Genomic DNA, 111,987 nt, shown 5'->3' with positions numbered 1-111,987 from the left:
CATGGCCGTTGAGCGTGCTGGCTGCCGAGCCGAGCGCAACCACTGCCGCGCCTGCCGCCACCGCGCCAATGGTCAACAGCGGCGTGGCCGGTCAGTTGACGCAACTGGTGTTCGGTTTGCTGCTGGTGCTGGGCTTGATCTTCTTCCTCGCCTGGCTGTTGCGCCGCGTGCAACAGGCGGGGCCGGCGGGCAAGGGCCAGGTGATCGAGCTGATCGGTTCCCGCGCGCTAGGTCCGCGTGATCGCTTGATGCTGGTGCAGGTCGGCAACGAGCAGATTCTGCTCGGCCTCAGCCCCGGCACCATCACCGCGCTGCATGTGCTCAAAGAGCCGGTCGAAGTCCCCACTGCCAGCGAAAAAGCGACGCCGGAATTTGCTCAGCATCTGCTGAAGATTCTTGGCAAGGACCAAAAGGATACGAAGTAATGGGTGCGCTCCGCATCGTCTTGACGCTGCTCCTGTTGCTGGCCGCGCCGCTGGCGTTCGCCGCCGATCCGTTGTCGATCCCGGCGATCACGCTGGGCACCAATGCCGATGGCGCGCAGGAATATTCGGTCAGTCTGCAGATCCTGCTGATCATGACCGCGCTGAGTTTTATTCCGGCGGCGGTCATCCTGATGACCAGCTTCACGCGGATCATCATCGTCTTCTCGATCCTGCGTCAGGCCCTCGGCCTGCAACAGACGCCGTCGAACCAGATCCTCACCGGCATGGCGCTGTTCCTGACGCTGTTCATCATGGCGCCGGTGTTCGACCGGGTGAACAACGACGCGCTGCAACCGTATCTGGCGGAAACCCTGACTGCCCAGCAAGCGGTGGAGAAGGCTCAGGTGCCGATCAAGGACTTCATGCTCGCCCAGACCCGCACCAGCGATCTGGAGCTGTTCATGCGCCTGTCCAAGCGCACCGACATCGCCAGCCCGGATCAGGCGCCGCTGACCATTCTGGTGCCGGCGTTCGTGACCTCCGAGCTTAAAACCGCCTTCCAGATCGGCTTCATGATCTTCATTCCGTTCCTGATCATCGACCTCGTTGTCGCGAGCGTGCTGATGGCCATGGGTATGATGATGCTCTCGCCGCTGATCATTTCGCTGCCGTTCAAGATCATGCTGTTCGTGCTGGTCGATGGCTGGGCGCTGATCATCGGTACTCTGGCCAGCAGTTTTGGAGGTGTTTCGCCATGACGCCGGAAGTCGCGGTCGATATCTTTCGTGAAGCCCTGTGGCTGACCACCATGATGGTCGCCATCCTGGTGGTGCCGAGCCTGCTGGTCGGCCTGCTGGTGTCGATGTTCCAGGCCGCCACGCAGATCAACGAACAGACCCTGAGCTTCCTGCCGCGTCTGCTGGTGATGCTGGTGACCCTGATCATTGGCGGTCCGTGGATCGTGCAGACGTTCATGGAATACATCATCCAGCTGTACAAAAACATTCCGATGGTCATCGGCTAAGCCATGCAATCGCTGCTTCAGCTGACCGACACCCAGATCAGCACCTGGGTGGCGTCGTTCATGTTGCCGCTGTTTCGCGTCGCCTCGATGCTGATGGTCATGCCGGTGTTCGGCACCACCCTGATTCCGCGGCGCGTGCGTCTGTATTTCGCCGTGGCGATCACCGTGGTCATCACCCCGGCGCTGCCGCCGATGCCCGCCGTCAGCCCGCTGGATCTCAGCGGCCTGCTGCTGATCGGCGAGCAGATTCTGGTCGGCGCCGTGCTCGGCTTTTCCCTGCAACTGTTCTTCCAGGCCTTTGCCGTCGCCGGGCAGATCGTCGCGATCCAGATGGGCATGGGCTTCGCCTCGATGATCGACCCTACCAACGGCGTTTCGGTGGCGGTGATCGGGCAGTTCTTCACCATGCTGGTGACGTTGCTGTTCCTGTCGATGAACGGCCATCTGGTGGTGTTCGAAGTCCTCACTGAAAGTTTCACCACGCTGCCGGTCGGCGGCGGATTGATGGTTGCGCATTACTGGGAACTGGCCGGCAAACTCGGCTGGGTCCTCGGCGCCGCATTGCTGCTGGTGTTGCCGGCCGTCACCGCACTGCTGGTAGTCAACATCGCCTTCGGCGTGATGACCCGCGCCGCGCCGCAACTGAACATCTTCTCGATCGGTTTTCCGCTGACCCTGGTGCTCGGCCTGTTCATCGTCTGGGTGGGGCTCGCGGACATTCTCAACCAGTATCAACCGCTGGCCAGCGAGGCCTTGCAGTTGCTACGCGAACTGGCACGGGCGCGCTGAGTCATGGCAGAGAGCGAGAGCGGTCAGGACAAAACGGAAGACCCCACGGAGAAGCGCAAAAAGGACTCCCGTGAGAAGGGTGAAATCGCCCGTTCCAAAGAGCTCAACACCCTCGCCGTGATGATGGCCGGTGCCTCTGCGCTGCTGATCTTCGGCGGCATGCTCGCGCAAGAAATGATGGACGTGATGCGCCTGAACTTCACCCTGTCCCGCGAAGTGGTCATGGACCAAGGCGCGATGGGCCGGTTCTTGCTGGAGTCGGGCCTGATCGCCTTGCTGGCGATTCAGCCGGTGATGATAACCCTGTTGCTCGCCGCCATCATCGGGCCGATCTCCCTTGGTGGCTGGCTGTTCGCGGCAAGTTCGCTGGCACCCAAATTCAGCCGGATGAACCCGGCCGCCGGCCTCAAACGGATGTTCTCGTTCAAGGCTGTGGTCGAACTGCTCAAAGCCCTGGCGAAGTTTCTGATTACCTTGGGCGTGGCGCTGTTGGTGCTGTCCGCCGACGTCGACGACTTGCTGCGCATTGCCCACGAACCACTGGACATGGCGATCATCCACAGCGTGTTGCTGGTGGGCTGGAGCACGCTGTGGCTGGCCTGCGGCCTGATCATCATCGCGGCCGTCGACGTGCCGGTGCAGATCTGGGAGAGCATGAAGAAGCTCAAGATGACCAAGCAGGAAGTGCGCGACGAACACAAGGACCAGGAAGGCCGGCCCGAGGTCAAGCAACGCATTCGCCAGACCCAGCGCGAAATGTCCCAGCGGCGCATGATGGCAGCGATTCCCGAAGCCGACGTGGTCATCACCAACCCGACCCACTACGCCGTCGCGCTCAAATACGACTCGGAGAAGGGCGGCGCGCCGGTGCTGCTGGCCAAGGGCAGCGACTTCATCGCCCTGAAAATCCGCGAAATCGCAGTGGCCAACAACGTCATGCTGCTTGAATCGCCCGCGCTGGCGCGCTCGATCTATTACTCAACTGAGCTCGAGCAGGAAATTCCCGGTGGGTTGTATCTGGCGGTGGCGCAGGTATTGGCCTACGTCTACCAGATCCGCCAGCACCAGGCGGGCAAGGGCAAGCGGCCGGATCCGTTGAAGGATGATTTGCCGATTCCGCCGGATTTGCGTCGGGATTCCTGATGGTTACCGCTTGTCTGGAAAGTCTCGGAACCTGTCATCTCTGACAGTAGACGCCGCTCCCCCAGCCGCGTTGCTATGCACTCGGGAATAATCCCTGAGCGCAGAGATGAAGATCATGGCAGAGCGAATCTATAAACAACTTGAAGGAATGACGCTGGACTACGTTTCAGGGCAGTTGGAGGAAAACCCCAAGGAGCGATCCATACGTTACACGGTGAGCTTTGATCTCGATCTGGATTTCACTCACTTCGTGCAGATGGCTAACGTTTATATCCCTGGTTACCTGAACAACCCGGTTAACGCCATCAGGCCTGAACTGGACGGCTTGGCGTACCACTATTCTTATAACTACCTGTTCGATAGCGCAGGAAATATTCGCGATAAAATGGACTTGTTCGAACTGTTCACCTCGCCACGTTATTACATGGATCAATGGGCCACGGGTGTGGAGTTGGCGGTGCGCTACAGCAAGCCTGCGTTTGAGGTGTTCGGGCAAAAGTTGCGTATCACTGCAAGCAGGGATTTGCGACTGGTGGATGAAAGTCGAACGATCAGGATCGCAGATTTACCCCTCTTGCAGTTTCATTGGGCGTTGAACCTGTTGCAAAGTGACCTCGCCGCTCCTGATGTCACTGCACCTTTGACCAAAGTCGTGCTCATGTACATGAACGAGGATTTCGTCGAGGCTGAAGGCCAATCGGTGCTTCGAGGTGTGAAGTATGTTGATCGCAATCAATTGGGTTTCGGCACTATTACGGCCAAACAGATGCTGACTGCGCAGTAGCCGAATACTGCGCTTATCGTTCCCACACGGAGCGTGGGAACGATCATCGCGTGTCGCTACTGCGGCAACTCCAGATTATCCAGCACCCGATTCACCGCCAGTTCCCCGAGCATGATCAGTTGCGCGATGCCCATCAGGGTACGGCGCTGGGATGGTTTCACCAGTCCGGCGAATTCCTGGGCGATGGTTTTGGCGGAGGCGAGGGTTTCGCAGGCGTTGGCCAGCAGGTCTTCGTTTTTGGTGTCGGCGGTGACGGCGTACATTGCGCGAGGGCTGAAGGGCGGCGGGGTGGAGCCGGGTGGGCAGAGGTAGTGGTCGAGGGCGCGGTCGGCGGCTTGGTGGAGTTTTTTTGAGTCGAGGGATTCGTAGGGGGAGGTGGGGTCGGACTCGGGCGGGTTGGGTGTGGGTTTGATCATGGTGAAGCTCCTGAGGTTATGGAGCCACTTTCCCCCTGTCGCTAAACAAGTGAAGGTGGCAGCTGTACGCAGGTTAGCGAACCGGTCTCAGGCACCCCGGTAGACCCGAAGGTCTCCCGCATACAGCCGCCATAACGTTATTGCGGGCGAAAAATCCCGCAACGAAGCCACGATCGCTGATGCACTGAGTTGATCCGGGTCGCTAAACCCGATCGCTGATTCGTCAGCGACCGGACCACGATAGAACCCGACCCCCAGGTGCACAAGCCGGCGGATTCTGGCTTGGCTGTAGGCAATGGCGCAAGGATTTGTAGCCTTGAGACCGTGTCGGCAGGTGTCTTTTAAACTCGTCGTTTAAAAACAAAGATCGCAGCCTTCGGCAGCTCCTACAGGAGACGTAAATCCATGTAGGAGCTGCCGAAGGCTGCGATCTTTTTTGCTTGGGTAAAAGTTGGAAAGCTTCTTGCAATAGCCGCCCTGCGCCCGTTCGGGGCGTCAAAAGTTTGCTTTAAAGGAACGGGGAAAACCGGTGGATCGCACTCAGTTATTCAATACAGCACGCACCAACGTTGCCGACCTCAGTCGAGGCAATCTGGGCGTGCCGTTGTTGCTGCTGGTCATGCTGGCGATGATGATGTTGCCGGTACCGCCGTTCCTGCTCGACGTCTTCTTTACCTTCAACATCGCTCTGTCGATCGTCGTCCTGCTGGTCTGCGTGTATGCGCTGCGGCCGCTGGATTTCGCCGTGTTCCCGACCATTCTGCTGGTGGCGACGTTGCTGCGACTGGCGTTGAACGTGGCCTCGACGCGGGTGGTGATGCTCCACGGTCAGGACGGCCACGCCGCAGCCGGTAAGGTAATTCAGGCCTTCGGTGAGGTGGTGATCGGCGGTAACTACGTGGTCGGTATCGTGGTCTTCGCGATCCTGATGATCATCAACTTTGTCGTGGTGACCAAGGGTGCCGGGCGGATTTCCGAGGTGAGCGCGCGTTTCACCCTCGATGCGATGCCCGGCAAACAAATGGCGATCGACGCCGACCTCAACGCCGGCCTGATCGACCAGAATCAAGCCAAGTCGCGCCGTCAGGAAGTCGCCCAGGAGGCGGAGTTCTACGGTTCGATGGACGGTGCCAGCAAGTTCGTCCGTGGTGACGCCATCGCCGGCCTGCTGATTCTGTTCATCAACCTCATTGGCGGCATGGCGGTTGGTATCTTCCAGCACGGCATGAGCTTCGGCGATGCGGGCAAGGTTTACGCCTTGCTGACCATCGGTGACGGTTTAGTGGCGCAATTGCCATCACTGTTGTTATCTACAGCGGCGGCGATCATGGTGACCCGTGCTTCCGGCTCGGAAGACATGGGCAAGCAGATCAACCGCCAGATGTTCGCCTCGCCGAAAGCGCTGGCCGTGGCCGCTGGTTTGATGGCGGTGATGGGCCTGGTGCCGGGCATGCCGCACTTCTCCTTCCTGAGCATGGCGGCGCTGGCTGCGGGCGGCGCGTACCTGTTCTGGAAAAAGCAGAATGTGGCCAAGGTCGTGGCGCTGGAAGAGGTCAAGCGTCAGCAGGAACTGCTGCCGTCGCCGGCCCGCGCCATGGAAACCAAGGAGCTGGGCTGGGACGACGTGACGCCGATCGACATGATCGGCCTGGAAGTCGGCTATCGCCTGATCCCGTTGGTGGACCGCAATCAGGGTGGGCAATTGCTTGCGCGGATCAAGGGCGTGCGCAAGAAGCTCTCGCAGGATCTGGGCTTCCTGATGCCGACCGTGCACATCCGCGACAACCTCGATCTGGCGCCGAGCGCGTATCGCTTGACGCTGATGGGCGTGATTCTCGCCGAGGCCGAGATCTACCCGGATCGCGAACTGGCGATCAACCCGGGCCAGGTCTACGGCTCGCTCAACGGGATCAACGCCAAAGATCCGGCTTTCGGCCTCGAGGCAGTGTGGATCGAAATCAGCCAGCGCGCCCAGGCGCAATCGCTCGGCTACACCGTGGTCGACGCCAGCACCGTGGTCGCCACCCACTTGAACCAGATTCTGTACAAGCACTCCAGTGAGCTGATCGGCCACGAGGAAGTGCAGCAACTCATGCAATTGCTGGCCAAGAGCTCGCCGAAACTGGCGGAAGAGCTGGTGCCGGGCGTGGTTTCGCTGTCGCAGTTGCTCAAGGTCCTGCAAGCGCTGCTCGCCGAGCACGTGCCGGTGCGCGACATTCGCAGCATCGCCGAAGCGATCGCGAACAACGCTGCCAAGAGTCAAGATACCGCCGCGCTGGTCGCCGCTGTGCGGGTCGGCGTATCCCGTGCAATCGTCCAAAGCATTGTAGGCACTGAGTCCGAGCTGCCTGTAATCACATTGGAACCAAGGTTGGAACAGATATTGCTCAATAGTCTGCAGAAGGCAGGACAAGGCTCGGAAGAGGGCGTTCTGCTGGAGCCGAGCATGGCCGAGAAGCTGCAGCGTTCGTTGATCGAAGCGGCCCAGCGGCAGGAAATGCAAGGCCAACCGGTGATCCTGCTGGTAGCAGGCCCGATTCGCGCGATGCTCTCGCGCTTCGGTCGCCTCGCAGTGCCAGGCCTGCATGTACTGGCCTACCAGGAAGTACCGGACAACAAGCAAGTGACCATCGTTGCGACAGTAGGGCCCAACGGCTGAGGTAGTGGTTTATGCAAGTTAAGCGTTTTTTCGCCGCCGATATGCGTCAGGCCATGAAGCTGGTTCGCGATGAGCTGGGCGCTGATGCCGCCATCATCGGCAACCGCCGCATTGCCGGCGGCGTCGAGTTGACGGCGGCTCTGGATTACAAATTGTCGGCGCTGGCGCCACGGGTTCCGAACATGGAACTCGAAGACGAGCTGCGCAAGACCCAGTCGCGCATCGTCACCGCCCAGGCCGAGCTGAGCCTGCGTGGCGAAGCCGACGGCAACACCAATCAGCAGTTGTTCGCCGGGCTGCCGTTGACCGCAGGCCTGCCGCTGACCGCTGCCGAACCGTTGAGCGAGCCGACCTACGCCGCACCGACGCGCCCGGCCGCAGCGCCTGCGCAGGCCTCGGCGGGCGTCGATCCGCGTGCGCTGGATTCGATGCGTTTTGAATTGAACAGCCTGCGCGAGCTGATGGAAGTTCAGCTCGGCACCCTGGCCTGGAATCAGCTGCAAGGCAGCCGTCCGGCCCAAGCCAATCTGTACCGCCGTCTGCAGCGCATCGGCCTGTCCGGCCCGCTGTCGCGCGATCTGCTGGCGATGATCACCGATATCGAAGAACCGCGTCAGGCCTGGCGCATGCTGCTGGCGCACCTGGCGCGGATGATTGCCGTACCGGAAGTCGAGCCGCTGGAAGAGGGCGGTGTGATTGCCATGGTCGGCCCCGCCGGCATGGGCAAGACCACCACGCTGGCCAAGCTCGCCGCGCGTTACGTGCTCAAGTACGGCGCGCAGAACGTTGCACTGGTGAGCATGGACAGCTTCCGCATCGGCGCGCAGGAACAACTGAAAACCCTCGGGCGCATCCTCAACGTGCCGGTAACGCACGTCGATCCGGGTCAGTCGCTGGTGCAGGCATTGGATCCACTGCTACGCAAACGCGTGGTTTTGATCGATACTGCCGGCCTGCAAGCCAGTGATCCGGCGTTGCGCATGCAGCTCGAGAGCCTGGCCGGGCGTGGCATTCGCTCAAAAAATTATCTGGTCCTGGCAACCACCAGCCAGAAACAGGTTCTAACCGCCGCTTATCACAGTTACAAGCGTTGCGGGCTGGCCGGCTGCATCCTGACTAAACTGGATGAAACGGCCAGTCTCGGCGAAGTGTTGAGCCTGGCGATCAGTCATGAATTGCCGGTCGCGTACCTGACCGATGGCCCACGGATTCCGGATGATTTGCATCTGCCGCGTCGTCATCAACTGGTCAGCCGCGCCGTCAGCGTGCAAATGCAGGAAGAACCCAGCGAAGAAGCCATGGCTGACATGTTCGCTGATATCTATCACAGCCCGACCAAGCAGGTTGGCTGAGGTAATCATGAACAGTTTTTGTACCTACATCGATGGTCTGCCACGCATTGTTCCGATCAGGAACGCGCAGCCAGTAATGTGGCCTCCGTCTATGCAAGACAAGGTAAAGAAATAACATGGGCAGCATGCATCCCGTACAGGTGATCGCGGTGACCGGCGGCAAAGGTGGCGTCGGCAAGACTAACGTGTCAGTGAACTTGTCGCTGGCGCTGGCAGAGCTTGGCCGTCGGGTCATGCTGCTGGACGCCGACCTGGGCCTGGCGAACGTCGACGTTCTGCTGGGGCTGACACCCAAGCGCACACTGGCCGACGTTATCGAAGGCCGTTGCGAACTGCGCGACGTGCTGTTGCAAGGCCCGGGCGGGATTCGCATCGTGCCGGCGGCCTCCGGTACGCAGAGCATGGTGCACCTGAGCCCGGCGCAACACGCCGGCCTGATCCAGGCGTTCAGCGACATCGGCGACAATCTCGACGTGCTGGTGATCGACACCGCTGCGGGTATTGGTGATTCGGTAGTCAGTTTCGTTCGTGCCGCCCAGGAAGTGTTGCTGGTGGTCTGCGACGAGCCGACTTCGATCACCGATGCTTACGCGCTGATCAAGTTGCTCAACCGCGACTACGGCATGAACCGCTTCCGCGTGCTGGCCAACATGGCGCAGAGCCCGCAGGAAGGGCGCAACCTGTTCGCCAAGTTGACCAAGGTCACGGATCGCTTCCTCGACGTCGCCCTACAATACGTCGGCGCCGTGCCGTATGACGAAAGCGTGCGCAAGGCGGTGCAGAAGCAGCGCGCCGTCTACGAAGCCTTTCCCCGTTCCAAGTGCGCGCTGGCCTTCAAGGCCATCGCCCAGAAGGTCGACACCTGGCCGCTGCCGGCCAACCCGCGCGGGCATCTGGAATTTTTCGTCGAGCGTCTCGTGCAGCAAACCGCAGGGCCTGTGATATGACCGCCAGTGGCATGAATCTTTACAAAAAGTCGGCGCGTGACGCGCAATACGAATTGATCGAGCGTTACGCGCCACTGGTCAAGCGCATTGCCTATCACTTGCTGGCGCGCCTGCCGGCCAGCGTGCAGGTCGAAGACCTGATCCAGGCCGGGATGATCGGTTTGCTCGAAGTCTCGACCAAATACGACGCCAGCAAAGGCGCCAGTTTCGAAACGTACGCGGGCATTCGAATCCGCGGCGCGATGCTCGATGAAGTGCGCAAAGGGGATTGGGCGCCACGCTCGGTTCACCGTAATACCAGGATGGTCAGCGACGCGATTCGCTCGATTGAAGCTAAAACCGGCCGTGACGCTAAAGATCACGAGGTTGCGGCCGAACTCCAATTGAGTCTCGACGATTACTACGGGATTCTGAATGACACCTTGGGCAGTCGCCTGTTCAGTTTCGACGACCTCTTGCAGGACGGCGAACACGAAGGGCTGCACGAGGATGGCGCCAGTGCTCATATGGAGCCGTCACGCGATCTGGAAGATGAACGCTTCCAGGCGGCGCTGGCGGACGCGATTGCCAATTTGCCGGAGCGTGAGCGACTGGTGTTGGCGCTGTACTACGACGAAGAGCTGAACCTCAAGGAAATCGGTGAAGTCCTTGGCGTCAGTGAATCGCGGGTCAGCCAGTTACACAGCCAGTGCGCGGCCCGTCTGCGGGGGCGTTTGGGGGAGTGGCGAGCGCGCTGAAGGCAGTGTGGGGACACTGCGAAACGAGGCTGGTGCGGTGATGAACGGCGCCGGTCTCGATCCGTTGTGCTCCAGACAAACTTTAAGTGCTGCGCCGATTGATTGAAGTGGCGCGTCCAGGTGCTGGGCGCGTTTAAGACTGCTTGGAGGTCGAATTGAACAAAGACATGAAAATCCTCATCGTTGATGACTTCTCAACGATGCGGCGGATCATCAAGAACCTGCTGCGCGATCTTGGGTTCACCAACACCGTCGAGGCCGACGATGGCACCACTGCCATTCCGGTGCTCAACAGCGGCAGCATCGACTTTCTGGTAACGGACTGGAACATGCCGGGCATGACCGGTATCGACCTGCTGCGTCACGTGCGCGCCGATGAAAAACTCAAGCACCTCCCGGTGTTGATGGTGACTGCTGAAGCCAAGCGCGAGCAGATCATCGAGGCCGCCCAGGCCGGTGTGAACGGTTACGTGGTCAAACCTTTCACGGCTCAAGCGTTGAAAGACAAAATCGAGAAGATTTTCGAACGCATCGGCTGATGAATGCGCGGGGGAGCTATGGAGCATAACGAATCATCACAGGGCGATTTCGAATCGACCCTGAAAAAACACGCGGTCGAACTGGTCGAGAGCCTTGAAAAAGGCAAGTTCGGCGACGCGGTGCAACTGATCCATGAGCTCAATCAGACCCGTGACCGCGGCCTGTATCAGGAAGTGGGCAAGCTCACACGTGAACTGCACAGTGCGATCGTCAATTTCCAGATTGATCCGCACATGCCGCAGGCCGAGGAAGTGTCGCAAATCACCGACGCCACCGAACGCCTGGGCTATGTGGTCAAGCTGACGGAAGCCGCGGCCAACCGCACCATGGATCTGGTGGAAAGCGCCACGCCGGTGGTCAACAGTCTCGCTGATGAAGCGCAGACGTTGAGCGCCGATTGGGGCCGCTTCATGCGTCGCGAGGTCGGGGCTGAAGAGTTCCGTGAACTGGCGCGCCGGGTCGACGGTTTTCTGTCACGCAGCAGCACGGACAACCGTGCGGTGTCGAGCAACCTCAACGACATCCTGCTGGCTCAGGATTACCAGGACCTCACAGGTCAAGTGATCAAGCGTGTGACCCAACTGGTCACCGAAGTCGAAAGCAATCTGCTCAAACTCGTGCTCATGGCCAGTCAGGTCGACCGCTTTGCGGGCATCGAACATGACCGCGCCGCAATGCTTGCTGAAAAAGATCCACAAAAACATCTCTCGCAGGGTGAAGGTCCGCAGATTCATGCCGATAAACGAGAAGACGTTGTGTCCGGTCAGGACGATGTGGACGATTTGTTATCCAGCCTTGGATTCTAGAGTTTCGGAATTCGGGTTTTTTGGGTTTTTAGACCTGTAGGAGCACCCCATTAATGAGCTTCGGCGCCGATGAAGAGATCCTTCAGGATTTCCTGGTTGAGGCCGGCGAGATTCTTGAGCAACTGTCCGAACAACTGGTCGAGCTGGAAAGCCGCCCGGATGATGCAGATCTGCTCAATGCAATTTTTCGCGGTTTCCACACTGTAAAAGGGGGCGCCGGCTTCCTTCAGCTCAATGAGCTGGTGGAGTGCTGTCACATCGCCGAAAACGTGTTCGACATCCTCCGTAAGGGTGAGCGTCGCGTTGATGCAGAACTGATGGACGTTGTGCTCGAAGCACTGGACGCGGTGAACAGCATGTTCAGCGAAGTCCGTGAGCGTGCACCGATTACCGCCGCCACGCCGGAACTGCTGGCCGCGCTGGCGCGTCTGGCCGAGCCGCAATCGGCGGATGAAGCCGTTGCCGCACCAGTAGAAGCGGTGGCAGAACCGGTCGCCGAAAGCGCATCGGAAGACATCACCGATAACGAATTCGAACAACTGCTGGACTCGCTGAACGCCGTCAAGGCCCAGGCCGAGGCTCCGGCCGCTGTCGCTGCTCCCGCGCAGGTTGCCGACACGGCGGCCAGCGATGAAATCACCGACGCCGAGTTTGAATCGCTGCTCGATCAACTGCATGGCAAAGGCCAGTTTGCTGTCGATGCGGTCGCTCCGGCGGCACCAGCAGCGCCGGCCGCACCTGCTGCGGGCGACAGCTCGGACATCACCGACGACGAATTCGAAGCCTTGCTCGATCAGTTGCACGGCAAGGGCAACTTCGCCGTTGACGCGCTGGAATCGGCCATCGCTTCGGCGCCGGCAGCACCTGCTGCACCGGCAGCCGCTGCGGCCGGCAGTGACCTGATCAGCGATCACGAATTCGAATCGCTGCTCGACGAATTGCACGGCAAAGGCAAGTTTGACGCCAGCGCTGCGACTGCGGGTTCCGCGTCGAGCGTCGCCACGCCAGCGGCGAAAGCTCCGGCTGCCGCTGTTGCACCGAAGCCTGCCGCCAAGCCTGAACCGAAAGCCGAGGCGCCGAAACCGGCCGCCGCTGCTGCTCCGGCTCCGGCCCGCGCGCCAGCCGCTGCACCGGCAGAAAAGCCGGCCAGCGAAGCTGAAACCACCGTACGCGTCGATACCGCGCGGCTCGACGAGATCATGAACATGGTCGGCGAGCTGGTGCTGGTGCGTAACCGTCTGGTGCGTCTGGGCCTCAACAGCGGCGACGAAGCCATGTCCAAGGCCGTATCTAACCTCGACGTGGTCACCGCTGACCTGCAGACCGCCGTGATGAAGACGCGGATGCAGCCGATCAAGAAGGTCTTCGGGCGCTTCCCGCGTCTGGTTCGCGACCTCGCACGTCAGCTCAAGAAAGAAATCAACCTGGAACTGGTGGGTGAAGAAACCGACCTCGACAAAAACCTTGTCGAGGCTCTTGCCGACCCGCTGGTCCACTTGGTGCGCAACGCCGTCGACCACGGCATCGAGTCGCCGGAAGAACGCGAAGCATCGGGCAAGGCCCGTGGCGGTCGCGTGGTGCTGGCGGCCGAGCAGGAAGGCGACCATATCCTGCTGTCGATCTCCGATGATGGCAAAGGCATGGACCCGAACGTCCTGCGTTCGATCGCGGTGAAACGCGGTGTGATGGACAAGGACGCGGCCGATCGCCTGAGCGATACCGAGTGCTACAACCTGATCTTCGCCCCGGGTTTCTCGACCAAGACCGAGATCTCCGACGTGTCCGGCCGTGGTGTCGGCATGGACGTGGTGAAGACCAAGATTTCCCAGCTCAACGGTTCGATCAACATCTACTCGACCAAGGGCCAGGGCTCGAAGATCGTCATCAAGGTGCCGCTGACCCTGGCGATCATGCCGACGCTGATGGTCATGCTTGGCAATCAGGCGTTCGCGTTCCCGCTGGTCAACGTCAACGAAATCTTCCACCTCGACCTGTCGACCACCAATGTCGTCGACGGTCAGGAAGTGGTGATCGTGCGCGACAAGGCGCTGCCATTGTTCTACCTCAAGCGCTGGCTGGTCAGCTCCGCCGCTCACGAAGAGCAGCGCGAAGGCCATGTGGTGATTCTTTCGGTGGGCACACAGCGGATCGGCTTCGTCGTCGATCAACTGGTCGGCCAGGAAGAAGTGGTCATCAAGCCATTGGGCAAAATGCTCCAGGGAACTCCGGGCATGTCCGGCGCCACCATCACCGGTGACGGCCGCATTGCGCTGATTCTCGATGTTCCAAGCATGCTCAAGCGTTACGCCACAAAGCGTATTTGAATCCGGGGCGGCGGCGCGATGACGCGCCGCTGCACCTAATGGAGTGTTTATGGCAGTCAAAGTCCTGGTGGTGGACGATTCGGGTTTTTTCCGCCGCCGCGTCTCGGAAATTCTTTCGGCGGATCCGAGCATCCAGGTGGTCGGCACGGCCACCAACGGTAAAGAGGCGATCGATCAGGCCATGGCCCTCAAGCCTGACGTGATCACCATGGACTACGAGATGCCGATGATGGACGGCATCACGGCAGTGCGGCACATCATGCAGCGCTGCCCGACCCCGGTGTTGATGTTCTCCTCGCTGACCCACGAAGGCGCGCGGGTAACCCTCGATGCGCTGGACGCCGGCGCGGTGGATTTCCTGCCGAAGAATTTCGAAGACATTTCGCGCAATCCCGAGAAGGTCAAGCAACTGCTGTGCGAGAAAGTCCACAGCATCTCGCGCAGCAATCGTCGTTTCAGTGCCTACAGCGCGCCGGCTCCCGCCGCTGCGCCAGCGCCGACGCCTGCTCCGGCAGCGTCGAGCTACGGCAGCCACACGAGCCACAGCAGCCCTGTCCCGGCACGTCCGGCGCCTGCGCCAGCGCCTGCCCGTGCATCCGCTGCCAGCGCTTCGTCGCCGGCTCCGAAACGCAAAGCCTACAAACTGGTTGCCATCGGTACCTCGACCGGCGGCCCGGTCGCGCTGCAACGTGTGCTGACGCAGTTGCCGGCGAACTTCCCGGCGCCGATCGTGCTGATCCAGCACATGCCGGCGGCGTTCACCAAAGCGTTTGCCGAACGTCTCGACAAGCTCTGCCGTATCAGCGTCAAAGAGGCCGAGGATGGCGACATCCTGCGTCCGGGCCTGGCGCTGCTGGCGCCGGGTGGCAAGCAGATGATGATCGACGGCCGTGGCGCGGTGAAGATTCTGCCGGGCGACGAACGTCTGAATTACAAGCCGTGCGTGGACATTACCTTCGGTTCGGCGGCGAAATCCTACGGCGACAAAGTTCTGGCAGTGGTGCTGACCGGCATGGGCGCCGACGGCCGCGAAGGCGCGCGTCTGCTCAAGCAGGGCGGCAGTTCGGTGTGGGCGCAGGACGAAGCAAGCTGCGTGATCTACGGCATGCCGATGGCCATCGTCAAAGCCGATCTGGCTGACGCGGTGTATGGTCTGGACGACATCGGCAAGCACATCGTCGAGGCGTGTATCTGATGGATGTTCTCAGCCTTATCGGCCTCATCATGGCGTTCGTCGCCATCATCGGCGGCAACTACCTTGAAGGCGGCCACCTCGGCGCGCTGGCCAACGGCCCGGCGGCGCTGATCGTACTGGGCGGAACGGTCGGTGCTGCGCTGCTGCAATCGCCGATGAGCGCGTTCAAGCGCGCTATGCAGATTCTCGTCTGGATCTTCTTTCCGCCGCGTGTCGACCTGGCCGGCGGCATCGACCGCGTGGTCAATTGGAGCCTGACGGCGCGCAAGGAAGGCTTGCTTGGCCTCGAAGGCGTGGCCGACGCCGAACCTGACAGCTACTCGCGCAAAGGTCTGCAACTGCTGGTCGATGGCGCCGAGCCGGAGGCGATTCGCAGCATTCTCGAAGTGGATTTCTACACTCAGGAATCCCGCGATATCGAAGCGGCCAAAGTGTTCGAAAGCATGGGCGGCTACGCGCCGACCATCGGCATCATCGGTGCGGTGATGGGCCTGATTCACGTGATGGGCAACCTCGCCGATCCGTCGCAACTGGGTAACGGCATTGCCGTGGCGTTCGTCGCGACCATCTATGGCGTGGCCAGTGCCAACCTGATCCTCTTGCCGGTCGCGGCCAAGCTCAAGTCCATCGCGTTGCGGCAGTCGCGTTATCGCGAAATGTTGCTGGAAGGAATTCTGTCGATCGCCGAAGGTGAAAACCCTCGTTCCATTGAGTTGAAGCTGCAAGGCTTCATGGACTAAGGGAATAACCTCATGGCTCGTCGTCGCCACCAGGAAGAACACGTCAATCACGAGCGCTGGCTCGTGTCCTACGCGGATTTCATCACTTTGCTGTTCGCGTTTTTCGTGGTGATGTACTCGATCTCGTCGATCAACGAAGGCAAATACAAAGTCATTTCCGAAGCGCTGATCGGCGTGTTTACCGACTCCGATCGCTCGCTAAAACCGATTCCGATCGGCGACGAACGACCGAAAACCGTGACCCCGGCCAAGCCGCTGGTCAAGGATGCCGAGCAGGTCGACGCCGGCATTTCCGGGGCCAGCGATCCTTTGAAAAGCATCGCCGATGACATCAGTGCCGCCTTCGGTGACTTGATCAGTTCCAACCAGATGACCGTGCGCGGCAACGAGTTGTGGGTCGAGATCGAGCTCAATTCCAGCCTGTTGTTTGGCAGCGGCGACGCCATGCCGAGCGACATCGCGTTCAACATCATCGACAAGGTCGCGGCGATCCTCAAACCGTTCGACAACCCGATCCACGTCGAAGGCTTCACCGACGATCAACCGATCCGCACCGCGCAGTACCCGACCAACTGGGAACTGTCCTCGGCGCGTTCGGCGAGCATCGTGCGCATGCTCGCCATGCAGGGCGTAAACCCTGGGCGACTGGCGTCGGTGGGCTACGGCGAATTCCAGCCAGTGGCCAACAACGCCACGGTCGAAGGCCGGGCGAAGAACCGTCGCGTGGTGCTGGTGGTGTCGCGCAATCTTGATGTGCGCCGCAGCCTGACGGGCACCGGAACCGCCAATGCGCAACCGGATGCGGCGTTGAAGCGCGCTGGCACACAAACTGCACCGACCCCGGTCAAGACGCCGGGACGCGAGAGTGCCGTCAATTCTCCGTCGCCCGCATTAACACGCTGAAGCATGTCTCGGCCAGCCGATCTGGCCGGGAGGAACGAACTGAATGAGAGTCTGGGCAGTCGCCAATCAAAAGGGTGGTGTCGGTAAAACCACATCCTCCATCGCTTTAGCCGGATTGCTGGCCGAGGCGGGCAAGCGCGTGGTTGTGGTCGATCTCGACCCGCACGGCTCGATGACCAGCTATTTCGGCTACGACCCCGACAGCCTGGAACACAGCAACTACGACCTGTTTCTGCACAAGGGCAGCGTGCCGCAAGGCCTGCCGGGGCAGTTGCTGTTGTCGACCAGCGACGAGCGTATTTCCCTGTTGCCGTCGAGCACCGCACTGGCGACCCTTGAGCGCCAGTCGCCGGGGCAGAGTGGCCTGGGTCTGGTGATCGCCAAGAGTCTGGCGCAATTGTGGCAGGACTTCGATTACGCAATCATCGACAGCCCGCCGCTACTCGGTGTGCTGATGGTCAACGCTCTCGCGGCGAGCCAGCAACTGGTGATTCCGGTGCAGACCGAACACTTGGCCGTGAAAGGTCTGGAGCGCATGGTCAACACCCTGGCGATGATCAATCGTTCGCGCAAACAGCCGTTGCCGTTCAGCATCGTGCCGACTTTGTTCGACCGCCGCACGCAGGCGTCGATGGGCACCTTGCGCGTGCTGCGTGACAAATTCCCCGACGACATCTGGCACGGCTACATCCCGGTCGATACCCGTCTGCGCGACGCCAGCCGGGCGGGCGTCACGCCTTCGCAATTCGACGGCAAGAGCCGTGGCGTGCTGGCCTACCGCGCGCTGCTCAAGCACCTGCTCGCGCAGCAACTTGTTCCGCAGGTGGCCTGAGATGATTTCGATCTGCTTGCCCGAACCCTGTGGGAGCGAGCCTGCTCGCGAAGCAGGCGATGCGGTTTCCCTGTCAGGCGCTGATCACCGATGAACCGCCCAGTGAAACTCACTTCACGTCCGCAACAGGCCTTGCAGTCCTATCTGGAAGACCTGCTGCTCGACCTGCCCGAGGACTTGCCTGCGCCGGTCGAAGCGCTGCCGCCAGTCGTCGAACCGGCGCAGCCTGAAGTGGTGGAAAGCACCGAGGCCATGGACGAGTTCCAGGCCGCGGTGCTGGAAGAGCAGGCCCGTGACGCGCAGAAATCCGTCGCTCCGATTGCCGCGCTTGCTGCTGCCCCCGTGGCCAAAGCACCGGTGGCGCTGATCGACGAACCGCGCGCGCCGCTGTCGACCTTGGCGCCGCTGCTGCAAACACAATTATTGACCGTGCCGGAACCCGAACCGGAGCCAGAACCCGCGCCGCAGATTGCTGAGCCGCAGGTGCTGGTCCCGCCGCTGGTGGAAGTGCACCTGCCGCCGAACAACCCGCCGCCACCGGTCGAACCCGATGGCCGTCCGGCCTGGGCTGCCGAAGCCTTCGAATGCTTGCTGTTCGATGTTGCCGGGCTGACCCTGGCGGTGCCGCTGGTGTGCCTCGGCTCGATCTATTCGCTGGCCGGCCACGAGCTGACGCCGCTGTTTGGCCAGCCGGAGTGGTTCCTCGGGATTCTGCCGAGCCAGGCTGGCAATCTGAAAGTCTTGGACACTGCGCGCTGGGTTATGCCGGATCGCTACCGCGATGACTTCCGGCAGGGCCTGCAATACGTGATTTCGGTACAAGGTTACGAGTGGGGGCTGGCGGTGCATCAGGTCAGCCGCTCGTTGCGCCTGGACCCGAATGAAATCAAATGGAGAAGTCACCGGGGTCAGCGGCCATGGCTCGCCGGCACCGTGATCGAGCACATGTGTGCATTGCTTGACGTATCCGCACTGGCCGAATTGATCGCCAGCGGCGGGGCAAAGCACTTGAGTGGCAACAAGCCGCTACATAAACCGACATAGCAGCCGACATAACAATCAGGCGATGGCATTTTTCAATGCCACCACACAGAACACACACCGCCCGGGGCGGTTTTTTCGAGGGGTCAGGGTATGAGTAGTCAGGCGTCGAATGCAAAAGGTTCTGAAGATCCGATCCTGCAATGGGTGACCTTCAAACTGGATAACGAAACCTACGGCATCAACGTGATGCGCGTGCAGGAAGTGCTGCGCTACACCGAGATCGCGCCGGTACCGGGTGCACCGAGCTACGTACTGGGCATCATCAACCTGCGCGGCAACGTGGTCACCGTGATCGACACCCGTCAGCGCTTCGGCCTGCACAGCGGTGAGATCAGCGACAACACCCGTATCGTCATCATCGAAGCCGACAAGCAAGTCGTCGGCATCATGGTCGACAGCGTCGCCGAAGTGGTTTACCTGCGTCAGTCGGAAATCGAAACCGCACCGAACGTCGGTAACGAAGAATCGGCCAAGTTCATCCAGGGCGTGTGCAACAAGAACAATGAGCTGCTGATTCTGGTCGAGCTGGACAAGATGATGAGCGAAGAAGAATGGTCGGAACTGGAGAGCATCTGATTTGATTCTCGAGGTTGCGGTAATTGTTCTGTTCCTGTTCTGGGCCGGCACGCTGGCGATGTTCGTCTCGTACATCAAGGCGCAGCGAGTGATCGCTGCACAGCAGGCCCAGGGTGATGCGCTGCGTGATCAGCGCATCAAGGAACTGGCCAAACGCGTCGACGATTACCAGAACGGCAACGTGCGCATGGGCGAGGCCCTGCACGAGTTGCGCGCGGTGGTGAGTCCGTTGCCGGACAAGATCGTTGCTCTGGAACAACGCGACCCGTCGAGCCTGTCATTCGCCCAGGCGGCGAAACTGGTGGGAATGGGCGCCAGCGTCGATGAACTGACTCAGTCGTGCGGGTTGACCCAGGCTGAGGCAGAGTTGATGCGCAAGTTGCACAAGGGCAGCTAGGAGCTTCAGGCTTCAAGCTTCAAGCTTCAAGCGGCAAGCAAGATCAAAAGCGCTATTCGCGAGCAGGCTCGCTCCCACATTTGATCACGGTCGAATGTGGGAGCGAGCCTGCTCGCGAAGACGTCTTTGAAACCTCAATAATCATCCCCGCGTGCAGTGATTGAGATCGTTCCCACGCTCTGCGTGGGAACGCATCCTGGGACGCTCCGCGTTCCGCCTGTGAAATGTGACGCGGAGCGTCACGGGCGGCATTCCCACGCGGAGCGTGGGAACGATCAAGAAGAACTGATTTTTGCGCTCAAGCTGATGGCCTATTCGCGAGCTTGCTCGCGAAGGCGTCTTCGAACTCTCAGTAATCATCCCCGCGATCAGTGACGTCCTTCTCGACCATCGGCGCGTTCGAGTCTTGTCCTTCGGGGAATTTGCCCTTCAGGTTCCAGGCAAACGCGATGATCTCGGCGATGGTGCGATAGAGCTCTTCGGGGATGCTGTCGCCCAGTTCCATCCGCGCCAGCAGGCGCACCAGTTCAGGGTTCTCGTAAATCGGCACTTCGTAATCGCGAGCGATGCGCAGGATTTCTTCGGCCAGTTCCTCGTCGCCCTTGGCGGTGAGGGTCGGGGCGTGGTTGCCGTCGTATTTGAGGGCGACGGCCTGGCGTGGGGCAGTGGAATCGTTCATGCGGTTTCGTCGACCCAGCGGTGTTCGAGGCGGGTTTGGTTACCTTGCGGCGGGGTGCCGTGGTGGCAGTCGAGGTCGCCGACGTTGAGCCCGGAATCGAGCAAGCGCTGGCGCAGGGCGAACAGGTTGTTCTCAATCAGGTCGGCGGTGTACGGACGCTCAGCCCACAGCTGACTGGACAGGCTGCCAGCGATCAGTTGCGCCTGAATCTGCATCGGCCCGAGCGGTTCCAGATCGAAGGCCAGATCGACGCGCCACAGTTGCTGTTTGGCTTCGCGCTCATCGCGGCGTTCATGCGGCTGCGGTTCGCGCTCCGGCGCTTCTTCACGCTGGAATTTGACCTGCAACGGCACGATGTCCTGCAGGTTGCGCATGGGGATTTCCAGCTGCCAGGTGCTGAGCAGGCGGCCATCGTCGGTGACGCCGGTCTGTTCCAGGCTCGACAACTGATGGCTTTGCAGGCGCGACACCGCTGCGGCGGCGAGGCGCAGCAGTTGCTCGAGATCACCTTCGCCTTCGAGTTTTGCCAGCAGTCGTTCGGGCAATGGGAAACTGCTCGGTACCGGTTTGGCGCTGACCTGGCCGAGGGTGCCGAGGGCGTTCCGGACGAAACTCGGCAGCGCCTGCGCCAGGGTGTTGGCGGCGATGATTGCATTGAAATTGGTGTTGCTTGGCAGGCCCGGGGTCAGTTGCGCGATCAGTTTGAGCAGGTCGGCCTTCATGTCCGGGGCGAGCGTGGGATTTTGTCCGCCGAGCAATTTCGCTTCGAGGAACGCGCCGCTGTTGGCCAAGGCCAACGCCACGCCTTTGGCGGTGCTCATTTGCTGTACGTCCGGCAGGCTGGCGAGCAGCTTGTCGACCACCGCGCGCAGATCGGCCGAGGTCTGGTCAGTGGTAGGCGGCAGATTTTGCAACATCTTCAGCAGGCCATCGAGCGAGCCCTGACGACTTTGCTGACCGAGCAATTGCTGACTGACCGCCAGTTGCTCCTGACGGCTGCTCAGCGGCACGAATTTGAGGGTTTGCGCATCCTGCACCTGCGCCGACAACAAGGTGCCGATGCGCAGCGGTTGCGGGCTGTCGACGGTCAAGGTGCTGCCGCTCAATGCGGTGTTGAGCAGGGTGACCATCGAGCGAAATACCGCCGCTTGCCCCGGCGTCTGCGGCAGGGCTTGCGAGGTCACGACTTTGCCTTGCAGCAAGGTGCCGGCGGGCAATTGCGCGGTATCGATGCGGGTCAGGGTGGCGACGCTGCTGGCGATCGCTTGCTGTACGGTGATCGCCAGATTGCCGGCCGACGGCTGAGTGATCGCCAGGTTGGTGCCCTGTGGCAACGGCAGGTTGCTGCTGGCCTGCACGGTGGTCTGACGGCCGCTGTCGAGGGTCACCTTGAGCAGCAATTCAAAGGTCTGATCAGCCTGCTTGAGCGACAACACCTCAGCCTTGGCGCTTTGCCCCGCGCCGATCAAGCCCTCGACCGGCGTCAGCAGCTTGAGCAGTTCACCCATCTGCGGGCGAGCGCTCGCCGGCACGGTGGGCGGCAGCGGGAGGATGTTCATTTCGCCTGTCATACGCGGACACAACCTGAGGAAATTGCGCTCTTGAGAGTAAGGCACGGCATGTATAATGCCGCGCGTCGTGCGCTTCGTTCAAAAAACCTGGCAATTGTTTGATCCAGCTCGCCAGATCGAGCGATCAAAGCATCTATGCTGCATCTCTTTAACGGCCGCTCCAGAGCCGACTTGAACCGTATAAGGCCCGTGATCCCTTGACCAGTCCTGTCCTGCAAACCATTGCCCTGGCGTGTGAACGCGATCTGCGGCTGCTTTTCGAAAACCTCGAATTGCGTCTGGCCAGTGGCGACATGGTGCAGATCAGCGGCCCCAACGGCAGCGGCAAGACCAGTCTTTTACGTCTGCTCGCCGGTTTGATGCAACCCACCGACGGCCAGGTGCTGCTCAACGGTCAGCCGCTGGCCGAGCAACGCAGCGAACTGGCGCGAAACCTGTTGTGGATCGGCCACGCCGCCGGGATCAAGGATCTGCTCACTCCCGAAGAAAACCTGTCGTGGCTGTGCGCCTTGCATCATCCCGCCGAACGCGAGGCAATCTGGCAGGCGCTGGCAGCAGTAGGATTGCGCGGTTTCGAAGATGTTCCCTGCCACAGTCTTTCTGCCGGCCAACAGCGCCGCGTGGCACTGGCGCGGTTGTATCTGGACAGCCCGCCGTTGTGGATTCTCGACGAACCTTTCACCGCGCTGGACAAGCAGGGCGTCACTCAGTTGGAAGAGCATCTGGCCGGCCACTGCGAACGCGGCGGTCTGGTGGTGCTGACCACCCACCACACCCTGAGCCGCATGCCAGCCGGTTATCGCGACATCGATCTGGGGAAATGGGCGGTATGAGTGTCTTCGGCCTGCTGCTTGCCCGCGAATCGCGACTGCTGTTCCGCCGCCCGGCGGAGCTGGCCAATCCGCTGATTTTCTTTGCCATCGTCATTGCCCTTTTCCCGCTGGCCGTCGGCCCGGAAACTCAAGTCTTGCAAAACCTGTCCCCGGGGTTAGTCTGGGTGGCGGCGTTGTTGTCGGTCCTGCTTTCGCTGGATGGATTGTTTCGCAGTGACTTCGAAGACGGCTCGCTGGAACAGTGGGTCCTTTCGTCGCACCCGCTGCCGCTTCTGGTCCTGGCCAAGGTGCTGGCACACTGGCTGTTCTCCGGTCTGGCACTGGTGCTGCTGTCGCCGTTGCTGGCGCTGATGCTCGGTCTGCCGGCCGCGTGCCTGCCGGTGCTGCTGCTGTCGTTGCTGCTGGGCACGCCGGTGTTGAGCCTGCTCGGTGCAGTCGGCGCGGCGCTGACGGTCGGTCTGAAGCGCGGCGGCCTATTGCTGGCGCTGCTGATTCTGCCGTTGTACATCCCGGTGTTGATCCTTGGCAGCGGCGCGTTGCAAGCGGCGCTGCAAGGCATGCCGGCGACCGGATACCTGTTGTGGATGGCCAGCCTCACAGCGCTGGCGATCACCCTGACACCCTTTGCAATAGCCGCTGGCCTGAAGATCAGCGTCGGCGAATAATAATGAGGCCTGGTCAAAAATTGACCACTTCTTCCAGAAGAAAGGCATGACCCTCTGCCAGCTCGCGATGATGAGCGGCAACCGTGATGGAAACAGTATGAACTGGACCTGGTTTCACAAGCTCGGCTCGCCCAAGTGGTTCTACGGCATCAGCGGCAAATTTCTGCCGTGGTTGAGCATCGCAGCGTTGCTGCTGATCGGCGTTGGCGTGGTCTGGGGCCTGGCCTTCGCGCCGCCGGATTACCAGCAAGGCAACAGCTTCCGCATCATCTATATCCACGTGCCAGCGGCGATGCTCGCCCAGTCGATCTACGTGATGCTCGCGGTGTGCGGCGTGGTCGGGCTGGTGTGGAAAATGAAGCTGGCCGACGTTGCCCTGCAATGCGCCGCACCGATCGGTGCGTGGATGACCGCTGTGGCGCTGGTTACCGGGGCCATCTGGGGCAAGCCGACCTGGGGCTCGTGGTGGGTGTGGGATGCGCGCCTGACCTCGATGCTGATTCTGCTGTTCCTGTATTTCGGCGTGATCGCGCTGGGCAATGCCATCAGCAACCGCGACAGCGCCGCCAAGGCCTGCGCGGTGCTGGCGATCGTTGGCGTGATCAACATTCCGATCATCAAATACTCGGTGGAGTGGTGGAACACCCTGCACCAGGGCGCGACGTTCACCCTCACGGAAAAGCCGGCGATGCCCGCGGAAATGTGGCTGCCGCTGCTGCTGACGGTGCTGGGTTTCTACTGCTTCTTCGGCGCTGTGCTGTTGCTGCGCATGCGTCTTGAAGTGCTCAAGCGCGAGGCCCGCGCCAGTTGGGTGAAGACCGAAGTGCAGCAGAGTCTGGAGGCGGTGCGATGAGTTTTGCTTCATTCGGCGATTTTCTCGCCATGGGCCATCACGGCCTGTATGTCTGGTCGGCCTACGGCATCTGTCTGGCGGTGCTGGCCCTCAACGTGGTGGCGCCGATTGCGGCGCGCAAGCGTTATCTGCAACAAGAGGCGCGTCGTCTGCGCCGGGAGAACGGCAAGTGAATGCGCTGCGCAAAAAACGTCTGATCATCATTCTGGCGATTCTGGTCGGAGTGGGCGCTGCTGTCGGCCTGGCCCTGAGCGCGTTGCAGGAAAACATCAATCTGTTTTACACACCGACGCAGATCGCCAACGGCGAAGCGCCGCAAGACACGCGCATCCGCGCCGGCGGCATGGTCGAGGCCGGTTCGCTGCAACGCTCCAAGGATTCGCTGGACGTCAAATTCGTCGTCACCGACTTCAACAAATCCGTGACCATCGCCTATCGCGGCATCCTCCCGGATCTGTTCCGTGAAGGGCAGGGCATTGTCGCCCTCGGCAAGCTCAACGCTGATGGCGTGGTGGTCGCCGATGAAGTGCTGGCCAAGCACGACGAGAAGTACATGCCGCCGGAAGTGACCAAAGCGCTCAAGGACAGCGGTCAATCCGCGCCGACGCCTGTGAAGGAGGGTTGATCGATGGCCGCCGCACTGTTTATTCCTGAGCTGGGCCATCTGGCAATGATCCTCGCCCTGTGTTTTGCACTGGTCCAAGCGCTGGTGCCGATGCTCGGCGCGTGGCGCGGTGACCGCTTGTGGATGAGCCTGGCGCAACCGGCGGCGTGGGGCCAGTTTGCCTTTCTGCTGTTTGCCTTTGGCTGCCTGACCTACGCGTTCATGACCGACGATTTCTCCGTCGGCTACGTGGCGATGAACTCCAACAGCGCGCTGCCGTGGTACTACAAATTCAGCGCGGTGTGGGGCGCCCACGAAGGTTCGCTGCTGCTGTGGGCGTTGATCCTCGGCGGCTGGACTTTCGCTGTGTCGGTGTTCTCCCGGCAGTTGCCGCAAGTCATGCTCGCCCGCGTCCTGGCGGTGATGGGCATGATCAGCACCGGTTTCCTGCTGTTTCTGATTCTTACCTCGAACCCGTTCTCGCGGATCCTGCCGCAGATTCCCGCCGACGGTCGCGACCTCAACCCGTTGCTGCAAGACATTGGCCTGATCGTGCATCCGCCAATGCTGTACATGGGTTACGTCGGTTTCTCTGTGGCCTTCGCATTTGCCATCGCCGCGCTGCTCGGCGGCCGTCTCGATGCGGCATGGGCGCGCTGGTCGCGGCCATGGACCATCGTCGCCTGGGCCTTCCTCGGCATCGGCATCACCCTCGGTTCGTGGTGGGCGTACTACGAACTCGGCTGGGGCGGCTGGTGGTTCTGGGACCCGGTGGAAAACGCCTCGTTCATGCCATGGCTGGTCGGCACCGCGTTGATTCACTCGCTGGCGGTCACCGAGAAACGCGGCGTGTTCAAGAGCTGGACGGTGTTGCTGGCGATCGCCGCGTTTTCGTTGAGCCTGCTCGGCACCTTCCTCGTACGTTCGGGCGTGCTGACTTCGGTGCATGCCTTCGCCTCGGATCCTGAGCGCGGCGTGTTCATCCTGATTTTCCTGCTGTTCGTGGTGGGCGGTTCGCTGACGCTGTTTGCGCTGCGTGCGCCGGTGGTGAAAAGTCAGGTTGGCTTCAACCTGTGGTCGCGTGAGACTTTGCTGCTGGGCAACAACCTGGTGCTGGTCGTCGCTGCATCGATGATCCTGCTTGGCACGTTGTATCCGCTGATTCTTGATGCCATCAGCGGCGCCAAGCTGTCGGTCGGCCCGCCGTACTTCAATGCGCTGTTCATCCCGTTGATGGCGTTGCTGATGCTGGTGATGGCGATCGGCGTGATCGTGCGCTGGAAGGACACGCCGGTGAAATGGCTGGTGAGCATGCTCACTCCGGTCTTGCTCGGCAGCGTTGCACTGGCCGTGGTGGCCGGCGTGGCTTACGGCGATTTCAACTGGGCAGTGATCGCGACGTTCCTGCTGGCGGCGTGGGTGTTGCTCGCCGGCGTGCGCGATCTGTTCGACAAGACTCGGCACAAAGGCCTGATCAAAGGTCTGCCGACGCTGACCCGCAGCTATTGGGGCATGCAGATCGCCCACCTCGGCATCGCCGTGTGCGCGCTGGGCGTGGTGTTGTCGAGCCAGAACAGTGCCGAGCGCGACCTGCGTCTGGCACCGGGCGAGTCGATGGATCTGGCCGGTTATCAGTTCGTCTTCGAAGGCGCCAAGCATTTCGAAGGGCCGAATTTCACCTCGGACAAAGGCACCATCCGCGTCATTCGTGACGGCGAGGAAATCAGCGTGCTGCACCCGGAAAAACGTCTGTATATCGTGCAGAACTCGGTGATGACCGAAGCCGGCATCGATGCCGGTTTCACCCGCGATCTCTACGTCGCCCTCGGCGAGCCGCTGGATAACGGCGCCTGGGCCGTGCGCGTACACGTCAAACCGTTTGTGCGCTGGATCTGGTTCGGCGGCTTGCTCACCGGATTGGGTGGTTTGCTGGCAGCGCTGGATCGGCGTTATCGGGTCAAGGTGAAAAGCAAAGTGCGCGAAGCGCTGGGCATGACGGGAGCGGCGGCATGAGGCGTTGGTTGATGTTGTTGCCGTTGGCGATTTTCTTGCTGGTGGCGGTGTTTCTTTATCGTGGGCTGTATCTGGATCCGGCGGAGCTTCCGTCGGCGATGATCGACAAGCCGTTCCCGGAGTTTTCCCTGCCGAGTGTGCAGGGTGACAAGACGCTGACCAAGGCCGACATTCTCGGCAAACCGGCGCTGGTCAATGTCTGGGGCACCTGGTGCATCTCCTGCCGCGTCGAGCACCCGGTGCTGAACAAACTCGCCGAGCGCGGCGTGGTGATCTACGGCATCAACTATAAGGACACCAATGCCGACGCCTTGAAGTGGCTGGCCGAGTTTCACAATCCGTATGCGCTGGATATTCGTGACGACGAGGGTTCGCTGGGCTTGAATCTTGGTGTCTACGGCGCGCCGGAAACCTTCTTCATCGACGCCAAAGGCATCATCCGCGACAAGTTCGTCGGGGTGATCGACGAGCAGGTCTGGCGCGAAAAACTCGCGGCCAAGTATCAGGCGCTGGTCGATGAGGCCAAGCCATGAAGCGTTTTCTCGCAGCAGTGGTGTTGGGCTTGAGCCTGGCCGGTGTCGCCCATGCGGCCATCGACACCTACGAATTTGCCAAAGAGGGCGACCGCGAGCGTTTCCGCGAACTGACCAAGGAACTGCGCTGCCCCAAATGCCAGAACCAGGACATTGCCGACTCCAACGCACCCATCGCCGCCGACCTGCGCAAGGAGATTTTCCGCATGCTCGGCGAGGGCAAGGACAATCAGCAGATCATCGACTTCATGGTCGATCGCTACGGTGATTTCGTCCGCTACAAACCGGCGCTCAATGCCAAGACCGCGCTGCTGTGGTTCGGCCCGGCCGGGCTGCTGCTCGGTGGTTTCGTGGTGATCGCGCTGATCGTGCGCAGGCGTCGCGGGCAACGCGCCGAAACGCCGTCATCGCTGTCTGCCGAAGAACGTCAGCGCCTCGACCAACTGTTGGATAAAAACCAAGAATGATTGATTTCTGGCTCGCCGCAGGGCTGTTGCTTCTGGTCGCCCTGAGTTTTCTGCTGATCCCGGTGCTGCGCGAACGCCGCGCCCAGCGGGAAGAAGATCGCACCGCGTTGAACGTCGCGCTGTACCAGGAACGGGTGGCCGAGCTGCAAGCGCAGCAGGCCGAGGGCGTGCTCGACGCCGCGCAACTGGACAGCGGCCGCGCGGAAGCTGCGCGTGAACTGCTCGCCGACACCGAAGGCGCCGCCGCGCCGCGTGTCTCGCGTCTGGGTAAACCGTTGCCGCTGCTGGCCGCCGTGCTGGTACCGGTGCTGGGCCTCGGTCTGTACCTGCATTTCGGCGCCGCCGACAAGGTCGAACTGACCCGCGAATTCGCTCAGGCACCGCAGTCGATGGAAGAGATGACCCAGCGTCTGGAACGTGCGGTCGCCGCACAACCGGATTCCGCTGAAGGTCTGTATTTCCTCGGCCGTACCTACATGGCTCAGGACCGCCCGGCAGACGCGGCGAAGATGTTCGAACGCGCCGCCAACCTCGCTGGTCGCCAGCCGGAGCTGCTCGGCCAATGGGCGCAGGCGCAGTATTTTGCTGATGGTAAAAAGTGGTCGGAGCAGATTCAGAAACTGACCGATGAAGCGCTGAAGGCTGATCCGAAAGAAGTCACCAGCCTCGGTCTGCTCGGCATCGCCGCGTTCGAAGGTGAGCGTTATCAGGAGGCCATCGACTACTGGAATCGCCTGCTCGCGCAACTGCCGCCGGATGACAACTCTCGCGCTGCGCTGCAAGGCGGCATTGAGCGTGCCGCCGAACGCCTGACAGCCAGCGGTGGCCAGGTTGCCCAGGCAGCGGCGCCGAAAGCTGCGTTACTGAAAGTCAGCGTGGATCTGGCCAGCGAACTCAAAGGCAAGGTGCAACCGGGCGACAGCGTGTTCATCTTCGCCCGCGCCACTTCTGGCCCACCGGCGCCGCTGGCGGCCAAACGTCTGACCGTGGCTGACCTGCCGGTGACCGTCGAACTGGGCGATGCCGACGCAATGATGCCGCAGTTGAAACTGTCCAACTTCCCTGAAGTCCAACTGGTTGCGCGCATCTCACGGGCCGGTCAACCGACCTCCGGTGAGTGGATCGGTCGCAGCGGCCCACTGGCCAGCAGCACCACCGCGCCACAAAAACTGACTATCGACAGCCCGGACAAATAACCGGATCCAACAGGAAAGCACCGCCATGCACACCATCGCCCGCATCACAGTCCTCACACTGGCCCTGGGCTTGAGTGCATGTGCGGTACAACGCCCGGAACCGACCACCAGCCTGCCGCCGATCCCGCCGTCCCAGCCAAGTCCAACTCCGTCGACCTCGCCGACCCCCGGCAAAACCATCCCGGCCAAACCCGCCAAGCCCGTGCCCCGTACCTCGGCCAGCTTCGCCCCGCCACCGGGCGGCAACAGCCACTGGGACCAGAAGCTCGGCGTCTACGTGCTCGACGACCAGACCAACACCTTCTACCGCCAGCGCACCTACTACCGCTGGAACAACGGCTGGAGCCGCTCGGTCAGCCCCAACGGCCCGTGGGAAGACACCAACATCCACGGCGTCCCGCCGGGGTTGGGCAAGAAGTTCGGGCAGTGATGAGAAACGGCGATCTTGGGATCGTCGTTTTTTTTGCGTCTGATTTTCAGAGAATCGCACGATAGTTACCTAACGCCTTTACCGACTCGACCAATCCTTGCCGTTGGAGAAAGCCAAGATATTTGTCCACCTCCACACTGGGCGTTTTCAATTGCCGTCGCTGGCTTTGAGCCGCAGCGACGACGGCAGCCGAATCAAGATGGAAAAGGTTTTCCACAAACTCATCCGGGTGCTGAGCTTCAATGCCGTATGGCGCGAGGTGACGGGTGGGGAAATCTTTCAGGTTGAACGTCACTATTACATCGGCACCGCATCGGATTGCGGCCGCTAGAACATGGCGGTCGTTCTCATCAGGCAGTGTCAGGCCTGACACCAGGTCTTCATAGCCATCGATACACGCGTCTGGAATGGCCAGGTCCATCAATTGTGATGTGCGATCGAGTTGTTCGAGGGTCAGGTCGGACCTGTTTTTCAATAAATTACGCTTCCATTCGTGGTGTATTTCCTGAGTCCAGCGAGCCCGATACAGCCCTGACAACGCGAGCCACATCAGGAAATCTCTTAAAGGGGCCGGATATAAAACGCATGCATCGTATACAGCAGTGAAAGAGGAATGCCTCACTCGTATCCTGTCCTTAGCGCCTGTGCCTGCTCCGCGAGAAGCATCATTGCCTGCTCGCTGGCGGTGTCTCGCCGGGTTTTATATTCCATCAGATCGGCAAAACGCACACGTCGGTGCTTGCCTGTTTTGTGGTAGGAAATCTCACCGCTCTCCAGCAGTTTGATCATGTGCGGACGTGAGACGTTGAGCAGATCGGCAGCTTCCTGCGTGGTCAGCTCCGCGTGGATCGGTACCACCTTCACAGCGTTGCCCTGCGCCAGCGCCGCGAGGATATCGCTCAGCAAGCGCAACGCCGATGTTGGCAGCTCGACGCTGTGGGCTTCGTTCTGTTCATCAAAAATCTGGATTCGCTGAGTTTCAAAACCGCTTGCGAGAAATGCGGTCAGGGCGCGCTGGCCTTCAATCGCGGCTTTGACCTCACGTTCGACGGGCAGATTGATGGCAGATGGAGTAGCGGTGGTCATAAGACTGTTCCAGCATTGTAAGGAAGATCTGTGGACGTTATTCGAATCAAACGAAATTCGCAATAAACGAAACTGTTGCAGGAATACTTTGTAAAACAACCAACCATCACTCCGCCCCATTCTGTGCTTGAGTAAAGATAACTCTAGAGTTACTTTTAATGGGCCAGGCCAAGGAGGCGGTTGGTGCAGAGCAGGCTATTGATGAAGGAGCTGGAGGAGGCGGGCTGGACGCTGGATCGGGTTGCGGGCAGTCATCACATCTTCACTCATCGTTACAACCCGAACACGATTGCCGTCCCGCTTCCGAAAAAGGATTTACCGCTGGGGACAGTCAAAAGCATTCGGCGGCGCGCGGGGTTATTCAGCCCGCCAACCCGTCATGAAGGAGATCCGTAATGCAATATCCCATCTGCATCGAGTGGGGTGACGAGAACACTGCCATCGGCATTCAGATCCCCGATATTCCCGGCGCAGTTACGGCCGGGGACAGCTTTGAGGAGGCCTACAACGCGGCCGTGGAAGTGGCTCACCTCATGCTGCAGGAGATCGCGGCGGCGGGTCAGGCGATTCCGATGCCGACCTCGGCAGCGGCGCATCGCAATCATCCGGATTTTGCCGAGATGGGCTGGGGCATGCTGGAGCTGGATATCTCGCCGTACCTGGGCAAGACCGAAAAGGTCAACGTTACGCTGCCCGGCTATGTGATTCAGCGTATTGATCGCTATGTACGCGAGCACAACGTCAAAAGCCGCTCCTCGTTTCTGGCGGATGCGGCGATGGAGAAACTGGTTCGGTATTGAAGGTACGTCCAATTGTGGGAGCGAGGCTGCTCGCGAAGGCGTCAGGTCAGGCACTCATCTGTGGCTGACACACCGCCTTCGCGAGCAGGCTCGCTCCCACTATGACATCGCGTCAGGACGCGACTTTTCGCTGCGCCAACGCAGCGTTTTGCGAAACACTCAGAAACCGCACCAACGCCAACAGCGGAAACACGCTGCCGACAATCACGATCCACAACCAGCCGCCATGCTCGTACACCGCGCTGGCGACCGACGAGCCGAAGGCGCCGCCGATGAAGATGCTGGTCATGTACAGCGCGTTCAAACGGCCACGACTTTTCGCGTCCAGCGAGTACACCGCGCGTTGGCCGAGGACCATGTTCATCTGCACGCAGAAGTCCAGCACCACGCCGGTTACGGCCAGGCCGATGACGCTGTAGGCCGGGTGGATGAAGGCAGGGAGAAAGCTCAGGCTGGCGAACAGCATGGCCAGCAACGAGGCGATGCGTGTGTGGCCGGCATCAGCGAGGCGGCCGCTGATTGGCGCGGCGATGGCACCGATCGCGCCGACAAGGGCGAAGATCGCAATTTCGCTTTGCGACAGGCCATGGTTGCGTGCCAGCTCCAGCGGCACGGCGGTCCAGAACAGGCTGAACGTGGCGAACATGCAGCCCTGATAAAACGCCCGCTGACGCAGCACCGGTTGCTGGCGCAGAAGTGTCCATAGCGAACCGATCAACTGGCCATAGGTGGCGCTGTGATCCGGCTGGCGCTTGGGTACGGTCAGCGCCAGCACTATGCTGATCGCCGCCATCAACGCTGCGGCGATCATGAACATGGCGCGCCAGCCGAGGTGATCGGCGACCACACTCGACACCGGTCTCGCCAACAGAATACCCAGCAGCAAACCGCCCATGATCCCCCCCACCACGCGGCCACGGGATTCTTCCGGCGCCAGATGCGCGGCCAGCGGAATCAGGATCTGCACCGACACCGAGCTGAAGCCGACCAGCAGCGAGATCAGCAGAAATACGTTCGGCTGCTCGGTAAACGCTGCGCCAAGCAGGCTGGCAATTGCCACGACCGTGGTGATGATCATCAGCCGCCGGTTTTCCAGCAGATCCCCCAGCGGCACCAGAAAGAACAGGCCCAACGCGTAACCGATCTGCGTCAGCGAGACGATGAAACTGGCCATGGTGTCGGAGAGGCCGATGTCCGGCGCGATCAGGCCAATAATCGGTTGTGCATAGTAGATGTTGGCAACAATGGCGCCGCAGCAGAACGCGAACAGCAGGACCATGCCTCGGGTCATTGCGTGAGGAGTGGTGGTCATAGGGGATCTCGGGTCGGGCACATGAAAGCGCTGAGGCTAATGGACAACGTGGACTGGCAGAAGACGTTTTAGGATGATAACTGTTATTACGCCGTGTAATGACCGGTATTGCCGCGCAACAAAAAGGCGACCCGGTGGGTCGCCTTTTGATTTTTCAGATCAAGCCTTACTGCCCGCTGTAAATCTGATCAAACACGCCACCATCATTGAAGTGGGTTTTCTGCACCGTGCGCCAGTCACCAAAGGTCTTCTCCACGGAAAGGAAATCGACTTTCGGGAAACGGTCGGTGTACTTCGCCAGCACCGCCGGGTCACGCGGGCGCAGGTAGTTGGCCGCCGCTATTTCCTGACCTTCCGGCGACCACAGGTACTTCAGATACTCATCAGCCGCAGCGCGCGAGCCTTTCTTGTCGACCACTTTATCGACCACCGAAACCGGTGGCTCGGCTTCTGCGGAGACGGTCGGGTAGATCACTTCGAACTGATCGCGACCGAACTCGCGAGCGATCATTTCCGCTTCGTTTTCAAAGGTCACCAGTACGTCGCCGATCTGGTTGGTCATGAACGTGGTGGTGGCGGCGCGGCCACCGGTGTCGAGCACCGGCGCCTGCTTGAACAGCTTGCCGACGAAGTCCTTGGCCTTGTTCTCGTCACCACCGTTTTTCAGCACATAGCCCCAGGCTGACAGGTAGGTGTAGCGGCCATTACCGGAAGTTTTCGGGTTGGGCACGATCACCTGCACGCCATCCTTGAGCAGGTCCGGCCAGTCTTTCAAAGCTTTCGGGTTGCCCTTGCGGACGATGAACACCGTGGCCGAGGTAAACGGCGCGCTGTTGTTCGGCAGGCGCGTGACCCAATTGTCCGGGACCAGTTTGCCGTTGTCGGCGAGGGCGTTGATGTCGGTGGCCATGTTCATGGTAATGACGTCAGCCGGCAGGCCGTCGATCACCGAACGCGCCTGCTTGCTCGAGCCGCCGAAGGACATCTGCACGGTGATGTTTTCGTTGTGCTCGGCTTGCCAGTGCTTCTGGAACGCAGTGTTGTAGTCCTTGTAGAAATCGCGCATCACGTCGTAGGAAACGTTGAGCAGCGTCGGTGCTGCCTGGGCAATGTTGGCCAAGGCCAGGCCGGCGGCGAGAAGTGAGGCGCCAAAGAGTTTTTTCACTGCGCATTCCTTGTTGGTTATCGATGTAGGAGCTGCCGAAGGCTGCGATCTTTTGATCTTGAAAACAAAGTCAAAAAGTTCGCAGCCTTCGGCAGCTCCTACAAGGGGGTGATGTTCAATTGCCAGCGACTATAACGGGCCTCGCATAGTCGCTTAAAGATTAAAAAGCTCTGTGCTTATTCCACTTTCTTGAACAGCTGACTGCCGCAGCGCGAACAGAACGCTGCGCTCTGTTCATGGCTCTTTTTCTGGCAGCCTGGGCAGTCATGTTGCAGCTGTTCGCCGCGCATGGCGTTGGCCAGCTCAGCGGTGAAAATCCCCGTGGGCACAGCGATGATCGAATAACCGGTAATCATCACCAGCGAGGAAATCACCTGGCCCAGCGGCGTCTTGGGCACGATGTCGCCGAAGCCGACAGTGGTCAAGGTCACGATCGCCCAATAGATGCCCTTGGGAATACTGGTGAAGCCATGTTCCGGGCCTTCGATCACGTACATCAGCGTGCCGAACACTGTCACCAGCGTGCACACGCTGACCAGAAACACGACGATTTTCTGCTTGCTGCCACGCAGCGCCGACATCAGATAGTTGGCTTGCTTGAGATACGGGCTGAGCTTGAGCACGCGGAAAATCCGCAGCATCCGAATGATGCGGATGATCAGCAGATACTGCGCATCGCTGTAGTACAGCGCAAGGATGCCCGGCACGATCGCCAGCAGATCTACCAGGCCATAAAAGCTGAAGGCATAGCGCAGTGGCTTGGGCGAGCAGTACAGACGCAGGATGTACTCGCCGAGGAAAATCGCCGTGAAGCCCCACTCGATATAGGCCAGAACGTCGGCGTAATTACGGTGAATGCTGTCGATACTGTCGAGCATCACGATCACCAGGCTGGCGAGGATGATCACCAGCAGGATGCCGTCGAAGCGACGCCCGGCCGGGGTGTCGCTCTGGAAAATCATGACGTAAAGCCGTTCGCGCCAATTGTTGCTGCTGTCCATGGATAACGCCTGAATCGAAGATCAGCGCAGCCTAGGGTGATTCTCCTCGTGAGCGCAAGACTCATGCGCGAGCGACGCTTTGCCAAGCATTTGAATGCCGGTACGAATCAACCAGCAGGCGAGGATGAACGGCGCGGTCAGCGTCGCCAATCCAAGGGCAGCAAACAGCGGCGTCACCAGCAGCGCCAGGACAATGGCGAGCAGCGGCAGCCACGGATTTTGTCGCTGAGCGCTGAAGGCGAGGGCGGCGAGTACGGCGTTGTAGCCACCGAGCCCAAGCAGCGCGGCGGACGTTTCGTGGTGCAGCAGACTCGAGCCCAGGCCGATCGCCGACGCCAGCAGCGCCCAGCAGAACGCACGGCGATCGGCGAGCAGCAAACCGCTGGCGATCAACGCCCCGGCCAATGGATGGTCGAGAAACATCACCTGGCCAAATCCGCGCAGTTCAGCGGCCAGCAGATTTGTCGTGTTCAGGTCGGGCGATGCCATCGGCGCGGACGGTTCGGCGAACATCAGCAGCACCCAGCTGATCGCCACGAACGGCGAGGTATACGCTGGTATGGCACGACTGCGGTACACGTGTTTGAGCCATTGCTGAGTGAGCATCGCGCTCAAGCCGCCCGCTGCAAGAATCAACGGCGGCAGCAGCGGTGACCAAGGGAAATACAGGCTCAGCAGCAGACCGAGCAGCACGCCGTTGTAGCTGAACAGACCAGCCTGGCGATCGGCCTTGGCGTAGTTGCGCCGCTGCGCGGTGAGCAGACCGGCAACGCCACCGAGCAGAGCCCCGGCGAACAGCACCGGCGCCGTCAGCAGAATCGCCAACAGACACAGCAGGCCGCACAGCGGATGGCGCTGGAAGAAAATCTGACTGAAACCGTTGAGCAAAGCCTCGGCCCAGTCGGGGCAGTGGGTGTTGAAGTGATTGGCAGGCATGGCAGTTCTGAAGTCAGGAAAACCGAGGTGCCTGCTTCGCGAGCAAGCTCGCTCCCACATGGATCTGCGTCCAGTCTCGGTTCTGTGATCGACACAGAACCAATGTGGGAGCGAGCCTGCTCGCGAAGAGGCCGGTACAAGCGCTAAATCAACGTCTCGATCCGCAGTGAATTGGTCGACCCCGGCTGCCCGAACGGCACGCCGGCGGTGATCAGCAGCGTGTCGCCACGCTCGGCCATGCCTTGCGCCTGAGCAATCTCCAGTGCGGTCGAGCAGACTTCGTCGACCTGACGCAGGCGATCGTTGACCACCGAATGAATGCCCCACGCCACGCTCAAGCGCCGCGCGGTTTGCAGGTTCGGCGTCAGATTGAGGATCGGCGCTTTCGGCCGTTCCCGGGATGCGCGCAGCGTCGAGGCGCCGGACTCGCTGTAATTGACCAGCACCGCCACCGGCAGCACGTTGCTGATCCGGCGGATCGCGCAGCTGATCGCATCGGAAACCGTCGCCTCGGCTTTCGGACGGCTGACGTCGAGCTGGGTCTGATAATCCGGACCGTTTTCAACCTGACGGATGATCTTGCTCATCATCTGCACGGCTTCCAGCGGGTACTCACCGGACGCGGTTTCCGCCGAGAGCATCACCGCATCGGCGCCTTCGGCCACGGCGTTGGCGACGTCGGTGACTTCGGCGCGGGTCGGGGCAGGGGAGAAGCGCATCGACTCGAGCATCTGCGTCGCCACCACCACCGGTTTGCCCAGCGCACGGCAGGTGCTGATGATGTTTTTCTGAATCTGCGGCACGCTTTCCGCCGGCACTTCCACACCGAGATCACCGCGAGCGACCATGATCGCGTCGCTCAACTCAGCAATCTCACGCAATTGCTCGACCGCCGAGGGCTTTTCGATTTTCGCCATCAGAAACGCCTTGTCGCCGATCAATGCGCGGGCTTCCACAATGTCCTGCGGGCGCTGTACGAACGACAACGCGACCCAGTCCACACCCAATTCCAGGCCGAAGCTCAGATCGCGGCGATCCTTGGCGGTCAGCGGGCTCAGGTCGAGCACCGCTTGCGGCACGTTCACACCTTTGCGATCAGACAGTTCGCCGCCGTTGAGCACGCTGGTGTCGATCGCATCGTTGTACTTGGTGACCACGCGCAGACGCAGCTTGCCGTCGTCAAGCAGCAGATCCATGCCGGCTTCCAGCGCGGCAATGATCTCCGGATGCGGCAGGTTGACCCGGCGCTCATCGCCCGCTGTCCCATCGAGATCGAGGCGGAACGCCTGACCGCGATGCAGCTGCACCTTGCCATCAGCGAACTTGCCGACGCGCAGTTTCGGCCCCTGCAGATCCATCAGAATGCCCAGCGGGTAGTTGAGCTGGCGCTCGACTTCGCGGATCCACTGATAGCGCTTGGCGTGGTCGGCGTGATCGCCGTGGCTGAAGTTCAGGCGGAAGATGTTGACCCCGGCCTCGACCAGCTCGCGGATGTCGTCGATACCGTCGACGGCAGGGCCGAGGGTGGCGAGGATTTTGACCTTTTTATCAGGCGTCATGATTTGCAGTTCTCAAGGATCAGAATGGCGCGGAAGTCGTTGACGTTAGTGCGGGTCGGCTCGGTGACGATCAGCGCATTGAGCGCCTGGAAGTAGCCGTAGCCGTTGTTGTTGTCCAGCTCGTCGCTGGCGCTCAGACCCAGTGCGGCGGCGCGGGCGTAGCTGTCCGGGGTCATGATTGCGCCGGCGTTGTCTTCCGAGCCGTCGATGCCATCGGTGTCGCCGGCCAGCGCGTAGACGCCGGGCTGGCCCTTGAGGCTGTCGGTCAGGCTGAGGAGGAATTCGGCATTGCGTCCGCCACGGCCATTGCCGCGCACGGTTACCGTGGTTTCACCGCCGGAGAGAATCACGCAGGGCGCCGCCAGTGGCTGGCCGTGGTGGATGATCTGTCGGGCGATGCCGGCGTGGACTTTCGCCACTTCACGGGATTCGCCTTCGAGGTCGCCGAGAATCAAGGTGCTGAAACCGGCCTGACGGCATTTCACCGCCGCCGCGTCCAGCGATTGCTGCGGGCGGGCGATCAACTGGAAATGACTGCGCGCCAGGCTTGGGTCGCCGGGTTTGACCGTCTCCGATTCCGGACTTTGCAGCCAGGTACGCACGGAGGCGGGAATGTCGATGCCGTAGCGCTTGATGATCGCCAGCGCTTCGGCGGAAGTGCTCGGGTCGGCCACGGTCGGGCCGGAGGCAATGACGGTGGCGAGGTCGCCCGGTACATCGGAAATCGCATAGGTGTAAACCGTCGCCGGCCAGCAGGCCTTGCCGAGACGCCCGCCCTTGATCGCCGAGAGGTGCTTGCGCACGCAGTTCATCTCCCCGATGGTTGCGCCGGATTTGAGCAGGGCTTTGTTGATCGACTGCTTGTCAGCGAGGGTGATGCCTTCGGCCGGCAAGGCGAGCAGGGCAGAGCCGCCGCCGGAGAGCAGGAAGATCACGCGGTCGTCTTCGGTCAGGTTGCTGACCAGCTCCAGCACACGTTTGGCCACGGCCAGACCCGCCGCATCCGGCACCGGGTGTGCGGCTTCGACCACTTCGATTTTTTCGCACGGAGCGCCGTGGTCGTAGCGGGTCACCACCAGGCCGGTGACTTCACCCTCCCAGCAGCGCTCGACCACTTGCGCCATGGCAGCAGCGGCTTTGCCGGCACCGATGACGATCACCCGCCCCGTGCGATCGGCAGGTAAATGGGCTTCGAGGACTTGGTTCGGATGGGCCGCGTCGATGGCTGTGGCAAACAGCTCGCGCAGCAGTTGTTGCGGATCGACCGACATGGCGGGCTCCCGGAATTCTTGTTATTCGAAAGGGCAACTCGGAACCCTTGTGGGAGCGAGCCTGCTCGCGAACGCGGTATGTCAGCCAACATGGATGTTGAATGTGAAGCCGCTTTCGCGAGCAGGCTCGCTCCCACAGGGTTTTGTGCAGGCTTTATTTATTGTCGCGAATCGAGAAATTGGCCATGTGCTCAAGGCCCTTGATCAGCGCCGAATGGTCCCAGTTGCTGCCACCGATGGCCGCGCAGGTGCTGAATACCTGCTGGGCATTGGCGGTGTTCGGCAGGTTGATGTTCAGTTCCTTGGCGCCTTGCAGGGCCAGGTTCAGGTCCTTCTGGTGCAGGCTGATGCGGAAGCCCGGGTCGAAGGTGCCTTTGATCATGCGCTCGCCGTGCACTTCGAGGATCTTCGAAGAGGCGAAACCGCCCATCAGCGCTTCACGCACCTTGGCCGGGTCGGCACCGTTTTTCGAAGCGAACAGCAGGGCTTCAGCGACAGCCTGAATGTTCAGCGCGACGATGATCTGGTTCGCCACTTTGGCGGTCTGGCCGTCGCCATTACCGCCGACCAGGGTGATGTTCTTGCCCATGGCCTGGAACAGCGGCAGGGCGCGTTCGAAGGCATCGGCGTCGCCACCGACCATGATGCTCAGGGTGGCGGCCTTGGCGCCGACTTCACCGCCGGACACTGGCGCGTCGAGGTACTGCGCGCCTTTCTCGTTGATCTTGGCGGCGAAGGCTTTGGTCGCGGTCGGCGAAATCGAGCTCATGTCGATGACCACTTTGCCTTTGCCGATACCGGCGGCAACACCGTCGGCGCGGAACAGTACGTCATCGACCTGTGGGGTATCCGGAACCATGACGATGATGAATTCGGCTTCCTGCGCCACTTCGCGCGGGTTGGCCAGGGCGACGGCGCCAGCGGCGACCAGATCGGCCGGGGCCGCGTCGTGGTGTTGCGACAGGAACAGGCTGTGACCGGCTTTCTGCAGGTTCGCCGCCATTGGGTGGCCCATGATGCCGGTGCCGATGAATCCGATTTTAGCCATGAGAAAATCCTCTTGTTTTTGTCGTGCCCCCAACCCATGGCTGGTGAGCTTTTGTGGCGAGGGGATTTATCCCCGTTGGGCAGCGCAGCTGCCCCAGATTTTTTGCAATGCGTGGTCAATCAGATTGCGTTGTGTGATTTCAACCAGTCCAAGCCCGCTTCGGTGGTGGTCAGCGGTTTGTACTCGCAACCGACCCAACCCTGATAACCGATGCGGTCAAGGTGTTCGAACAGGAAGCGGTAGTTGATCTCACCGGTGCCCGGCTCGTTGCGCCCCGGGTTGTCCGCGAGCTGCACATGGTTGATCTCGCCCAGGTGCGATTGCAGGGTGCGGGCCAGATCGCCTTCCATGATTTGCATGTGATAGATGTCGTATTGCAGGAACAGATTGGCGCTGCCGACCTGTTCGCGAATCGACAGGGCTTGCGCCGTGTTGTTCAGGTAGAAACCGGGAATGTCACGGGTGTTGATCGCTTCCATCACCAGTTTGATGCCCACCGCTTGCAGCTTGTCGGCGGCGTATTTGAGGTTGGCGACGAAGGTCTTTTCCACGGTGGCATCGTCAACGCCTTGCGGGCGGATGCCGGCCAGGCAGTTGACCTGGGTGTTGCCCAGCACTTGTGCGTAAGCGATCGCCAGATCGACCCCGGCGCGGAACTCTTCGACCCGATCCGGCAGGCAGGCAATACCGCGCTCGCCCTTGGCCCAGTCACCGGCCGGCAGGTTGAACAGCACTTGGGTCAGCCCGTTGGCCTCGAGTTTTGCCTTGATTTCAGCCGAGCTGAAGTCGTACGGGAACAGGTATTCCACGCCACTGAAACCGGCCTTGGCGGCGGCGTCGAAACGGGCAAGGAAATCCTGTTCGGTGAACAGCATGGACAGGTTGGCTGCGAAACGCGGCATGGTGGTCTCCCGTAAATCTTGTGAGGTCCCCTGTGGGAGCGAGCTGTGGCGAGGGGATTTATCCCCGTTCGGCTGCGAAGCAGTCATAAACCATTGTATGCGGTGTACCTGATACGCCGCGGTTTCAGGTTTTGAGGCCGCTTCGCGCCCTAACGGGGATAAATCCCCTCACCACACAGGCTCGCTCCCGCAGGGAGAGCAGTCAGCAGTTAATCCAACATCGAAATCGCCGTCGGCGCGTCATTGCCGACCAGTGCCAGGTCTTCGAACTCGTTGACCGCGTTGATCTCGGTACCCATGGAGATGTTGGTCACACGCTCCAGAATGATCTCGACGATCACCGGCACCTTGAACTCTTCGATCATCTGTTCGGCCTTGCGCAGCGCAGGGGCGATTTCCGACGGTTCGAACACACGCAGCGCCTTGCAGCCGAGGCCTTCGGCGACTGCGATGTGGTCAACCCCGTAACCGTTGAGTTCCGGCGCGTTGAGGTTATCGAAGGACAGCTGTACGCAGTAGTCCATTTCGAACCCGCGCTGGGCTTGACGGATCAGACCCAGGTACGAGTTGTTCACCACGACGTGGATGTAAGGCAGTTTGAACTGAGCGCCGACCGCCAGTTCTTCGATCATGAACTGGAAATCATAGTCCCCCGACAGGGCCACGACTTTGCGGTTCGGATCGGCCTTCACCACGCCCAGCGCCGCCGGAATGGTCCAGCCCAACGGGCCTGCCTGGCCGCAGTTGATCCAGTGACGCGGCTTGTAGACGTGCAGGAACTGCGCGCCGGCAATCTGCGACAGACCAATGGTGCTGACGTAGCAGGTGTCCTTGCCGAACACCTGGTTCATTTCTTCATAAACGCGCTGCGGCTTGACCGGCACGTTGTCGAAGTGGGTCTTGCGATGCAGGCTGGCCTTGCGCTGCTGGCAATCCTGCAGCCAGGCGCTGCGGTTTTTCAGCTTGCCGGCGGCTTGCCATTCACGGGCGACTTCAATGAACACGGTCAGTGCTGCGGCGGCGTCGGAAACGATGCCCAAGTCCGGGGTGAACACGCGGCCGATCTGCGTGCCTTCGATGTCGACGTGAATGAATTTGCGACCTTCGGTGTACACGTCAACCGAACCGGTGTGGCGGTTGGCCCAACGGTTACCAATGCCCAGCACTACGTCGGATTTGAGCATCGTCGCGTTGCCGTAACGGTGCGAAGTCTGCAGACCGACCATGCCGACCATCAGCGGGTGATCGTCAGGGATGGTGCCCCAGCCCATCAGCGTCGGGATCACCGGGATGCCGGTCAGCTCAGCGAATTCAACCAGCAGATCGCTGGCGTCGGCGTTGATGATGCCGCCGCCGGCCACCAGCAGTGGGCGCTCAGCCTGATCCAGCAAAGCCAAAGCTTTTTCAACCTGAACGCGGGTCGCAGTCGGCTTGGCCAATGGCAGCGGTTGGTAAGCGTCGATGTCGAATTCGATTTCGGCCATCTGCACGTCGAACGGCAGGTCGATCAGTACAGGGCCTGGACGGCCGGAGCGCATTTCATAAAAGGCTTTCTGGAACGCGTAAGGCACCTGGCCCGGCTCCAGAACCGTGGTTGCCCACTTGGTCACTGGCTTGACGATGCTGGTGATGTCGACAGCCTGGAAATCTTCCTTGTGCATACGGGCGCGGGGTGCCTGACCGGTAATGCAGAGGATTGGAATCGAGTCGGCCGAGGCGCTGTAGAGCCCGGTGACCATATCGGTGCCGGCCGGGCCGGACGTGCCGATGCACACGCCGATATTGCCGGCCTTGGTGCGGGTGTAGCCCTCGGCCATGTGCGAGGCGCCTTCAACGTGGCGAGCAAGGACGTGATCGATGCCACCAACCTTCTGCAAGGCGGAGTACAGCGGGTTGATCGCTGCGCCCGGGATGCCAAAAGCGGTATCAACCCCTTCGCGGCGCATCACCAGAACGGCGGCTTCGATTGCTCTCATTTTGCTCATGGTTTTGTGCCTCTTTACGTTTTGTAATTGTATACAAGTGGCTTTGCGCAGAGTGTATTCACGGCGGACGGCGCAGGTCAATCCATTTTCTCAAGCGCCTGTTTCATTCGTCGGAAGCCCGCTGTGCTGTGGCTTTTCGTCGCATGTGGCGCTTTTCGAGAATTATTGTATACAAAAAAATAACCCATTGTGTTCTATTTGTGTCATCGGACTGCGGCACAAACGCGCAGTCCCACGACTTTCCCTATAACAAAATGAGGACGGCACCATGAGCGCTTTAACCTTGAAAGTCGCAGTCAACCTGGTCAGCGAAGCCATCAACGCAGGACGCGGCATCAACGCCGCACCGCTGACCATCGCGGTACTCGATAACGGCGGCCACCTGATCGCCCTGCAACGCGAAGACGGCGCCAGCCTGCTGCGCCCCGACATCGCCATCGGCAAAGCCTGGGGCGCCATCGCCTTGGGTAAAGGCTCCCGCCTGCTCGCCCAGGACGCCCAACAACGCCCGGCGTTTTTTTCTTCGTTGAACAGCATGGGGCAGGGCAGCGTAGTGCCGGCACCGGGTGGCGTGCTGATTCGCAACCAGGCGGGTGAAGTGCTGGGCGCGATCGGGATCAGTGGGGATTTGTCGGACGTGGATGAGCAGGTGGCAATTAAAGCCGTGGAGGCGCTGGATTTGAGGGCGGATGGTGGGGTGGCTGTTTGAATGTCAGTGTCTGAATAACCGCTTTCGCGAGCAGGCTCGCTCCCACATTGAGTTTGGGTTGGACACAAAATGTTCGAGTGTTCGAAAGCCCCTGTGGGAGCGAGCCTGCTCGCGAATAGGATCTGCGCTACACATCTTGCTAAAAGTCTGACGCTCCCTTTGCCATCTCCACGGCTAGCCTTCTCATGATCAACCTATGAGAAGGCAACGGAATGCCGGGTTTATCTGCTTCACATCGCTTGCGCATCGGACGCTATTCAGAACACAACCGCATTTACCTTCTGACCGCCAATACCGCCGGGAGAGAACCCGTATTCAGCGATTTCTTCCTTGGCAGAATGCTTGTAAGCCAATTCCGGGCAGCTGAGGAAACGGGATTGGCCAATTCTCTGGCTTGGGTCGAAATGCCAGATCATTTTCACTGGCTGATTGAATTGAAGAGTGGCTCGCTCGGCGGATTGATGCAGCGAACCAAATCCCTCAGCACCAAAGCGGTAAAGCTTTCGACCGGTCGAAAGACCAGCCTTTGGCAACCTGGCTTCCATGACCGTGCACTGCGTAAAGAGGAGAATCTGGTGAAGATGACGCGGTATGTCATTGCCAATCCATTGCGGGCATGGCTGGTCAAAAGCCTTGGCGACTATCCGTTGTGGGATTCGATCTGGTTATGAGTTGAGGTCTGCGGTGCGGCTATTCGCGAGCAGGCTCGCTCCCACAGGAGAATGCATTCCAAATGTGGGAGCGAGCCTGCTCGCGAAGCGGTTCCCCCGATCTCACCGATCCGGCTCACACCCCTTCAACACCAACCGGATAATCGTCTGCGCCGCCGCTTCATAATCGGCTTCATCAAGCTTGTCCTTCCCGGTCACTGCGGAAATCTGCCAGTCGAAGTCGGCGTAGGTCTGGGTCGCAGCCCAGATGCTGAACATCAGGTGGTTGGGGTCGATCGGGGCGATCTGGCCGCGGTCGATCCAGCTCTGGATGCAGGCGATGTTGTGCTTGGCCTGGGCGTTGAGCTGCTCGACCAGGTCGGCGCTCAGGTGCGGGGCGCCGTGCATGATTTCGCTGGCGAACACCTTGGAGGCGTAGGGCAGGTCGCGGGAGATGCGGATCTTCGAGCGGATGTAGCCGCTCAGCACCTCGCTCGGCACGCCGTCCGGGTTGAACGGGGTCGAGGCCTGCAGAATCGGCTCGATGATGCTTTCCAGCACCTCGCGGTAGAGGTTTTCCTTGGATTTGAAGTAGTAGTAGACGTTGGGCTTGGGCAATCCCGCCTTGGCGGCGATGTCGCTGGTTTTGGTCGCCGCGAAGCCCTTGTCGGCAAACTCTTCGCTGGCGGCGCGCAGGATCAGTTCTTTGTTACGCTCGCGGATTGTGCTCATAAACCCGGTGGTTCCTTGCCTGTTCTGGCGGTGGCGCATGGTAGCACCGGCCTTGAGCGGCGCTCAACAATGCAGCCTGTGGCCGGCGGTCGCGTTATGCTTGGCAACATTCATACACAGAAGGAAACAGGATTCATGGCAGGAAGCAGTTTGCTGGTGCTGATCGATGACATCGCCACCGTTCTGGATGACGTTGCATTGATGACCAAGATGGCCGCGAAGAAGACCGCCGGGGTGCTCGGTGATGATCTGGCGCTCAATGCCCAGCAGGTTTCGGGCGTGCGCGCCGAGCGGGAAATTCCCGTGGTCTGGGCGGTGGCCAAGGGCTCGTTCGTCAACAAGCTGATCCTCGTGCCGTCGGCATTGGCGATCAGCGCTTTCGTACCGTGGCTGGTGACGCCGCTGTTGATGGTCGGCGGCGCGTACCTGTGCTTCGAGGGTTTCGAGAAGCTCGCGCACAAGTTTCTGCACAGCAAAGAGGAAGACGAGGCAGAGCACACGCAGTTGACCGAAGCAGTGGCCGATCCGGCCACCGATCTGGTGGCTTACGAAAAGGACAAGATCAAAGGCGCGATCCGCACTGACTTCATTCTCTCGGCAGAAATCATTGCGATCACCCTTGGCACCGTGGCAGATGCCTCGCTGACGCAGCAAGTGGTGGTCATGTCCGGCATCGCCATCGTTATGACCGTCGGCGTTTACGGTTTGGTGGCGGGCATCGTCAAACTCGACGATCTGGGGCTGTGGCTGACACAGAAGCCCGGGCAGATGGCGAAAAAGATCGGCGGCGGCATTCTCAGCGCCGCGCCGTACATGATGAAAACCCTGTCGGTGGTCGGCACGGCGGCGATGTTCCTGGTCGGCGGCGGCATCCTCACCCATGGCGTGCCGGTGCTGCATCACTGGATTGAAGGCGTCGGCGCAGCGGCAGGGAGCGCCGGGTTCGCCGTGCCGATGCTGCTCAATGGTGTTGCGGGGATTATTGCTGGCGCAGCGGTGTTGGCGGTGGTTTCGGTCGTAGGCAGGCTCTGGAAAGCGCTGAAGGGTTAATCAGCAACACATAACAAATGTGGGAGCGAGCCTGCTCGCGAATGCGGTAGTTCAGTCAATATCGATGTTGACTGAAACTCCGCGTTCGCGAGCAGGCTCGCTCCCACAGTGTTTTGCGGCAGCCGATTTACTCGGCGATCTGCAACTTGCGCGCCTCGGTGTAGACGTACCGCACTTTCTCGTACTCGAACGGCGAGTTCATCTGACCATAGCGGAAGCTGGTCTGGTAGCGCTTGTCGATCGCACGCAAGGCCCAGACTTCCGGATGATTCGAGCTGACTTCGGCGACGTTGAGGAAGTTGATCGCAGTGTCGGCGGTGTAATCCACGGCCAGACCTGCGGTGTCGCGGATGTTCGACGGGCCGAAGATCGGCAGTACGAAGTAGGCGCCGCCCGGTACCCCATAGAAGCCCAGGGTCTGACCGAAGTCTTCGTTCTGACGTGGCAGGCCCATGGCGGTGGCCGGGTCCCACAGGCCGGCGATGCCGATCGTGGTGTTGAGCAGCAGGCGCGCGGTGGTTTCCATCGAGCGCTGGCCCTTGAACTGCAACAGGCTGTTGACCAGGTTCGGCACGTCACCAATGTTGTTGAAGAAGTTGCTCACCCCGGTACGCACAAAGCTTGGCGTGATGTAGCGATAGCCATCGACTACCGGCAGGAACACCCACTGGTCGAAGCGATAGTTGAAGTGGTAGACCCGGCGGTTCCACGATTCCAGCGGGTCATAGACGTTCAGCGCGTTGAGCGTCGAACGTTCGAACTCGCGCTGGTCCAGGCCCGGGTTGAACTTGAGTTTGGTCAGCGGTTCCTTGAAGCCGTCGCTGTCGACCACCACCGGTGCGTCGGCTTTACTGTTGTCGGCCTGGGCCACGCCTGCACAGAGGAACGCTGCAATCAGCAGGAGATATTTAGCCACGGAAGAACTCCAGCATGGCGTCGCTGTTGACGCGATAGTTAAGGTTGCCGCAGTGGCCGCCCAGTGGATAAACGGTCAGGCGATCACCGAAGGTTTTACGCAGGAAGCCCAGGTCGCCAGGGCCGAGGATGACGTCGTCGGCGTTGTGCATGACGGCGATTTTCGGGCTGTCGTGCAGGTAATCCTTGAGCGCATACAGGCTGACCTGATCGATCAGTTGCAGCAGGCTGCCGCCGTCAGTGCGCGCGCGCCACATCGGAATGACCTGCTCGGTGATGTAGCAGTCGAAGTCGCATTGCAGCGCACGCTTGAGGAACGGCGTGAGGCTGGTGCCTTCGGTGATCGGGAATTTCGGCGGGGTAATCAGACCGCGACGGTTGACCAGGTCCGAGGTGTAGGCAATGTCGGCTGCCGAGAAGCGGAACGACGTGCCAATCAGCATGGCCATCTGCTCATTGGTCAGGTGCTGCTTGGACTGCTGGAAGTCATACAGCAGCGCATCGTTGAGGTCGATGTAGCCTTTCTGTTGGAAGTAGCGGGTCAGCTTGCTCAGTACCAGTTCGTAGAACGTGGTGCTGTTGTTGATGCCTTTCACCTCGGTCTGTACCAGCTTGTCGAGGTTGGTCACCGAGGTATAGAGGTTGACCGGCGGGTTCAGCAACAGGACTTTCTTGAAATTGAAGCTGCGGCGCGTCTCGTCCAGATGCGCGACGAATGCAGCATCAAGGGCGCCGAGGCTGTAACCGGTCAGATAGTACTCGGTGACCGGCAGTTTCGGGTTCTGCGCCCGCACGGCCTGCATCACCCGATACATGTCTTCGGCATCTTCCTTGGTCACGCCCGGGGTGGCGAAACGCGAGGCAGCGCTGATGAAGTCGAAGCTGGTCGGCGACGACAACTGCACGACATGGTAGCCGGCCTTGTAATACAGCTTTTTCAGGTATTCGTTGAGCGTGCTGTCAAAGCGCGCGCCGGTGCCGGCGATCAGGAAGATCAGCGGCGCCGGCTTGTCCTGCGTGGCGATGCGGTAAGTGAGCTTCTTGACTGCCCAGAAATTGTCCGGCAGCTGGAATTCACGCTCCGGGCGCAGGGTGAGGCTGCGGTCCGTTTGATTGATGTCGTCGTCCAGCGGCAACTCCGGACGCAGATCCGGCGGTGTCGTGGCGATCGTCGCCTCGAACGGGTTGGTCAGCGGGTAGCCATAGCTGGCGGCGTCGATATCCACCGCCAGCGCGGACGCACTCAAGATAAGGCCGCTGAACAGCGCGGCGAAGCGCAAGGAACGGAGCATGACTAGATCCCTTAGAGGAAGGTGCCGATTGAAGTTCGCAGGCTATGACCACCGGCCGTGCGCCAAAGTGCCATGCTGCGGCACCAAACAGGCGGAATTCGGGGTAATAGTAGCTGGACGATACACGTTGCGAGGGCTTGCTGAACAGTTAACAGTTGTTAGTGCTTGCGAATGCCGGTCGGCAGATTAAGCTGGCCGCCGATTTCCGCAGATTGGAGTGCTCCATGTCCCGCCGCTTGCCCGTGATTGTGCTGCTTGTTTTGTTGCCGCTGTGGCTGGCCGCCAGTTATGCCGCGCGCTATGGCTTCATGGAAGACGGGCAGTGGGTGGGCATCTGCGTTGACGAGGCCAGTCGTTGGCAATGCGTGGTGCGTGCGAATCTGGGGCTGATGATTCATTTCAAGGTGTTGGGCTGGGCAGCGGTGGGCGCGGCGGTATTGGCGTTTGTCGTGCCGGGACGGGCAGGGTGGTGGCTGGCGGTGCTGGCGCTGGTGTTCGGCCTGCCGGCGCTGGCGTTGTACAACACGACGTTGGCGGTGTTTGCGGTGGTGATTGCCGGGTTGCGCCTGGTCAGATCCTCACGCAGCGCGTGACAGAAGAGATCGCAGCCTTCGGCAGCTCCTACAGTGGCATGCCGTACACCTGTAGGAGCTGCCGAAGGCTGCGATCTTTTGATCTTGCTCTTGCTCAGCCTCTGCGAACCCGCAGGCAGCGCCACAACGCCACCACCATCAGTCCACTGACCAGCGCCCAACCCCACGCCTGCTGATTCAGCATCCCTTCCTGATACAACTGCGGTGCAATCCCGGCGCCGATGATAAAGGTCAGCAGAGCAATCTCCCGACGCGGCACGCTCACCGGGCGGCACAGGTAGACCAACGCCGGCAGGACGAACGCCATGCTGGCGAAACTGCGATAACGCGGATCGAAGACCATCTCCAGCATCATCACCGCCGCGGCAAAACCGGCCGCCACGACCAGCCAGCCGGCGCGCCGTTCGAGGAAATCGAAGGCTCGCGCGCGCCAACCTGTGCGTGCGCTTAGCGTCAGCGCGGCATGCGCAAGGACCAATAGATTCAACCCGGTCAGCAGTCCGACCCACAGCCATTCACCGGCAAATCGTGTGGTCAATCGAGCCAGATCGCCCCAGGCGCCAATCGAGCAAGCAGCGACGGCGCCCAGCAGTGGCAGGACAAGCGCCGAACGTTTGCTGCGCACGCGTCCACCAAGCATCAGCGTGCCAAGGAAAATCAATCCGCCGACCGCCAGCCACTCTTTCCAGTACGGCACATTGCTCACCGGCCCGGCGAGCACGCCCTTGTCCTGTCGATCGGCATCGAACAGCCCCCAATAGCCGCCGACCGCACCTTCACTGCCGCGCTTCCACGGTTGGTCGAAGGCTTCGATCAGGTTGTAACGCCAGCCTTCCTGCTCGGCCATCGCCACAAAGCCACGAATGAATTTTGCCTCGTTGACCCGGCTCGGTACGGCGGTATCGCGCTGGCGGCCTTCGCTCGGCCAGCCGGTTTCGCCAATCATCACGTCTTTGGGCGCGAATTTGTTGCCGAACACCTGACGCACATCCGCCACATGCCGCAGCGCCACGTCGATGTTCGACGGATCGTCTTCCCAGTACGGCAGCAAGTGAATGGTCAGAAAGTCCACGGCCGGGGCGATTTCCGGGTGCTTGAGCCAGAATTCCCAGACATCGGCATAGGTGACAGGCTGTTTGACCTGGCTTTTTACCTTGTTGATCAGCCGGGCCAGTTGCGCGCCGGTGACCTCTTTGCGCAGCAGCGCTTCGTTGCCGACGATCACCGCTGTAACCACGTCGGGGTTGGCATTGGCCGATTTGATCAGCAGCTCGACTTCCTGCTCGGTGTCGACCGGGTTGCTGTTGACCCAGGCGCCGATCATCAACTTCAGACCGTGCTTGCGCGCCAGATCGGGCAGGGCGTCGAGGCCGGTCATCGAGTAGGTGCGGATGCATTCAAAGCGCGTCGCCAGCAGCGCGAGGTCGGCGTCCATGCGCTCGGGGCGCAATTTGAACGGCACGTCGAACGGCGATTGGTCTTTGTCGAACGGTGTGTAGGAGGCGCATTGCAACTTGTGCGTCGGCGTCGCGGCGTCCGGCAGGATCACCGGTTGGCCGAGGCCATACCAGAAGCCGCCAAGGGCCAGGAGCCCGAGCAGGCAGGCGAACAGATAAGGCAGAAAAGGAAATCGGGACGTTGCGGACATGGTCAGGCCGAGTGGCTGCAAAGCGACGCATGTTACCTGCATTTATAGAAGGGCAGGTGGCTCGCAGGCGTTGTACATGCAAAGTTCGGGCGGATTGTCTGGCGTCAATTAATCGCGCTTGATTAATGGCTTTCTGATGTCGTTTCTCGCTGCCTTGAGGTCGCTGACAGAGCAGGTCGCCGGTCGCTTGAGGTTGATGATCAAACCATCAGTACCCTTTTTGAAAAATCGGCTGATGTTCGGTGTGTGAGGTCCGGCGTGATGGGGGCGCTGTGCACCATAACAATACGTTGACGATGCCCGGCATCCGTCGGGCGCAGCATTTCGGGGAAGTAAACGATGAAGATGCGACGACTTTTAGGCGCAGGTGCCGTTCTGGCGCTTGCGATGAGTTCCACTTTCGCCAACGCTGAAAAACAGACCCTGAACATCGGTTACGTTGACGGCTGGTCCGACAGCGTCGCGACCACCCACGTGGCGGCCGAAGTGATCAAACAGAAGCTCGGTTATGACGTGAAGCTGCAAGCCGTCGCCACCGGGATCATGTGGCAGGGCGTGGCCACCGGTAAACTCGACGCGATGCTCTCGGCCTGGCTGCCCGTGACCCACGGTGACTACTGGACGAAAAACAAGGATCAGGTCGTCGATTACGGCCCGAACTTCAAGGACGCGAAGATCGGCCTGATCGTGCCGGAGTACGTCAAAGCCAAATCGATCGAAGACCTGAAAACCGACGATACCTTCAAAAACCGTATCGTCGGCATCGACGCCGGTTCAGGCGTAATGCTCAAGACCGATCAGGCGATCAAGGATTACGGTCTGGACAAGTACAGCCTCAAGGCCAGTTCCGGCGCCGGTATGATTGCCGAACTGACCCGCGCCGAGAAGAAAAACGAATCCATCGCTGTCACCGGTTGGGTGCCGCACTGGATGTTCGCCAAGTGGAAACTGCGCTTCCTCGACGACCCGAAAGGCGTGTATGGCCAGGCTGAAACCGTGAACAGCATCGGCAGCAAAGGCCTGGACGCCAAGGCGCCGGAAGTGGCCAAGTTCCTGAAAAACTTCCAGTGGGCGTCGAAAGACGAAATCGGCGAGGTCATGCTGGCGATTCAGGATGGTGCCAAGCCTGATGCAGCGGCCAAGGACTGGGTAGCCAAACACCCGGAACGTGTAGCTGACTGGACCAAATAACCGCAAATAGCTTCGGATCACCGCAAACCCTGTGGGAGCGGGCTTGCCCGCGATAGCGGTCTGTCAGTTGACTGATCAGTTGACTGAAACGACGCCATCGCTGGCAAGCCAGCTCCCACAGGTTTTTGTGTTTGCTTGAAAATGGCGAATACATCATGGCCATCTACTACTAAGGTCGTCTGGAACCTCTCTCGCAGCCGCATACATTAGCTACGTTCCAACAATAATCTGTGCTGCGAGGATAAAAACAATGAACGACAGCATTTACCTCTCGATTCAAAACAGTCCCCGATTCAAGGAGCTGGTTCAGAAAAGGGAACGATTCGCCTGGATTCTCTCGGCAATCATGCTCGGGCTGTACTCCGCATTCATCCTGCTGATCGCATACGGGCCGCACGTGCTCGGGGCGAAACTCAGTCCTGAATCTTCGATCACCTGGGGCATCCCGATCGGTGTTGGCCTGATCATTTCAGCCTTCGTCCTGACCGGCATCTACGTGCGCCGCGCCAATGGCGAGTTCGACGACCTGAACAATGCGATTCTCAAGGAGGCTCAGCAATGATCCGGCGTCTACTGGCTCTATTGAGTGTTGCGGCTTTCGCGCCGAGTGTCTGGGCGGCTGACGCGTTGACGGGGGAGGTGGCCAAACAGCCGCTGAACATCCCGGCGATCCTGATGTTCGTGGCCTTCGTCGGCGCGACGTTGTACATCACCTACTGGGCTTCGAAGAAAAACAACTCGGCCGCCGACTACTACGCGGCGGGCGGCAAGATCACCGGTTTCCAGAACGGCCTGGCGATCGCTGGCGACTACATGTCGGCGGCGTCCTTCCTGGGTATTTCCGCGCTGGTGTTCACCTCCGGCTACGATGGCCTGATCTACTCGATCGGCTTCCTCGTGGGCTGGCCGATCATTCTGTTCCTGATCGCCGAGCGCCTGCGCAACCTGGGTAAATACACCTTTGCCGACGTGGCGTCCTACCGCCTCGGGCAAACCCAGATTCGCACCCTGTCCGCCTGCGGCTCGCTGGTGGTGGTGGCGTTCTACCTGATCGCGCAAATGGTCGGTGCCGGCAAGCTGATCCAGCTGCTGTTCGGCCTCGATTACCACGTTGCGGTGATTCTGGTCGGCGTGCTGATGTGCATGTACGTGCTGTTCGGCGGCATGCTCGCGACCACTTGGGTGCAGATCATCAAGGCAGTGTTGCTGCTGTCCGGTGCCTCGTTCATGGCGCTGATGGTGATGAAGCACGTGGGCTTCGACTTCAACACGCTTTTCTCCGAAGCGATCAAGGTTCACGCCAAGGGCGAAGCGATCATGAGCCCTGGCGGTCTGGTCAAGGATCCGATTTCGGCGTTCTCGCTGGGTCTGGCACTGATGTTCGGTACCGCTGGCCTGCCACACATTCTGATGCGCTTCTTCACCGTGAGTGACGCAAAAGAAGCGCGCAAGAGCGTGCTGTACGCTACCGGCTTCATTGGCTACTTCTACATCCTGACCTTCATCATCGGCTTCGGCGCGATCCTGCTGGTCAGCACCAACCCGGCCTTCAAAGATGCAGCGGGCGCCTTGCTCGGCGGCAACAACATGGCGGCGGTGCACCTGGCCAACGCGGTGGGCGGCAGCATCTTTCTTGGCTTCATCTCGGCAGTGGCGTTTGCAACCATTCTGGCTGTGGTAGCCGGTCTGACGCTGGCGGGTGCTTCGGCGGTGTCGCACGACCTGTACGCCAGTGTGATCAAGAAGGGCAAAGCCAACGAGAAGGATGAGATTCGCGTGTCGAAGATCACCACCATCGCCCTGGCGGTGCTGGCGATTGGTCTGGGCATTCTGTTCGAAAGCCAGAACATCGCGTTCATGGTCGGCCTGGCGTTCTCCATCGCGGCGAGCTGCAACTTCCCGGTACTGCTGCTTTCGATGTACTGGAAGAAGCTGACCACTCGCGGCGCGATGATTGGTGGCTGGCTGGGTCTGGTGAGTGCTGTTGGTCTGATGATCCTCGGCCCGACCATCTGGGTGCAGATTCTGCATCACGAGAAGGCGATCTTCCCTTATGAGTATCCGGCGCTGTTCTCGATGATGATTGCCTTTATCGGGATCTGGTTCTTCTCGATCACTGACAAGTCGGCGGCTGCGGATAACGAGCGGGCGCTGTTCTTCCCGCAGTTTGTGCGTTCGCAGACCGGGTTGGGGGCGAGTGGGGCGGTTTCGCACTAAGAGATCAGATGTAAGCTGCAAGCTGCAAGCTTCAAGAAAACGCCCTGGTTGAGAGATTGGGGCGTTTTTTTGTGGGCGGTTATCGGTTGGTTTGGTGTGTATATCCGTTTTTTGCAGCGCTGCGGCTGGCGGTTTCGCCCTTACGGCGACTTACTTTTTTACAAGCGCCTAAAAAAGTAAGCAAAAAACGCTAGCTCCTACGTTCGGCCCGCTCGCTGGGGCTCGGGGTTCCTTCGCTCCGGGACTGATCCTGGCGCAGCGGCTCCGGTTTGCTTCGCTGCACCTCCTTCCGCTGTGTCTGGCTGCGCCAGACGGTCGCTACGCTCCCACGCCCGGATCAATCCCTCCACTCAGCCTTCCGACGTCGCCCGTAGATCAAAAGCACTCGAGCTTGCGCTCATTGTTGAGTGGTGCGGCTTCGCCGCGGGCAGCTGCGCTGCTTTGCTTTTTTGCTTTTTGTGGGAGCGAGCCTGCTCGCGAAGGCGGCCTGACAGCCGACCTGTTCTTGAAGTGGTACGCGATCCAACTGTAGGAGCTGCCGAAGGCTGCGATCTTTTGATCTGGCTTCTGTTTTTGCTTTGGCTTTTGATCCGGCTTTTGATCTTTTGCCCCTTCGGCAGGCTGAGTGAAGGGATCGATCCGGGTGTGGGAGCGCAGCGACCGTACGACGCAGTCGTACACAGCGGAAGGAGGTGCAGCGAAGCAAACCGTAGCCGCTGCGCCCGGATGGGTCCCGTAACGAAGGAACCCCGAGCTTTAGCGAGCGGGCCGTACGCCGGGGCAAAGCCTTTTGGTTCCTTTTTGGCGTTTGAAAAAGGGACTCGCTGTAAGAGCGAAACCATAAGAAGCCGTTACCGCAGCAACGGATATGCCCCCAATCCAATGAACACCAACAGAAACAAAAACGGCCTCTATATAAGAGGCCGTTCCTGACACACCACTAAACCATCACAAAAAAAGAAAAACCTTATTTGCGATCTTCCAGCTTGGTGATGTCACGCGACTCGTAACCGGTATACAGCTGGCGCGGACGGCCAATCTTGTACGGGCTCGAGAGCATTTCCTTCCAGTGCGAAATCCAGCCGACAGTACGTGCCAGGGCGAAAATTACCGTGAACATGCTGGTTGGAATGCCGATCGCCTTGAGGATGATCCCCGAGTAGAAGTCGACGTTCGGGTACAGCGAGCGCTCGATGAAGTACGGGTCGGTCAACGCGATCTCTTCCAGGCGCATGGCCAGTTCGAGTTGCGGATCGTTGTTGATGCCCAGTTCCTTCAACACTTCGTCGCAGGTCTGCTTCATGACGGTCGCGCGAGGGTCGCGGTTCTTGTAGACGCGGTGACCGAAGCCCATCAACTTGAACGGATCGTTCTTGTCCTTGGCCTTGGCGATGAACTTGTCGATGTTCGACACATCGCCAATCTCGTCGAGCATGGTCAGCACGGCTTCGTTCGCACCGCCGTGGGCAGGGCCCCACAGTGCGGCGATACCGGCGGCGATACAGGCGAACGGGTTGGCACCCGAAGAGCCGGCCAGACGCACGGTGGAGGTCGAAGCGTTCTGCTCGTGGTCGGCGTGGAGGATGAAGATCCGGTCCATGGCCTTGGCGAGTACCGGGCTGATCGGTTTGATCTCGCACGGGGTGTTGAACATCATGTGCAGGAAGTTTTCCGCGTACGTCAGGTCGTTGCGCGGGTACATCATGGGTTGGCCCATGGAGTACTTGTAGACCATCGCTGCCAGGGTCGGCATCTTCGCAACCAGGCGGATCGCGGAGATTTCGCGATGCTGCGGGTTATTGATGTCCAGGGAGTCGTGGTAGAAGGCCGAGAGGGCGCCGACTACACCGCACATGACGGCCATCGGGTGGGCGTCGCGACGGAAACCGTTAAAGAAGGTTTTCAGCTGCTCGTGAACCATGGTGTGGTTTTTCACGGTGCTGACGAACTGGGCCTTCTGTTCTGCGGTCGGCAATTCGCCGTTGAGCAGCAGGTAGCAGGTTTCCAGGTAGTCCGACTTTTCAGCCAGCTGTTCGATCGGGTAGCCGCGGTGCAACAAAATGCCGTTGTCGCCGTCGATATAGGTAATTTTCGATTCGCACGAAGCGGTCGACATGAAACCCGGGTCGAAAGTGAAGCGGCCCGTGGCCGTCAGGCCCCGAACATCGATTACATCGGGACCAACGGTGCCGGTTAAAATGGGCAGCTCGACGGGGGCTGCGCCCTCGATGATCAACTGCGCTTTTTTGTCAGCCATGTGGCCTCCTATTTATGCTTGAACCATCAGACAGACCCCCCACGCAGGGCCCGCACCACTATAGTGAGATAAATTCGAATGTCAATTTGCCTAAAGTCTTGCTCCAGAAGGCTTTAAGCCGACTTTTTCCTCGAAATTGCCTGCCATTTACGCCTTTTATGCAACTTGTGCAATCCGCTATTGGGGGTAGGTGAACGCGTTGTCATTAGTAGCCTAACTGTCTATACTCGGCCACCGACCGCCAAGGGCTTTTGGGCTTGCTTTCATTGGGGGTCGCATCCCTGGGTGGTGGTTACCTGACCAGTGCACTCCCCAACAACTTTGCCCTGATTGTTAGGGGCTCTTCAGTGTGAAAAAAAAGCCGTGAAAAGCCAACGACCTGTAAACCTAGACCTAAGGACCATCAAACTCCCAGTCACTGCTTACACGTCCATTCTTCACCGTATCTCCGGTGTCATCCTCTTCGTGTGCCTTGCCATCATGCTTTACGCATTGGACAAGTCGCTGAGCTCCGAGGAAGGCTTCGGTCAGGTGAAAGCGTGTCTGACCAGTCCGCTAGCCAAGCTAGTGATTTGGGGCATCCTGTCCGCTCTGCTGTATCACCTGGTAGCCGGTGTGCGCCACTTGATCATGGACATGGGCATCGGTGAGACGCTGGAAGGCGGCAAACTGGGCTCGAAAATCGTTATCGCCGTTTCCGTGGTGGTAATCGTTCTGGCAGGAGTCTGGATATGGTAACTAACGTCACTAACCTGTCGCGTTCGGGCCTCTATGACTGGATGGCACAGCGTGTGTCTGCGGTCGTTCTCGCGGCTTACTTCATCTTTCTGATCGGATACATCGTCGCCAACCCTGGCCTCGAGTATGCCCAGTGGCATGAACTGTTCGCTCACAACGGAATGCGTATTTTCAGCCTGCTGGCCCTTGTTGCTCTGGGCGCTCACGCCTGGGTCGGCATGTGGACCATCGCGACCGACTACCTGACGCCAATGGCGTTCGGCAAGTCCGCAACGGCGATACGTTTCCTTTTCCAGGCAGTATGCGGCGTTGCGATGTTCGCTTACTTCGTCTGGGGTGTGCAGATTCTCTGGGGTATCTGATTCATGGCTAACATTCCAACGATTTCTTTCGACGCCATCATTATTGGTGGTGGCGGTGCCGGCATGCGCGCTGCGCTGCAGCTGGCACAGGGCGGCCACAAGACTGCGGTGATCACCAAGGTTTTCCCGACCCGTTCGCACACTGTGTCCGCACAGGGCGGCATCACGTGCGCCATCGCTTCCGCCGACCCGAACGATGACTGGCGCTGGCACATGTACGATACCGTCAAGGGTTCCGACTACATCGGTGACCAGGACGCTATCGAATACATGTGTCAGGAAGGCCCGGCCGCTGTTTTCGAACTGGACCACATGGGTCTGCCGTTCTCGCGTACCGAGCAAGGCCGCATCTACCAGCGTCCGTTCGGTGGCCAGTCCAAGGACTACGGCAAGGGCGGTCAGGCTGCACGTACTTGCGCTGCGTCCGACCGTACCGGTCACGCGCTGCTGCACACCCTTTATCAGGGCAACCTGAAAGCCGGTACCACGTTCCTCAACGAGTACTACGCTGTTGATCTGGTGAAAAACCAGGAAGGCGAATTCGTTGGTGTGATCGCGATCTGCATCGAAACCGGCGAAACCTCCTACATCCGTGCCAAGGCCACCGTTCTGGCGACTGGCGGTGCGGGCCGTATCTACGCGTCCACCACCAACGCCCTGATCAACACCGGTGACGGCGTCGGCATGGCTCTGCGTGCTGGCGTGCCGGTACAAGACATCGAAATGTGGCAGTTCCACCCGACCGGCATTGCCGGCGCCGGTGTACTGGTTACCGAGGGTTGCCGTGGTGAAGGTGGTTACCTGATCAACAAGCACGGCGAGCGTTTCATGGAGCGTTATGCTCCGAACGCGAAAGACCTTGCAGGTCGTGACGTGGTAGCCCGTTCGATGGTCAAGGAAATCATCGCCGGCAACGGTTGCGGTCCGAATGGCGACCACGTGATGCTCAAACTCGACCACCTGGGCGAGGAAGTGCTGCACAGCCGTCTGCCAGGCATCTGCGAACTGTCGAAGACTTTCGCCCACGTTGACCCGGTCGTTGCTCCGGTTCCGGTTGTGCCGACCTGCCACTACATGATGGGCGGCGTTGCTACCAACATTCATGGCCAGGCGATCACCCAGAACGCCGAAGGTCAGGACCAGATCATTCCTGGCCTGTTCGCGGTAGGCGAAGTGGCTTGCGTATCGGTTCACGGTGCGAACCGTCTGGGCGGCAACTCGCTGCTCGACCTGGTGGTATTCGGTCGCGCTGCCGGCCTGCACCTGGAAAAGGCGTTGACCGATGGCATCGAATACGACGACGCTACCGAGTCCGACATCGAAGCTGCACTGTCGCGTCTGAACGCGCTGAACAACCGTACCGACGGTGAAGACGTTGCCACCCTGCGTCGCGAGCTGCAAAGCTGCATGCAGAACTACTTCGGTGTATTCCGTACCGGCGAATACATGCAGAAGGGCATCGCTCAGCTGGCCGATCTGCGCAAGCGTATCGCCAACGTGAAGATCAACGACAAGTCGCAAGCGTTCAACACTGCACGTATCGAAGCGCTGGAACTGCAGAACCTGCTGGAAGTGGCTGAAGCTACCGCCATCGCGGCCGAAGTACGTAAAGAGTCCCGCGGCGCTCACGCCCGTGAAGACTTCGAAGACCGTGATGACGAAAACTGGCTGTGCCACACCCTGTACTTCCCGGGTGACAAGCGCGTCACCAAGCGTGCCGTGAACTTCTCGCCGAAGACTGTTCCGACTTTCGAACCTAAAGTCCGGACTTATTAAGGGTGACCGCCATGTTGCAAGTCAGTGTTTATCGCTACAACCCTGATCAGGACGCTGCGCCGTTCATGCAGGATTTCCAGGTCGATACCGGTGGTAAAGACCTGATGGTGCTGGACGTGCTGGCCCTGATCAAAGAGCAGGACGAAGGTTTCTCCTATCGTCGCTCCTGCCGTGAAGGCGTCTGCGGCTCCGACGGCATGAACATCAACGGCAAGAACGGTCTGGCCTGCATCACGCCGCTGTCTGCCGTTGTAAAAGGCAACAAGCTGATCGTTCGTCCGCTGCCAGGTTTGCCGGTTATCCGTGACCTGGTCGTCGATATGAGCATCTTCTACAAGCAATACGAGAAGGTGAAGCCTTACCTGCAGAACGACACGCCGGCTCCGGCCATCGAGCGTCTGCAGTCGCCAGAAGAGCGCGAAAAGCTCGACGGTCTGTACGAGTGCATCCTGTGCGCCTGCTGCTCGACCTCTTGCCCGTCCTTCTGGTGGAACCCGGACAAGTTCCTGGGTCCAGCTGCGCTGCTGCAAGCCTACCGCTTCCTGGCAGACAGCCGCGATACCAAGACCAGCGAGCGTCTGGCTTCACTTGACGACCCGTTCAGCGTTTTCCGCTGCCGGGGCATCATGAACTGCGTCAACGTATGTCCGAAAGGCCTGAACCCGACTAAGGCCATCGGTCACATCCGTAACATGCTGCTTTCGAGCGGCGTGTGATTCAGCTGCTGTAACCGTTGCACCGTAGAGGCTATGGCGCGGGCTTCAACCCGCGTCATGGCTATAACCAGAGCCGTAGCCATAAGCTGCAGCTCTTCTTTTGAAGAAATGAGACAAGCAGGGGCATCCGGGCTGGTACCCGGACTATCAGTGTGATCCTAGGTGGCTTGTTTTAGTCGCTGCATTCGGACTTCTGCAAGTTTGCTCGGTGTCGACACCGATGGTGTTCCCCTAACCGAGGGTGACCAAGCATGCAAGAAAGCGTGATGCAGCGCATGTGGAACAGCGCCTACCTTTCAGGTGGAAACGCTGCCTATGTGGAAGAGCTTTATGAGCTCTACCTGCACGACCCTAACGCTGTGCCAGAAGAGTGGCGCACCTACTTTCAGAAGTTGCCAGCCGACGGCAACTCTGCCACTGATGTTTCGCACTCGACGATTCGCGATCATTTCGTGCTGCTGGCAAAGAACCAGCGCCGCGCCCAACCGGTTTCCGCCGGCAGCGTGAGCAGTGAGCACGAGAAGAAGCAAGTTGAAGTGCTGCGATTGATCCAGGCCTACCGTATGCGTGGCCACCAGGCAGCCCAGCTTGACCCGCTGGGGCTGTGGCAGCGTCCTGCACCTGCAGACCTGTCGATCAATCATTACGGCTTGACCAATGCCGATCTTGATACGACCTTCCGTGCCGGCGACCTGTTCATCGGCAAAGAGGAAGCGAGCCTACGCGAAATTCACGAAGCGTTGCAGCAGACATATTGCCGCACCATCGGCGCTGAATTCACGCACATCACCGATTCCGAGCAGCGCCAGTGGTTCCAGCAGCGTCTGGAAAGCGTGCGTGGCCGTCCGACGTACTCCGCCGACATCAAGAGCCACCTGCTTGAGCGCGTGACTGCCGGTGAAGGCCTGGAAAAATACCTGGGCACCAAATACCCGGGCACCAAGCGTTTCGGTCTGGAAGGCGGCGAAAGCCTGATTCCGATGCTCGACGAACTGATCCAGCGTTCCGGCTCGTACGGCACCAAGGAAGTTGTCATCGGCATGGCCCACCGTGGCCGTCTGAACGTTCTGGTCAATACCTTCGGCAAGAACCCGCGCGAGCTGTTCGACGAGTTCGAAGGCAAGAAGAAGGTCGAGCTCGGTTCCGGTGACGTGAAATACCACCAGGGCTTCTCGTCCAACGTGATGACCACCGGCGGTGAAGTTCACCTGGCCATGGCGTTCAACCCGTCCCACCTGGAAATCGTTTCCCCGGTGGTCGAAGGCTCGGTGCGCGCCCGTCAGGACCGTCGCAACGACCTGACCGGTGAGAAGGTACTGCCGATCTCCATCCACGGTGACGCGGCATTCGCCGGTCAGGGCGTGGTCATGGAAACCTTCCAGATGTCGCAGACCCGCGGTTTCAAGACCGGCGGTACCGTGCACATCGTGATCAACAACCAGGTTGGTTTCACCATCAGCAACCCGCTGGACTCGCGTTCTACCGAGTACGCCACCGACGTTGCCAAGATGATCCAGGCGCCGATCCTCCATGTGAATGGCGATGATCCGGAAGCCGTGCTGTTCGTGACCCAACTGGCCATCGACTACCGCATGCAGTTCAAGCGTGACGTGGTGATCGATCTGGTCTGCTACCGTCGTCGCGGCCACAACGAGGCTGACGAACCAAGCGGCACCCAGCCCCTGATGTATCAGCAGATCACCAAGCAGCGCACCACCCGTGAGCTGTACGCTGATCGCCTGACTCAAGCCGGTGTGCTTGACGCTGAACGCGTTCAGGCCAAGGTCGACGAATACCGCAACGCGCTGGACAACGGTCTGCACGTAGTGAAATCGTTGGTCAAAGAGCCGAACAAAGAGCTGTTCGTCGATTGGCGTCCATACCTGGGCCACGCCTGGACTGCGCGTCACGACACGCGTTTTGATCTGAAGACGCTGCAAGAGCTGTCCGCCAAGCTGCTGGAAATTCCGGAAGGCTTCGTCGTTCAGCGTCAGGTCGCGAAGATCTACGAAGACCGTCAGAAGATGCAAGCCGGCGGCCTGCCGATCAACTGGGGTTACGCCGAAACCATGGCGTACGCGACCCTGGCGTTCGAAGGTCACCCGATTCGCATGACCGGTCAGGACATCGGCCGCGGTACGTTCTCGCACCGTCACGCTGTGTTGCACAACCAGAAAGACGCGGGCACCTACATTCCGCTGCAGAACCTGTACGACGGTCAGCCACGTTTCGACCTGTACGACTCGTTCCTCTCGGAAGAAGCGGTACTGGCATTCGAATACGGTTACTCGACCACCACGCCAAACGCGCTGGTGATCTGGGAAGCCCAGTTCGGCGACTTCGCCAACGGTGCTCAGGTCGTGATCGACCAGTTCATCACCAGCGGCGAGCACAAGTGGGGCCGTCTCTGCGGTCTGACCATGCTGTTGCCGCACGGTTACGAAGGTCAGGGCCCTGAGCACAGCTCGGCTCGTCTTGAGCGTTACCTGCAGCTGTGCGCCGAGCACAACATTCAGGTGTGCATGCCGACCACGCCAGCACAGATCTACCACTTGCTGCGTCGTCAGGTGATCCGTCCGCTGCGCAAGCCGCTGGTCGTGCTGACGCCGAAGTCGCTGCTGCGCCACAAGCTGGCCATCTCGACGCTGGAAGATCTGGCCGAAGGTTCGTTCCAGACCGTGATCCCGGAAATCGATGCACTGGACCCGAAAAAGGTCGAGCGCGTGGTTCTGTGCAGCGGCAAGGTCTACTACGACCTGCTGGAAAAACGCCGTGCCGAAGGCCGCGAAGATATCGCCATCGTGCGTATCGAGCAGCTGTATCCGTTCCCTGAGGACGACTTGAAAGAAGTCCTGGCTCCATACACCAACGTCAAACACGCCGTTTGGTGTCAGGAAGAGCCGATGAACCAGGGTGCCTGGTACTGCAGCCAGCATCACTTGCGTCGCAGCATCGCCAACCTCGACAAGACTCTCGTACTTGAGTACGCGGGCCGTGAGGCTTCGGCTGCGCCAGCTTGTGGTTACGCATCGATGCACGCCGAGCAGCAGGAAAAACTGCTGCAAGATGCTTTCACTGTTTAACGCCTTCGCGCTGACTGAAACCGAATTTTAAGGACCCACAGATAATGGCTATCGAAATCAAAGCCCCGTCATTCCCGGAATCGGTTGCCGATGGCACCGTTGCCACCTGGCACAAGAAACCAGGTGAGGCCGTCAAGCGTGACGACCTGATCGTCGACATCGAAACCGACAAAGTCGTGCTCGAAGTGTTGGCTGAAGCGGACGGCGTGCTGGGCGCAATCGTTGCCGAAGAGGGCGCTACCGTTCTGTCGAACCAGGTCCTGGGCTCGATCGAAGAGGGCGGCGCTGCTGCTGCCGCTCCTGCCGCCGCTGCTGCTCCGGCTGCTACTGCCGCTGCCGCACCGGCTGCTGCCGATGGCGAAGATGACCCGATCGCCGCTCCTGCCGCGCGCAAGCTGGCTGAAGAAAACGGCATCAACATCGCTTCCGTTGCCGGCACCGGCAAGGGCGGTCGTGTGACCAAGGAAGACGTGGTAGCAGCAGTTGCTGCCAAGAAAGCCGCTCCGGCTGCCGCACCTGCCAAGGCTGCTGCTCCTTCGGCTGCTGCGCCTGTGTTCGCTGCCGGCGACCGCATCGAGAAGCGCGTACCGATGACTCGCGTACGTGCCACCGTGGCCAAGCGTCTGGTTGAAGCCCAGTCGAACATGGCGATGCTGACCACGTTCAACGAAGTCGACATGACCGAAGTCATGGCTCTGCGTTCGAAGTACAAGGACCTGTTCGAGAAGTCCCACAACGGCGTACGCCTGGGCTTCATGTCGTTCTTCGTGAAAGCGGCCACCGAAGCGCTGAAACGCTTCCCGGCTGTCAACGCGTCGATCGACGGCGGCGACATCGTTTACCACGGCTATGCGGACATCGGCGTTGCCGTTTCCAGCGACCGTGGCCTGGTGGTACCGGTTCTGCGTAACGCCGAGCTGATGAGCCTGGCTGAAATCGAAGGCGGCATCGCAACATTTGGCAAGAAAGCCCGTGACGGCAAACTGTCGATGGACGAGATGACCGGTGGTACCTTCACCATCACCAACGGTGGTACCTTCGGTTCGATGATGTCGACGCCGATCGTCAACCCGCCGCAGGCAGCGATCCTGGGCATGCACAACATCATCCAGCGTCCGATGGCCATCAACGGTCAGGTCGTGATCCGTCCGATGATGTACCTGGCTCTGTCCTACGATCACCGTCTGATCGATGGCAAAGAAGCTGTGACCTTCCTGGTGACCATCAAGAACCTGCTGGAAGATCCGGCTCGTCTGTTGCTGGATATCTAAAAAGCAGCTGCAAGCTTTCAGCTACAAGCCTCAAGCTCAAGGCGAGCGGGTGGGCTTGCAGCTTGAAGCTTGCGGCTTGTAGCTTTATTGCTAAAGAGGATTTTTTGAATGTCGCAGAAATTTGACGTAGTAGTGATCGGTGCCGGCCCTGGTGGCTATGTAGCGGCCATCAAGGCTGCTCAGTTGGGCCTGACCACTGCCTGCATCGAGAAGTACACCGACGCAGAGGGCAAGCAAGCCCTGGGCGGTACCTGCCTGAACGTGGGTTGCATTCCTTCCAAGGCGCTGCTCGACAGCTCGTGGAAATACAAGGAAGCCAAAGAGAGCTTCAACGTTCACGGTATCTCGACCGGCGAAGTCAAAATGGACGTCGCTGCGATGGTTGGCCGCAAGGCTGGCATCGTCAAGAACCTGACTGGCGGCGTTGCGACCCTGTTCAAGGCCAACGGCGTTACTTCGATCCAGGGCCACGGCAAGCTGCTGGCCGGCAAGAAAGTCGAAGTCACCAAGCCGGACGGTTCGGTTGAAGTCATCGAAGCGGAAAACGTCATCCTCGCGCCAGGTTCGCGTCCGATCGACATTCCACCGGCTCCGGTTGACCAGAAAGTCATCGTCGATTCGACTGGCGCTCTGGAGTTCCAGTCCGTACCTAAACGTCTGGGCGTGATCGGCGCTGGCGTGATCGGTCTGGAGCTGGGTTCGGTATGGTCGCGTCTGGGTGCAGAAGTGACTGTTCTCGAAGCACTGGACACTTTCCTGATGGCAGCGGACACCGCTGTTTCCAAGGAAGCGCTGAAAACCCTGACCAAACAGGGTCTGGACATCAAGCTGGGCGCTCGCGTTACCGGTTCGAAAGTCAACGGCGAAGAAGTCGTCGTCAACTACACCGATGCCAACGGCGAACAGACCATCACTTTCGACAAGCTGATCGTTGCCGTTGGTCGCCGTCCGGTGACCACTGATCTGCTGTCTGCCGACTGCGGCGTGGAAATCGACGAGCGCGGTTTCATCGCGGTCGATGACCATTGCGTCACAGCTGTACCGGGCGTCTTCGCCATCGGTGACGTGGTTCGCGGCATGATGCTGGCCCACAAGGCTTCGGAAGAAGGCATCATGGTTGTCGAGCGCATCAAGGGCCACAAGGCTCAGATGAACTATGATTTGATCCCTTCGGTTATTTATACTCACCCGGAAATCGCGTGGGTTGGCAAAACCGAGCAGGCGCTGAAGGCCGAAGGCGTTGAAGTCAACGTCGGCACCTTCCCGTTCGCCGCTTCCGGCCGTGCCATGGCTGCCAACGATACCGGTGGTTTCGTCAAGGTCATCGCCGATGCCAAGACCGACCGCGTATTGGGCGTGCACGTGATTGGCCCGAGCGCTGCAGAACTGGTTCAGCAGGGCGCGATCGGTATGGAATTCGGCACCAGCGCTGAAGACCTGGGCATGATGGTTTTCTCCCATCCGACCCTGTCCGAAGCCTTGCACGAAGCTGCTCTGGCAGTGAATGGCGGCGCCATTCACATTGCCAACCGCAAGAAGCGTTAAGACATAATAAGAAACCACGGCGGTAGCGGCCCGTCGTGAGCCTTGCGAGCAAGACTCACCGCGGAATGTCCGCCGGACGCAGTCTTGCGTAGCCCAGCTACGCAAGCAGCAGTCACAGGTGGCGCGGCACTCAAACGAGCGCAGCGCCGAATGCGCAGTACCTAACGAAGACGGTAAAAAGCATGAATCTTCACGAGTATCAGGGTAAGCAGCTGTTCGCTGAATACGGCCTGCCAGTTTCCACTGGTTACGCAGTAGACACCCCGGAAGCAGCAGCAGAAGCTTGCGACAAAATCGGCGGCAACGAGTGGGTCGTCAAAGCCCAGGTTCACGCCGGTGGTCGCGGTAAAGCGGGCGGCGTAAAGCTGGTTCGCAGCAAAGAAGACGCCAAAGCCTTCGCACAGCAGTGGCTGGGCAAGCGTCTGGTGACTTACCAGACTGACGCCAATGGCCAGCCAGTCACCAAGATCCTGGTTGAATCGTGCACTGATATCGCTAAAGAGCTGTACCTGGGCGCTGTCGTTGACCGTTCGAGCCGTCGCATCGTGTTCATGGCTTCCACCGAAGGTGGCGTGGACATCGAGAAAATCGCTCACGACACTCCAGAAAAAATTCTCAAGGCCACTATCGATCCACTGGTTGGCGCTCAGCCATCCCAGGGTCGCGAGCTGGCATTCCAGCTGGGTCTGGAAGGCAAGCAGGTCACTCAGTTCGCCAAGATCTTCGTAGGTCTGGCCAAGCTGTTCAAAGACCACGACCTGGCTCTGCTGGAAGTGAACCCGCTGGTGATCAAGGCTGACGGCGATCTGCACTGCCTCGACGCGAAGATCAACATCGACGCCAACGCCATGTACCGTCAGCCCAAGCTGAAGGCTTTCCACGATCCGTCGCAGGACGATCCGCGCGAAGCGCACGCTGCCAAGTTCGAACTGAACTACGTAGCGCTGGAAGGCAACATCGGCTGCATGGTCAACGGTGCCGGTCTGGCCATGGGCACCATGGACATCGTCAACCTGCATGGCGGCAAGCCAGCCAACTTCCTCGACGTAGGTGGTGGCGCTACCAAGGAACGCGTTACTGAAGCGTTCAAGATCATCCTGTCCGACCAGAACGTCGCGGCAGTACTGGTCAACATCTTCGGCGGCATCGTTCGCTGCGACATGATTGCCGAAGGCATCATCGGCGCCGTGAAAGAAGTCGGCGTGAAAATCCCGGTTGTTGTTCGCCTTGAAGGCAACAACGCTGAGCTGGGCGCTAAAGTACTGGCAGAAAGCGGTTTGAACATCATCGCTGCTACCAGCCTGACCGACGCTGCTCAACAAGTTGTCAAAGCTGCGGAGGGCAAATAATGAGCGTCCTGATCAATAAAGACACCAAAGTTATCTGCCAGGGTATTACCGGTTCGCAAGGTAGTTTCCACACCCAGCAAGCCATCGAATACGGCACCAAGATGGTTGGCGGCGTAACTCCGGGCAAAGGCGGCACCGAGCACCTGGGTCTGCCAGTGTTCAACACCGTCAAAGATGCAGTAGCAGCCACTGGCGCTACCGCCAGCGTGATCTACGTTCCGGCTCCGTTCTGCAAGGACTCGATCCTGGAAGCGGCATTCGGCGGCATCAAGCTGATCGTCTGCATCACCGAAGGCATTCCTACCCTGGACATGCTGGACGCCAAAGTTAAGTGCGACGAGCTGGGCGTAGTCCTGATCGGCCCTAACTGCCCAGGCGTGATCACCCCAGGCGAATGCAAGATCGGCATCATGCCAGGTCACATTCACTTGCCAGGCAAGGTCGGTATCGTTTCGCGTTCCGGCACCCTGACCTACGAAGCTGTGAAGCAGACCACTGACGCCGGTTTCGGTCAGTCGACTTGCGTCGGCATCGGCGGTGACCCGATCCCGGGTTCGAACTTCATCGACATCCTGAAGCTGTTCCAGGAAGACCCGAAGACCGAGGCGATCGTGATGATCGGCGAGATCGGCGGTTCGGCTGAAGAAGAAGCGGCTGCCTACATCAAGGCTAACGTGACCAAGCCGGTTGTTTCCTACATCGCTGGTGTGACTGCTCCTCCGGGCAAGCGCATGGGCCATGCTGGCGCAATCATCTCTGGCGGCAAAGGCACTGCAGACGAGAAATTCGCTGCGCTGCAAGACGCAGGCGTTAAAACCGTGCGTTCGCTGGCAGACATCGGCAAGGCCTTGGCCGAGCTGACTGGCTGGGAAGTGAAGAAGTAAGCTTCGGCTGACTTTTTAGCTCCAGCAGCAAAGGCCACCTTCGGGTGGCCTTTGTCGTTTCTGGCGTATGAGAATTTTGAGCGCTGTTGTGGCGAGGGGATTTATCCCCGCTGGGCTGCGAAGCGGCCCCCATGCCAGCGACCATGATCAGTCAGGCAGTTTGAGCTCGGATTCTTTGGGACTGCTGCGCAGTCCAACGGGGATAAATCCCCTCGCCACAGGTTTGCTGTGATGAATACAGGTTCTCTGTATGAAAAATAGATATGTAAACGCGACACGGAAACGTCGCGTATCGGATAGTTCGCCCTCCAACAGTGCGTTTGTCAGCCAAATTCGTTAGGCTGGCCGCCATTTTTGCGTCCGCCGCCCACAAGGCAGCCACGCGCTTTAAGGGTCAGTCCCATACGGATCGACAGCATTTCCCTAATCCAACAGGGCAATCCCCCTCTAAATTCCGATTTCAGTAGTGTGGTATTACCTTAATGAAAGTTTTGAAAGGTCAGGACATCCTGGCACTTGGTTTTATGACGTTTGCCCTGTTTGTCGGGGCCGGTAACATCATTTTCCCGCCGATCGTCGGCTTGCAGGCCGGACCTCACGTCTGGATGGCTGCGCTGGGCTTTCTGATTACCGCCGTTGGTTTGCCGGTAGTCACTGTGGTGGCGCTGGCCAAGGTCGGCGGCGCGATGGATGCGCTGAGCAGCCCGATCGGCAAGATCGCCGGTGGTATCCTCGCGGCGGCATGCTATCTGGCTGTGGGGCCGCTGTTCGCCACTCCGCGTACCGCGACCGTATCCTTTGAAGTGGGTCTGGCGCCATTGACCGGTGAAAGCCCGCTAGCGCTGTTCCTCTACAGCTCGGTGTACTTCCTGCTGGTGTTCTTCATTTCGCTCTACCCTGGGCGGTTGTTGGATACCGTTGGCCGCTTCCTCGCGCCGCTGAAAATCATTGCGCTGGCAGTACTGGGCATCGCCGCGTTCGCCTTGCCGGCGGGTGACATCGGTCACGGCACTCCAGAGTATGTGGCGGCACCGTTTTCCCAAGGCTTCATCAATGGTTACTTGACCATGGATACCCTCGGCGCACTGGTATTCGGCATCGTTATCGTCAACGCGATCCGCTCCCGTGGCGTCGAGTCGCCGGCGCTGATCACCCGTTACGCGATCATCGCCGGGCTGATTGCCGGCGTGGGTCTGGCACTGGTCTACGTCAGCCTGTTCCGCCTCGGGTCCGGCAGCCATGAAGTCGCGGTCGGCGCCACCAACGGCGCGGCGGTGTTGCATGCTTACGTGCAGCACACCTTCGGTTCGCTGGGCAGTGGTTTCCTTGCGGTGCTGATCTCGCTGGCGTGTCTGGTCACGGCGGTCGGCCTGACCTGTGCCTGTGCTGAATACTTCAGCCGTGTGCTGCCGCTGTCCTACAAGACGCTGGTGATTATCCTCGCAGCGTTTTCGCTGCTGGTCTCCAACCTCGGTCTGACCAAACTGATCGCCTTCTCGATTCCGGTACTCACCGCGATCTACCCGCCGTGCATCGTTCTGGTCGCGCTGAGCTTCTGCAAGGATTTCTGGCATGAGCACGGGCGCATTCTTGGCCCGGTGATGCTGGTTTCCTTCGTTTTCGGCACCATCGACGCCCTGAAAGGCGCTGGTCTGGCCGACTGGATGCCAACTCAGCTGACCCATCTGCCGCTGAGCGAGCAGGGTCTGGCGTGGCTGGTGCCGTGCGTGATGACTCTGGTGGTCGCCGTGGTCTGTGATCGCCTGCTGGGCAAGCGCAGCGAAGTCACTGCCTGACGTGGTTTGGACCCGCCATAAGTGGGTCGAGCACGGTTAAACAGAAATGCCCCGTATCAATCGATACGGGGCATTTTTTATCAGAGCTGATAATCCTCAGCCCAGATAACGTACCACCAGAGCTCCCACATTGACATTGACATTGACATTGACGTTGTCGCTGTCACGGCTCAGGAGTATTCGCTTGTCGGGCTGCACTGCCACCGAGATCCATTGCATACCGGGCCCCATAGAGTGAGTTACGTATCCCTTGCCATCTCCAAAGGTTGTGTCCAGTTCACCCGTTGCCAGATAGCGGCAGGCAAGCATTTGCTCCCTGGTTATTTGCCCTGTACTCCCCACCACAACCAAGCCATCCTCAGGCTCCCCACTTAGATCGAACAAAGTGCAACCGTCGGTTAATCCAAGATCAGTGACTACAGGCTTACCCTGATTGAATGCGAGATTTGGTCTACCGTTCGGGTTGTACGCGGCCATCATTGCTTTGCGTCCTTTACCCCAAACGTCGTCAGGCGATGTGTCGACCTGGCCAGCAACAAAGAAGCTGCCGTCAGCACGTAACATCAGGCTTCGTACGCTGGCCGGGTAATCCGATGGTATGTAGACGGTCCCGGTGCCATCATCGCCGAAGCCTTTATGGGGCGTTCCATCGACGTTCAGGCGCACAATCTTTCCTTCTCCAGCCCTCGAACCTGCGACTGTGATTACTCCATCCTCTGCCACTGAAATCGAAGCAATGCCCATTGCAAGATCCAGCCAGCCTTTGTTGTTGAAAGCGGTATCGAAATCTCCTTTCTGATCAAGTCTGAACAGTCGGTTGCTTTGACCGACGAGGATTTTTTCATCAGCAGTCAGTACTAACCTAGTTCTGGATTGCGACTTGATGGAAGCTTCCGGTTTTGGCAATTGCGATTCGGACTTTGGCAGGAAAGGGACGTAAACCGTCCCATCGAGACCGAAATCGCGATCTCTTTCACCATCAGCGAAGAATCTGGCAAGCGCAAATCGAGTTCCTTGGTCCTCATCATATTGATACCCAAAAAGCAGCGCTTTACCGTCTTTATAAAGACAGGCGCCAGTGCCGCTGGCTTGTCCCGAACCTGTAAACGTACCTACGATCAAACCGTTTTCGTTGAAGCCAGTATCGTTAGTACCGTCTGCCAGTAATTGCGCCAAATGAAAACTGACCTTGCCCTCTACAAAAGTTTGTCCCACGAGAAGGATCTTTCCATCCGGGCGCAAGCCTGCGATGTTCAAAGCCTGGCTTCCCGCAGCAAATGACTCGGCGTACCCCCGGTTGCCAAACGTTGTGTCAATGGGCAGCGCAGCGTTCAAAGGTGTCATGCTCAAATCCTTGTCTGATAGGGGGGCGGTCAGTGTTCCCGTTTGAGAAAACGACCTTATGCCTCGCCATACCCTCTCCGCTACTGTCAGAGTTGACAGGTATAAGCCTTTGATAACTGATAGCTGCGGTCTATTTTGAATTAATTTGACTCTTCAATGAGCGTGTCTTTTTACGAGCCAACACGTCGAAACGAAGGGCCCCCTCCATCATTCCTCTTGCTCAGGACAGCGAATGTCGTTCATCCAAGCCAATCTGATCCACTTGCTCGCCGCCGTCTGGTTTGTCGTCTGCTGGGGCGGTTACACCCGTTATGCCACCTGGAAGGCTCGCGATACGGCGTGTCTGGCCAGCGTGTTGCACCTTTACCGCGAAGACTGGATGCGCCGCATGCTGCTGCGTGACAACCGCATCGCCGATGCCAGCGTGATCGGCAATCTGGAGCGCAACGCCTCGTTCTTCGCCTCCAGCACGCTGATCATCCTCGCCGGTATTCTCACCGTGCTCGGCGCGTCCGACCGAGCTGTATCGTTGTTGGCGGATATTCCGATGGTGCAGCAGGCGTCGCAGGGCATGTCGGAGATCAAGTTGCTGTGCCTGGCACTGGTGTTCGTCTATGCGTTCTTTACTTTCAGCTGGTGCATGCGGCAGTACAACTTCTCGGCGATTCTGGTCGGTTCAGCGCCGATGATCGGCGAGCGCCAAGTGACCGAGCAGGAACGCAAGGCCTTCGCTTCACGGGCGGCGCGGGTGATTTCGATGGCAGCCAACCAGTTCAACTTCGGCCTGCGCTCTTATTACTTCGGCATGAGCATGCTGGCGTGGTTCGTCAGCCCGTGGCTGTTCATGATCATGAGCGCGGGAGTCGTGGTGGTTTTGTATCGCCGCGAGTTTCATTCCGACGTTCTCGATGTCATGGTCTATACCCCTACAGAGGCGCCCGTCCCTGAGGCAAACAAAGAGGCTGTTTGATGAGTATTCCGTTCTGGTGTGTGTTTATCAGTGCTTTATTGATCTACGTGGCGCGTATGCCGGTGGCCAAGGCCATGAAAGAGCAGGGCGGGTATGACAATCACTTGCCGCGGCAGCAGCAGGCGCAGTTGACTGGCTTCGGTGCGAGGGCGCTGGCGGCCCATCAGAACAGCATCGAAGCCTTCATCCTCTTCGCCGTCGGCGTGCTGATGGCGCATACCACGCAAACCGCGGGTTGGCTGATCGATGCGCTGGCGATCATCTTCGTGATCTCGCGAGTGTTCTATCTGTGGTTCTATCTGGCCGACCTGGCGAAGTTGCGCAGCCTGATGTGGCTAGTTGGCTTCATCTGTTCGTTGTTGCTGATGATTAGTCCGACTTTTAGAACCGTGTTACTCTAACCGGTAAATCACAGGCAAAAGAAAACCCGCACTTGGCGGGTTTTCTTTCACACCAGAAAGCTTATTGCTTTTTGGCGGCTTCTTCTTGAGCGGCGGCGTTCGATTCAGCCTGAGCTTTGGCAGCTTCGGCGTTTTCTTTTGCTGCGTCGTTCACTTTATCCTGAGCTTTGTTCATGTCTTGCTGAGCTTGCTCAGCATGTTGGTTGGCATCTTGAGCTTTGTCCTCGGATTTTTTATCGCAGGCAGCGAGACCGAGGGAAGCGGTCAACATCAAGGCAATAGCTAAAGTCTTACGCATGGGGTGTATCTCCTTATGGAAAATAACTACTGGCCTTAAGAACTCGGCGCTACGGGTTAAGTTCCTCAATTGTTTCAGATATATAAGTTTGTTTTATCACGGAACTTTTGCCGCTTTTCTCAATACTGGCACAAGGCCCAAACGCGAGTAATTATCACATGGCCGAAAACCCCGTTTTTGAGCGCGCGACGCGCTTTTTATCGGCATTGCGCCACTGTCAGGTCTTGGGTCTGCAAGTGCACAGTGCTTCCAGCGAAGGGCTGACGGTGATCCTGCCGTACAGCGAAAAAATCGTCGGCAATCCCGAAACCGGAGTCATCCATGGCGGCGCCATCACTTCGCTGATGGACACCGCCTGCGGCATGTCGACCCTTTGCGTGCTGCCGGAGTTCGAAGTCTGTCCGACCCTCGATCTGCGCATCGACTACATGCACGCCGCTGAACCGAACAAAGCGGTGTACGGCTTTGCCCAGTGCTATCGCGTCACCACCGACGTGATCTTTGCCCGTGGTTTTGCCTACCAGGACGATCCCGAGCAACCGATTGCCCACGTCGTCGGCACATTCATGCGCATGGGCACCGGTCTGAAGGGCAGCAAGGGTTTCGCGGGCGCGATCAAGGGAGCGAGCCAATGAGCAACGATCTCAGAGAGCAGCTGCAACAGGCTCACGCGCAGGGCGATTACGCTCCGCTGCTGGCGTTGATTCCCTATGCCGGGCTGATCGGTATCGAATGTTCGCGGGTCGGCGATGAGCTCTTGTTCAAGCTGCCGGCGAACAAGGACAACATTGGTAACCCTTTATTGCCGGCGATCCATGGCGGAGTGATTGCCGGCTTCATGGAGCTGGCCGCAGCCCTGCATTTGCTGATTTTCACCGGCACACCGGGTGTGCCGAAGATCATCGATTTTTCCCTCGATTACCTGCGCGCCGGGCAGTTTCGCGACACTTGGGCCAGGTGTCAGGTCTGCCGTCAGGGCCGTCGCGTCGCTAACGTAGCGGTCACTGCCTGGCAGAGTACCGAGGCCGAACCGATCGCCACCGCCCGCGCGCACTTCAAAATTGATGAGCCCTTGAAATCCTGAACAGCGCCCCCAACTCAGATGACAACCCGCCGCAGACCATTTCGGGTCGCGGCCACTGCCATCTGATTGGAGTTTGATGACCATGAGTGTGGAAACTCAAAAGGAAACCCTGGGCTTCCAGACCGAGGTAAAGCAGCTGCTGCACCTCATGATCCATTCGCTGTATTCGAATAAGGAGATTTTCCTTCGCGAATTGATCTCGAACGCCTCTGACGCTGTCGACAAGCTGCGCTTCGAAGCCCTGGCCAAGCCTGAGTTGCTCGAAGGTGGCGCTGACCTGAAAATCCGTGTGAGCTTCGACAAGGACGCCAAGACCGTCACCCTCGAAGACAACGGTATCGGCATGAACCGTGACGATGTGATCACCCACCTGGGGACCATCGCCAAATCCGGCACCGCCGACTTCATGAAAAACCTGTCCGGCGATCAGAAGAAAGATTCGCACCTCATCGGCCAGTTCGGTGTCGGCTTCTACTCGGCCTTCATCGTTGCCGACAAGGTTGATGTTTACAGCCGTCGCGCCGGCACTGCCGCCAGCGAAGGCGTGCACTGGTCGTCGAAAGGCGAGGGCGAGTTCGAAGTCGCCACCATCGACAAGCCAGAGCGCGGCACCCGCATCGTCCTGCACCTGAAATCCGGCGAAGACGAATTCGCTGATGGCTGGCGTCTGCGCAACATCATCAAGAAGTACTCCGACCACATCGCTTTGCCGATCGAACTGCCGAAGGAAGTCACTGCGGCCGAAGGCGAAGAGGCTCCAGCCGTTGAATGGGAAACCGTCAACCGTGCCAGCGCCCTGTGGACCCGTCCGCGCACTGAAGTCAAAGACGAGGAATACCAGGAGTTCTACAAACACATCGCTCACGACTTCGAAAATCCGCTGTCGTGGAGCCACAACAAGGTTGAGGGCAAGCTCGAGTACAGCTCGCTGCTGTACGTGCCGGCCCGCGCACCGTTCGACCTGTACCAGCGTGAAGCGCCGAAAGGCCTGAAGCTGTACGTGCAGCGTGTGTTTGTGATGGATCAGGCCGAGTCGTTCCTGCCGCTGTACCTGCGCTTCATCAAAGGCGTGGTCGATTCCAACGACCTGTCGCTGAACGTGTCGCGTGAGATCCTGCAGAAAGACCCGATCATCGATTCGATGAAAACCGCGCTGACCAAGCGTGTGCTCGACATGCTGGAAAAACTGGCGAAGAACGAGCCTGAGCAATACAAAGGCTTCTGGAAAAACTTCGGTCAGGTCATGAAAGAAGGCCCGGCAGAAGATTTCGCCAACAAAGAAAAAATTGCCGGTCTGCTGCGTTTCGCATCGACCCAGGGCGACGACGGCGAGCAGGTTGTCGGTCTGGCTGACTACCTGGCCCGCGCCAAGGAAGGTCAGGACAAGATCTACTACCTCACCGGCGAAACTTACGCGCAGGTCAAGAACAGCCCGCACCTGGAAGTCTTCCGCAAGAAAGGCATCGAAGTGCTGCTGCTGACCGATCGCATCGACGAGTGGCTGATGAGCTACCTCAGCGAATTCGACGGCAAGACGTTTGTCGACGTGGCGCGCGGTGACCTCGATCTGGGCAACCTGGATTCGGAAGAGGACAAGAAAGCCGCAGAAGAAGTCGCCAAGTCCAAAGAAGGCCTGGTCGAGCGTCTGAAAACTGCTCTGGGTGATTCCGTGGCTGAAGTCCGCGTATCCCATCGTCTGACCGATTCGCCGGCCATTCTGGCCATCGGCGAACAGGACCTGGGCCTGCAAATGCGCCAGATCCTCGAAGCCAGCGGGCAGAAAGTCCCGGATTCGAAGCCGATTTTCGAATTCAACCCAAGCCACCCGCTGATCGAGAAACTCGATGGCGAGCAGAGCGAAGAGCGTTTTGGCGACCTGTCGCACATCCTCTTCGATCAGGCCGCCCTGGCGGCGGGCGACAGCTTGAAGGATCCGGCCGCTTACGTGCGCCGGCTGAACAAGCTGCTGGTTGAACTGTCGGTTTGATCACGTTGTAGGAAAAACCCGCTTCGGCGGGTTTTTTCGTTCTGGTGTTTACTCAATCAGGAGTCAGAAATGAGCCAAGTCACTGTACGTTCCGTGGTCTATCAGATTGACGGCCAGGCCTATGAAGGTCGCCTGGCGTTCGACGCCGAGCACAAGGCTGCGCGCCCGGGTTTGCTGATGGCGCCGAACTGGATGGGCGTCAGCGCCGGTGCCGAAGACATCGCCAAGTCGGTCGCGGCCAAGGGTTACGTGGTGCTGATCGCGGATGTCTACGGCCAGAGCGTACGTCCGCAGAACGCTGATGAGGCGCTGGCAGCAATGATGCCGCTCAAGGACGACCGCGCGCTGCTGCGCAAACGTCTGCAAGTGGCTTTCGAGCAATTGCAGAGCCAGGGCGAAGCCACGGTGGATACTTCGAAACTGGCGGTGTTCGGTTTCTGCTTCGGTGGTTGCTGTGCGCTGGACCTGGCCCGCACCGGCGCGCCGGTAAAAGCGGCGGTGTCGTTCCACGGCACGCTGGATTCGCCGAACCCGGCGGATGCGCAGAACATCAAGGGCTCGGTGCTGGTGCTGCATGGCGCGTCCGATCCATTGGTGCCGAAAGAGCAACTGCCGGCATTCGAAGATGAGATGAACGCGGCGAAGGTCGACTGGCAACTGCTCAGCTACGGCGGCGCGGTGCACTCGTTTACCGATCCGCACGCCAATGTGCCGGGCAAGATGATGTACGACGAAAAGACCGCCAAGCGCGCGTTCAAGTCGATGCATGATTTGCTGGATGAAGTGTTCAAGGGCTGATTGCCCTCAGATCAAAAGATCGCAGCCTTCGGCAGCTCCTACATGAATCCGGTGTAGGAGCTGCCGAAGGCTGCGATCTTTTGCTTTCAACGGCTTGCCGGTAGTTCTATCCGCTCGATTTCCCCCGGCACCGTCGGCCAATCCTTGGCCGCCCACTTGCGCCGTGCCTCATCAATCGCCGCCGGATCGCTTGCAACAAAATTCCAGTTGATCCGCCTCGGACCGTCCAGCGCCGCGCCGCCGAACACCACCGCGTGCACATCGCTTTCGGCAAACAGGCTCATCTCTTCGCCGGCTGGCAACACCACCAGCGCATGCGGCTCGATCGCCTCGCCATTCAATTGCGCATCACCGCTCAACACGTACACCGCGCGTTCTTCATGCTCGGTCGGAATCAGCAGTGTGGTCGCGGTCTGCATCTTCACTTCCGCATACAACGTAGGAGAAAGCACCGGTACTGGCGATTCCAGGCAAAAGCCTGACCCGGCAATCATGCGAATCTGCACGCCAAGGTTATCGCTGACCGGCAACGTCGCTGCCGGGTGATGACTGTAATGCCCCGGGCCCTGTTCGTGGTCCTTGGGCGAGGCCAGCCAGACTTGCAGGCCGTGCAAGGTGAAGGTCTCGGCGAGCAGTGGGGCTGGCGTACGCTCGACGTGGGCGATGGCGCTGCCAGCGGTCATCCAGCTGACATCGCCGGCACCGACCACCTGATCGGAGCCCAGACTGTCCTTGTGCTGCAATTGCCCTTCGAACAGATAGGTAAGCGTCGACAGACCAATGTGCGGATGCTGTCGGATGTCCATACCTTTGCCCGTCGGATAAATCGTTTCGAGCATGTGGTCGAAAAACACGAAAGGCCCGACGTTGCGGCATTTGGCTGACGGCAGCGGGCGCAGAATCGGCTGGCCTTCGACGTCTTCGGCGCGCGGGCGGATGATCAGGAGTGACGTGTCCATGGTGCATTCCAGGCTGAGCGGGTGATGCCAGAAGCATAACCCGCCGCTGGCATCAGGAGGATTATTGGCTGTCGAAGCCTTGTGGGGCGTGGGTTTCGATGCTGACTTCGCTGTTAGTCATCAATTTGTGAATCGGGCAGCGATCGGCCACGCGCAGCAGTTCCTCACGCTGGGCGTCGGTGAGTACGCCTTTGAGCGTAAGGGTGACATGCAGGGCGTATTTGCCTTTCTGTTCCTGGCTGTTGTCGCGCTTTACCTCGACTCCCACGCCGGTCAGCGGGATGTCTTTTTTCTTCGCGTACATCTTCAGGGTCAGCGCTTTACAGGCGCCAAGGGCGGCGTCGAAGTAGTCGTGTGGCTCTGGCGCGGTGCCTTCACCCCCGGCGGCTTTCGGTACATCGGCAAACAATTCGTGGTCGTCGATCTGGACGGTGTGACGAAAACCTTCGGCAGAGACGGTATTGACGGTAACAGTCATGGAAACCTCACAGGCGGCAGGAAAAATCGTTCGATCAAAACAGACCTTGCAGCTATAGAGCATTCGCGGCAGTGGGCGTTCCGCTTTTCGGCAGGGCTGAACCCTTGTCGTTCGGGCGCGGTCTAGGCTATGCCCATCTGCCGGAGATTACTTGTGTCCTTGTCTCGTCTGAGTCTTGCCTGTCTGCTGCTGTTCGCTGGCAGCGCCAGTGCCCGCGAATACACTTACAGCGATGCGCACCTGCATTACGTGGATTTTTTCCAGGAAAGCGCCGGCATGCAGAAATTGCTCACGGCCATGAAAGAAAATTCCATCGAGCACGTGATGATTTCGGGCATTCCCGTGGCGAAGAAATGGCATGAAGACGAACCCAAGCGCCCGCGCTATTACGCCGGTGATGACGCCGATGCCTATTGGTACAGCGCCACCGATGTGATCATTGCCGACGCGGTGGAAAAACTGGCGCCGGAGCAGCGCCAGTACTTTCATCCGTTCCTGTCCGGCTTCAATCCCAATGACAAGAATTCCGCCGCGCACATTCAGCGCATGCTCGACCTGTATCCGGGTTTGTGGCAGGGCATCGGCGAGGTGTTCACCCGGCACGATGACCTGACCGCGCTGACCTCCGGCGACACACCCCGGGCCAACAACGAGGCGATGACCAAGATCTATCACCTCGCCGCGGAAAATGATCTGCCGGTGATGCTGCATTCCAACATCACTTCCAAGCGTGAGAAAAATCCGCTGTACCTGAAGGAGGTCGAAGAGCCGCTGCGCAATCATCCGCACACGCGATTCATCTGGGCGCACGCCGGCACCAGCGCCGAGATCCATCGGCATCAGACCCAGTTGCCGTTTCTCCTGCCGACCCTGACGCGCATGCTTGAGGCTTATCCGAATCTGTTTATCGACCTGTCGTGGAGCATGCTCACGCCGTATCTGCTCGACGAGCAGGGCAAGCCGCGCGCCGAATGGCTGGCGCTGGTGGAGAAGTATCCCGAGCGCTTCATGCTCGGCTCAGACGTAGTAGGACGGTTCAACAAACTCGGTCAGGAAATGCACAGCTACAAGCCGTTTCTCGATGCGCTGCCGGAAGCGGTGGCGCGCAAAGTCGCGCGGGATAACTTCCTGGCAATCTTGCCGCGCAACACAGGTAAACCCGCCGGTCCGCGCTGAAACGTCAAAGCCACGGGTTCGAACTAGCCGCTCGTCTGCCTATCGCCTTTTCGTCTTACGCAATTTCTAGGCAATGCCGATACCTTCTAAAGCAACCCGCTGCAGGCTGATGCAGCGCTTTTGGAAGGAGCCAGAGTGATGAATATCCGTAGTCTCAATATTGCCCCGCGTGCCGGTCTCGGTTTTGGCCTGCTGGCCCTGATGGTGTTCGCCCTTGGCGCGTTCGCCTTGCTGCAAATGTCGAACATGCGTGCGCAGTCCGATGAAGTCGACAACAACTGGCTGCCAAGCGTGATGGCGGTCGGTGAGATGAGTCAGGACATGCTGCGCCTGCGGGCACTGACCATGCGCCTGTTGCTCAACCGTGACCCCAAGGCACTGGAGCAGAATGTCGCCAAGCTCGACGAGCTGCGCAGTGGCTTGAGCGAAGCGCAGCAGCGTTATGACGCATTGATCGTTTTGCCGGAAGAGCGCGTATTGTTCGAACGCTTCAAGGGAACCGAGCACAAATACCTTGAGCTTCAGGCACAAGTCCTACAGCTGTCAGCGCAGAATCGGGTGGCAGACGCTTCGGCGATTCTCAACGATCAGATGAGTCCGCTGGCCGATGAAATCGCTGCCACCCTGCGTCAGCTGGTCGAGTTGAACAAGCAAAATGCCGGTCTCGCCACTGAGGCAGCGCGCTTGGTCTTCAAGCAATCGCGGCTGTGGGTCGCAGTAATGATCGCCATTGCCGCGCTGATTACCGTCGGCCTGGCGTTGCTGCTGACGCGCAGCATTGTCGTGCCATTGTCGCAATCGCTCAGCGTGGCCGAAGTGGTGGCCGGTGGGGATTTGACCGGCGACATTCACATCGTTGGCAGAGACGAGCCGGCGCGTCTGCTGCAAGCGCTGAAAAGCATGCAGCACAATCTGCGCGACACGATCCGGCGCATTTCCGAGTCGTCCACGCAACTGGCCTCGGCGGCGGAAGAGTTGAGCAGTGTCACCGAAGACGCCACTCGCGGCTTGTATCAGCAAAGTCAGGAAATCGAACAGGCCGCCACTGCGGTCAACCAGATGACAGCAGCGGTGGAGGAAGTGGCGAACAACGCCGTGGCCACGTCTGAAGCTTCTCGCGAATCCGACCGCATCGCCCGGCAAGGGCGCGAGCAAGTGCAGCAGACGGTGACGTCGATCGAGTTTCTCGCTGGCGATGTCACCAATAATGCCGCGCAGGTCGAGGCGCTGGCGCAAAAGGTTCATGGCATCAGCAAAGTGCTGGACGTGATTCGCTCGATCGCCGAACAGACCAATCTGCTCGCCCTCAACGCCGCGATCGAAGCGGCGCGCGCCGGCGATGCCGGGCGTGGTTTTGCAGTAGTGGCGGATGAAGTGCGCGCGCTGGCGCATCGCACCCAGCAGTCGACCCAGGAAATCGAGCAGATGATCGGCGGGATTCAGCAGGGCACCGATTCAGCGGTCAGTTCGATGCAGCAGAGCAATTCTCGGGCGCGCTCGACCCTCGAGCTGGCGAAGAGCGCAGGCTCGGCCCTGGAGGAAATTGCCTCGGCGTTTACCTTGATCAACGAGCGCAATCTGGTCATCGCCAGCGCCTCGGAACAGCAGGCAGCGGTGGCGCGCGAGGTGGATCGCAACCTGATGAATATTCGTGATCTGGCAATGCAGACATCGGCAGGGGCCAATCAGACCAGTGCGGCGAGTCAGGAGTTGTCGAAGTTGGCGGTGGATCTGAACGGGATGGTGGCGCGGTTTTCTGTCTGAATCAGCAGGCGACGAAATTCCTGTAGGAGCTGCGGCACGCTGCGATCTTTTGATGTTGACTCAAGATCAAGGTCAAAAGATCGCAGCCTCGTTTCACTCGTCAGCTCCTACAGGAAATGATGTGTTTGCGAAAACTGCGGACATTAAAAAGCCCCGCATTCGCGGGGCTCTTTGTTGTTGCAGTCGATCAGCTGCCTTTGACAGTCTTGCCGTTGACCGTACCGTCCTGGAGCATGATGTTGTACTCCTTGCCGTCAGTCTCGACCTGTTGCAGACGCACCAGCAGGTAATCCCAGTCTTTGGCGAACCACAGCACGGTGATGCGCTTGCTTTGTGTCGGATCGCGCACGCGTTCGACCTTGATCGCGTCGATCTGGCCGGCCTTGGTATCGACCTTCTCCGAACCCAGCACGCGGAAGTCGTAGGTATCGACTTCGCCATCATCAACCACCTGATAGCTCATGCTTTTCTTGCCGGCGGCGACGTCGTGCTGCAGCGCCAGTTGGTAGGTCGACTTGTCGACCATGCCACGGTTCAGCGGGATTTTCACCGCGTCGCCACGGTCGGTGCCGGTCACCAGTTTGTTGGCCCAGTCGAAGTCCAGATCAGCCTTTTTCGCTTTGCCCAGGCCACCACGTTCAAAGTGGTAGGACTGCGGCAGGAGGGTGTCCTTGTCCAGCTTCAGGGTGCTTTCTTCAGTCAGGCTGGCGATCATCATCGAGGCCTTGAAGCTGAGCTTCCAGACGCCGTTGGCTTCCTTGGTCAGGCTGCGTTCGGCAGTGCCGCTCATGGGCAGCTGCTTCCAGTCGGCGGTGTAGCTGGCGGAGAACGGTTGAAGGTCCGCTGCCTGCGCGAAGGGCAGGGCGAGCAGAGCGCAAGCGAAGAGCAGGGCGCGACGCATAATATCTCCTAGTGTCGAATCAAGTGGCCGCTGGCGGCGAGTAACTGGCCGTCGAGTAAAGCACCCTGGTCACCGAGTGTCAGCCTGCCTTCGGCAAACCAGCGTACTGCCATCGGGTAGATCAGGTGTTCCTGAACGTGGACTCGTTGCGCCAGACTCTGCGGCGTGTCGTGCAACTCTACCGGTAATACTGCTTGTACGACCAGTGGTCCGCCATCGAGTTCCTCGGTGACGAAGTGCACGGAGCAGCCATGTTCCGTGTCGCCGGCCTCCAGCGCGCGCTGATGAGTGTGTAACCCTTTGTATTTGGGCAGCAGCGACGGGTGGATGTTGAGCAGGCGACCCTGGTAGTGGCGCACGAAATCAGCGCTGAGAATGCGCATGAAGCCGGCCAGTACCACGAGTTTGGGGTTGAATTGGTCGATCAGTTCGATCATCGCGGCATCGAAGGCCTCGCGGCCCTCGAATGCCTTGTGATCCAGCGAGCGGGTGGCGATACCCGCGTCGCGGGCGCGTTGCAGGCCGTAGGCGTCGGCGCGGTTGGAAATCACCGCAGCGATGCGGACCGGGCTGTCGCCGGTCCGCGTGCTGTCGATCAGAGCCTGCAAGTTACTGCCGGTGCCGGACAACAGCACCACGACATCACAGGACTTTGGCATCAGTGAGCCTTGAGGTTCTTCAGCTCGACCTGCGCAGCGCCCTCGGCGGCCACGGCGATCTGACCGATGACCCAAGGCTGCTCGCCAGCGTCACGCAGAGTGTTCAGGGCCACTTCGACGTGCTCCTGAGCTACGCAGATGACCATGCCGACGCCGCAGTTCAATACGCGGTGCATTTCGGTTTCATCAACGTTGCCTTGCTCTTGCAGCCAGTCGAAAACGGCCGGGCGAGTCCAGCTGGCGACGTCGACCACAGCCTGAGCGCCTTTTGGCAGTACGCGCGGGATGTTGTCGAGCAGGCCGCCACCGGTGATGTGGGCCATGGCTTTAACGGCGCCGGTGTCTTTGATCAGCTTGAGCAGTGGCTTGACGTAGATGCGGGTCGGGGCCATCAGCAGGTCGGTCAGCGGTTTGCCGTCGAGCTGGGTGTTTTCGATGTCGGCGCCGGAGACTTCGATGATCTTGCGGATTAGCGAGTAGCCGTTGGAGTGCGGGCCGGACGATGGCAGGGCGATCAGCGCGTCACCGGTGGCAACTTTCGAGCCGTCGATGATTTCCGCCTTTTCCACCACGCCGACGCAGAAGCCGGCCAGGTCGTAGTCTTCGCCTTCGTACATGCCTGGCATTTCAGCGGTTTCGCCGCCGACCAGCGAGCAACCCGACAGTTCGCAGCCAGCGCCGATGCCGGTGACAACCTGGGCAGCGGTGTCGACGTTCAGTTTGCCGGTGGCGTAGTAGTCGAGGAAGAACAGCGGCTCGGCGCCGCACACCACCAGATCGTTGACGCACATGGCGACCAGGTCGATGCCGATGCTGTCGTGCTTGTTCAGGTTCAGCGCCAGACGCAGCTTGGTGCCGACGCCGTCGGTGCCGGAGACCAGCACTGGCTGCTTGTAGCCGGCCGGGATTTCGCAGAGGGCGCCGAAACCGCCCAGGCCGCCCATGACTTCCGGGCGCGCAGTGCGCTTGGCGACGCTCTTGATGCGTTCGACCAATGCTTCACCGGCGTCGATGTCTACACCGGCGTCCTTGTAGCTCAGGGAGGGTTGCTTGCTCATGATCCAGGCCTTTAGGGGAGGGGATTCAGGGGGTAACGACCGAGTTCAGCGGGAACATCGAACTCGATGGGCGATCGCCTCACGCGAGTTTCGAGGGGCCCGGCCGTTGCCGGTCTGCGAAGGCGCGCGATTTTATCAGGCTTGAGGGGCAGCGGCCATCCTCGCACCGACGGGCAGGGCCATATCGGCGGAAATTTTTTGCAATCGCAGGGTATGACTGCCTGTATAAGGTGTGGCGATTAACCGTCTATCGTTAGGACTGTGCAAAAACTTACCGCCACCGTGTGAATGTTTTGCCAGGGGTGGGGGTCACAGCCTTGCTCAAACGGTTCACGCGGCGTGTTCCAGCCGCTCCTGTCGACGGGAATTTTCCATGCGTTTTTGTAAATTGTTATTTGTAGGCTGCCTGACGCTGGTCAGCCTGGCGAGCCATGCCGAAAACCTCAAAGGCCTGTATCAGGTGCGTCAGCCGGTCAACGGCCAGGCGCCGGAAGAGCGCGATCGCGCCACGCAGGCAGCGCTCGATACCCTGGTGCTGCGCCTGACCGGCGACCCGAAAGCCGCGCAGAACCCGGGGCTGGCGCCGATCCGCAAGGACCCGCAGCAGATCATCAGCCAGTTCGGCTTCGACGCCGGGCCACCGGAAGTGCTGAAAGTCGACTTCGATCCGGCAACCACCGAGCAGGCCTTGCGCCGGGCCGGGTTGCCGGTGTGGGGCGCCAGTCGACCGTCGATCCTCGGCTGGTGGCTGAACGATTCAACTGAAGGTGCGAGCCTGGTCGGTGACGGTCAGGCCGCAGCCGCAACGTTGCGCACGGCCGCACAACATCGCGGTTTGCCACTGCGTTTGCCACTGGCTGATCTCAGTGAGCAACTGGTCGCCACCGCACCGGCGCTGGAAAGCGCTGATCCCGCGCCTCTGCGCAGTGCTTCGGAACGCTACAACGCCGACGCCTTGCTGGCGGTGCATGCCCGCGAAGAAGGCGGGCAGTGGCAGGCGAAGTGGCGCTTGTGGCTCGGTGATCAGAAAGAGGCCGGCAGTGTGCAGGGCGCTGATCAGGCAGCTGTTGCCGATGCGGTGATGCTGGCGGTAGCCGAGCGTCTGGCGCCGCGATTTGTCGCCAAGCCCGGCGCGTCGGGTCAGCAGACGCTGGAAGTGCAGGGCATGAATCTGGAGCACTATGCGGCGCTGCTGCGGTTACTCGAACCGTTCGGCGTGCGTCTGCAAAGCGTGCAGGGTGATCGCATCGTCTACCAGGTCAATGGCAGCGTCGATCAATTGCGCGCGCAATTGTCGCTGGCGAAGTTGCAGGAGCTGCCGGCCGAAGCGCCGGCCCCGGTGGCGCCTGCCCAGCCAGCGGCGGATGGTACGCCTGCGGTCGCAGCGCCGACCCCGGCAGCGGCGGCACCGTCGTTGCGGTTTCGCTGGTAAGTCTTTCCTTATATAGAAGCATCAGGAGTGGTAAATGGCCGATACGCGGCGTTGGTTCTGGCTCGGTGGGGTAGTCCTGCTTTGCGCGTTTGTATGGTTGCTGCACCCGATCCTCACGCCGTTTCTGGTCGCGTTGTTGCTGGCTTATCTGTTCGATCCGCTGGTGGATCGTCTGGAGCGGCTCGGGCTGTCGCGAACCTGGGGCGTGATCGCCGTGTTTGCCTTGTTCACGCTGATCGTCACCGCGTTGCTGCTGGTGCTGGTGCCGATGCTCGCCAAGCAGTTGCTGCGTCTGTACGAACTGGCGCCGCAGATGCTCGACTGGTTGCAGCACACCGCTGTGCCGTGGGCGCAAGCGAAACTGGGGCTGTCGGACGGCTTCTGGAAATTCGATAAGGTCAAAGCTGCGATCAGCGAGCACATGGGCCAGACCACCGACATCGTCGGCGTGGTGCTGAGTCAGGCGACGGCCTCGAGCCTGGCGCTGATCGGCTGGTTGGCAAATCTGGTGCTGATCCCGGTGGTGAGCTTCTATCTGTTGCGCGACTGGGACGTGATGATGGGCAAGATCCGCAGCCTGCTCCCACGTGATCGCGAAGAGCGCGTGGTTGCGCTGGCGGGCGAGTGCCACGAAGTGCTCGGCGCGTTCGTGCGCGGGCAGTTGCTGGTGATGGTTGCGCTGGGGGTGATTTATGCCGCCGGCCTGATGATCGTCGGTCTGGAACTGGGGCTGTTGATCGGCCTGATTGCCGGGCTCGCGGCGATCGTGCCGTACATGGGTTTTGTCATCGGCATTGGTGCGGCGCTGATCGCCGGATTGTTCCAGTTCGGTGGCGATCTGTACCCGATGGTCGGGATCGTCGCGGTGTTCATGGTCGGTCAGGCGCTGGAAGGCATGGTGCTGACGCCGCTGCTGGTCGGGGACCGCATCGGCCTGCACCCGGTGGCGGTGATCTTCGCGATCCTCGCTGGCGGCGAGCTGTTCGGTTTCACCGGCGTTCTGCTGGCGTTGCCGGTGGCGGCGGTGATCATGGTGCTGGTGCGTCATGTCCACGACTTGTATAAGGATTCCGGGATCTACAGCGGCGTTGACGAACCTGAGCTGTGATGGCGCGGGCCGCCCGGCGCTTGGCCGGGCTGGCCCGTTTCGTGCGAGCGAGGGCGCCAGAGAATCTGTCATCAAACCGCTGCGTCAACGCAAACCTTTGATTTTGCTTGGGGTCTGTCGCATTGTGCGCTCAGCCTCACGGGTATAAACTTCGCCAACTTTACACAGAGGCCACTAACGGTTCCTTTGAGAACTGTTCAGTCAGCATGAAACCGATTCAGCTGCCCCTAGGTGTGCGTCTGCGTGACGACGCCACCTTCATCAACTACTACCCAGGCGCCAATGCCGCTGCACTCGGCTATGTCGAGCGTCTCTGCGAAGCCGACGCCGGGTGGACGGAGAGCCTGATCTACCTGTGGGGCAAGCACGGCGTCGGGCGCACGCATCTGTTGCAGGCCGCGTGCCTGCGCTTCGAGCAGATGGGCGAACCGGCGGTGTATCTGCCGCTGGCCGAGTTGATGGACCGCGGCGTGGAAATCCTCGACAACCTTGAACAGTACGAACTGGTCTGCCTGGATGACTTGCAGGTGATTGCCGGCAAGGCCGACTGGGAAGAGGCGATGTTTCATCTGTTCAACCGTCTGCGTGACAGCGGCCGGCGCCTGCTGATTGCCGCGTCCACTTCACCGCGCGAATTGCCTGTGAAGCTGGCTGACCTGAAATCCCGTCTGACCCTGGCGCTGATCTTCCAGATGCGCCCGCTCTCCGATGAAGACAAACTGCGTGCGTTGCAATTGCGCGCATCCCGTCGCGGTCTGCACCTGACCGATGAGGTTGGGCACTTTATTCTCACTCGCGGCACGCGGAGCATGAGCGCGCTGTTCGATCTCCTCGAGCAGCTTGATCAGGCGTCCCTGCAAGCGCAACGCAAGCTGACCATTCCCTTCCTCAAGGAAACTCTTGGCTGGTAGTAGTGGGCTTTTGCCAGCTTTCAGGCGCCAGAAAACCCGCGTCCCTGCCCCGATCCCCCGGCCAGACGAGTTACGCGCTTAGATGTAAACGCGAAACCGGGAAGTCACATAAAGTTCGATTGAATTTGCAAATGAGGACGATAGCGGGCATAGTCTCGGCTTCTTTACAACTATCAGCCACGGTCGTGCCCATGCTAAAGCGCTTCGCACCCCTCGTGCCTCTCGCACTCGTTACCCTGTTATTCGGTTGTGCTGCTCATTCTCCGGTTCAAGAGCCGCCGCAACAGGTCAAGAATTCTGCTACCGCCCAGTCTTCCGTTATTTATCAGGAAGAGCTGGACACCGAAAAAGAACTCAACCAGTTCAACGGCAGCAAGCCATATCAGCTTCCTGTACTGGCTGACAGCATCCTCGAACGCGGCATGTCCCTGATCGGTACCCGTTACCGTTTCGGCGGTACCTCTGAAGCCGGCTTCGATTGCAGCGGTTTCATCGGTTACCTGTTCCGCGAAGAGGCGGGCATGAACCTGCCGCGCTCGACTCGCGAAATGATCAACGTTGATGCGCCGCTGGTTTCGCGCAGCAACCTTGAGCCGGGTGATCTGCTGTTCTTCGCCACCAATGGTCGTCGCGGTCGTGTCAGTCACGCCGGCATCTACCTGGGTGACAACCAGTTCATTCACTCCAGCAGTCGTCGCAGCGGCGGTGTTCGCATCGACAGCCTGGGTGACAGCTACTGGAGCAAGACTTTCATCGAAGCCAAGCGCGCACTCGCCATGGCGCCGACCGTGGTCACCGCTCGCAAGTAAACTGCATGTCGCTGCGTTCGCGGCGACAAAACGGCACGGCAATGGAGTAGACCTAAACTTTACAAGGTGAAGTTAAAGTCTTACTTGAAGTTTGCCGCGTAGCCGCTAGAATCCTGAATCTATATTGATGGCAAACCGCCTGCGTGATGACGCAGGCGGTTTTGTTTCTGTCCATTCGGCAGAGAAAGCCGCAGCCAGATCAGGATGTTCTGCTTATGACGATGTCGGCCCGCCTCACCTTGATCCTTTGCGCCGCGCTGCTCAGCGCCTGCGCCAGCCGTACACCGCCGCCAGCCCCCGTGGTTCGCGCGCCGATCGTGTTCGCTCCTTCCCAGGCTTTTTCCCCCGTTGCTGAAGACGTGCTGTTCCGTGCCCTCGGCCTGGTCGGCACACCGTACCGCTGGGGCGGCAACACGCCAGATTCCGGTTTCGATTGCAGTGGTCTGATCGGTTTCGTCTACCGCGACGCGGCGGGAATTTCGCTGCCACGCTCGACCCGCGAAATGATCGTCATGCAGGCGCCGAATGTCGGCAAGGAAGGCTTGCAGACCGGCGACCTGATTTTCTTCGCCACCAATGGCGGCTCGCAGGTCAGTCACGCGGGGATTTACGTCGGTGAGGGACGCTTCGTGCACGCACCGGCCACGGGTGGCACGGTCAAGCTCGATAGCCTGTCGAAGGCCTATTGGCAGAAGGCGTATCTGAGCGCCAAGCGGGTGTTGCAGCCGGGGCAGCTGGCGCATAACCCCTAGCGCGTATGCATAACTAATTGTGGGAGCGAGCCTGCTCGCGAAGGCGGAGTGTCAGTCGACAATGATTTGACTAATACACCGCTTTCGCGAGCAGGCTCGCTCCCACATTTTTTGCTTCGCGCTTAACTTACTTGCTGGCCGACACGCGCCACACCTTGTTCCCGACATCATCCGCCACCAGCAAGCCACCTTGCTGATCGATCACCACGCCCACTGGGCGGCCCAGCGCGTTTTCGTCCTTGTCGAGGAAACCGGTCAGCACATCCACCGGCTGCCCGGTCGGCTTGCCGCCAGTAAACGGCACGAAAATCACCTTGTAGCCGCTGTGCGGTTTGCGGTTCCACGAGCCGTGCTGGCCAATGAATGCGCCTTCCTTGAATTGCGCCGGCAAGCGGTTGCCATCGGCGAAGGTCAGGCCCAGCGAAGCGGTGTGCGGACCGACCGCGTAATCCGGAGCGATGGCCTTGGCTACCAGATCCGGATTCTGCGGTTTGACCCGCACATCGACGTGCTGGCCATAGTAGCTGTACGGCCAGCCATAGAAGCCGCCGTCCTTGACCGAGGTTATGTAGTCCGGCACCAGATCGCTGCCGATTTCGTCACGCTCGTTGACCGCTGTCCACAAGGCGCCGCTGGTGGGTTCCCAGGCGAGGCCGTTGGGGTTGCGAATGCCCGAGGCGAAGATCCGGTGATTGCCGGTCGCCCGATCCACTTCCCAGATCGCCGCGCGGCCTTCTTCCTGATCCAGACCGTTTTCGCCAACGTTACTGTTCGAGCCGACGGTGACGTAGAGCTTGTTGCCGTCCTTGCTGGCGATGACGTTTTTGGTCCAGTGGTGATTCAGCGTGCCGCCAGGCAAGTCGACGACTTTGATCGGTTGGGTCTTGATCTCGGTGGCGCCCGGCTCGTAGTTGAAGCGCAGCAGGCGGTCGGTGTCGGCTACGTACAAATCGTTGCCGACGAGCGTCATGCCAAACGGCGAGTTGAGGTTCTGCAGGAACACCGTACGGGTTTCTGCGACGCCATCGTGGTCGGCATCACGCAACAGGGTGATGCGGTTCGGGCTGGGCACGCCGGCGCCGGCCTTGCCCATGACTTTCTTCATCACCCAGCCACGAATGCCTTTGCTGTCATCGGGCTTGGGCGGCGCGTTGGTTTCCGCCACCAGCACATCGCCGTTGGGCAGCACATAGAGCCAGCGCGGGTGATCGAGGCCTTCGGCAAACGCCGCGACCTGGGTGCCGGCCGCTGCGGTCGGTTTCGCGCCGTCCGGCCAGCCCACCGCCGGGGCGATGTTCACTGTCGGGATCAGCGTCTTGTTCGGTTCGGGCAGTTTCGGTGACGGACCGGTGCCGTCGGAGACTTGCAGGCTGGAGGTTTCACCGCAGGCGGCGAGCCCGCCTGCGACGGCGATGATAAGAGCGAGTTGGGCCTTGCGCATTGCTGATCTTCCCTATGAATGCATTCCTAAACATAGAGGAGGGCGCAGGCCCGATGGTTCAACTGCTCAACCGCGGGCTTCCTTGAACAGCACGGCGATGCCCGGATGATAGTTGCCCGCGTCGCTGTGCAATTTGCGATAGGCGTAGGGGAAATACCAGGCCACGGCGCAGGTGTGTTCCTTTTGCAGGTCGTCGACCATGTCCTGCAATTCTTCGGGGCTGGCGCTGTGCTGAGGTTTTTGCGGAGCAACAAAGAGGCAGCCGAGCTTGAGATCGCTGGCGTAGCTGATGCGCTTGGCATCAACGGTGATGTCGAGCAGGGCCTGGGTCAGGTTGAGGTTGTTGACCCGTGGCCAGCGTTGCGTGGCCTGAATGAACGCGCGGTCTTCGGCGCCGGCAATCAGCAGGTCGGCGCGGGCATTGCGTTCGCCTTCTTCGTTCTGTTTGCGCGTGGCCGTGTCGTTCAGCGTGACCATTTCAGCCATCCACGCCGCTGCCGCGAGCAGGCCGAGATTGGCTTTCTCGTCGTGCCAATATGGCGTGTCGTTGTCGCCGCGAACGGTGTTGTAGCGATCGATACAGTCAAACCAGCGTTCCAGCAACGGGCGCAGGAATTCCAGGCGCGGGTTGCTGATGATCATGCCTTGCATCGTCGTCATCCTTATTGTTGTAGTGGGCTTTTTGGAAAAAAGCATGGCTCTTTGATATCACTTGTCACAGTCTGGCACAAGATTGCCGCTGCACAATTGAGCAGCGGCAGTTATTCGCGCGCAAAGCGCCTCTTCAATTGACGCTCCACCCCCAACCCTCTAACCTTCGCCGCTTGTTTCAGGTGCTCTGTGGCCCCGCGTCGACAGAGTGAAACAGGGAAGCCGGTGAGGGTGGTCTTCAAGCGAAGCCACGACGATCCCGGCGCTGCCCCCGCAACGGTAAATGAGTGAAAACTGCGCCTTGAGCCACTGCCTCGAAAGAAGCGGGAAGGCGCGCAGTCCGGCGAAACGCCGCTCATGAGCCCGGAGACCGGCCTGATCCATCTCAGCGGCATCACGGTGGGCGATGCCAGGCTTTTTGCCGTCTATTCTTGTGCCTGCCCGCCGTTATCCAGCCTCAACGGAGAGCTCCCCCCATGACTGATTCCCCCGAGCGTGACGAGCGCCATCTGGCGCGCATGCAGCGCAAGAAAGCCGTGATCGACGAACGCATTGCCAACTCGCCCGACGAATGTGGCTTGGTGCTGGTGCTGACCGGCAACGGCAAAGGCAAGAGCAGCTCGGCGTTCGGCATGCTCGCCCGCGCGATGGGCCACGGCATGCAGTGCGGCGTGGTGCAGTTCATCAAGGGCCGCAACAGCACCGGCGAAGAATTGTTTTTCCGCCGCTTCCCCGAGCAAGTGCGTTTCCACGTCATGGGTGAAGGCTTTACCTGGGAAACCCAGGATCGTCAGCGCGACATCGCCGCGGCGACCGCCGCTTGGGAAGTCTCGCGCGAATTGTTGCGCGACCCTTCGATCGGTCTGGTGGTGCTCGACGAATTGAACATCGCCCTCAAGCACGGCTACCTCGATCTCGATCAGGTGCTCAGCGATTTGCAGGCGCGTCCGCCGATGCAACACGTGGTGGTCACCGGTCGCGGCGCCAAGCCGGAAATGATCGAGATGGGCGACACGGTCACCGAGATGGGCATGCTCAAGCACGCCTTCCAGGCCGGGATCAAAGCGCAGAAAGGCGTCGAACTTTGAAGCAACCACGCCACTGCCCGGCGGTGTTGATCGCCGCGCCGGCCTCCGGTCAGGGCAAGACCACCGTCACCGCCGCACTCGCCCGTTTGCATCGCAATCAGGGGCGCAAGGTCCGCGTGTTCAAATGCGGGCCGGACTTTCTCGATCCGATGATCCTCGAGCGCGCCAGCGGTGCGCCGGTCTATCAATTGGACATGTGGATGGTCGGCGAGCAGGAAAGTCGTCGGCTGTTGTGGGAAGCCGCCGCCGAGGCTGATCTGATTCTGATCGAGGGCGTGATGGGCCTGTTCGACGGCACGCCATCCAGCGCTGATCTGGCGCGCCACTTCGGTGTGCCGGTGCTCGGCGTGATCGATGGCACCGCCATGGCGCAGACCTTTGGCGCCTTGGCGCTGGGCCTGGCGAAGTATCAGCCGGACTTGCCGTTCGCTGGCGTGCTGGCCAACCGCGTCGGCACCTTGCGCCATGCGCAATTGCTCGAAGGCAGCCTCACCGAAGGTCTGCGCTGGTACGGCGCGCTGTCCCGCGAGACCGGCATCGAATTGCCGAGCCGCCACCTCGGTCTGGTCCAGGCCAGCGAATTGAATGATCTGGATCTGCGTCTCGACGCGGCCGCCGATGCGCTGGCCAGCAGTTGCCAAGTCGCGCTGCCCCCCGCCGTTGAATTCGCCGCGCCTGACGTCATCGCCGCCGAGCCCTTATTGAAAGGTGTGCGCATCGCCGTCGCCCGTGATGAAGCCTTTGCCTTCACCTATGGCGCCAGTCTCGATCTGCTGCGGGCGATGGGCGCCGAACTGCAATTTTTCTCGCCGATCCGCGACACCCGATTGCCCGAGGCGGACAGCCTGTATCTGCCGGGCGGTTATCCGGAACTGCACCACGTCGCGCTGGCGCAAAACACCACGATGCTTGCAGCAATCCGCGCGCACCACGCGGCGGGCAAGCCGTTGCTCGCCGAGTGTGGCGGCATGCTTTATCTGCTGGATTCGCTGACCGACGTGGAAGGCACCCGTGCTGAGCTGGTCGGTTTGCTCAAGGGCGAGGCGGTGATGCAGAAGCGTCTGGCGGCGCTGGCGTTGCAGGCGGTTGAGCTGCCGGAAGGTTCCTTGCGGGGGCATACGTATCACCATTCGCTGACTACAACCGAGCTGACGCCGATTGCCCGTGGGCTGAGTCCCAATGGCGGGCGCGGCGCTGAGGCGGTTTATCGCGAGGGGCGGATGACGGCGTCGTACGTGCACTTTTATTTCCCGTCGAATCCGACTGCGATTGCGTCATTGTTTGCGCCAGACAGTGAGGCCGGCTTCGCGAGCAAGCTCGCTCCCACAATGGATGACCTGAACCCTGTGGGAGCGAGCCTGCTCGCGAAAGGGCCATGACCGACAACACATTCTCCGAAGCCGAACGCGCAGCGGTCTACAAGGCCATCGCCGAACGCCGCGACATGCGCCACTTCACCGGTGGCAGCGTCGAGCCGCAGTTGCTGCGTCGTCTGCTCGAGGCCGCTCATCAAGCGCCGAGCGTCGGCCTGATGCAGCCTTGGCGCTTCATCCGCATCAGCGATCGTGCTCTGCGCGGGCAGATCCGCGATCTGGTGGAAGAGGAACGCATCCGCACCGCCGAGGCCCTCGGCGAGCGCAGCGATGAGTTCATGCAGCTCAAGGTCGAAGGCATCAACGATTGCGCAGAAGTGCTGGTCGCGGCGCTGATGGATGATCGCGAAAAGCACATCTTCGGTCGGCGCACGTTGCCGGAAATGGACATGGCCTCGTTGTCCTGCGCGATCCAGAACCTGTGGCTGGCCTCCCGTGCCGAGGGCCTGGGCATGGGCTGGGTCTCGCTGTTCGAACCGCAAGCCTTGGCGGATTTGCTCAAGTTGCCGGCCGGTGCCAAGCCGCTGGCGGTGTTGTGTCTGGGCCCGGTAAAGGAGTTCTATCCGGCGCCGATGCTGGTGCTCGAAGGTTGGGCGCAGGCGCGGCCGCTGAACGAGTTGCTGTACGAAAATTATTGGGGAGTGAGTCAATGAGTGTGGCGTTGCTGAGTGTCGCCGCAGTAGCGCTGGATGCGCTGTTCGGTGAACCGAAACGCTGGCATCCGCTGGTGGCGTTCGGCAATTTTGCCGGACGCATCGAGCAACGCTTCAACGCCGGCGGTCGTGGCTGGCGCAGTCATGGCGTCACCGCGTGGGTTATCGCGGTACTGCCGCTGACCTTGCTCGCCACAGCATTTTCCTGGGCGCCCTATGTCGGCTGGATCGTCGAGATTCTCGCGTTGTATTGTGCACTCGGCATGCGCAGCCTCGGCGAACATGTCGCGCCTGTCGCGGCGGCGTTGCGCGCCGATGATCTGGACGAGGCACGCAAGCGCGTCGGTTATCTGGTCAGCCGCCAGACCAATGAACTGGACAGCAACGCCGTGGCCCGTGCCGCCACCGAATCGGTGCTGGAGAACGGCAGCGATGCGGTGTTCGCTGCGCTGTTCTGGTTTGTCGTCGCCGGCGCGCCGGGCGTGGTCCTGTATCGCTTGAGCAATACCCTCGATGCGATGTGGGGTTATCGCAACGAACGCTTCGAGCGTTTCGGCTGGGCGGCGGCGAAAATCGACGACGTGTTGAACTACATTCCTGCGCGTCTGGTGGCATTGACCTACGCGCTACTGGGCAAAACCCGCCTCGCGCTCAAATGCTGGCGCACCCAGGCGCCGCAGTGGGACAGCCCCAACGCCGGCCCGGTGATGGCGGCCGGTGCCGGTGCGCTGGGCGTCGAGTTGGGTGGCCCGGCGATCTATCACGGCGAACTGCATGAGCGCCCGCAACTGGGCGAAGGTGCGCCGGCCGATGCCGATTCCATCGAGCGTGGCTGGCAATTGGTCCAGCGCGGCGTATGGTTGTGGCTGCTGATGCTTTGCCTGGGGGCGGAATTTTATGCTTGAGCACGGTGGCCGGCTGCGCAAGGCTGCACTCGATTACGGGATCGCCGAGGCCGACTGGCTTGACCTGTCCAGCGGCCTCGCGCCGTGGCCGTTCCCGATCCCGGAGATCCCGCTACGCGCCTGGGCGCGCTTGCCGGAAAGCGACGACGGTCTGGAACAGGCCGCCTGCGATTACTACGGCGCCGCGCAGGTGTTGCCGGTGGCCGGCTCTCAAATGGCCATCCAGTTGCTGCCGCGTCTGCGCCGGGCCGGCAAGGTCGGCGTGTTGTCGCCGTGCTATGCCGAGCATGCCGAAGCCTGGCGGCGCAGCGGTTACATCGTCCGTGAAGTGCTCGAGCAGGAAGTCGAATTCTTTCTCGACAGTCTTGATGTGCTGGTGGTGGTCAATCCGAACAATCCGACCGGACTCAGCCTGACCCCGGCACGCCTGCTCGACTGGCATGCGCGGCTGGCGCAACGCGGCGGCTGGCTGGTGGTCGACGAAGCGTTCATGGACAACACGCCGCAACTGAGCCTGGCGCCCTATGCGCATCAGGTCGGGCTGGTGGTGTTGCGTTCGTTCGGTAAGTTTTTCGGTCTGGCCGGGGTGCGCCTCGGTTTCGTTCTGGCCGAACGCAAGTTGCTCAAACTGCTCGCCGAACAGGTCGGGCCGTGGGCGGTGAGCGGGCCGACGCGAGTGCTCGGTACGGCGTGCCTGCAAGACACCGAGGGCCATACCCGTCAGCGGATTCGCAGCGACGAAGCGAGCGAACGGCTGGCGGCGCTGCTGACCCGTTGCGGTTTTGCACCGCAGGGTGGCTGCGCGCTGTTTCAGTGGCTGATCACCGAGCACGCCGAAGCGCTGCACGAATTCCTCGCCCGGCGCGGCATCCTCCTGCGCCTGTTCAGCCACAACAGCAGTGTACGTTTCGGCCTGCCGGCCGATGCCGCGCAAGAGCTGCGTCTCGAACAGGCTTTGCAAGCTTTCATCAAGGACCACCCATGACCACTCTGATGGTGCAAGGCACTACGTCCGATGCCGGCAAAAGCACTTTGGTGACGGCGTTGTGCCGCTGGGCCACCCGCCAGGGCGTGGCGGTGGTGCCGTTCAAGCCGCAGAACATGGCGCTCAACAGCGCAGTCACCGCTGACGGCGGCGAGATCGGCCGCGCGCAGGCAGTGCAGGCGCAAGCGGCCGGTCTCGAGCCGCACACCGACATGAACCCGGTGCTGCTCAAACCCAACAGCGACACTGGCGCGCAAGTGATCATTCATGGCCGCGCGGTGACGACGATGAACGCCGTCGCCTATCACGATTACAAGGCCATCGCGATGCAAGCGGTGCTCGCCTCGCACGAGCGACTCAGCGCTGCGTATCCGCTGGTAATGGTCGAAGGCGCCGGTTCGCCGGCGGAGATCAATCTGCGCGCCGGCGACATTGCCAACATGGGCTTTGCCGAAGCGGTGGATTGCCCGGTTTTGCTGATCGCCGACATCAATCGCGGCGGCGTGTTTGCGCATTTGGTTGGCACGCTGGAATTGCTCTCGCCGAGCGAACAGGCGCGGGTCAAAGGCTTCATCATCAACCGCTTTCGCGGCGATATCGCCTTGTTGCAACCGGGCCTCGACTGGCTGGAGCAGCGCACCGGCAAACCGGTGGTCGGCGTGTTGCCCTACGTGATGGACCTGCACCTTGAAGCCGAGGACGGCATCGACCAACGCCAGACCGACAAGGCCGAGCAGGTCTTGAAAGTGGTGGTGCCGGTGCTGCCGCGCATCAGCAATCACACCGACTTCGACCCGCTGCGTCTGCATCCGCAGGTGGATCTGCAATTTGTCGGCCCGGGCCAGGCGATTCCCGCCGCCGATCTGATCATCCTGCCGGGCTCGAAAAGCGTGCGCAGTGATCTGGCTTATCTGCGCTCCAACGGTTGGGACGCGGCGATCAATCGGCATCTGCGCTACGGCGGCAAGGTGCTGGGAATTTGCGGCGGTCTGCAGATGCTCGGTGAGCAGGTGCACGATCCGCTTGGGCTCGAAGGCGCTGCCGGCTCCAGCGCCGGTCTGGGGCTGCTGGCGTTCGAAACGCAGCTCGAAGCCGACAAGCAACTGCGCAACGTGCGCGGGCGGCTGGCGTTGGAAAACGCCGCAGTCAGCGGTTATGAAATCCATGCTGGCGTGACCACCGGGCCGGCACTGGAAAACCCGGCGGTGCATCTGGACGACGGTCGTTGCGATGGTGCGCAAAGTGTCGATGGCCAGGTGTTCGGCACCTATCTGCATGGCTTGTTCGAATCCCCCGAGGCGAGCGCGGCGTTGCTGCGCTGGGCCGGGTTGAATGATGCGCAAGAGGTTGATTACCACGGCTTGCGCGAACGCGACATCGAGCGGCTGGCGGATCTGGTGGAGAAGCATCTGGATACCGGGCTGTTGCGTCAGCTCTGTGGGATTTGAGTTGTCCGGGCTGGCCTCTTCGCGAGCAGGCTCGCTCCCACAGGGAGACGCGATCAACGGTGGGAGCGGGCTTGCCCGCGAAAGGGCCGGTTGTCTCACCACACATTTTTGGATGAACCCATGCTCCAACTGATCCTCGGCGGCGCCCGCTCCGGCAAGAGTCGTCTGGCGGAAAAACTCGCCAGCGACAGCCATCTGGCGGTGACCTATATTGCCACCAGCCAACCGCTCGACGACGAAATGAACCAGCGCGTCGCCCATCACCGCGCGCGCCGTCCGGCCGAATGGGCGTTGATCGAAGAGCCGCTGGAACTGGCCCGCGTACTGCGCGAATCCGCCGGCGCCGAGCGCTGCCTGCTGGTCGATTGCCTGACCCTGTGGTTGACCAATCTGCTGATGCTCGACGACAGCAAACGTCTCACCGCCGAGCGTGAAGCCTTGCTCGACTGCCTGGCGTCGTTGCCGGGTGAAATCATTTTTGTCAGCAACGAGACCGGAATGGGTGTCGTGCCGCTGGGCGAATTGACTCGCCGCTATGTCGATGAAGCCGGTTGGCTGCATCAAGCTCTGGCCGAGCATTGTCAGCGAGTTGTCCTGACCGTCGCCGGCCTGCCCCTGACTTTGAAAGGACCTGCGTTATGAGCCCGACCTGGTGGCTGAACCCGTGCAAAACCGTGAACTCGGACATCATCGCGCAAGCGACGGAGCGCCAGCAGCAATTGACCAAACCGGCCGGTTCGCTGGGGCGCCTTGAATCGGTGGCCGTGCAACTGGCCGGTCTGCAAGGTCAGCTCAAGCCAACGCTGGAGCAAGTCTGGATCGCGATTTTCGCTGGCGACCATGGCGTGGTAGCCGAAGGTGTATCGGCTTATCCGCAGGAAGTCACCGGGCAGATGCTGCTCAACTTTGTCAGCGGCGGCGCGGCGATCAGCGTGCTGGCGCGTCAGCTCGGCGCGCAGCTGGAAGTGGTCGATCTGGGCACGGTGAATCCGACGCTGAATCTGCCCGGCGTGCGCCATCTGAACATCGGCGCGGGAACGGCGAACTTCGCTCAGGGCGCAGCGATGACTCAGGCGCAGGGCGAATCGGCCTTGCAGGCCGGTCGCGACAGTGTCTTGCGCGCGAAAGCCGCCGGCACCCAGTTGTTCATCGGTGGCGAAATGGGCATCGGCAACACCACGGCGGCCAGTGCGCTGGCCTGTGCCTTGCTCGATTGCCCGGTGGCGCACCTGACCGGCCCCGGTACCGGGCTGAATGCCGCTGGCGTCAGCCACAAGGCACAGGTGATTGAACGCGCGCTGGCGCTGCATGCCGCACAGCGTGGCGATGCCTTGCAGACGCTGTTCAATCTCGGCGGGTTCGAGATTGCCGCGTTGGTTGGTGCCTATCTGGCCTGCGCGCAGGAAGGCATCGCGGTGCTGGTCGACGGCTTCATCTGCACGGTCGCGGCACTGGTCGCGGTGCGCTTGAATCCCGCCTGTCGCCAGTGGCTGTTGTTCGGCCATCGCGGTGCCGAGCCGGGCCATCGCCATGTGCTGGAAACCTTGAGCGCCGAGCCGCTGCTCGAGCTCGGCCTGCGCCTGGGCGAGGGCAGTGGCGCGGCGTTGGCAGTGCCGTTGTTGCGTCTGGCCTGTGACCTGCACGGGCAAATGGCGACGTTCGCCGAAGCAGCCGTGGCGGATCGCCCGGCATGAGCCTGCGCCTGGATCTGCTGCGCCACGGCGAAACGGAACTCGGCGGCGGCTTGCGCGGCAGCCTCGACGATGCGCTGACCGCAAACGGCTGGACGCAGATGCGTGCAGCGGTGGTCGACGGCGGGCCGTGGGATCGTATCGTCAGTTCGCCATTGCAGCGCTGCGCGCGCTTCGCTGCTGAACTCGGCGAGCAACTGAACCTGTCCGTGCATCTGGACAAGGATCTGCAAGAGCTGCATTTCGGCGCGTGGGAAGGGCAGAGCGCGGCGGCGTTGATGGAAACGGATGCTGAAGCGCTGGGGCTGTTCTGGGCTGATCCCTATGGCTTCACGCCACCGCAGGGGGAGCCGGTCAGCGCGTTTTCCGCGCGGGTGTTGGCGGCGGTTGCGCGATTGCACGCGGCTTACGCCGGCGAACGGATTCTGCTGGTCAGCCACGGCGGCGTGATGCGTTTGTTGTTGGCGCAGGCCCGAAGTTTGCCCCGCGAGCAACTGCTCAATGTCGAAGTCGGCCACGGTGCGCTGTTTGCGCTGACGGTCGCTGCGGACGGCGCGCTCAAGGAAGGTCACTGAGATGTTGCCGCTGTGGATCGCCTTGCAGTTTCTCAGCAGCCTGCCGATTCGCCTGCCGGGCATGCCCGAGCCGCACCAGCTCGGCCGTTCGCTGCTGTTTTATCCGCTGGTGGGATTGCTGTTCGGGCTGATCCTCTTCGCGTTGAATCTGTTGTTGGCCGGCGCGCCGTTGTTGCTGCATGCGGCGCTGTTGCTGACCGTGTGGGTATTGCTCAGCGGCGCGCTGCATCTCGATGGCCTGGCCGACAGCGCCGATGCCTGGCTCGGCGGTTTTGGTGATCGCGAGCGCACGCTGACGATCATGAAAGATCCGCGCAGCGGGCCGATTGCGGTGGTCACGCTGGTGCTGGTCCTGTTGCTCAAATTTGCCGCGCTGCTGGCGCTGATCGAGCAAGGGCATACCCTGGCGCTGATCATCGTTCCGGTACTCGGGCGAGCGGCGCTGTTGGGGTTGTTTCTGACTACGCCGTATGTGCGTGCGGGCGGCTTGGGTCAGGCACTGGCCGATCATCTGCCGCGTAGAGCGGGGTGGTGGGTGCTGGGGTTGAGTGCGCTGGGCTGCGTGTTCATCGCGGGTATTGGCGCGGTGCTGATTTCGCTGGTCGGGTTTGTCTGGCTGCGGCGTTTGATGATGCGGCGGTTGGGCGGGGCTACCGGGGACACAGCGGGGGCGTTGCTGGAATTGCTGGAGATGGGGGTGTTGGTGGGGCTCGCTTTGGTCTGAAGGATTTGCGTAGATGATGCCGGCCCCTTCGCGAGCAGGCTCGCTCCCACCTTCGGAATGCAATCGCCTGTGGGAGAGAGCCTGCTCGCGAAGGCGGCCTCACCGGCAACAATGATGTTCATAGTAAACTCATGTGTAACTTGATTTAACACACTCGCGGGTATATACACGCATCATGCTTCCTTCTCAGTGTTTGTGCACCAACCTGCGTCGCGCCGCGCGTGGCGTCAGCAGGCATTACGACGGCGCTCTCGATGGCTTCGGGATCAACGTTGCCCAGTATTCTCTGCTGTGCAATCTGCAGCGACTGGAGCAACCGAGCATTTCCGAACTGGCAGAGGCCATGGGGCTGGATCGCAGCACCTTGGGGCGCAACTTGCGCGTGCTCGAGGGCGAAGGTCTGGTGGCGCTGGCCGAAGGCGAGGACATGCGCAACCGTATCGTGCGCCTCACCGAAACCGGTGTGCAGCGCCTGGCAGCGGCATTGCCGGCGTGGGAAGCGGCGCAACAGCGGCTGATCGACCGGCTCGGTGCCGAGAAGCGCGAAACCTTGCTCAAACTGCTCGACGAACTGGCCTGACGCCGGTTTTTTCGCGCTCAAGCGGGTATATACCCGCGACTGGAGAATAACAATGACATCGATGTGGCGTACGTGCGGTTGGGTGTTGCTGGGGAGTGCGCTGATCCTGGCGTTGTCATTGGGCGTGCGCCACGGGTTCGGTCTGTTCCTGTCGCCGATGAGCGCGCAGTTCGGCTGGGGTCGCGAAGTGTTTGCCTTCGCCATCGCCCTGCAAAACCTGATCTGGGGCCTGGCGCAGCCATTCACCGGCGCCCTGGCCGACCGCTTCGGCGCGGCGAAAGTGGTGCTGGTCGGTGGGATCCTCTACGCAGCGGGCCTGGTGTGCATGGGCCTGTCTGATTCGGCAGTGACTCTGTCACTGAGTGCCGGCCTGCTGATCGGTATCGGTCTTTCGGGCACTTCGTTTTCGGTCATTCTTGGTGTTGTGGGTCGCGCTGTGCCGCCAGAGAAACGCAGCATGGGCATGGGTATCGCCAGCGCCGCCGGTTCGTTCGGCCAGTTCGCCATGTTGCCGGGCACGCTCGGTTTGATCGGCTGGCTCGGCTGGTCGGCCGCGCTGTTGGTGCTGGGCCTGTTGGTGGCGATGATTGTGCCGCTGGTGAGCATGCTCAAGGACAAACCGCTGCCTGTGCTTGGCCATGAACAGACTCTTTCCGAAGCGCTGCGTGAGGCCTGCTCGCACCCCGGTTTCTGGCTGCTGGCGTTCGGCTTTTTTGTCTGCGGTTTTCAGGTGGTGTTCATCGGTGTGCACTTGCCAGCGTATCTGGTCGATCAGCATCTGCCCGCCAGTGTCGGCACTACGGTGCTGGCGTTGATCGGACTGTTCAATATTTTCGGCACTTACACCGCCGGCTGGCTTGGTGGCCGCATGTCCAAACCGCGTCTGTTGACTGCGCTGTATCTGTTGCGCGCAGTGGTGATCGTGCTGTTCCTGTGGTTGCCGGTGACGACCACGTCGGCATATCTGTTCGGCATGGCCATGGGCTTCCTGTGGCTGTCGACGGTGCCGTTGACCAACGGTACGGTGGCGACCTTGTTCGGCGTGCGCAATTTGTCGATGCTCGGTGGCATTGTCTTTCTGTTCCATCAGCTCGGCTCATTCCTTGGTGGCTGGCTGGGCGGGGTGGTGTACGACCGAACCGGGAGTTATGACTTGATCTGGCAAGTGGCGGTTCTCTTGAGCCTGCTCGCGGCGGCGCTGAACTGGCCGGTGCGCGAGCGTCCGGTGGCGCGCCTGCAAGCCGCGGCGAGTGCAGCATGAACCGGATCTGCGCGCGGGTCGTTGTTGCCGCACTGGCTGCTGCACTGTTGGCGCTGGTGTGGTGGGGCTGGCAACGCGGCGGTCTGGCGCTGATGCAGTTGGGCATGAGTATTTGCTAGATGCCAGCGTGGCGAGTAACGTCGAAGCCTGATGACTGCCCAAGGAAATTCGACATGTTGATGCGCTGGTGTGCTGTTCCCGCGTTGCTGATGGCGTTGACTGGCCTGGCCCAGGCCGCCGATTGTCCTGAGCTGCTGCAAGGCTCGCTGCCCAAGCTGCGCGCCAAGGAATCCATCGATCTGTGCAAGCAGTACGCCGACAAGCCGCTGGTGGTAGTCAATACCGCCAGCTTCTGCGGTTTCGCCCCGCAGTTCGAAGGGCTCGAGGCGCTGAACAAGCGCTACAAGGCGCAAGGGCTGGAGATGCTCGGCGTGCCGTCGAATGACTTCAAGCAGGAGTCCAAGGACGGCGCGGAAACCGCCAAGGTCTGCTACGCCAACTATGGCGTGACCTTCAACATGACCGAGCCGCAGAAGGTTCGCGGCGACGACGCCACGCATCTGTTCCAGGTGCTGGCCGCGCAGAGCAATGCGCCGAAGTGGAATTTCTACAAGTATGTGGTCGACCGGCAAGGCAAGGTGGTGGCGAGTTTTTCCAGTTTGACCAAACCGGATGATCCGGAATTTATTGCGGCGATCGAAAAGGCCATTGCCTCCAAACAGCTGACTCACTGACCCATGTTTTTCCCTGTGGGAGCGAGCCTGCTCGCGAAGCGGTGTGTCAGCCAGCAAATCTACATCTGACATACCGCCTTCGCGAGCAGGCTCGCTCCCACAAGGGTGATTTAGTCGTTCCAGTGAAAAGTTGCAGACATGAAAAAGCCCCGCCTCTGCGAAGAGAGCGGGGCTTTTTCGTGGGCGAGGGGTTAGCCTCGCCACGGTGCATCAGAAGCGGTAAGTCGCGCCGACACCGAAGCCGTTTGCCGAGTTTTCATACTTGGCATCGTAAGTCTGGCCACGAGCGTTTTCGTTGCGGATGTTGACCGACTCTTCTTTGAGGTACGAGTACGCGACGTCGATGGTCAGGTCGTCGGTCGGGCTCCAGCCGGCACCGATACTGAAGATGGTGCGGTCGCCAGTCGGGATACGTGGCGAGCGGTCTTCGTTATTGGTTGGCGATTGGTCGAAGGTCAGACCGGTACGCAGTACCCATTCCTTGTTCAACTGGTACGAGGTACCCACGGCGTACGCCCAGGAGTCATGCCAGTTCTGGTCTTCGTTGATCGAACCGAACTGACCGGCCAGCAGAGGCTGCACGCCGGAGTTCTTCACGGTGATCTTGTCCAGCTGGCTCCAGCGGGTCCAGGTGGTACCGGCGTAGACATTCCAGCGATCGTTGATTGCCTGGGTGACCGACAGGTCCACGGATTCCGGCGTGGTGATCTTCAGCGAAGCGTCGTACTTCTGGTTGGCGCCAACGCCCACCAGCGCCAGAGCGTTGTAGTTGACCTTGGTGTCGCCTTCGAGCTTGTAGTCGACCTTGGAGTGGTAGGTCAGGCCGACACGGGTGGTGTCGGTGGCCTGGACCAGCAAGCCGACGTTGTAGCCCAGCGCGGTGTCGTCACCCTTGATCTTGACCTTGCCGTCCGGCAGTGCCTGGGTGATCGACAGGTTGGATTCCAGCGAGCCGTCGATGCGGTTGATGGTCGGGCCGAAACCGATCGACACCTTGTCGTTGAAGGCGTAGCTGACGGTTGGCTGGAAAGTGATGACTTGTACTTCGGACTTGCTGCCGAAGTAACGACCGGCGAAGCCGTTTTCGTAATCCGTGATCAGACCGAACGGTACGTACACACCGAGACCGAATGCCCAGTGGTCATCGATCGGTTTTACATAGAAGCCCATAGGTACAGCGGTGAAGGGCACCATGTCGCCTTTGTTGCTACCGCCGTTAGGGCTGGAGCTGGCGTTGCTGATATCGGTGTGTGCATCGACGACGGCGACACCGCCGGTGACTTGTTCGCGCTTGATGCGCGCCATGCCGGCCGGGTTGCCATAAACAGTGCTTGCGTCGTCGGCAGAAGAAGATCGCCCGGCAAAACCAGTCCCCATCCCACTGATGCTTTGTTCGTTGAGGGCAAAACCTGCCGCGAAGATTTGTGTGGAGGCAAGGGTAACGGCGAGGCTAAGGGTGGTTTTGAGCATGACTTTTTTCATTATTAGAACTCCTGGTGATCACCGGGGCGAAAATTACCAACATTTTCGTCCCAGCGCTATAGCCTGTATGCCTTGAGTTAGAGCGGTTTTGTAGGACAATCCGACCAAAATGGCGACCTGATGCGAGAACTTGTGAAACCGCCCGGTCAGCAAGCGACCTGATTCAACGGTGAAACACAGGTTTGCCAGGCATAGGTGAAGTCGCGCAAACGGCCTTGCGGTTGAAAGGTCTGGCGCCAGATGCGCGCCATGCCGAGCAGGTCGGTCGGAGCGGGGAGGGTGGGGTTCTGTTCTTCTACCAGCAGCCAGGCGATGGCCGTGGCGTAACGCAGGTTGACGGTCAGTTCCAGATGCGGGCCGCTGAGGAACGCATGCTGACTGGCGAGGCCGCGCACCAGGCTGGCGCGCTCCGGATCGAGCGCCAGATAATCATCCCAGAGGGCCTGATGCCGATGCTCGGCAATCCGGTAGAGGCCATGGCCACGGCGGTCATGCAGGGCAGACCCGAGGGCGGACTGGCTGGCGGCGATACCCAGCAGCAGGGATTCGGCAGTTGCGCAGTGGCGTCCCAGATAAATCAGTGTGGGACGGATCACATAGCGGCACAGTTCGCTGGCAGCGATACCCATAACACCCTCGGTTCTTGTTGTTGAGGGCGAGTCCTGAAGGGGCTTTGGCAGCTGTGGATCGACTCAGGCTCGCCGCAAGCGGGTCAAGCCGCTTGAGTTGAAGTGTAGTGTCATATTCAGCGTGTAAAGGCCTGTTTTTAAAATATTTCCGTCATCGCATCCCGGGCGTTAGATCGGAACATGCTTAGAAGCGCAGCGCTAAAAGTGAAATATCAGGCAATAAAAAGCCCCGCTTTTCAGCAGGGCTTTGCTTTTGCAGCCTGTCCGGCTTTCAGGCAACCAGTGCCTGACGGGTACGCTCGATCACGGCCTGCAGCGGTTCGGCGCTGGAGTATTGATCGGGGTACAAACGCTCGCTGTGACGAGCGATGCCGTGTTCATTGACCACGGTGAAGCTGAAGCAGCCTTTGCGAGCGGCCATGATCAGGCAGTTCATTGGAGCAAAAGCGTTGGTTAGGGTGCGAATGGCATCCTGAGTCTGGATTTGAGTAGACATAGTTATTAGGTGTTCCTACAAATGACACGGATAAGAACCGTGCAACGTTAAAACGTTCCAGTAACGTTGATCACCATTGATCGAACGAAGAACCCGACTGGAACAAAGCAGCCAGTTTGAAGCGCTGATAAGTGAGCGCGCTTGGGCTGGCAGGTAGGTACTTAGGAGGACAGGCATCACAGCGAGGGCAAAGGTTCTGGGCCCGGGGTGAAGATCCTGATCAATTTGCAGGTTGGTTCGGTCAGAGTAAGTGTTCTTCGCAACGCCCTTTGCTTTCGTTCAAAGGCAGCGTCGTCGCAAGAGTTACCTGGAAACCATCGAGGGGTCGTTCCCGCTTTTTTCGGCAATGTCTTCCTGTTGGAAGTTGACCGTGGGAGATGTTCGACCGGAATTGACTTTCAGCTTGGTACTAACGCCGCGGATAGTAACGGATCCGTTCGGGCGAAGCAAACCCCATGACCAAAAAAAAGGATCACAGGGAAAGGTCATGTCGCACCGTCCGTCGGCCTGCATGCTTTTCGCAGAGCCTTTCGGTCGCTCGCAGCTGCGCAAAATGACCCGAAAAAGCGCACGCATATAACCGGCTCACAGGTACTTGTGCACATTAGTTGCGCAGAGCGTAACGCAACTGTCACATCGATCCTGACTCCAGTCGCTGCCTGTATCAAAAGTTTAAGTCAATGAAAAATATCGTCTTTTTTTGTTGGTGAAAAAATCGTCAGTTTGACTGCGAGCCCCATTCCATAAGGCTTTGCGGGGATCGTAGACCGGTTGTCCACTGACTTATCCACAGCTTCTGTGGATTGTCCCTAGCGCTTGCTCTAGCACGGGCGTGCCGGGTTTTTTTCGACTTTACCTGTAAGAAAAAGAGAGTAAAGTGGCGCGCCTTCCGATCTGTCCCGCAGTGCTTTATGAAGTTTCGCTCAGTATCAGACTCTGTTACCTCCAACCCGACCTCTGTTACCGCTCCCAAGCGTTTTTCCGTGCGTGTGGCCGAATGGCTGCTCGATGCGCCGCGCCTGAGCGACAGTCCCAGCGCCAAGCACCTGGCCGGCCGTCTGCTCAAGCAACCGGCCCGAGAAGGCGTGGTCGCCGCACAAAGCCGCCTCGGCCAATTGATTTGCCGGGAGTGCGGCAATGCCCGTGACCGGCGTATCGGCCAAGAGCTGCTGCGTCAGGCCGCCCGCGCCGGTGACCGTCGCGCGCAGCAGGAACTCGGTCTGATCGAAGACTGAGCTGTCCAAGCCCTGACACCTTGGTTAACCTTCAGGCTTTATCCGATTGGCAGGAGTCGCTATGGCTATGGACTTGACCAGCGTATTGCTCGGTCTTGCGGCGGCAGGGTTGCCGCTGTTGGCGCTGGCCTGGCAACTGCAACGCCGGGCCAGCAATGCCCAGGCCGATCTGGCCTTGCTGGAAGAGCGCCTGGCCATGGCGCAACTGGCCCAGGACGGCCTCACCGCGCAGCTTGAAGCGAGCCGCGATGAGATCGCTGACCTTGGCCAGGCCAACGCCGCCAAACAGGCAGACCTCGCCGCGCTGCGCCGCGAAGTCGAATTGCTGCAGATCGAGCGCGACGACGCCCGCGACGCCTCTCACGCCTGGAACCTCGAACGCGCCAACAAGGATGCTGAGTTACGCCGCCTCGACGCCCACGCTGCCTCGCTGAGTGCCGAACTGCGCGAGCAACAGGAAAGCCATCAACAACGTCTCAACGACCTGCAAGGCTCACGCGATGAACTGCGCGCGCAATTCGCCGAGCTGGCCGGCAAGATCTTCGATGAGCGTGAGCAGCGCTTTGCCGAAACCAGCCAGCAGCGGCTCGGGCAGTTACTCGATCCGTTGAAAGAACGCATCCAGTCCTTTGAAAAACGCGTGGAAGAAAGCTATCAGGCCGAAGCCCGCGAGCGCTTCTCGCTGGCCAAGGAGCTGGAGCGTTTGCAGGCATTGAATCTGCGTTTGAGCGACGAAGCCACCAATCTGACTCGCGCGCTCAAGGGCCAGAAAACCCAGGGCAATTGGGGCGAACTGATCCTCGAGCGCGTTCTTGAGCACGCGGGTCTGGAGAAGGGCCGCGAGTATCAGACTCAGGTCAATCTCAAAGGCCCGGACGGTGAACGCTTCCAGCCCGATGTGATCATTTATCTGCCCGGCGACAAGCAGGTGGTGGTCGACTCGAAAGTCAGTCTCACGGCCTATCAACAATATGTTGCGGCTGATGACGACACATTGGGGCAGATCGCGATCAAGCAGCACGTGTTGTCGCTGCGCAATCATGTCAAAGGTCTGGCCGGCAAGGATTACAAACGTCTGGAAGGCCTGCACAGCCTCGATTTCGTTTTGCTGTTCGTGCCGATTGAGGCGGCATTTTCGGCTGCGTTACAGGCTGAGCCGTCGCTGTTCCAGGACGCTTTCGACCGCAATATCGTGATCGTCAGTCCGACTACGCTGTTGGCCACGCTGCGGGTGATCGACAGTCTGTGGAAGCAGGAGCGGCAGAGCCAGAATGCCCGGGAAATCGCCGAGCGCGCGGGCTGGCTGTACGACAAGTTCGTGTTGTTTATTCAGGATCTGGACGAAGTGGGCAATCGTCTGCAGCAACTGGACAAGGCTTACAGCTCAGCGCGTAACAAGCTGACAGAGGGGCGCGGTAATCTGGTCAGCCGCAGTGAGCAGTTGAAGTTGCTCGGTGCGCGGGCGAGCAAGAGCTTGCCGGCGGATTTGCTCGAGCGGGCGATGACGGATGTTGATGGGTTGGTTGAGTTGCCTGAGTAAGAGGTCTTTTTTTGGGGCTGATTTTGGGGGCATATCCGTTGCTGCGGTCGTGGCGGCTGGCGGTTTCGCCTGACGGCGACTTACTTTTTTACAAGCGCCCGGAATGCCGGCCCAGAAAAAAAATAAGCAAAAAACGCTAGCTCCTGCGTTCGGCCCTCGCAAGCTCGGGTTCCTTCGCTGCGGGACTGATCCGGGCGCAGCGGCTCCGGTTTGCTTCGCTGCACCTCCTTGCGCTGTGTCTGGCTGCGCCAGACGGTCGCTGCGCTCCCACGCCCGGATCAATCCCTCCGCTCAGCCTTCCGACGTCGCCGGTGAATCAAGATCAAAAGCACTCGAGCTTGCGCTCATTGTGTAGGAGCTGCCGAAGGCTGCGATCTTTTGATTTTGCTTTTGCTTTTATGTGGGAGCGAGCCTGCTCGCGAAGACGTCTGCAAGACCACTCTCTACAACGGTAAATACCGACTCAGCAGTGCCCGCAACGCTGCCGGCTTCACCGGTTTGGCCAGATAATCCAGGCCCGCCGCATGCACTTGCGCCACGGTCTCCGGGCGTCCATCCGCGCTGATGACCACGCCGGGCACGGGCTCGCCCAGGCGCGTGCGCAACCAGGCCATCAGCTCTGTGCCGGTGTCGCCGTGGTCGAGGTGATAGTCGACCAGCGCCAGTTGTGGCCGCACACCTTCATCCAATATCGCTGCGCATTCTTCGCGATTGCGCGCCGTCCACACTTGGCAGCCCCAGCGGCTCAACAGGCTGTTCATGCCGATCAGGATGCTGTCTTCGTTATCGATGCACAGTACCTGCGCGCCGCTGAGCAGTTTTCCGTTCAGTTCCACCGTGGCGCTGACTGGAGGCGTTTGCGTGCGGGCGATCGGCACTGTCACGCTGAACACACTGCCGCGCCCCGGCCAGGAGCGAACGCGCAGGGTGTGCCCGAGCACGCGGCACAAGCCATCGGCGATCGCCAGACCCAGGCCCAGGCCTTTTTCGGCGCGGGTCTGGTGGCTGTCGAGGCGTTTGAATTCTTCGAAAATCACTTGTTGTTTGTCTTCCGGAATCCCCGGGCCGCGATCCCAGACTTCCAGACACAGCTCGCCACCGCGCCGACGCACGCCCAGCAGCACCGGGCCTTTGGCGTAGCGGAACGCGTTGGTGAGGAAGTTCTGCAGAATCCGCCGCAGCAGTTTGATGTCGCTGTCGATGCGTAATTGACTACCGCGCACCCGGAACGTGAGCTTTTGCTCTTGAGCCAGCGCCTTGAATTCTGCGCCGAGGGTGTCGAACAGTTCGTTGACGGCGAAGGCTTTGCGATCCGGGTTGATCTTGCCGTTTTCCAGGCGCGAGATGTCCAGCAGATCGCTGATCAGGTCTTCCGCCGAACGCAGCGAGCTGTCGAGGTGTTGCACCAGCTGCTGCGCCTCTGCGCTCAAGCCTTCGTTCTGGTGGGAGAGGGCGGCGGAGAACAGTCGCGCGGCATTCAGCGGTTGCATCAAGTCGTGGCTGACGGCGGCGAGGAAGCGGGTTTTCGACTGGTTGGCCGCCTCGGCATTGCCCTTGGCTTCGGTGAGCGCGACATTGAGTTGCGACAGTTCCTGGGTGCGTTCGCTGACCCGTTGCTCGAGCCCTTCGTTGGCCTCGGTCAGCGCCTGTTCGGCTTCACGGAACGCGGTAATGTCGGTGAAGCTCATGACAAATCCGCCGCCGGGCATCGGGTTGCCGATCAGCTCGATTACCCGGCCATTGGGGAACAGCCGTTCGGAAGTATGCGCGCGGCCCTGACGCATCCAGTGCAAGCGTCGCGCGACGTGCACTTCCGCTTCGCCGGGGCCGCACAAACCGCGTTCGGCGTTGTAGCGAATGATGTCGGCAATCGGCCGGCCGACGCTGATCAGGCCATCGGGGTAGTTGAACAGCTCCAGATAGCGCCGGTTCCACGCCACCAATTTCAGTGATTGGTCGACCACGCTGATGCCCTGGGTGATGTTCTCGATCGCGCCTTGCAACAGCGCGCGATTGAACTGCAGCACTTCCGAAGCTTCGTCAGCGATTCGGACGACGTCCTCCAGCTGCATTTCCCGACCTTCGATGGCGGCTTTTACTACGGCGCGCGTCGAAGAAGCGCCGAGAACACCGGCCAGCAAGCGTTCGGTGTGGGCAATCCATTCGCTGTCGGCGTTCTGGTTGGGGTTGTAGCCCTTGCCCTGACGGTAGGCGAAGCGAATGAAGCTCTGCCGCGCGCGTTCTTCGCCGACAAAACGCGCCGCCAGTTGCAGCAGATCGTCGATCTGTACCGCCAGCATCGAACGAGCATTAGGTCGTGCGCTGATTTCCTGACCGATAAAACGCCCGGCCTGCCAGTGCTCGGAAACCCGCGTGCGCGACAGCACCGAGACCCAGGCGAACAGGGTGAAATTACCCGCCAGCGACAGCACCACGCCTTGGGTCAACGGGGTGATCGGCAGGTTCAGCGGATTGCTGTGCAGCCACGCCAAGCCGGGGAAGCTCGCCAGTGACCAGCCGAGACTGTGCGCGGCAATCGGCAGCACCAGTGTGTAAAACCACAGGAAAGTGCCGGTGGCGAGGCCGGCGAACACGCCCCGGCGGTTGGCCTGTTTCCAGTACAGCGCGCCGAGCATGGCTGGCGCCAGTTGCGTAACCGCGGCGAAGGCGATCTGGCCGATGGTCGCCAGGCTCGCGGTCGAGCCAAGCAAGCGATAACTGACGTAGGCCAGCAGCAGAATCACCACGATGCTCACGCGGCGCACCGAGAGCATCCACTGGCGGAACACCTCGAACGGGCGCTCGGCGTTGTTGCGGCGCAACAGCCACGGCAACAGCATGTCGTTGGAAACCATGGTCGACAGCGCAACGCTGGCGACAATCACCATGCCGGTCGCTGCCGATGCGCCACCAATAAACGCCAGCATCGCCAGCGCCGGATGGGCCTGGGCCAGCGGCAGGCTGATCACGAACGAGTCGGGCAGCACATCGCTGGGCAGCATCATCTGACCGGCAAGGGCGATAGGGACTACAAACAGTGCGGCCAATGCCAGATAGGCGGGGAACACCCATTTCGCCAGACGTAGATCCTGCGGGTCGATGTTCTCCACCACGGTCACGTGAAATTGTCGCGGCAGGCAAATGATCGCCATCATCGCCACGCCTGTCTGCACCACCATCGATGGCCAGTTGATGGTTTCCTTCCAGTACGCCTCAAGGCGCGGGGCGAGCATTGCCTGATTGAACAGGTCGTCGAAACCGTCATACAGACCGTACGTGACGAAGGCGCCGACGGCGAGAAAGGCGAACAGCTTGACCAGCGACTCGAACGCGATCGCCAGCACCATGCCACGGTGGTGTTCGGTGGCGTCGAGGTTGCGCGTACCGAAAACGATGGTGAACAACGCCAGCACCAGCGACACGATCAGCGCCGTGTCCTGGGCGCGGGTGCCCATGGCATCGGCGCCGGCGCCGATCAACAGGTTCACGCCGAGGACGATGCCTTTGAGTTGCAGGGCAATATAGGGCAACACGCCGACCAGACAGATCAGCGCCACCACCACCGCCAGCGATTGCGATTTGCCGTAGCGCGCGGCGATGAAGTCGGCGATGGAGGTGATGTTCTCCTGTTTGCTGATCATCACCATTTTCTGCAGGACCCACGGCGCGCCGACCAGCAGCAGGATCGGCCCGAGGTAGATCGGCAGGAATGACCACAGTTGTTCCGCCGCCTGACCGACCGCGCCGAAGAACGTCCAGCTGGTGCAGTAAACCGCCAGCGACAGGCTGTACACCCAGGCGCGCACCCGCGGCGGCAACGGTGTGCTGCGACGGTCGCCGTAGAAGGCGATAGCGAACATGATGGCCATGTAGGCCAGGGCAACGACGGCGATCAGCCCGGTGGACAACGACATGCAGCACTCCCGACAAATGACTCCCCGGCACTCCTGCCCGGGCGGACAGTCTCGCACGGGCGCGGCGGTTAGTCAGTGTCGACCAAGGTCGTTGCGTGGCGGGGTGTCGCAGGCGGGGTACCGGGTGGTTTTTGTGGTGCCTGGGCGGGCCTCTTCGCGAGCAGGCTCGCTCCCACGTTCTGGAATGCATTCCGTTGTGGGAGCGAGCGCGTCAGTCCAGACGCAGCGCAATATCGATCAGGCGATGGAGCTCATCAACCTGCAGCGCCGCCGCCGAAAACAGAATCCGGAACACCACAGGCGCCACCACCAGATTGATCAAGCGATCAACACTCGGCGCCTTCTCATGCCGATAGCGATCAACAATGGTCTGCAAC

At 60.3% G+C, this 111,987-nt stretch carries 110 protein-coding genes, 1 pseudogene and 1 riboswitch (1 of these 112 only partly in view); of the genes and pseudogenes, 78 read left to right on the top strand and 33 right to left on the bottom strand.

Annotated elements, in window-relative coordinates; all coding sequences use genetic code 11:
• From fliO to AC0IXA_RS06580, 6 genes are all read left to right on the top strand, one after another.
• Positions 1-425: the 3' portion of a flagellar biosynthetic protein FliO gene (fliO, locus tag AC0IXA_RS06605; protein ID WP_024012109.1), read on the top strand. Its footprint begins 28 nt before the window's first position; only the last 425 of its 453 coding nucleotides appear in the window; its start codon lies off the left edge, out of view; its stop codon occupies positions 423-425.
• Complete coding sequence (gene fliP, locus AC0IXA_RS06600; RefSeq protein WP_071171446.1) at positions 425-1,183, top strand: flagellar type III secretion system pore protein FliP; 759 nt, start codon at positions 425-427, stop codon at positions 1,181-1,183. The genes fliO and fliP overlap by 1 nt, the downstream gene beginning before the upstream one ends.
• The gene (gene fliQ / locus AC0IXA_RS06595; protein WP_016771067.1) at positions 1,180-1,449 is read left to right on the top strand and encodes a flagellar biosynthesis protein FliQ; all 270 of its coding nucleotides are present in this window, start codon (positions 1,180-1,182) and stop codon (positions 1,447-1,449) included. The genes fliP and fliQ overlap by 4 nt, the downstream gene beginning before the upstream one ends.
• A 3-nt stretch (positions 1,450-1,452) precedes the next feature.
• On the top strand, positions 1,453-2,238 hold the full coding sequence (gene fliR / locus AC0IXA_RS06590) for a flagellar biosynthetic protein FliR (RefSeq protein WP_016771066.1): 786 nt from the start codon (positions 1,453-1,455) through the stop codon (positions 2,236-2,238).
• A gap of 3 nt (positions 2,239-2,241) precedes the next feature.
• Complete coding sequence (flhB, locus tag AC0IXA_RS06585) at positions 2,242-3,381, top strand: flagellar biosynthesis protein FlhB (RefSeq protein ID WP_016771065.1); 1,140 nt, start codon at positions 2,242-2,244, stop codon at positions 3,379-3,381.
• 106 nt (positions 3,382-3,487) lie between these two features.
• Positions 3,488-4,165 carry a hypothetical protein gene (locus AC0IXA_RS06580; protein WP_471812258.1) on the top strand — a complete coding sequence of 226 codons (678 nt, stop codon included), beginning with the start codon at positions 3,488-3,490 and terminating at the stop codon, positions 4,163-4,165.
• Between the two features lie 56 nt (positions 4,166-4,221).
• On the opposite strand, the gene AC0IXA_RS06575 is transcribed toward AC0IXA_RS06580, so the two are convergent.
• Positions 4,222-4,581, bottom strand: a complete 360-nt coding sequence (locus AC0IXA_RS06575) for a DUF6124 family protein (protein ID WP_024012116.1) — start codon at positions 4,579-4,581, stop codon at positions 4,222-4,224.
• 529 nt (positions 4,582-5,110) lie between these two features.
• Between AC0IXA_RS06575 and flhA the strand changes: the two genes are divergently transcribed.
• From flhA to AC0IXA_RS06505, 14 genes are all read left to right on the top strand, one after another.
• Positions 5,111-7,240 (top strand): flagellar biosynthesis protein FlhA, encoded by a 2,130-nt coding sequence (flhA, locus tag AC0IXA_RS06570; RefSeq protein WP_016771062.1) that lies wholly within the window; start codon positions 5,111-5,113, stop codon positions 7,238-7,240.
• Positions 7,241-7,251: 11 nt separating this feature from the next.
• Complete coding sequence (gene flhF, locus AC0IXA_RS06565) at positions 7,252-8,592, top strand: flagellar biosynthesis protein FlhF (protein ID WP_024012117.1); 1,341 nt, start codon at positions 7,252-7,254, stop codon at positions 8,590-8,592.
• A gap of 116 nt (positions 8,593-8,708) precedes the next feature.
• On the top strand, positions 8,709-9,539 hold the full coding sequence (fleN, locus tag AC0IXA_RS06560) for a flagellar synthesis regulator FleN (protein ID WP_016771060.1): 831 nt from the start codon (positions 8,709-8,711) through the stop codon (positions 9,537-9,539).
• Positions 9,536-10,276 carry an RNA polymerase sigma factor FliA gene (fliA, locus tag AC0IXA_RS06555; RefSeq protein ID WP_016771059.1) on the top strand — a complete coding sequence of 247 codons (741 nt, stop codon included), beginning with the start codon at positions 9,536-9,538 and terminating at the stop codon, positions 10,274-10,276. The genes fleN and fliA overlap by 4 nt, the downstream gene beginning before the upstream one ends.
• Positions 10,277-10,443: 167 nt before the next feature.
• Positions 10,444-10,815, top strand: coding sequence for a chemotaxis response regulator CheY (locus tag AC0IXA_RS06550; protein WP_024012118.1), 372 nt, complete (start codon positions 10,444-10,446; stop codon positions 10,813-10,815).
• Between the two features lie 18 nt (positions 10,816-10,833).
• On the top strand, positions 10,834-11,622 hold the full coding sequence (locus AC0IXA_RS06545) for a protein phosphatase CheZ (RefSeq protein WP_016771058.1): 789 nt from the start codon (positions 10,834-10,836) through the stop codon (positions 11,620-11,622).
• 53 nt (positions 11,623-11,675) lie between these two features.
• Positions 11,676-13,946, top strand: a complete 2,271-nt coding sequence (locus AC0IXA_RS06540) for a chemotaxis protein CheA (protein WP_341638789.1) — start codon at positions 11,676-11,678, stop codon at positions 13,944-13,946.
• Between the two features lie 49 nt (positions 13,947-13,995).
• Entirely contained in the window at positions 13,996-15,141 is a 1,146-nt protein-coding gene (locus AC0IXA_RS06535; protein WP_056783833.1) for a protein-glutamate methylesterase/protein-glutamine glutaminase, read from the top strand.
• Positions 15,141-15,881: a flagellar motor protein gene (locus tag AC0IXA_RS06530; protein WP_471812253.1), complete on the top strand. Its 741-nt coding sequence runs from the start codon at positions 15,141-15,143 to the stop codon at positions 15,879-15,881. Before AC0IXA_RS06535 ends, AC0IXA_RS06530 begins: the two co-directional genes overlap by 1 nt.
• A 12-nt stretch (positions 15,882-15,893) precedes the next feature.
• The gene (motD, locus tag AC0IXA_RS06525; protein WP_016771054.1) at positions 15,894-16,784 is read left to right on the top strand and encodes a flagellar motor protein MotD; all 891 of its coding nucleotides are present in this window, start codon (positions 15,894-15,896) and stop codon (positions 16,782-16,784) included.
• 43 nt (positions 16,785-16,827) lie between these two features.
• A complete protein-coding gene (locus AC0IXA_RS06520; protein WP_024012121.1) occupies positions 16,828-17,616 on the top strand; it encodes a ParA family protein in 789 nt (262 codons plus the stop codon).
• Between the two features lie 90 nt (positions 17,617-17,706).
• A complete protein-coding gene (locus AC0IXA_RS06515) occupies positions 17,707-18,660 on the top strand; it encodes a CheW domain-containing protein (RefSeq protein ID WP_471812251.1) in 954 nt (317 codons plus the stop codon).
• 90 nt (positions 18,661-18,750) lie between these two features.
• Positions 18,751-19,236 carry a chemotaxis protein CheW gene (locus AC0IXA_RS06510; protein WP_016771050.1) on the top strand — a complete coding sequence of 162 codons (486 nt, stop codon included), beginning with the start codon at positions 18,751-18,753 and terminating at the stop codon, positions 19,234-19,236.
• A 1-nt stretch (position 19,237) separates the two neighbouring features.
• Positions 19,238-19,633, top strand: a complete 396-nt coding sequence (locus AC0IXA_RS06505) for a DUF2802 domain-containing protein (protein ID WP_016771049.1) — start codon at positions 19,238-19,240, stop codon at positions 19,631-19,633.
• Between the two features lie 349 nt (positions 19,634-19,982).
• On the opposite strand, the gene AC0IXA_RS06500 is transcribed toward AC0IXA_RS06505, so the two are convergent.
• Both AC0IXA_RS06500 and fliK read right to left on the bottom strand, forming a co-directional pair.
• A complete protein-coding gene (locus AC0IXA_RS06500; protein ID WP_471812248.1) occupies positions 19,983-20,312 on the bottom strand; it encodes an EscU/YscU/HrcU family type III secretion system export apparatus switch protein in 330 nt (109 codons plus the stop codon).
• Positions 20,309-21,883: a flagellar hook-length control protein FliK gene (gene fliK / locus AC0IXA_RS06495; RefSeq protein ID WP_122505941.1), complete on the bottom strand. Its 1,575-nt coding sequence runs from the start codon at positions 21,881-21,883 to the stop codon at positions 20,309-20,311. The genes AC0IXA_RS06500 and fliK overlap by 4 nt, the downstream gene beginning before the upstream one ends.
• Before the next feature lie 197 nt (positions 21,884-22,080).
• Here fliK and ccmA point away from each other — a divergent pair, with 197 nt between their 5' ends.
• From ccmA to AC0IXA_RS06445, 10 genes are all read left to right on the top strand, one after another.
• Positions 22,081-22,716, top strand: coding sequence for a cytochrome c biogenesis heme-transporting ATPase CcmA (ccmA, locus tag AC0IXA_RS06490; RefSeq protein ID WP_471812246.1), 636 nt, complete (start codon positions 22,081-22,083; stop codon positions 22,714-22,716).
• The gene (ccmB, locus tag AC0IXA_RS06485) at positions 22,713-23,381 is read left to right on the top strand and encodes a heme exporter protein CcmB (protein ID WP_039763615.1); all 669 of its coding nucleotides are present in this window, start codon (positions 22,713-22,715) and stop codon (positions 23,379-23,381) included. The genes ccmA and ccmB overlap by 4 nt, the downstream gene beginning before the upstream one ends.
• 97 nt (positions 23,382-23,478) lie before the next feature.
• Entirely contained in the window at positions 23,479-24,234 is a 756-nt protein-coding gene (locus tag AC0IXA_RS06480) for a heme ABC transporter permease (RefSeq protein ID WP_122611635.1), read from the top strand.
• Positions 24,231-24,407 carry a heme exporter protein CcmD gene (gene ccmD / locus AC0IXA_RS06475; RefSeq protein ID WP_016771045.1) on the top strand — a complete coding sequence of 59 codons (177 nt, stop codon included), beginning with the start codon at positions 24,231-24,233 and terminating at the stop codon, positions 24,405-24,407. The genes AC0IXA_RS06480 and ccmD overlap by 4 nt, the downstream gene beginning before the upstream one ends.
• Positions 24,404-24,859, top strand: coding sequence for a cytochrome c maturation protein CcmE (gene ccmE / locus AC0IXA_RS06470; RefSeq protein WP_016771044.1), 456 nt, complete (start codon positions 24,404-24,406; stop codon positions 24,857-24,859). The genes ccmD and ccmE overlap by 4 nt, the downstream gene beginning before the upstream one ends.
• Before the next feature lie 3 nt (positions 24,860-24,862).
• Positions 24,863-26,851 carry a heme lyase CcmF/NrfE family subunit gene (locus AC0IXA_RS06465; protein WP_471812243.1) on the top strand — a complete coding sequence of 663 codons (1,989 nt, stop codon included), beginning with the start codon at positions 24,863-24,865 and terminating at the stop codon, positions 26,849-26,851.
• On the top strand, positions 26,848-27,384 hold the full coding sequence (locus AC0IXA_RS06460) for a DsbE family thiol:disulfide interchange protein (protein WP_024012128.1): 537 nt from the start codon (positions 26,848-26,850) through the stop codon (positions 27,382-27,384). Before AC0IXA_RS06465 ends, AC0IXA_RS06460 begins: the two co-directional genes overlap by 4 nt.
• Positions 27,381-27,851 (top strand): cytochrome c-type biogenesis protein, encoded by a 471-nt coding sequence (locus AC0IXA_RS06455; protein ID WP_016771041.1) that lies wholly within the window; start codon positions 27,381-27,383, stop codon positions 27,849-27,851. The genes AC0IXA_RS06460 and AC0IXA_RS06455 overlap by 4 nt, the downstream gene beginning before the upstream one ends.
• The gene (gene ccmI, locus AC0IXA_RS06450) at positions 27,848-29,047 is read left to right on the top strand and encodes a c-type cytochrome biogenesis protein CcmI (RefSeq protein ID WP_471812240.1); all 1,200 of its coding nucleotides are present in this window, start codon (positions 27,848-27,850) and stop codon (positions 29,045-29,047) included. Before AC0IXA_RS06455 ends, ccmI begins: the two co-directional genes overlap by 4 nt.
• A 25-nt stretch (positions 29,048-29,072) precedes the next feature.
• On the top strand, positions 29,073-29,477 hold the full coding sequence (locus AC0IXA_RS06445) for a hypothetical protein (protein WP_130911965.1): 405 nt from the start codon (positions 29,073-29,075) through the stop codon (positions 29,475-29,477).
• 46 nt (positions 29,478-29,523) lie between these two features.
• On the opposite strand, the gene AC0IXA_RS06440 is transcribed toward AC0IXA_RS06445, so the two are convergent.
• Entirely contained in the window at positions 29,524-30,099 is a 576-nt protein-coding gene (locus AC0IXA_RS06440; protein WP_038860473.1) for a PIN domain-containing protein, read from the bottom strand.
• On the bottom strand, positions 30,096-30,563 hold the full coding sequence (locus tag AC0IXA_RS06435) for a helix-turn-helix domain-containing protein (protein WP_095180734.1): 468 nt from the start codon (positions 30,561-30,563) through the stop codon (positions 30,096-30,098). Before AC0IXA_RS06435 ends, AC0IXA_RS06440 begins: the two co-directional genes overlap by 4 nt.
• Positions 30,564-30,746: 183 nt before the next feature.
• Here AC0IXA_RS06435 and AC0IXA_RS06430 point away from each other — a divergent pair, with 183 nt between their 5' ends.
• Both AC0IXA_RS06430 and AC0IXA_RS06425 read left to right on the top strand, forming a co-directional pair.
• Positions 30,747-30,959, top strand: a complete 213-nt coding sequence (locus AC0IXA_RS06430; protein WP_341638796.1) for a type II toxin-antitoxin system HicA family toxin — start codon at positions 30,747-30,749, stop codon at positions 30,957-30,959.
• On the top strand, positions 30,959-31,363 hold the full coding sequence (locus tag AC0IXA_RS06425; RefSeq protein ID WP_016771035.1) for a type II toxin-antitoxin system HicB family antitoxin: 405 nt from the start codon (positions 30,959-30,961) through the stop codon (positions 31,361-31,363). The genes AC0IXA_RS06430 and AC0IXA_RS06425 overlap by 1 nt, the downstream gene beginning before the upstream one ends.
• Before the next feature lie 112 nt (positions 31,364-31,475).
• Here AC0IXA_RS06425 and AC0IXA_RS06420 read toward each other — a convergent pair whose 3' ends face one another.
• The 9 genes from AC0IXA_RS06420 to gcl form a co-directional block, all read right to left on the bottom strand.
• On the bottom strand, positions 31,476-32,675 hold the full coding sequence (locus AC0IXA_RS06420; protein WP_471812237.1) for an MFS transporter: 1,200 nt from the start codon (positions 32,673-32,675) through the stop codon (positions 31,476-31,478).
• 166 nt (positions 32,676-32,841) lie between these two features.
• Complete coding sequence (locus tag AC0IXA_RS06415) at positions 32,842-33,840, bottom strand: sulfate ABC transporter substrate-binding protein (RefSeq protein ID WP_056783861.1); 999 nt, start codon at positions 33,838-33,840, stop codon at positions 32,842-32,844.
• A gap of 176 nt (positions 33,841-34,016) precedes the next feature.
• Positions 34,017-34,841 carry an ion transporter gene (locus AC0IXA_RS06410; protein WP_024012136.1) on the bottom strand — a complete coding sequence of 275 codons (825 nt, stop codon included), beginning with the start codon at positions 34,839-34,841 and terminating at the stop codon, positions 34,017-34,019.
• Between the two features lie 21 nt (positions 34,842-34,862).
• Positions 34,863-35,777, bottom strand: coding sequence for an urea transporter (locus AC0IXA_RS06405; protein ID WP_471812234.1), 915 nt, complete (start codon positions 35,775-35,777; stop codon positions 34,863-34,865).
• A 143-nt stretch (positions 35,778-35,920) separates the two neighbouring features.
• Positions 35,921-37,336 (bottom strand): pyruvate kinase, encoded by a 1,416-nt coding sequence (pyk, locus tag AC0IXA_RS06400; RefSeq protein ID WP_471812232.1) that lies wholly within the window; start codon positions 37,334-37,336, stop codon positions 35,921-35,923.
• The gene (locus tag AC0IXA_RS06395) at positions 37,333-38,607 is read right to left on the bottom strand and encodes a glycerate kinase type-2 family protein (protein ID WP_471812230.1); all 1,275 of its coding nucleotides are present in this window, start codon (positions 38,605-38,607) and stop codon (positions 37,333-37,335) included. Before AC0IXA_RS06395 ends, pyk begins: the two co-directional genes overlap by 4 nt.
• A gap of 154 nt (positions 38,608-38,761) precedes the next feature.
• Complete coding sequence (locus AC0IXA_RS06390) at positions 38,762-39,655, bottom strand: 2-hydroxy-3-oxopropionate reductase (protein WP_016771028.1); 894 nt, start codon at positions 39,653-39,655, stop codon at positions 38,762-38,764.
• Between the two features lie 119 nt (positions 39,656-39,774).
• On the bottom strand, positions 39,775-40,557 hold the full coding sequence (gene hyi, locus AC0IXA_RS06385) for a hydroxypyruvate isomerase (RefSeq protein WP_110601128.1): 783 nt from the start codon (positions 40,555-40,557) through the stop codon (positions 39,775-39,777).
• 209 nt (positions 40,558-40,766) lie between these two features.
• Positions 40,767-42,542: a glyoxylate carboligase gene (gcl, locus tag AC0IXA_RS06380; RefSeq protein WP_016771026.1), complete on the bottom strand. Its 1,776-nt coding sequence runs from the start codon at positions 42,540-42,542 to the stop codon at positions 40,767-40,769.
• A gap of 268 nt (positions 42,543-42,810) precedes the next feature.
• Between gcl and AC0IXA_RS06375 the strand changes: the two genes are divergently transcribed.
• A complete protein-coding gene (locus AC0IXA_RS06375) occupies positions 42,811-43,251 on the top strand; it encodes a GlcG/HbpS family heme-binding protein (RefSeq protein ID WP_130887157.1) in 441 nt (146 codons plus the stop codon).
• 212 nt (positions 43,252-43,463) lie between these two features.
• Positions 43,464-43,922: an REP-associated tyrosine transposase gene (locus AC0IXA_RS06370; protein WP_471812227.1), complete on the top strand. Its 459-nt coding sequence runs from the start codon at positions 43,464-43,466 to the stop codon at positions 43,920-43,922.
• Between the two features lie 102 nt (positions 43,923-44,024).
• On the opposite strand, the gene AC0IXA_RS06365 is transcribed toward AC0IXA_RS06370, so the two are convergent.
• On the bottom strand, positions 44,025-44,633 hold the full coding sequence (locus AC0IXA_RS06365) for a TetR/AcrR family transcriptional regulator (protein WP_041479604.1): 609 nt from the start codon (positions 44,631-44,633) through the stop codon (positions 44,025-44,027).
• Between the two features lie 135 nt (positions 44,634-44,768).
• Here AC0IXA_RS06365 and AC0IXA_RS06360 point away from each other — a divergent pair, with 135 nt between their 5' ends.
• On the top strand, positions 44,769-45,683 hold the full coding sequence (locus tag AC0IXA_RS06360) for a DUF808 domain-containing protein (RefSeq protein ID WP_217863983.1): 915 nt from the start codon (positions 44,769-44,771) through the stop codon (positions 45,681-45,683).
• A 127-nt stretch (positions 45,684-45,810) separates the two neighbouring features.
• Here AC0IXA_RS06360 and AC0IXA_RS06355 read toward each other — a convergent pair whose 3' ends face one another.
• Positions 45,811-46,599: an MlaA family lipoprotein gene (locus AC0IXA_RS06355; protein ID WP_024012144.1), complete on the bottom strand. Its 789-nt coding sequence runs from the start codon at positions 46,597-46,599 to the stop codon at positions 45,811-45,813.
• Complete coding sequence (locus tag AC0IXA_RS06350; protein ID WP_016771020.1) at positions 46,592-47,890, bottom strand: serine protein kinase PrkA; 1,299 nt, start codon at positions 47,888-47,890, stop codon at positions 46,592-46,594. The genes AC0IXA_RS06355 and AC0IXA_RS06350 overlap by 8 nt, the downstream gene beginning before the upstream one ends.
• A 224-nt stretch (positions 47,891-48,114) precedes the next feature.
• Here AC0IXA_RS06350 and AC0IXA_RS06345 point away from each other — a divergent pair, with 224 nt between their 5' ends.
• A complete protein-coding gene (locus AC0IXA_RS06345) occupies positions 48,115-48,483 on the top strand; it encodes a hypothetical protein (RefSeq protein WP_471812225.1) in 369 nt (122 codons plus the stop codon).
• A 94-nt stretch (positions 48,484-48,577) separates the two neighbouring features.
• Here the strand turns inward: AC0IXA_RS06345 and AC0IXA_RS06340 are convergent, their stop codons facing one another.
• Complete coding sequence (locus tag AC0IXA_RS06340) at positions 48,578-50,173, bottom strand: glycoside hydrolase family 17 protein (protein ID WP_471812223.1); 1,596 nt, start codon at positions 50,171-50,173, stop codon at positions 48,578-48,580.
• A gap of 297 nt (positions 50,174-50,470) precedes the next feature.
• On the opposite strand from AC0IXA_RS06340, the gene AC0IXA_RS06335 reads away from it, so the two are divergent.
• The 3 genes from AC0IXA_RS06335 (at position 50,471) to AC0IXA_RS06325 (ending at position 53,539) form a co-directional block, all read left to right on the top strand.
• Positions 50,471-51,322 (top strand): glycine betaine ABC transporter substrate-binding protein, encoded by an 852-nt coding sequence (locus AC0IXA_RS06335; protein WP_024012148.1) that lies wholly within the window; start codon positions 50,471-50,473, stop codon positions 51,320-51,322.
• A gap of 250 nt (positions 51,323-51,572) precedes the next feature.
• Complete coding sequence (locus AC0IXA_RS06330; RefSeq protein ID WP_016771016.1) at positions 51,573-51,884, top strand: DUF485 domain-containing protein; 312 nt, start codon at positions 51,573-51,575, stop codon at positions 51,882-51,884.
• Positions 51,881-53,539 carry a cation acetate symporter gene (locus AC0IXA_RS06325; RefSeq protein WP_016771015.1) on the top strand — a complete coding sequence of 553 codons (1,659 nt, stop codon included), beginning with the start codon at positions 51,881-51,883 and terminating at the stop codon, positions 53,537-53,539. Before AC0IXA_RS06330 ends, AC0IXA_RS06325 begins: the two co-directional genes overlap by 4 nt.
• Before the next feature lie 967 nt (positions 53,540-54,506).
• Here the strand turns inward: AC0IXA_RS06325 and gltA are convergent.
• Positions 54,507-55,796, bottom strand: a complete 1,290-nt coding sequence (gltA, locus tag AC0IXA_RS06320; protein ID WP_003222994.1) for a citrate synthase — start codon at positions 55,794-55,796, stop codon at positions 54,507-54,509.
• A gap of 363 nt (positions 55,797-56,159) precedes the next feature.
• On the opposite strand from gltA, the gene sdhC reads away from it, so the two are divergent.
• From sdhC to brnQ, 10 genes are all read left to right on the top strand, one after another.
• A complete protein-coding gene (sdhC, locus tag AC0IXA_RS06315; RefSeq protein ID WP_016773673.1) occupies positions 56,160-56,534 on the top strand; it encodes a succinate dehydrogenase, cytochrome b556 subunit in 375 nt (124 codons plus the stop codon).
• Positions 56,528-56,896, top strand: a complete 369-nt coding sequence (sdhD, locus tag AC0IXA_RS06310; protein ID WP_008049683.1) for a succinate dehydrogenase, hydrophobic membrane anchor protein — start codon at positions 56,528-56,530, stop codon at positions 56,894-56,896. The genes sdhC and sdhD overlap by 7 nt, the downstream gene beginning before the upstream one ends.
• 3 nt (positions 56,897-56,899) lie before the next feature.
• On the top strand, positions 56,900-58,672 hold the full coding sequence (gene sdhA / locus AC0IXA_RS06305) for a succinate dehydrogenase flavoprotein subunit (RefSeq protein WP_024012149.1): 1,773 nt from the start codon (positions 56,900-56,902) through the stop codon (positions 58,670-58,672).
• A gap of 11 nt (positions 58,673-58,683) precedes the next feature.
• Positions 58,684-59,388 (top strand): succinate dehydrogenase iron-sulfur subunit, encoded by a 705-nt coding sequence (locus tag AC0IXA_RS06300; protein WP_016773675.1) that lies wholly within the window; start codon positions 58,684-58,686, stop codon positions 59,386-59,388.
• A 251-nt stretch (positions 59,389-59,639) separates the two neighbouring features.
• Entirely contained in the window at positions 59,640-62,471 is a 2,832-nt protein-coding gene (locus AC0IXA_RS06295) for a 2-oxoglutarate dehydrogenase E1 component (RefSeq protein WP_041479560.1), read from the top strand.
• A gap of 44 nt (positions 62,472-62,515) precedes the next feature.
• A complete protein-coding gene (gene odhB / locus AC0IXA_RS06290; RefSeq protein WP_024012151.1) occupies positions 62,516-63,742 on the top strand; it encodes a 2-oxoglutarate dehydrogenase complex dihydrolipoyllysine-residue succinyltransferase in 1,227 nt (408 codons plus the stop codon).
• 108 nt (positions 63,743-63,850) lie between these two features.
• Positions 63,851-65,287, top strand: a complete 1,437-nt coding sequence (gene lpdA / locus AC0IXA_RS06285) for a dihydrolipoyl dehydrogenase (protein WP_016773678.1) — start codon at positions 63,851-63,853, stop codon at positions 65,285-65,287.
• A gap of 182 nt (positions 65,288-65,469) precedes the next feature.
• Positions 65,470-66,636 carry an ADP-forming succinate--CoA ligase subunit beta gene (sucC, locus tag AC0IXA_RS06280; protein WP_016773679.1) on the top strand — a complete coding sequence of 389 codons (1,167 nt, stop codon included), beginning with the start codon at positions 65,470-65,472 and terminating at the stop codon, positions 66,634-66,636.
• Positions 66,636-67,520, top strand: coding sequence for a succinate--CoA ligase subunit alpha (sucD, locus tag AC0IXA_RS06275; protein ID WP_016773680.1), 885 nt, complete (start codon positions 66,636-66,638; stop codon positions 67,518-67,520). Before sucC ends, sucD begins: the two co-directional genes overlap by 1 nt.
• 482 nt (positions 67,521-68,002) lie before the next feature.
• The gene (gene brnQ, locus AC0IXA_RS06270; protein WP_016773681.1) at positions 68,003-69,316 is read left to right on the top strand and encodes a branched-chain amino acid transport system II carrier protein; all 1,314 of its coding nucleotides are present in this window, start codon (positions 68,003-68,005) and stop codon (positions 69,314-69,316) included.
• Positions 69,317-69,412: 96 nt separating this feature from the next.
• On the opposite strand, the gene AC0IXA_RS06265 is transcribed toward brnQ, so the two are convergent.
• Positions 69,413-70,660, bottom strand: a complete 1,248-nt coding sequence (locus tag AC0IXA_RS06265) for an NHL repeat-containing protein (protein ID WP_471812216.1) — start codon at positions 70,658-70,660, stop codon at positions 69,413-69,415.
• Positions 70,661-70,892: 232 nt separating this feature from the next.
• On the opposite strand from AC0IXA_RS06265, the gene AC0IXA_RS06260 reads away from it, so the two are divergent.
• Entirely contained in the window at positions 70,893-71,630 is a 738-nt protein-coding gene (locus tag AC0IXA_RS06260; RefSeq protein WP_341638806.1) for a DUF599 domain-containing protein, read from the top strand.
• On the top strand, positions 71,630-72,031 hold the full coding sequence (locus AC0IXA_RS06255) for an MAPEG family protein (RefSeq protein ID WP_016773683.1): 402 nt from the start codon (positions 71,630-71,632) through the stop codon (positions 72,029-72,031). The genes AC0IXA_RS06260 and AC0IXA_RS06255 overlap by 1 nt, the downstream gene beginning before the upstream one ends.
• Before the next feature lie 61 nt (positions 72,032-72,092).
• Here the strand turns inward: AC0IXA_RS06255 and AC0IXA_RS06250 are convergent, their stop codons facing one another.
• Complete coding sequence (locus AC0IXA_RS06250; RefSeq protein ID WP_007959016.1) at positions 72,093-72,329, bottom strand: hypothetical protein; 237 nt, start codon at positions 72,327-72,329, stop codon at positions 72,093-72,095.
• Between the two features lie 158 nt (positions 72,330-72,487).
• Between AC0IXA_RS06250 and AC0IXA_RS06245 the strand changes: the two genes are divergently transcribed.
• The 4 genes from AC0IXA_RS06245 (at position 72,488) to AC0IXA_RS06230 (ending at position 76,198) form a co-directional block, all read left to right on the top strand.
• On the top strand, positions 72,488-72,964 hold the full coding sequence (locus tag AC0IXA_RS06245; RefSeq protein WP_071171476.1) for a PaaI family thioesterase: 477 nt from the start codon (positions 72,488-72,490) through the stop codon (positions 72,962-72,964).
• Positions 72,961-73,413 carry a PaaI family thioesterase gene (locus AC0IXA_RS06240; RefSeq protein ID WP_016773686.1) on the top strand — a complete coding sequence of 151 codons (453 nt, stop codon included), beginning with the start codon at positions 72,961-72,963 and terminating at the stop codon, positions 73,411-73,413. Before AC0IXA_RS06245 ends, AC0IXA_RS06240 begins: the two co-directional genes overlap by 4 nt.
• Positions 73,414-73,495: 82 nt before the next feature.
• The gene (htpG, locus tag AC0IXA_RS06235; RefSeq protein ID WP_038861952.1) at positions 73,496-75,400 is read left to right on the top strand and encodes a molecular chaperone HtpG; all 1,905 of its coding nucleotides are present in this window, start codon (positions 73,496-73,498) and stop codon (positions 75,398-75,400) included.
• Positions 75,401-75,469: 69 nt separating this feature from the next.
• The gene (locus tag AC0IXA_RS06230; RefSeq protein WP_341638808.1) at positions 75,470-76,198 is read left to right on the top strand and encodes a dienelactone hydrolase family protein; all 729 of its coding nucleotides are present in this window, start codon (positions 75,470-75,472) and stop codon (positions 76,196-76,198) included.
• An 86-nt stretch (positions 76,199-76,284) separates the two neighbouring features.
• On the opposite strand, the gene AC0IXA_RS06225 is transcribed toward AC0IXA_RS06230, so the two are convergent.
• Entirely contained in the window at positions 76,285-77,157 is an 873-nt protein-coding gene (locus tag AC0IXA_RS06225; protein WP_341638809.1) for a pirin family protein, read from the bottom strand.
• A gap of 61 nt (positions 77,158-77,218) precedes the next feature.
• Positions 77,219-77,635 (bottom strand): OsmC family protein, encoded by a 417-nt coding sequence (locus tag AC0IXA_RS06220; protein WP_341638810.1) that lies wholly within the window; start codon positions 77,633-77,635, stop codon positions 77,219-77,221.
• 129 nt (positions 77,636-77,764) lie between these two features.
• Here AC0IXA_RS06220 and AC0IXA_RS06215 point away from each other — a divergent pair, with 129 nt between their 5' ends.
• A complete protein-coding gene (locus AC0IXA_RS06215) occupies positions 77,765-78,811 on the top strand; it encodes an amidohydrolase family protein (protein ID WP_122747449.1) in 1,047 nt (348 codons plus the stop codon).
• Positions 78,812-78,949: 138 nt separating this feature from the next.
• Positions 78,950-80,575 (top strand): methyl-accepting chemotaxis protein, encoded by a 1,626-nt coding sequence (locus AC0IXA_RS06210; RefSeq protein ID WP_341638811.1) that lies wholly within the window; start codon positions 78,950-78,952, stop codon positions 80,573-80,575.
• A 187-nt stretch (positions 80,576-80,762) separates the two neighbouring features.
• Here the strand turns inward: AC0IXA_RS06210 and AC0IXA_RS06205 are convergent, their stop codons facing one another.
• Genes AC0IXA_RS06205 through purM form a run of 3 tightly spaced genes read right to left on the bottom strand, consistent with a single transcriptional unit; the run spans position 80,763 to position 83,193 of the window.
• Entirely contained in the window at positions 80,763-81,476 is a 714-nt protein-coding gene (locus AC0IXA_RS06205; protein ID WP_016773693.1) for a DUF3108 domain-containing protein, read from the bottom strand.
• 8 nt (positions 81,477-81,484) lie between these two features.
• A complete protein-coding gene (purN, locus tag AC0IXA_RS06200) occupies positions 81,485-82,135 on the bottom strand; it encodes a phosphoribosylglycinamide formyltransferase (protein ID WP_341638812.1) in 651 nt (216 codons plus the stop codon).
• Positions 82,135-83,193, bottom strand: coding sequence for a phosphoribosylformylglycinamidine cyclo-ligase (purM, locus tag AC0IXA_RS06195; protein WP_341638813.1), 1,059 nt, complete (start codon positions 83,191-83,193; stop codon positions 82,135-82,137). The genes purN and purM overlap by 1 nt, the downstream gene beginning before the upstream one ends.
• 373 nt (positions 83,194-83,566) lie before the next feature.
• On the opposite strand from purM, the gene AC0IXA_RS06190 reads away from it, so the two are divergent.
• The 5 genes from AC0IXA_RS06190 (at position 83,567) to AC0IXA_RS06170 (ending at position 88,205) form a co-directional block, all read left to right on the top strand.
• A complete protein-coding gene (locus AC0IXA_RS06190; protein WP_341638814.1) occupies positions 83,567-84,625 on the top strand; it encodes a DUF2066 domain-containing protein in 1,059 nt (352 codons plus the stop codon).
• A 34-nt stretch (positions 84,626-84,659) separates the two neighbouring features.
• Complete coding sequence (locus AC0IXA_RS06185) at positions 84,660-85,733, top strand: AI-2E family transporter (RefSeq protein WP_016773697.1); 1,074 nt, start codon at positions 84,660-84,662, stop codon at positions 85,731-85,733.
• A 206-nt stretch (positions 85,734-85,939) separates the two neighbouring features.
• On the top strand, positions 85,940-86,644 hold the full coding sequence (hda, locus tag AC0IXA_RS06180) for a DnaA regulatory inactivator Hda (protein ID WP_007919828.1): 705 nt from the start codon (positions 85,940-85,942) through the stop codon (positions 86,642-86,644).
• 191 nt (positions 86,645-86,835) lie between these two features.
• On the top strand, positions 86,836-87,453 hold the full coding sequence (locus tag AC0IXA_RS06175; protein ID WP_016773699.1) for a C40 family peptidase: 618 nt from the start codon (positions 86,836-86,838) through the stop codon (positions 87,451-87,453).
• Positions 87,454-87,668: 215 nt separating this feature from the next.
• Positions 87,669-88,205 carry a C40 family peptidase gene (locus AC0IXA_RS06170; RefSeq protein WP_041479547.1) on the top strand — a complete coding sequence of 179 codons (537 nt, stop codon included), beginning with the start codon at positions 87,669-87,671 and terminating at the stop codon, positions 88,203-88,205.
• Positions 88,206-88,332: 127 nt separating this feature from the next.
• On the opposite strand, the gene AC0IXA_RS06165 is transcribed toward AC0IXA_RS06170, so the two are convergent.
• The gene (locus AC0IXA_RS06165) at positions 88,333-89,646 is read right to left on the bottom strand and encodes a PQQ-dependent sugar dehydrogenase (protein WP_341638815.1); all 1,314 of its coding nucleotides are present in this window, start codon (positions 89,644-89,646) and stop codon (positions 88,333-88,335) included.
• 66 nt (positions 89,647-89,712) lie between these two features.
• Positions 89,713-90,297 carry a hypothetical protein gene (locus AC0IXA_RS06160; protein ID WP_122505964.1) on the bottom strand — a complete coding sequence of 195 codons (585 nt, stop codon included), beginning with the start codon at positions 90,295-90,297 and terminating at the stop codon, positions 89,713-89,715.
• Positions 90,298-90,460: 163 nt separating this feature from the next.
• Positions 90,461-90,690: riboswitch (cobalamin riboswitch) on the top strand.
• Between the two features lie 83 nt (positions 90,691-90,773).
• Between AC0IXA_RS06160 and cobO the strand changes: the two genes are divergently transcribed.
• The 14 genes from cobO to AC0IXA_RS06090 all read left to right on the top strand — a co-directional run bounded on the left by cobO (position 90,774) and on the right by AC0IXA_RS06090 (position 102,314).
• Positions 90,774-91,385, top strand: coding sequence for a cob(I)yrinic acid a,c-diamide adenosyltransferase (gene cobO, locus AC0IXA_RS06155; RefSeq protein WP_016773703.1), 612 nt, complete (start codon positions 90,774-90,776; stop codon positions 91,383-91,385).
• The gene (locus AC0IXA_RS06150) at positions 91,382-92,764 is read left to right on the top strand and encodes a cobyrinate a,c-diamide synthase (protein ID WP_341638816.1); all 1,383 of its coding nucleotides are present in this window, start codon (positions 91,382-91,384) and stop codon (positions 92,762-92,764) included. The genes cobO and AC0IXA_RS06150 overlap by 4 nt, the downstream gene beginning before the upstream one ends.
• Positions 92,761-93,411, top strand: a complete 651-nt coding sequence (gene bluB / locus AC0IXA_RS06145; RefSeq protein ID WP_024012169.1) for a 5,6-dimethylbenzimidazole synthase — start codon at positions 92,761-92,763, stop codon at positions 93,409-93,411. The genes AC0IXA_RS06150 and bluB overlap by 4 nt, the downstream gene beginning before the upstream one ends.
• Positions 93,408-94,316, top strand: coding sequence for an adenosylcobinamide-phosphate synthase CbiB (gene cbiB, locus AC0IXA_RS06140; RefSeq protein ID WP_341638817.1), 909 nt, complete (start codon positions 93,408-93,410; stop codon positions 94,314-94,316). The genes bluB and cbiB overlap by 4 nt, the downstream gene beginning before the upstream one ends.
• A complete protein-coding gene (gene cobD, locus AC0IXA_RS06135) occupies positions 94,309-95,301 on the top strand; it encodes a threonine-phosphate decarboxylase CobD (RefSeq protein ID WP_341638818.1) in 993 nt (330 codons plus the stop codon). The genes cbiB and cobD overlap by 8 nt, the downstream gene beginning before the upstream one ends.
• Positions 95,298-96,749: a cobyric acid synthase gene (locus AC0IXA_RS06130; protein ID WP_341638819.1), complete on the top strand. Its 1,452-nt coding sequence runs from the start codon at positions 95,298-95,300 to the stop codon at positions 96,747-96,749. Before cobD ends, AC0IXA_RS06130 begins: the two co-directional genes overlap by 4 nt.
• Positions 96,750-96,869: 120 nt before the next feature.
• Positions 96,870-97,391, top strand: a complete 522-nt coding sequence (gene cobU, locus AC0IXA_RS06125; protein WP_341638820.1) for a bifunctional adenosylcobinamide kinase/adenosylcobinamide-phosphate guanylyltransferase — start codon at positions 96,870-96,872, stop codon at positions 97,389-97,391.
• The gene (gene cobT, locus AC0IXA_RS06120; RefSeq protein ID WP_341638821.1) at positions 97,388-98,443 is read left to right on the top strand and encodes a nicotinate-nucleotide--dimethylbenzimidazole phosphoribosyltransferase; all 1,056 of its coding nucleotides are present in this window, start codon (positions 97,388-97,390) and stop codon (positions 98,441-98,443) included. Before cobU ends, cobT begins: the two co-directional genes overlap by 4 nt.
• Positions 98,440-99,015 carry an alpha-ribazole phosphatase family protein gene (cobC, locus tag AC0IXA_RS06115; protein WP_110601185.1) on the top strand — a complete coding sequence of 192 codons (576 nt, stop codon included), beginning with the start codon at positions 98,440-98,442 and terminating at the stop codon, positions 99,013-99,015. Before cobT ends, cobC begins: the two co-directional genes overlap by 4 nt.
• A gap of 1 nt (position 99,016) precedes the next feature.
• Positions 99,017-99,739, top strand: a complete 723-nt coding sequence (locus AC0IXA_RS06110; protein ID WP_341638822.1) for an adenosylcobinamide-GDP ribazoletransferase — start codon at positions 99,017-99,019, stop codon at positions 99,737-99,739.
• A 175-nt stretch (positions 99,740-99,914) separates the two neighbouring features.
• Positions 99,915-100,319, top strand: a complete 405-nt coding sequence (locus AC0IXA_RS06105; RefSeq protein ID WP_016773714.1) for a MarR family winged helix-turn-helix transcriptional regulator — start codon at positions 99,915-99,917, stop codon at positions 100,317-100,319.
• Between the two features lie 52 nt (positions 100,320-100,371).
• On the top strand, positions 100,372-101,580 hold the full coding sequence (locus AC0IXA_RS06100; protein WP_341638823.1) for an MFS transporter: 1,209 nt from the start codon (positions 100,372-100,374) through the stop codon (positions 101,578-101,580).
• The gene (locus AC0IXA_RS06095) at positions 101,577-101,699 is read left to right on the top strand and encodes a hypothetical protein (RefSeq protein ID WP_281892447.1); all 123 of its coding nucleotides are present in this window, start codon (positions 101,577-101,579) and stop codon (positions 101,697-101,699) included. Before AC0IXA_RS06100 ends, AC0IXA_RS06095 begins: the two co-directional genes overlap by 4 nt.
• A gap of 54 nt (positions 101,700-101,753) precedes the next feature.
• Positions 101,754-102,314: a glutathione peroxidase gene (locus tag AC0IXA_RS06090; protein ID WP_471812202.1), complete on the top strand. Its 561-nt coding sequence runs from the start codon at positions 101,754-101,756 to the stop codon at positions 102,312-102,314.
• A 210-nt stretch (positions 102,315-102,524) separates the two neighbouring features.
• Here the strand turns inward: AC0IXA_RS06090 and AC0IXA_RS06085 are convergent, their stop codons facing one another.
• The 3 genes from AC0IXA_RS06085 to AC0IXA_RS06075 form a co-directional block, all read right to left on the bottom strand.
• On the bottom strand, positions 102,525-103,796 hold the full coding sequence (locus AC0IXA_RS06085) for an OmpP1/FadL family transporter (RefSeq protein ID WP_016773717.1): 1,272 nt from the start codon (positions 103,794-103,796) through the stop codon (positions 102,525-102,527).
• A gap of 146 nt (positions 103,797-103,942) precedes the next feature.
• Positions 103,943-104,425, bottom strand: a complete 483-nt coding sequence (locus AC0IXA_RS06080; protein WP_024012180.1) for a hypothetical protein — start codon at positions 104,423-104,425, stop codon at positions 103,943-103,945.
• A 271-nt stretch (positions 104,426-104,696) separates the two neighbouring features.
• Positions 104,697-104,921, bottom strand: a complete 225-nt coding sequence (locus AC0IXA_RS06075) for a hypothetical protein (protein ID WP_016773719.1) — start codon at positions 104,919-104,921, stop codon at positions 104,697-104,699.
• 911 nt (positions 104,922-105,832) lie between these two features.
• Between AC0IXA_RS06075 and AC0IXA_RS06070 the strand changes: the two genes are divergently transcribed.
• Complete coding sequence (locus AC0IXA_RS06070) at positions 105,833-106,156, top strand: SEL1-like repeat protein (RefSeq protein ID WP_024012181.1); 324 nt, start codon at positions 105,833-105,835, stop codon at positions 106,154-106,156.
• A 175-nt stretch (positions 106,157-106,331) separates the two neighbouring features.
• Complete coding sequence (locus AC0IXA_RS06065) at positions 106,332-107,696, top strand: DNA recombination protein RmuC (RefSeq protein WP_163012219.1); 1,365 nt, start codon at positions 106,332-106,334, stop codon at positions 107,694-107,696.
• 443 nt (positions 107,697-108,139) lie between these two features.
• Here the strand turns inward: AC0IXA_RS06065 and AC0IXA_RS06060 are convergent, their stop codons facing one another.
• Positions 108,140-111,610 (bottom strand): hybrid sensor histidine kinase/response regulator, encoded by a 3,471-nt coding sequence (locus tag AC0IXA_RS06060; RefSeq protein ID WP_471812198.1) that lies wholly within the window; start codon positions 111,608-111,610, stop codon positions 108,140-108,142.
• Between the two features lie 211 nt (positions 111,611-111,821).
• A pseudogene (locus AC0IXA_RS06055) lies at positions 111,822-111,987 on the bottom strand (TetR family transcriptional regulator); the annotation flags it as partial.

The organism is Pseudomonas sp. AC083 (assembly GCF_979253165.1).
Note: the sequence above shows the minus strand (reverse complement) of the source record. Positions and strands in the feature narration are given on the sequence as shown.

Excerpts from the sequence above, each read along its gene's own strand:
- fliP (WP_071171446.1), top strand. The coding sequence starts at position 425 with ATGGGTGCGCTCCGCATCGTCTTGACGCTGCTCCTGTTGCTGGCCGCG.
- fliQ (WP_016771067.1), top strand. The coding sequence starts at position 1,180 with ATGACGCCGGAAGTCGCGGTCGATATCTTTCGTGAAGCCCTGTGGCTG.
- fliR (WP_016771066.1), top strand. The coding sequence starts at position 1,453 with ATGCAATCGCTGCTTCAGCTGACCGACACCCAGATCAGCACCTGGGTG.
- flhB (WP_016771065.1), top strand. The coding sequence starts at position 2,242 with ATGGCAGAGAGCGAGAGCGGTCAGGACAAAACGGAAGACCCCACGGAG.
- AC0IXA_RS06580 (WP_471812258.1), top strand. The coding sequence starts at position 3,488 with ATGAAGATCATGGCAGAGCGAATCTATAAACAACTTGAAGGAATGACG.
- AC0IXA_RS06575 (WP_024012116.1), bottom strand. The coding sequence starts at position 4,581 with ATGATCAAACCCACACCCAACCCGCCCGAGTCCGACCCCACCTCCCCC.
- flhF (WP_024012117.1), top strand. The coding sequence starts at position 7,252 with ATGCAAGTTAAGCGTTTTTTCGCCGCCGATATGCGTCAGGCCATGAAG.
- fleN (WP_016771060.1), top strand. The coding sequence starts at position 8,709 with ATGGGCAGCATGCATCCCGTACAGGTGATCGCGGTGACCGGCGGCAAA.
- fliA (WP_016771059.1), top strand. The coding sequence starts at position 9,536 with ATGACCGCCAGTGGCATGAATCTTTACAAAAAGTCGGCGCGTGACGCG.
- AC0IXA_RS06550 (WP_024012118.1), top strand. The coding sequence starts at position 10,444 with ATGAAAATCCTCATCGTTGATGACTTCTCAACGATGCGGCGGATCATC.
- AC0IXA_RS06545 (WP_016771058.1), top strand. The coding sequence starts at position 10,834 with ATGGAGCATAACGAATCATCACAGGGCGATTTCGAATCGACCCTGAAA.
- AC0IXA_RS06540 (WP_341638789.1), top strand. The coding sequence starts at position 11,676 with ATGAGCTTCGGCGCCGATGAAGAGATCCTTCAGGATTTCCTGGTTGAG.
- AC0IXA_RS06535 (WP_056783833.1), top strand. The coding sequence starts at position 13,996 with ATGGCAGTCAAAGTCCTGGTGGTGGACGATTCGGGTTTTTTCCGCCGC.
- AC0IXA_RS06530 (WP_471812253.1), top strand. The coding sequence starts at position 15,141 with ATGGATGTTCTCAGCCTTATCGGCCTCATCATGGCGTTCGTCGCCATC.
- motD (WP_016771054.1), top strand. The coding sequence starts at position 15,894 with ATGGCTCGTCGTCGCCACCAGGAAGAACACGTCAATCACGAGCGCTGG.
- AC0IXA_RS06520 (WP_024012121.1), top strand. The coding sequence starts at position 16,828 with ATGAGAGTCTGGGCAGTCGCCAATCAAAAGGGTGGTGTCGGTAAAACC.
- AC0IXA_RS06515 (WP_471812251.1), top strand. The coding sequence starts at position 17,707 with ATGAACCGCCCAGTGAAACTCACTTCACGTCCGCAACAGGCCTTGCAG.
- AC0IXA_RS06510 (WP_016771050.1), top strand. The coding sequence starts at position 18,751 with ATGAGTAGTCAGGCGTCGAATGCAAAAGGTTCTGAAGATCCGATCCTG.
- AC0IXA_RS06500 (WP_471812248.1), bottom strand. The coding sequence starts at position 20,312 with ATGAACGATTCCACTGCCCCACGCCAGGCCGTCGCCCTCAAATACGAC.
- fliK (WP_122505941.1), bottom strand. The coding sequence starts at position 21,883 with ATGACAGGCGAAATGAACATCCTCCCGCTGCCGCCCACCGTGCCGGCG.
- ccmB (WP_039763615.1), top strand. The coding sequence starts at position 22,713 with ATGAGTGTCTTCGGCCTGCTGCTTGCCCGCGAATCGCGACTGCTGTTC.
- AC0IXA_RS06480 (WP_122611635.1), top strand. The coding sequence starts at position 23,479 with ATGAACTGGACCTGGTTTCACAAGCTCGGCTCGCCCAAGTGGTTCTAC.
- ccmD (WP_016771045.1), top strand. The coding sequence starts at position 24,231 with ATGAGTTTTGCTTCATTCGGCGATTTTCTCGCCATGGGCCATCACGGC.
- AC0IXA_RS06465 (WP_471812243.1), top strand. The coding sequence starts at position 24,863 with ATGGCCGCCGCACTGTTTATTCCTGAGCTGGGCCATCTGGCAATGATC.
- AC0IXA_RS06460 (WP_024012128.1), top strand. The coding sequence starts at position 26,848 with ATGAGGCGTTGGTTGATGTTGTTGCCGTTGGCGATTTTCTTGCTGGTG.
- AC0IXA_RS06455 (WP_016771041.1), top strand. The coding sequence starts at position 27,381 with ATGAAGCGTTTTCTCGCAGCAGTGGTGTTGGGCTTGAGCCTGGCCGGT.
- ccmI (WP_471812240.1), top strand. The coding sequence starts at position 27,848 with ATGATTGATTTCTGGCTCGCCGCAGGGCTGTTGCTTCTGGTCGCCCTG.
- AC0IXA_RS06445 (WP_130911965.1), top strand. The coding sequence starts at position 29,073 with ATGCACACCATCGCCCGCATCACAGTCCTCACACTGGCCCTGGGCTTG.
- AC0IXA_RS06435 (WP_095180734.1), bottom strand. The coding sequence starts at position 30,563 with ATGACCACCGCTACTCCATCTGCCATCAATCTGCCCGTCGAACGTGAG.
- AC0IXA_RS06425 (WP_016771035.1), top strand. The coding sequence starts at position 30,959 with ATGCAATATCCCATCTGCATCGAGTGGGGTGACGAGAACACTGCCATC.
- AC0IXA_RS06420 (WP_471812237.1), bottom strand. The coding sequence starts at position 32,675 with ATGACCACCACTCCTCACGCAATGACCCGAGGCATGGTCCTGCTGTTC.
- AC0IXA_RS06410 (WP_024012136.1), bottom strand. The coding sequence starts at position 34,841 with ATGGACAGCAGCAACAATTGGCGCGAACGGCTTTACGTCATGATTTTC.
- AC0IXA_RS06405 (WP_471812234.1), bottom strand. The coding sequence starts at position 35,777 with ATGCCTGCCAATCACTTCAACACCCACTGCCCCGACTGGGCCGAGGCT.
- pyk (WP_471812232.1), bottom strand. The coding sequence starts at position 37,336 with ATGACGCCTGATAAAAAGGTCAAAATCCTCGCCACCCTCGGCCCTGCC.
- AC0IXA_RS06395 (WP_471812230.1), bottom strand. The coding sequence starts at position 38,607 with ATGTCGGTCGATCCGCAACAACTGCTGCGCGAGCTGTTTGCCACAGCC.
- AC0IXA_RS06390 (WP_016771028.1), bottom strand. The coding sequence starts at position 39,655 with ATGGCTAAAATCGGATTCATCGGCACCGGCATCATGGGCCACCCAATG.
- hyi (WP_110601128.1), bottom strand. The coding sequence starts at position 40,557 with ATGCCGCGTTTCGCAGCCAACCTGTCCATGCTGTTCACCGAACAGGAT.
- gcl (WP_016771026.1), bottom strand. The coding sequence starts at position 42,542 with ATGAGCAAAATGAGAGCAATCGAAGCCGCCGTTCTGGTGATGCGCCGC.
- AC0IXA_RS06375 (WP_130887157.1), top strand. The coding sequence starts at position 42,811 with ATGAGCGCTTTAACCTTGAAAGTCGCAGTCAACCTGGTCAGCGAAGCC.
- AC0IXA_RS06370 (WP_471812227.1), top strand. The coding sequence starts at position 43,464 with ATGCCGGGTTTATCTGCTTCACATCGCTTGCGCATCGGACGCTATTCA.
- AC0IXA_RS06365 (WP_041479604.1), bottom strand. The coding sequence starts at position 44,633 with ATGAGCACAATCCGCGAGCGTAACAAAGAACTGATCCTGCGCGCCGCC.
- AC0IXA_RS06360 (WP_217863983.1), top strand. The coding sequence starts at position 44,769 with ATGGCAGGAAGCAGTTTGCTGGTGCTGATCGATGACATCGCCACCGTT.
- AC0IXA_RS06350 (WP_016771020.1), bottom strand. The coding sequence starts at position 47,890 with ATGCTCCGTTCCTTGCGCTTCGCCGCGCTGTTCAGCGGCCTTATCTTG.
- AC0IXA_RS06345 (WP_471812225.1), top strand. The coding sequence starts at position 48,115 with ATGTCCCGCCGCTTGCCCGTGATTGTGCTGCTTGTTTTGTTGCCGCTG.
- AC0IXA_RS06340 (WP_471812223.1), bottom strand. The coding sequence starts at position 50,173 with ATGCAGGTAACATGCGTCGCTTTGCAGCCACTCGGCCTGACCATGTCC.
- AC0IXA_RS06335 (WP_024012148.1), top strand. The coding sequence starts at position 50,471 with ATGAAGATGCGACGACTTTTAGGCGCAGGTGCCGTTCTGGCGCTTGCG.
- AC0IXA_RS06330 (WP_016771016.1), top strand. The coding sequence starts at position 51,573 with ATGAACGACAGCATTTACCTCTCGATTCAAAACAGTCCCCGATTCAAG.
- AC0IXA_RS06325 (WP_016771015.1), top strand. The coding sequence starts at position 51,881 with ATGATCCGGCGTCTACTGGCTCTATTGAGTGTTGCGGCTTTCGCGCCG.
- gltA (WP_003222994.1), bottom strand. The coding sequence starts at position 55,796 with ATGGCTGACAAAAAAGCGCAGTTGATCATCGAGGGCGCAGCCCCCGTC.
- sdhD (WP_008049683.1), top strand. The coding sequence starts at position 56,528 with ATGGTAACTAACGTCACTAACCTGTCGCGTTCGGGCCTCTATGACTGG.
- sdhA (WP_024012149.1), top strand. The coding sequence starts at position 56,900 with ATGGCTAACATTCCAACGATTTCTTTCGACGCCATCATTATTGGTGGT.
- AC0IXA_RS06300 (WP_016773675.1), top strand. The coding sequence starts at position 58,684 with ATGTTGCAAGTCAGTGTTTATCGCTACAACCCTGATCAGGACGCTGCG.
- AC0IXA_RS06295 (WP_041479560.1), top strand. The coding sequence starts at position 59,640 with ATGCAAGAAAGCGTGATGCAGCGCATGTGGAACAGCGCCTACCTTTCA.
- odhB (WP_024012151.1), top strand. The coding sequence starts at position 62,516 with ATGGCTATCGAAATCAAAGCCCCGTCATTCCCGGAATCGGTTGCCGAT.
- lpdA (WP_016773678.1), top strand. The coding sequence starts at position 63,851 with ATGTCGCAGAAATTTGACGTAGTAGTGATCGGTGCCGGCCCTGGTGGC.
- sucC (WP_016773679.1), top strand. The coding sequence starts at position 65,470 with ATGAATCTTCACGAGTATCAGGGTAAGCAGCTGTTCGCTGAATACGGC.
- sucD (WP_016773680.1), top strand. The coding sequence starts at position 66,636 with ATGAGCGTCCTGATCAATAAAGACACCAAAGTTATCTGCCAGGGTATT.
- brnQ (WP_016773681.1), top strand. The coding sequence starts at position 68,003 with ATGAAAGTTTTGAAAGGTCAGGACATCCTGGCACTTGGTTTTATGACG.
- AC0IXA_RS06265 (WP_471812216.1), bottom strand. The coding sequence starts at position 70,660 with ATGACACCTTTGAACGCTGCGCTGCCCATTGACACAACGTTTGGCAAC.
- AC0IXA_RS06260 (WP_341638806.1), top strand. The coding sequence starts at position 70,893 with ATGTCGTTCATCCAAGCCAATCTGATCCACTTGCTCGCCGCCGTCTGG.
- AC0IXA_RS06255 (WP_016773683.1), top strand. The coding sequence starts at position 71,630 with ATGAGTATTCCGTTCTGGTGTGTGTTTATCAGTGCTTTATTGATCTAC.
- AC0IXA_RS06250 (WP_007959016.1), bottom strand. The coding sequence starts at position 72,329 with ATGCGTAAGACTTTAGCTATTGCCTTGATGTTGACCGCTTCCCTCGGT.
- AC0IXA_RS06245 (WP_071171476.1), top strand. The coding sequence starts at position 72,488 with ATGGCCGAAAACCCCGTTTTTGAGCGCGCGACGCGCTTTTTATCGGCA.
- AC0IXA_RS06240 (WP_016773686.1), top strand. The coding sequence starts at position 72,961 with ATGAGCAACGATCTCAGAGAGCAGCTGCAACAGGCTCACGCGCAGGGC.
- htpG (WP_038861952.1), top strand. The coding sequence starts at position 73,496 with ATGAGTGTGGAAACTCAAAAGGAAACCCTGGGCTTCCAGACCGAGGTA.
- AC0IXA_RS06230 (WP_341638808.1), top strand. The coding sequence starts at position 75,470 with ATGAGCCAAGTCACTGTACGTTCCGTGGTCTATCAGATTGACGGCCAG.
- AC0IXA_RS06225 (WP_341638809.1), bottom strand. The coding sequence starts at position 77,157 with ATGGACACGTCACTCCTGATCATCCGCCCGCGCGCCGAAGACGTCGAA.
- AC0IXA_RS06220 (WP_341638810.1), bottom strand. The coding sequence starts at position 77,635 with ATGACTGTTACCGTCAATACCGTCTCTGCCGAAGGTTTTCGTCACACC.
- AC0IXA_RS06215 (WP_122747449.1), top strand. The coding sequence starts at position 77,765 with ATGCCCATCTGCCGGAGATTACTTGTGTCCTTGTCTCGTCTGAGTCTT.
- AC0IXA_RS06210 (WP_341638811.1), top strand. The coding sequence starts at position 78,950 with ATGAATATCCGTAGTCTCAATATTGCCCCGCGTGCCGGTCTCGGTTTT.
- AC0IXA_RS06205 (WP_016773693.1), bottom strand. The coding sequence starts at position 81,476 with ATGCGTCGCGCCCTGCTCTTCGCTTGCGCTCTGCTCGCCCTGCCCTTC.
- purN (WP_341638812.1), bottom strand. The coding sequence starts at position 82,135 with ATGCCAAAGTCCTGTGATGTCGTGGTGCTGTTGTCCGGCACCGGCAGT.
- purM (WP_341638813.1), bottom strand. The coding sequence starts at position 83,193 with ATGAGCAAGCAACCCTCCCTGAGCTACAAGGACGCCGGTGTAGACATC.
- AC0IXA_RS06190 (WP_341638814.1), top strand. The coding sequence starts at position 83,567 with ATGCGTTTTTGTAAATTGTTATTTGTAGGCTGCCTGACGCTGGTCAGC.
- AC0IXA_RS06185 (WP_016773697.1), top strand. The coding sequence starts at position 84,660 with ATGGCCGATACGCGGCGTTGGTTCTGGCTCGGTGGGGTAGTCCTGCTT.
- hda (WP_007919828.1), top strand. The coding sequence starts at position 85,940 with ATGAAACCGATTCAGCTGCCCCTAGGTGTGCGTCTGCGTGACGACGCC.
- AC0IXA_RS06175 (WP_016773699.1), top strand. The coding sequence starts at position 86,836 with ATGCTAAAGCGCTTCGCACCCCTCGTGCCTCTCGCACTCGTTACCCTG.
- AC0IXA_RS06170 (WP_041479547.1), top strand. The coding sequence starts at position 87,669 with ATGACGATGTCGGCCCGCCTCACCTTGATCCTTTGCGCCGCGCTGCTC.
- AC0IXA_RS06165 (WP_341638815.1), bottom strand. The coding sequence starts at position 89,646 with ATGCGCAAGGCCCAACTCGCTCTTATCATCGCCGTCGCAGGCGGGCTC.
- AC0IXA_RS06160 (WP_122505964.1), bottom strand. The coding sequence starts at position 90,297 with ATGCAAGGCATGATCATCAGCAACCCGCGCCTGGAATTCCTGCGCCCG.
- cobO (WP_016773703.1), top strand. The coding sequence starts at position 90,774 with ATGACTGATTCCCCCGAGCGTGACGAGCGCCATCTGGCGCGCATGCAG.
- bluB (WP_024012169.1), top strand. The coding sequence starts at position 92,761 with ATGACCGACAACACATTCTCCGAAGCCGAACGCGCAGCGGTCTACAAG.
- cbiB (WP_341638817.1), top strand. The coding sequence starts at position 93,408 with ATGAGTGTGGCGTTGCTGAGTGTCGCCGCAGTAGCGCTGGATGCGCTG.
- cobD (WP_341638818.1), top strand. The coding sequence starts at position 94,309 with ATGCTTGAGCACGGTGGCCGGCTGCGCAAGGCTGCACTCGATTACGGG.
- AC0IXA_RS06130 (WP_341638819.1), top strand. The coding sequence starts at position 95,298 with ATGACCACTCTGATGGTGCAAGGCACTACGTCCGATGCCGGCAAAAGC.
- cobU (WP_341638820.1), top strand. The coding sequence starts at position 96,870 with ATGCTCCAACTGATCCTCGGCGGCGCCCGCTCCGGCAAGAGTCGTCTG.
- cobT (WP_341638821.1), top strand. The coding sequence starts at position 97,388 with ATGAGCCCGACCTGGTGGCTGAACCCGTGCAAAACCGTGAACTCGGAC.
- cobC (WP_110601185.1), top strand. The coding sequence starts at position 98,440 with ATGAGCCTGCGCCTGGATCTGCTGCGCCACGGCGAAACGGAACTCGGC.
- AC0IXA_RS06110 (WP_341638822.1), top strand. The coding sequence starts at position 99,017 with ATGTTGCCGCTGTGGATCGCCTTGCAGTTTCTCAGCAGCCTGCCGATT.
- AC0IXA_RS06105 (WP_016773714.1), top strand. The coding sequence starts at position 99,915 with ATGCTTCCTTCTCAGTGTTTGTGCACCAACCTGCGTCGCGCCGCGCGT.
- AC0IXA_RS06100 (WP_341638823.1), top strand. The coding sequence starts at position 100,372 with ATGACATCGATGTGGCGTACGTGCGGTTGGGTGTTGCTGGGGAGTGCG.
- AC0IXA_RS06095 (WP_281892447.1), top strand. The coding sequence starts at position 101,577 with ATGAACCGGATCTGCGCGCGGGTCGTTGTTGCCGCACTGGCTGCTGCA.
- AC0IXA_RS06090 (WP_471812202.1), top strand. The coding sequence starts at position 101,754 with ATGTTGATGCGCTGGTGTGCTGTTCCCGCGTTGCTGATGGCGTTGACT.
- AC0IXA_RS06085 (WP_016773717.1), bottom strand. The coding sequence starts at position 103,796 with ATGAAAAAAGTCATGCTCAAAACCACCCTTAGCCTCGCCGTTACCCTT.
- AC0IXA_RS06080 (WP_024012180.1), bottom strand. The coding sequence starts at position 104,425 with ATGGGTATCGCTGCCAGCGAACTGTGCCGCTATGTGATCCGTCCCACA.
- AC0IXA_RS06075 (WP_016773719.1), bottom strand. The coding sequence starts at position 104,921 with ATGTCTACTCAAATCCAGACTCAGGATGCCATTCGCACCCTAACCAAC.
- AC0IXA_RS06070 (WP_024012181.1), top strand. The coding sequence starts at position 105,833 with ATGAAGTTTCGCTCAGTATCAGACTCTGTTACCTCCAACCCGACCTCT.
- AC0IXA_RS06060 (WP_471812198.1), bottom strand. The coding sequence starts at position 111,610 with ATGTCGTTGTCCACCGGGCTGATCGCCGTCGTTGCCCTGGCCTACATG.